Annotated in this window: 98 protein-coding genes and 1 pseudogene (2 of these 99 running past the window's edge); 52 read left to right on the top strand and 47 right to left on the bottom strand. The window is 59.2% G+C overall.

Annotated features, from left to right (window positions below; all coding sequences use genetic code 11):
* From ACQY1P_RS03825 to ACQY1P_RS03815, 3 genes are all read left to right on the top strand, one after another.
* Positions 1-498 carry the final stretch of an RHE_PE00001 family protein gene (locus ACQY1P_RS03825; RefSeq protein ID WP_430252968.1) on the top strand. It extends 591 nt beyond the left edge of the window, so the window shows 498 of its 1089 coding nt (coding positions 592-1089); the start codon falls outside the window, past its left edge; its stop codon occupies positions 496-498.
* A 127-nt stretch (positions 499-625) separates the two neighbouring features.
* The gene (locus ACQY1P_RS03820) at positions 626-1828 is read left to right on the top strand and encodes a mandelate racemase/muconate lactonizing enzyme family protein (protein WP_430252966.1); all 1203 of its coding nucleotides are present in this window, start codon (positions 626-628) and stop codon (positions 1826-1828) included.
* 11 nt (positions 1829-1839) lie between these two features.
* On the top strand, positions 1840-2754 hold the full coding sequence (locus ACQY1P_RS03815; protein WP_430252964.1) for a DMT family transporter: 915 nt from the start codon (positions 1840-1842) through the stop codon (positions 2752-2754).
* 56 nt (positions 2755-2810) lie between these two features.
* Here ACQY1P_RS03815 and ACQY1P_RS03810 read toward each other — a convergent pair whose 3' ends face one another.
* Genes ACQY1P_RS03810 through ACQY1P_RS03795 form a run of 4 tightly spaced genes read right to left on the bottom strand, consistent with a single transcriptional unit; the run spans position 2811 to position 6867 of the window.
* Complete coding sequence (locus ACQY1P_RS03810) at positions 2811-3815, bottom strand: TRAP transporter substrate-binding protein (protein WP_430252962.1); 1005 nt, start codon at positions 3813-3815, stop codon at positions 2811-2813.
* A gap of 50 nt (positions 3816-3865) precedes the next feature.
* The gene (locus ACQY1P_RS03805) at positions 3866-5143 is read right to left on the bottom strand and encodes a TRAP transporter large permease subunit (RefSeq protein WP_062458589.1); all 1278 of its coding nucleotides are present in this window, start codon (positions 5141-5143) and stop codon (positions 3866-3868) included.
* The gene (locus ACQY1P_RS03800) at positions 5144-5677 is read right to left on the bottom strand and encodes a TRAP transporter small permease (protein WP_062458592.1); all 534 of its coding nucleotides are present in this window, start codon (positions 5675-5677) and stop codon (positions 5144-5146) included.
* Between the two features lie 29 nt (positions 5678-5706).
* Positions 5707-6867: a fumarylacetoacetate hydrolase family protein gene (locus ACQY1P_RS03795; RefSeq protein WP_430252961.1), complete on the bottom strand. Its 1161-nt coding sequence runs from the start codon at positions 6865-6867 to the stop codon at positions 5707-5709.
* Between the two features lie 396 nt (positions 6868-7263).
* Here ACQY1P_RS03795 and mdoH point away from each other — a divergent pair, with 396 nt between their 5' ends.
* From mdoH to ACQY1P_RS03770, 5 genes are read left to right on the top strand one after another with little or no spacing between them, the layout of a single operon-like run.
* On the top strand, positions 7264-9168 hold the full coding sequence (gene mdoH, locus ACQY1P_RS03790) for a glucans biosynthesis glucosyltransferase MdoH (RefSeq protein ID WP_430252959.1): 1905 nt from the start codon (positions 7264-7266) through the stop codon (positions 9166-9168).
* A complete protein-coding gene (locus ACQY1P_RS03785; RefSeq protein WP_430252957.1) occupies positions 9165-10142 on the top strand; it encodes a zinc-dependent alcohol dehydrogenase in 978 nt (325 codons plus the stop codon). Before mdoH ends, ACQY1P_RS03785 begins: the two co-directional genes overlap by 4 nt.
* Positions 10143-10162: 20 nt before the next feature.
* Positions 10163-10561, top strand: a complete 399-nt coding sequence (locus tag ACQY1P_RS03780) for a 6-pyruvoyl trahydropterin synthase family protein (RefSeq protein ID WP_062458601.1) — start codon at positions 10163-10165, stop codon at positions 10559-10561.
* A complete protein-coding gene (locus tag ACQY1P_RS03775) occupies positions 10558-11622 on the top strand; it encodes a glycosyltransferase family 4 protein (RefSeq protein WP_062458603.1) in 1065 nt (354 codons plus the stop codon). The genes ACQY1P_RS03780 and ACQY1P_RS03775 overlap by 4 nt, the downstream gene beginning before the upstream one ends.
* The gene (locus tag ACQY1P_RS03770; RefSeq protein ID WP_325264358.1) at positions 11619-12404 is read left to right on the top strand and encodes a class I SAM-dependent methyltransferase; all 786 of its coding nucleotides are present in this window, start codon (positions 11619-11621) and stop codon (positions 12402-12404) included. Before ACQY1P_RS03775 ends, ACQY1P_RS03770 begins: the two co-directional genes overlap by 4 nt.
* 16 nt (positions 12405-12420) lie before the next feature.
* Here the strand turns inward: ACQY1P_RS03770 and ACQY1P_RS03765 are convergent, their stop codons facing one another.
* Complete coding sequence (locus ACQY1P_RS03765; protein WP_430252955.1) at positions 12421-13806, bottom strand: hypothetical protein; 1386 nt, start codon at positions 13804-13806, stop codon at positions 12421-12423.
* 314 nt (positions 13807-14120) lie between these two features.
* On the opposite strand from ACQY1P_RS03765, the gene ACQY1P_RS03760 reads away from it, so the two are divergent.
* From ACQY1P_RS03760 to ACQY1P_RS03740, 5 genes are all read left to right on the top strand, one after another.
* Positions 14121-15428, top strand: a complete 1308-nt coding sequence (locus tag ACQY1P_RS03760; protein ID WP_113110131.1) for an ABC transporter substrate-binding protein — start codon at positions 14121-14123, stop codon at positions 15426-15428.
* A 122-nt stretch (positions 15429-15550) separates the two neighbouring features.
* The gene (locus ACQY1P_RS03755; protein WP_430252953.1) at positions 15551-16432 is read left to right on the top strand and encodes a branched-chain amino acid ABC transporter permease; all 882 of its coding nucleotides are present in this window, start codon (positions 15551-15553) and stop codon (positions 16430-16432) included.
* Positions 16429-17391 carry a branched-chain amino acid ABC transporter permease gene (locus ACQY1P_RS03750; RefSeq protein WP_192087898.1) on the top strand — a complete coding sequence of 321 codons (963 nt, stop codon included), beginning with the start codon at positions 16429-16431 and terminating at the stop codon, positions 17389-17391. The genes ACQY1P_RS03755 and ACQY1P_RS03750 overlap by 4 nt, the downstream gene beginning before the upstream one ends.
* Entirely contained in the window at positions 17379-18113 is a 735-nt protein-coding gene (locus tag ACQY1P_RS03745; RefSeq protein WP_430252951.1) for an ABC transporter ATP-binding protein, read from the top strand. Before ACQY1P_RS03750 ends, ACQY1P_RS03745 begins: the two co-directional genes overlap by 13 nt.
* 1 nt (position 18114) lies before the next feature.
* Positions 18115-18813 (top strand): ABC transporter ATP-binding protein, encoded by a 699-nt coding sequence (locus ACQY1P_RS03740; protein WP_430244733.1) that lies wholly within the window; start codon positions 18115-18117, stop codon positions 18811-18813.
* A gap of 38 nt (positions 18814-18851) precedes the next feature.
* Here ACQY1P_RS03740 and ACQY1P_RS03735 read toward each other — a convergent pair whose 3' ends face one another.
* The 3 genes from ACQY1P_RS03735 to ACQY1P_RS03725 all read right to left on the bottom strand — a co-directional run bounded on the left by ACQY1P_RS03735 (position 18852) and on the right by ACQY1P_RS03725 (position 23618).
* On the bottom strand, positions 18852-20570 hold the full coding sequence (locus ACQY1P_RS03735) for an ABC transporter ATP-binding protein (RefSeq protein ID WP_430252949.1): 1719 nt from the start codon (positions 20568-20570) through the stop codon (positions 18852-18854).
* A 157-nt stretch (positions 20571-20727) separates the two neighbouring features.
* On the bottom strand, positions 20728-22155 hold the full coding sequence (locus ACQY1P_RS03730) for a mannose-1-phosphate guanylyltransferase/mannose-6-phosphate isomerase (protein WP_062576621.1): 1428 nt from the start codon (positions 22153-22155) through the stop codon (positions 20728-20730).
* A 38-nt stretch (positions 22156-22193) separates the two neighbouring features.
* Entirely contained in the window at positions 22194-23618 is a 1425-nt protein-coding gene (locus tag ACQY1P_RS03725; protein ID WP_062576619.1) for a phosphomannomutase, read from the bottom strand.
* A 244-nt stretch (positions 23619-23862) separates the two neighbouring features.
* Between ACQY1P_RS03725 and ACQY1P_RS03720 the strand changes: the two genes are divergently transcribed.
* From ACQY1P_RS03720 to ACQY1P_RS03700, 5 genes are all read left to right on the top strand, one after another.
* Positions 23863-25398 carry an O-antigen ligase family protein gene (locus tag ACQY1P_RS03720; protein ID WP_430252947.1) on the top strand — a complete coding sequence of 512 codons (1536 nt, stop codon included), beginning with the start codon at positions 23863-23865 and terminating at the stop codon, positions 25396-25398.
* 225 nt (positions 25399-25623) lie between these two features.
* Complete coding sequence (locus ACQY1P_RS03715) at positions 25624-26826, top strand: polysaccharide biosynthesis/export family protein (RefSeq protein ID WP_174197882.1); 1203 nt, start codon at positions 25624-25626, stop codon at positions 26824-26826.
* Positions 26827-26932: 106 nt separating this feature from the next.
* Entirely contained in the window at positions 26933-27619 is a 687-nt protein-coding gene (locus tag ACQY1P_RS03710; protein ID WP_430252945.1) for a hypothetical protein, read from the top strand.
* Positions 27620-27691: 72 nt separating this feature from the next.
* Positions 27692-29950 (top strand): polysaccharide biosynthesis tyrosine autokinase, encoded by a 2259-nt coding sequence (locus ACQY1P_RS03705; RefSeq protein WP_430253909.1) that lies wholly within the window; start codon positions 27692-27694, stop codon positions 29948-29950.
* Positions 29951-29952: 2 nt separating this feature from the next.
* The gene (locus ACQY1P_RS03700; protein WP_113165051.1) at positions 29953-30648 is read left to right on the top strand and encodes a hypothetical protein; all 696 of its coding nucleotides are present in this window, start codon (positions 29953-29955) and stop codon (positions 30646-30648) included.
* 237 nt (positions 30649-30885) lie between these two features.
* On the opposite strand, the gene ACQY1P_RS03695 is transcribed toward ACQY1P_RS03700, so the two are convergent.
* The 8 genes from ACQY1P_RS03695 to ACQY1P_RS03660 all read right to left on the bottom strand — a co-directional run bounded on the left by ACQY1P_RS03695 (position 30886) and on the right by ACQY1P_RS03660 (position 41413).
* Complete coding sequence (locus ACQY1P_RS03695) at positions 30886-32433, bottom strand: cryptochrome/photolyase family protein (RefSeq protein ID WP_325264384.1); 1548 nt, start codon at positions 32431-32433, stop codon at positions 30886-30888.
* Between the two features lie 319 nt (positions 32434-32752).
* A complete protein-coding gene (locus tag ACQY1P_RS03690) occupies positions 32753-35188 on the bottom strand; it encodes a PAS domain-containing protein (protein WP_113165151.1) in 2436 nt (811 codons plus the stop codon).
* Between the two features lie 588 nt (positions 35189-35776).
* Complete coding sequence (locus ACQY1P_RS03685; RefSeq protein WP_162237932.1) at positions 35777-36139, bottom strand: response regulator; 363 nt, start codon at positions 36137-36139, stop codon at positions 35777-35779.
* 122 nt (positions 36140-36261) lie between these two features.
* The gene (locus tag ACQY1P_RS03680) at positions 36262-38133 is read right to left on the bottom strand and encodes an ABC transporter ATP-binding protein/permease (RefSeq protein ID WP_062458656.1); all 1872 of its coding nucleotides are present in this window, start codon (positions 38131-38133) and stop codon (positions 36262-36264) included.
* Positions 38134-38607: 474 nt separating this feature from the next.
* Complete coding sequence (locus ACQY1P_RS03675) at positions 38608-39063, bottom strand: RpiB/LacA/LacB family sugar-phosphate isomerase (RefSeq protein ID WP_062460374.1); 456 nt, start codon at positions 39061-39063, stop codon at positions 38608-38610.
* 12 nt (positions 39064-39075) lie between these two features.
* Positions 39076-39846, bottom strand: coding sequence for a triose-phosphate isomerase (locus ACQY1P_RS03670; protein ID WP_062458658.1), 771 nt, complete (start codon positions 39844-39846; stop codon positions 39076-39078).
* Positions 39843-40622, bottom strand: a complete 780-nt coding sequence (locus ACQY1P_RS03665) for a DeoR/GlpR family DNA-binding transcription regulator (protein WP_062458661.1) — start codon at positions 40620-40622, stop codon at positions 39843-39845. Before ACQY1P_RS03665 ends, ACQY1P_RS03670 begins: the two co-directional genes overlap by 4 nt.
* A 110-nt stretch (positions 40623-40732) precedes the next feature.
* Positions 40733-41413 carry a GntR family transcriptional regulator gene (locus ACQY1P_RS03660; protein WP_092664351.1) on the bottom strand — a complete coding sequence of 227 codons (681 nt, stop codon included), beginning with the start codon at positions 41411-41413 and terminating at the stop codon, positions 40733-40735.
* A 169-nt stretch (positions 41414-41582) separates the two neighbouring features.
* On the opposite strand from ACQY1P_RS03660, the gene ACQY1P_RS03655 reads away from it, so the two are divergent.
* From ACQY1P_RS03655 to ACQY1P_RS03645, 3 genes are all read left to right on the top strand, one after another.
* Positions 41583-42620 (top strand): 4-hydroxythreonine-4-phosphate dehydrogenase PdxA, encoded by a 1038-nt coding sequence (locus tag ACQY1P_RS03655; protein WP_430252943.1) that lies wholly within the window; start codon positions 41583-41585, stop codon positions 42618-42620.
* 164 nt (positions 42621-42784) lie between these two features.
* On the top strand, positions 42785-43723 hold the full coding sequence (locus ACQY1P_RS03650; protein ID WP_430252941.1) for a sugar phosphate isomerase/epimerase family protein: 939 nt from the start codon (positions 42785-42787) through the stop codon (positions 43721-43723).
* Positions 43724-43734: 11 nt separating this feature from the next.
* Positions 43735-45447, top strand: coding sequence for a dihydroxyacetone kinase family protein (locus ACQY1P_RS03645; RefSeq protein WP_430252939.1), 1713 nt, complete (start codon positions 43735-43737; stop codon positions 45445-45447).
* 22 nt (positions 45448-45469) lie between these two features.
* On the opposite strand, the gene ACQY1P_RS03640 is transcribed toward ACQY1P_RS03645, so the two are convergent.
* The 7 genes from ACQY1P_RS03640 to ACQY1P_RS03610 all read right to left on the bottom strand — a co-directional run bounded on the left by ACQY1P_RS03640 (position 45470) and on the right by ACQY1P_RS03610 (position 53719).
* The gene (locus tag ACQY1P_RS03640; protein ID WP_430252937.1) at positions 45470-46198 is read right to left on the bottom strand and encodes a sulfite exporter TauE/SafE family protein; all 729 of its coding nucleotides are present in this window, start codon (positions 46196-46198) and stop codon (positions 45470-45472) included.
* Positions 46199-46284: 86 nt separating this feature from the next.
* Entirely contained in the window at positions 46285-47667 is a 1383-nt protein-coding gene (locus ACQY1P_RS03635; RefSeq protein WP_430252935.1) for an NAD(P)H-dependent oxidoreductase, read from the bottom strand.
* 44 nt (positions 47668-47711) lie between these two features.
* Positions 47712-49226, bottom strand: coding sequence for a tripartite tricarboxylate transporter permease (locus tag ACQY1P_RS03630; protein WP_092664340.1), 1515 nt, complete (start codon positions 49224-49226; stop codon positions 47712-47714).
* A 17-nt stretch (positions 49227-49243) separates the two neighbouring features.
* The gene (locus ACQY1P_RS03625; RefSeq protein WP_062458685.1) at positions 49244-49738 is read right to left on the bottom strand and encodes a tripartite tricarboxylate transporter TctB family protein; all 495 of its coding nucleotides are present in this window, start codon (positions 49736-49738) and stop codon (positions 49244-49246) included.
* Positions 49739-49808: 70 nt separating this feature from the next.
* Positions 49809-50798 carry a Bug family tripartite tricarboxylate transporter substrate binding protein gene (locus ACQY1P_RS03620; RefSeq protein WP_062576592.1) on the bottom strand — a complete coding sequence of 330 codons (990 nt, stop codon included), beginning with the start codon at positions 50796-50798 and terminating at the stop codon, positions 49809-49811.
* Between the two features lie 623 nt (positions 50799-51421).
* The gene (locus ACQY1P_RS03615; RefSeq protein ID WP_430252933.1) at positions 51422-52399 is read right to left on the bottom strand and encodes an amidohydrolase family protein; all 978 of its coding nucleotides are present in this window, start codon (positions 52397-52399) and stop codon (positions 51422-51424) included.
* Positions 52400-53719 carry an MFS transporter gene (locus ACQY1P_RS03610; RefSeq protein ID WP_062458697.1) on the bottom strand — a complete coding sequence of 440 codons (1320 nt, stop codon included), beginning with the start codon at positions 53717-53719 and terminating at the stop codon, positions 52400-52402.
* 135 nt (positions 53720-53854) lie between these two features.
* Here ACQY1P_RS03610 and ACQY1P_RS03605 point away from each other — a divergent pair, with 135 nt between their 5' ends.
* On the top strand, positions 53855-54901 hold the full coding sequence (locus ACQY1P_RS03605) for a LysR family transcriptional regulator (RefSeq protein ID WP_430252931.1): 1047 nt from the start codon (positions 53855-53857) through the stop codon (positions 54899-54901).
* 41 nt (positions 54902-54942) lie between these two features.
* Here ACQY1P_RS03605 and otnI read toward each other — a convergent pair whose 3' ends face one another.
* Positions 54943-55710 (bottom strand): 2-oxo-tetronate isomerase, encoded by a 768-nt coding sequence (gene otnI / locus ACQY1P_RS03600; RefSeq protein ID WP_430252929.1) that lies wholly within the window; start codon positions 55708-55710, stop codon positions 54943-54945.
* 4 nt (positions 55711-55714) lie between these two features.
* Positions 55715-56629 (bottom strand): L-threonate dehydrogenase, encoded by a 915-nt coding sequence (gene ltnD, locus ACQY1P_RS03595; protein WP_113110285.1) that lies wholly within the window; start codon positions 56627-56629, stop codon positions 55715-55717.
* A 123-nt stretch (positions 56630-56752) separates the two neighbouring features.
* Here ltnD and ACQY1P_RS03590 point away from each other — a divergent pair, with 123 nt between their 5' ends.
* Genes ACQY1P_RS03590 through otnC form a run of 3 tightly spaced genes read left to right on the top strand, consistent with a single transcriptional unit; the run spans position 56753 to position 59736 of the window.
* Positions 56753-57796 carry a LacI family DNA-binding transcriptional regulator gene (locus tag ACQY1P_RS03590; protein WP_062458707.1) on the top strand — a complete coding sequence of 348 codons (1044 nt, stop codon included), beginning with the start codon at positions 56753-56755 and terminating at the stop codon, positions 57794-57796.
* Between the two features lie 33 nt (positions 57797-57829).
* A complete protein-coding gene (gene otnK / locus ACQY1P_RS03585) occupies positions 57830-59092 on the top strand; it encodes a 3-oxo-tetronate kinase (protein ID WP_430252927.1) in 1263 nt (420 codons plus the stop codon).
* Complete coding sequence (gene otnC / locus ACQY1P_RS03580; RefSeq protein WP_430252925.1) at positions 59089-59736, top strand: 3-oxo-tetronate 4-phosphate decarboxylase; 648 nt, start codon at positions 59089-59091, stop codon at positions 59734-59736. The genes otnK and otnC overlap by 4 nt, the downstream gene beginning before the upstream one ends.
* 32 nt (positions 59737-59768) lie before the next feature.
* Here otnC and ACQY1P_RS03575 read toward each other — a convergent pair whose 3' ends face one another.
* The 3 genes from ACQY1P_RS03575 to ACQY1P_RS03565 all read right to left on the bottom strand — a co-directional run bounded on the left by ACQY1P_RS03575 (position 59769) and on the right by ACQY1P_RS03565 (position 61252).
* Positions 59769-59978 carry a hypothetical protein gene (locus tag ACQY1P_RS03575; protein ID WP_062576577.1) on the bottom strand — a complete coding sequence of 70 codons (210 nt, stop codon included), beginning with the start codon at positions 59976-59978 and terminating at the stop codon, positions 59769-59771.
* Between the two features lie 145 nt (positions 59979-60123).
* Positions 60124-61005, bottom strand: a complete 882-nt coding sequence (locus ACQY1P_RS03570; protein ID WP_430252923.1) for an MBL fold metallo-hydrolase — start codon at positions 61003-61005, stop codon at positions 60124-60126.
* A gap of 46 nt (positions 61006-61051) precedes the next feature.
* The gene (locus tag ACQY1P_RS03565) at positions 61052-61252 is read right to left on the bottom strand and encodes a hypothetical protein (protein ID WP_062576573.1); all 201 of its coding nucleotides are present in this window, start codon (positions 61250-61252) and stop codon (positions 61052-61054) included.
* Between the two features lie 275 nt (positions 61253-61527).
* Between ACQY1P_RS03565 and ACQY1P_RS03560 the strand changes: the two genes are divergently transcribed.
* Together ACQY1P_RS03560 and ACQY1P_RS03555 are read left to right on the top strand one after the other, a co-directional pair.
* A complete protein-coding gene (locus ACQY1P_RS03560; protein ID WP_062458725.1) occupies positions 61528-61863 on the top strand; it encodes a hypothetical protein in 336 nt (111 codons plus the stop codon).
* Positions 61864-62061: 198 nt separating this feature from the next.
* A complete protein-coding gene (locus tag ACQY1P_RS03555) occupies positions 62062-62466 on the top strand; it encodes a host attachment family protein (RefSeq protein WP_062576571.1) in 405 nt (134 codons plus the stop codon).
* A 134-nt stretch (positions 62467-62600) separates the two neighbouring features.
* Here ACQY1P_RS03555 and ACQY1P_RS03550 read toward each other — a convergent pair whose 3' ends face one another.
* The 6 genes from ACQY1P_RS03550 to ACQY1P_RS03525 all read right to left on the bottom strand — a co-directional run bounded on the left by ACQY1P_RS03550 (position 62601) and on the right by ACQY1P_RS03525 (position 67230).
* On the bottom strand, positions 62601-63008 hold the full coding sequence (locus tag ACQY1P_RS03550) for a response regulator (RefSeq protein ID WP_062458730.1): 408 nt from the start codon (positions 63006-63008) through the stop codon (positions 62601-62603).
* 11 nt (positions 63009-63019) lie between these two features.
* A complete protein-coding gene (locus ACQY1P_RS03545) occupies positions 63020-64126 on the bottom strand; it encodes a PAS domain-containing protein (RefSeq protein ID WP_062458733.1) in 1107 nt (368 codons plus the stop codon).
* Between the two features lie 182 nt (positions 64127-64308).
* On the bottom strand, positions 64309-64845 hold the full coding sequence (locus ACQY1P_RS03540) for a hypothetical protein (RefSeq protein WP_184655272.1): 537 nt from the start codon (positions 64843-64845) through the stop codon (positions 64309-64311).
* Between the two features lie 78 nt (positions 64846-64923).
* On the bottom strand, positions 64924-65685 hold the full coding sequence (locus tag ACQY1P_RS03535; RefSeq protein WP_430252921.1) for an amino acid ABC transporter ATP-binding protein: 762 nt from the start codon (positions 65683-65685) through the stop codon (positions 64924-64926).
* Positions 65682-66362: an amino acid ABC transporter permease gene (locus ACQY1P_RS03530; protein WP_062458746.1), complete on the bottom strand. Its 681-nt coding sequence runs from the start codon at positions 66360-66362 to the stop codon at positions 65682-65684. Before ACQY1P_RS03530 ends, ACQY1P_RS03535 begins: the two co-directional genes overlap by 4 nt.
* A gap of 94 nt (positions 66363-66456) precedes the next feature.
* Positions 66457-67230, bottom strand: a complete 774-nt coding sequence (locus ACQY1P_RS03525; RefSeq protein ID WP_062460378.1) for an amino acid ABC transporter substrate-binding protein — start codon at positions 67228-67230, stop codon at positions 66457-66459.
* 272 nt (positions 67231-67502) lie between these two features.
* Between ACQY1P_RS03525 and ACQY1P_RS03520 the strand changes: the two genes are divergently transcribed.
* Together ACQY1P_RS03520 and ACQY1P_RS03515 are read left to right on the top strand one after the other, a co-directional pair.
* On the top strand, positions 67503-67709 hold the full coding sequence (locus ACQY1P_RS03520; protein WP_113165071.1) for a hypothetical protein: 207 nt from the start codon (positions 67503-67505) through the stop codon (positions 67707-67709).
* A 423-nt stretch (positions 67710-68132) separates the two neighbouring features.
* Positions 68133-68798, top strand: coding sequence for a DUF6030 family protein (locus tag ACQY1P_RS03515; RefSeq protein WP_430253907.1), 666 nt, complete (start codon positions 68133-68135; stop codon positions 68796-68798).
* Between the two features lie 14 nt (positions 68799-68812).
* On the opposite strand, the gene ACQY1P_RS03510 is transcribed toward ACQY1P_RS03515, so the two are convergent.
* Positions 68813-68953 carry a hypothetical protein gene (locus ACQY1P_RS03510; protein WP_156461709.1) on the bottom strand — a complete coding sequence of 47 codons (141 nt, stop codon included), beginning with the start codon at positions 68951-68953 and terminating at the stop codon, positions 68813-68815.
* 1095 nt (positions 68954-70048) lie between these two features.
* Between ACQY1P_RS03510 and ACQY1P_RS03505 the strand changes: the two genes are divergently transcribed.
* On the top strand, positions 70049-70729 hold the full coding sequence (locus tag ACQY1P_RS03505) for a sugar transferase (protein WP_430253905.1): 681 nt from the start codon (positions 70049-70051) through the stop codon (positions 70727-70729).
* Positions 70730-70814: 85 nt separating this feature from the next.
* Here the strand turns inward: ACQY1P_RS03505 and ACQY1P_RS03500 are convergent, their stop codons facing one another.
* The 4 genes and pseudogenes from ACQY1P_RS03500 to ACQY1P_RS03485 form a co-directional block, all read right to left on the bottom strand.
* The gene (locus ACQY1P_RS03500; RefSeq protein ID WP_430252919.1) at positions 70815-73052 is read right to left on the bottom strand and encodes a glycosyltransferase; all 2238 of its coding nucleotides are present in this window, start codon (positions 73050-73052) and stop codon (positions 70815-70817) included.
* A complete protein-coding gene (locus tag ACQY1P_RS03495) occupies positions 73049-76237 on the bottom strand; it encodes a glycosyltransferase (protein WP_430252917.1) in 3189 nt (1062 codons plus the stop codon). Before ACQY1P_RS03495 ends, ACQY1P_RS03500 begins: the two co-directional genes overlap by 4 nt.
* 88 nt (positions 76238-76325) lie before the next feature.
* Positions 76326-77501: pseudogene (locus tag ACQY1P_RS03490) on the bottom strand (glycosyltransferase family 1 protein); the annotation flags it as partial.
* Positions 77502-77572: 71 nt separating this feature from the next.
* On the bottom strand, positions 77573-78715 hold the full coding sequence (locus tag ACQY1P_RS03485; RefSeq protein WP_430252915.1) for a glycosyltransferase family 4 protein: 1143 nt from the start codon (positions 78713-78715) through the stop codon (positions 77573-77575).
* Between the two features lie 216 nt (positions 78716-78931).
* Here ACQY1P_RS03485 and ACQY1P_RS03480 point away from each other — a divergent pair, with 216 nt between their 5' ends.
* The gene (locus tag ACQY1P_RS03480) at positions 78932-80605 is read left to right on the top strand and encodes an FAD/NAD(P)-binding protein (RefSeq protein WP_430252913.1); all 1674 of its coding nucleotides are present in this window, start codon (positions 78932-78934) and stop codon (positions 80603-80605) included.
* Between the two features lie 4 nt (positions 80606-80609).
* Here the strand turns inward: ACQY1P_RS03480 and ACQY1P_RS03475 are convergent, their stop codons facing one another.
* Positions 80610-81341, bottom strand: a complete 732-nt coding sequence (locus ACQY1P_RS03475; RefSeq protein ID WP_430252911.1) for an MOSC domain-containing protein — start codon at positions 81339-81341, stop codon at positions 80610-80612.
* A gap of 99 nt (positions 81342-81440) precedes the next feature.
* On the opposite strand from ACQY1P_RS03475, the gene ACQY1P_RS03470 reads away from it, so the two are divergent.
* From ACQY1P_RS03470 to ACQY1P_RS03435, 8 genes are all read left to right on the top strand, one after another.
* Positions 81441-81842: an NUDIX hydrolase gene (locus ACQY1P_RS03470; protein ID WP_430252909.1), complete on the top strand. Its 402-nt coding sequence runs from the start codon at positions 81441-81443 to the stop codon at positions 81840-81842.
* Positions 81843-82016: 174 nt separating this feature from the next.
* Positions 82017-83840, top strand: coding sequence for a 4-alpha-glucanotransferase (gene malQ, locus ACQY1P_RS03465; protein WP_430252907.1), 1824 nt, complete (start codon positions 82017-82019; stop codon positions 83838-83840).
* 161 nt (positions 83841-84001) lie between these two features.
* A complete protein-coding gene (locus ACQY1P_RS03460; RefSeq protein ID WP_430252905.1) occupies positions 84002-84916 on the top strand; it encodes a hypothetical protein in 915 nt (304 codons plus the stop codon).
* A gap of 240 nt (positions 84917-85156) precedes the next feature.
* Complete coding sequence (locus ACQY1P_RS03455; protein ID WP_062460387.1) at positions 85157-86167, top strand: HWE histidine kinase domain-containing protein; 1011 nt, start codon at positions 85157-85159, stop codon at positions 86165-86167.
* 70 nt (positions 86168-86237) lie between these two features.
* Positions 86238-86819 (top strand): recombination regulator RecX, encoded by a 582-nt coding sequence (gene recX / locus ACQY1P_RS03450; protein WP_430252903.1) that lies wholly within the window; start codon positions 86238-86240, stop codon positions 86817-86819.
* Positions 86820-87254: 435 nt separating this feature from the next.
* Positions 87255-88202 carry a class I mannose-6-phosphate isomerase gene (locus tag ACQY1P_RS03445; RefSeq protein ID WP_430252901.1) on the top strand — a complete coding sequence of 316 codons (948 nt, stop codon included), beginning with the start codon at positions 87255-87257 and terminating at the stop codon, positions 88200-88202.
* Positions 88199-90487 carry a glycosyltransferase family 4 protein gene (locus ACQY1P_RS03440; RefSeq protein WP_430252899.1) on the top strand — a complete coding sequence of 763 codons (2289 nt, stop codon included), beginning with the start codon at positions 88199-88201 and terminating at the stop codon, positions 90485-90487. Before ACQY1P_RS03445 ends, ACQY1P_RS03440 begins: the two co-directional genes overlap by 4 nt.
* 33 nt (positions 90488-90520) lie before the next feature.
* A complete protein-coding gene (locus tag ACQY1P_RS03435) occupies positions 90521-91825 on the top strand; it encodes a glycoside hydrolase family 130 protein (RefSeq protein WP_430252897.1) in 1305 nt (434 codons plus the stop codon).
* Between the two features lie 49 nt (positions 91826-91874).
* Here the strand turns inward: ACQY1P_RS03435 and ACQY1P_RS03430 are convergent, their stop codons facing one another.
* Positions 91875-92801, bottom strand: coding sequence for a manganese catalase family protein (locus ACQY1P_RS03430; protein WP_430252895.1), 927 nt, complete (start codon positions 92799-92801; stop codon positions 91875-91877).
* Positions 92802-93017: 216 nt separating this feature from the next.
* Here ACQY1P_RS03430 and ACQY1P_RS03425 point away from each other — a divergent pair, with 216 nt between their 5' ends.
* A complete protein-coding gene (locus ACQY1P_RS03425; RefSeq protein ID WP_062576535.1) occupies positions 93018-93929 on the top strand; it encodes a hypothetical protein in 912 nt (303 codons plus the stop codon).
* Between the two features lie 144 nt (positions 93930-94073).
* Here ACQY1P_RS03425 and ACQY1P_RS03420 read toward each other — a convergent pair whose 3' ends face one another.
* The 3 genes from ACQY1P_RS03420 to ACQY1P_RS03410 form a co-directional block, all read right to left on the bottom strand.
* Complete coding sequence (locus tag ACQY1P_RS03420) at positions 94074-94865, bottom strand: metallophosphoesterase family protein (RefSeq protein WP_430252893.1); 792 nt, start codon at positions 94863-94865, stop codon at positions 94074-94076.
* 101 nt (positions 94866-94966) lie between these two features.
* On the bottom strand, positions 94967-96271 hold the full coding sequence (locus tag ACQY1P_RS03415; protein ID WP_062458806.1) for a UDP-glucose dehydrogenase family protein: 1305 nt from the start codon (positions 96269-96271) through the stop codon (positions 94967-94969).
* A 231-nt stretch (positions 96272-96502) separates the two neighbouring features.
* Entirely contained in the window at positions 96503-97522 is a 1020-nt protein-coding gene (locus tag ACQY1P_RS03410; protein WP_430252891.1) for an Ldh family oxidoreductase, read from the bottom strand.
* 214 nt (positions 97523-97736) lie between these two features.
* On the opposite strand from ACQY1P_RS03410, the gene ACQY1P_RS03405 reads away from it, so the two are divergent.
* The 5 genes from ACQY1P_RS03405 (at position 97737) to eutC (ending at position 103429) form a co-directional block, all read left to right on the top strand.
* Complete coding sequence (locus tag ACQY1P_RS03405; RefSeq protein ID WP_430252890.1) at positions 97737-100031, top strand: FdhF/YdeP family oxidoreductase; 2295 nt, start codon at positions 97737-97739, stop codon at positions 100029-100031.
* Positions 100028-100318, top strand: a complete 291-nt coding sequence (locus ACQY1P_RS03400) for a hypothetical protein (RefSeq protein ID WP_342366121.1) — start codon at positions 100028-100030, stop codon at positions 100316-100318. Before ACQY1P_RS03405 ends, ACQY1P_RS03400 begins: the two co-directional genes overlap by 4 nt.
* Before the next feature lie 641 nt (positions 100319-100959).
* Positions 100960-101181 (top strand): hypothetical protein, encoded by a 222-nt coding sequence (locus tag ACQY1P_RS03395; protein WP_062460391.1) that lies wholly within the window; start codon positions 100960-100962, stop codon positions 101179-101181.
* A 74-nt stretch (positions 101182-101255) separates the two neighbouring features.
* Positions 101256-102653 (top strand): ethanolamine ammonia-lyase subunit EutB, encoded by a 1398-nt coding sequence (locus ACQY1P_RS03390; RefSeq protein ID WP_062458817.1) that lies wholly within the window; start codon positions 101256-101258, stop codon positions 102651-102653.
* On the top strand, positions 102650-103429 hold the full coding sequence (gene eutC, locus ACQY1P_RS03385; protein WP_430252887.1) for an ethanolamine ammonia-lyase subunit EutC: 780 nt from the start codon (positions 102650-102652) through the stop codon (positions 103427-103429). Before ACQY1P_RS03390 ends, eutC begins: the two co-directional genes overlap by 4 nt.
* Before the next feature lie 63 nt (positions 103430-103492).
* Here the strand turns inward: eutC and ACQY1P_RS03380 are convergent, their stop codons facing one another.
* Positions 103493-104821, bottom strand: a complete 1329-nt coding sequence (locus tag ACQY1P_RS03380) for a dicarboxylate/amino acid:cation symporter (RefSeq protein WP_062458822.1) — start codon at positions 104819-104821, stop codon at positions 103493-103495.
* A 214-nt stretch (positions 104822-105035) separates the two neighbouring features.
* Between ACQY1P_RS03380 and ACQY1P_RS03375 the strand changes: the two genes are divergently transcribed.
* Together ACQY1P_RS03375 and ACQY1P_RS03370 are read left to right on the top strand one after the other, a co-directional pair.
* Positions 105036-106925, top strand: a complete 1890-nt coding sequence (locus ACQY1P_RS03375; protein ID WP_430252885.1) for a sensor histidine kinase — start codon at positions 105036-105038, stop codon at positions 106923-106925.
* Entirely contained in the window at positions 106912-108279 is a 1368-nt protein-coding gene (locus ACQY1P_RS03370; protein WP_430249387.1) for a sigma-54-dependent transcriptional regulator, read from the top strand. The genes ACQY1P_RS03375 and ACQY1P_RS03370 overlap by 14 nt, the downstream gene beginning before the upstream one ends.
* A 36-nt stretch (positions 108280-108315) precedes the next feature.
* Here the strand turns inward: ACQY1P_RS03370 and ACQY1P_RS03365 are convergent, their stop codons facing one another.
* Together ACQY1P_RS03365 and alr are read right to left on the bottom strand one after the other, a co-directional pair.
* Complete coding sequence (locus ACQY1P_RS03365) at positions 108316-109572, bottom strand: D-amino acid dehydrogenase (protein WP_092664275.1); 1257 nt, start codon at positions 109570-109572, stop codon at positions 108316-108318.
* 9 nt (positions 109573-109581) lie between these two features.
* Positions 109582-110736: an alanine racemase gene (alr, locus tag ACQY1P_RS03360; protein ID WP_430252883.1), complete on the bottom strand. Its 1155-nt coding sequence runs from the start codon at positions 110734-110736 to the stop codon at positions 109582-109584.
* Between the two features lie 124 nt (positions 110737-110860).
* Here alr and ACQY1P_RS03355 point away from each other — a divergent pair, with 124 nt between their 5' ends.
* From ACQY1P_RS03355 to ACQY1P_RS03335, 5 genes are all read left to right on the top strand, one after another.
* Complete coding sequence (locus tag ACQY1P_RS03355) at positions 110861-111325, top strand: Lrp/AsnC family transcriptional regulator (protein WP_062576513.1); 465 nt, start codon at positions 110861-110863, stop codon at positions 111323-111325.
* Positions 111326-111504: 179 nt separating this feature from the next.
* Entirely contained in the window at positions 111505-112941 is a 1437-nt protein-coding gene (locus ACQY1P_RS03350; protein ID WP_430253903.1) for an NADH:flavin oxidoreductase, read from the top strand.
* Positions 112938-114461: a c-type cytochrome gene (locus ACQY1P_RS03345; protein ID WP_062576510.1), complete on the top strand. Its 1524-nt coding sequence runs from the start codon at positions 112938-112940 to the stop codon at positions 114459-114461. The genes ACQY1P_RS03350 and ACQY1P_RS03345 overlap by 4 nt, the downstream gene beginning before the upstream one ends.
* Positions 114458-114889 carry a hypothetical protein gene (locus tag ACQY1P_RS03340; RefSeq protein WP_062576508.1) on the top strand — a complete coding sequence of 144 codons (432 nt, stop codon included), beginning with the start codon at positions 114458-114460 and terminating at the stop codon, positions 114887-114889. The genes ACQY1P_RS03345 and ACQY1P_RS03340 overlap by 4 nt, the downstream gene beginning before the upstream one ends.
* Positions 114886-115343: the 5' end (the start) of a cytochrome c gene (locus ACQY1P_RS03335; RefSeq protein WP_430252880.1), read on the top strand. 1024 nt of this gene lie beyond the right edge of the window; only the first 458 of its 1482 coding nucleotides appear in the window; the start codon lies at positions 114886-114888; its stop codon lies off the right edge, out of view. The genes ACQY1P_RS03340 and ACQY1P_RS03335 overlap by 4 nt, the downstream gene beginning before the upstream one ends.

The raw sequence follows: 115343 nt of genomic DNA, 5'->3' as shown, positions 1-115343 counted from the left end.
CAGTCCATGCCGCCCCTCCTCAGGGCCGCCGTTGCGTGGGACGCTTGGTCTAACCTGCAGGTGTCGAAGCATGCGCCATGGCTTGGACGTTTGCTGGCGAGCGCGGTGTTGCGCGAAGCCGGGTTAACCGAAACGCAGTTGTCCGCGGTCAACTTCGGTCTCCGGCAGGTGTCGCGGGAGCGCAGAATGACCAGGAACCGCATGGTGAGGCTTCTCGCGTTCACGGAAGCAATTGCGCTCGCGTCCGAGCATGGCATGAAGGAGCACCAGCGGTTGTTCCTCGCCAAGCAGCAACTCGAGCGCCGTCTGGTGGGCCGGCGACAGTCGTCGCGGCTTCCCCAGCTGATCGAACTTGTCTTGTCGCGCCCGCTTGTTTCGAGCGGGATGATTGCCGACGCACTGGAGATAACCCCGCAGGGCGCGCTGAAGATTGCTGCCGAACTCAATCTTCGTGAATTTACCGGGCGAGGGCGCTTTCGCGCCTGGGGAATACTTTGATCTGAAGGGTTAACGCGTTGCAAATAAAGACAAAAGCGAACTGAAACGAGTGTTCCCGGCCTTTCTATCGTCCAAACGATCCCTTAATGATGAGGGTCTGTCGTGGAGGACATTAAGGGAGGTATCAATGAAGATCACGAAACTCGAAACCGTGCGAGTTGCAGAGCGCGCAAACCTGATCTGGGTTCTGGTTCATACGGATGAAGGTCTGACCGGTCTCGGCGAGACGTTCTTCGGGGCAGAGACGGTCGAAAGCTACATTCACGAATATGTTGCACCGCGGGTGCTCGGCCGCGATCCGCTTGCCATCGATCTTCTCGCACAGGACCTCGTGGGCTATGTCGGGTTCCGATCCTCGGGTGCCGAGGTGCGTGGCAACTCGGCTTTCGACATCGCGTTGTGGGATCTGTTCGGCAAGGTCACGGGCCAGCCGATCGCGCAGTTGTTGGGCGGCTTCAGCCGCAAGGAAATCCGCACCTACAATACCTGCGCCGGCACCGAGTATATCAAGAAATCCACTGGCCAGACCACGGGCAACTATGGCCTGTCGACCGGCTCGGACTACGACGATCTCAACGGGTTTCTCAACCGGGCGGACGAATTGGCACATTCGCTGCTGGAGGAGGGGATCACGGCGATGAAGATCTGGCCCTTCGATGCCGCCGCCGAAAAGACGAGGGGACAGTATATTTCACCTTCCGATCTAAACGCAGCGCTTCAGCCATTCGAAAAGATCCGCAACGCTGTCGGCGACAAGATCGACATCATGGTGGAGTTTCACTCCATGTGGCAGCTCCTGCCCGCGATGCAGATTGCCAGGGCGCTGACGCCCTACAGCACGTTCTGGCATGAAGACCCGATCAAGATGGATAGCCTGTCGAGCCTGCGTCGTTATGCCGACGTATCGCCCGCACCAATCTCAGCATCTGAGACCTTGGCAACGCGCTGGGGTTTCCGGGATTATCTCGAAACGGGCGCCGCCGGCATCGTCATGCTGGACATCTCCTGGTGCGGCGGACTGTCGGAAGCACGCAAGATTGCATCGATGGCGGAGGCTTGGCATTTGCCGATCGCTCCGCACGATTGCACCGGCCCGGTTGTCCTCGGCGCATCGACGCACCTGTCGCTTAACGCACCCAATGCGCTGGTGCAGGAAAGTGTGCGCGCCTTCTACAAGACGTGGTACCGCGATCTCGTCACCGCACTGCCTGAGGTGAAGAACGGCATGATCACGGTTCCGCCTGGTCCTGGCCTCGGAATGGACCTCAATCCAGACCTGGACAAGCTCTTCACCGTAACACGGCGTTTCTCAAACCTCGCAGACATGTAGGGCATCGCGGCATGATCGCATCCATCTCCAAGCAAATCGTCTCGGCGCGCATGGCCGGGCCCCTCATCATGCTGCTCGGCATGGTCATGTTTGCGCTTAACGACGCCATGGGGAAGTGGCTCGTTTCGAGCTACGGCCTTGGACAGGTCGTGCTTGTGCGCAGCCTCGCCGCGCTTGTCATCTTGCTGCCTTTCCTGTTCTTTCAGGGATTCGGCTCGCTGCTGAAGGTCGAACGACCCGGCATGCAGGCCCTTCGGGTGTTCTGCTCCACCGCCGAGGTTTTCTGCTTCTACTATGCCGTGATGTATCTTCCGCTCGCAGACGTCATGACCTACTGGCTCGCAGCACCGATCTATGTCGCCGCGGCCTCGCCACTGCTACTGGGTGAAAAAGTCGGCTGGCGTCGGTGGACTGCAATCGGCATCGGCTTTATCGGTGTCGTCATCACGCTCGAACCGTCGAGCGCGATGATCAGTCCGCCAGCGATCGTATCCATCTTCGGCAGTGCCGCCTTCGCGTTCATGATGATTTCAGGTCGTTTCCTGAGGGCCACCCCAGACCGGACGCTTGTCTTTTTCCAGATTGTCGGTGCGGCACTTGCAGGCCTTGCTTTCGCGCCTTTCGACTGGTCGCCGATCGCTTCTACCCGCGATTTTGGTCTGCTTGCATTGCTCGGTATAGTGGCAATGACAGCTCATGTTCTCGTTAACAGAGCATTGAAGATCTCCGATGCGGCAACGGTCGCTCCCCTACAGTACACGCTTTTGCTCTGGGCGGTTCTGTTCGGCTGGCTGTTCTTTGGCGATATGCCGAGATACGGAATGCTGATCGGAGCGGCACTGATCGTCGGTTCCGGCGTCTTCATCTTCCTGCGCGAGCAGACGCTGAAGAAGCGCCAAAGGGTGCAGCCGATCGCGATCGAATAGCCATGAAAAAAGCCCGCGACGGTAACGTCGCGGGCTCGTCTGCCTAAGCCTGATGCTTACTTACGAACTTCCTTAAGTTCCGCCAGGATGCCATCAACCACATCGGCACCAATCTGGTCCTTGTGCTTTTCATAGACAGCAAGCGACTTTTCACGAATGCGAGCCTGCTCCTCAGGCGACAGCGTGTTCACCTCCAGGCCGGCGGCCTTGATCTTTTCCAGCGACTTCTTGTTGAGATCGCCGATCACCTGGCGCTCCACATCGCGACCGACCACTGCGCATCCACGCAGTGCAGTCTGTTCTTCCGGCGAATAGGTGTTGAAGATCGCCTTGGAGAAGAGGAAGAGGAACGGAGTATATGCGTGGTTGGTCTCGGTGACGTATTTCTGCACTTCGAAGAACTTCGACGTGTCGATCGTCACATAGGGGTTTTCCTGCGCGTCGATCGCGTTGGTTTCCAGAGCCGAATAGACTTCGCCGAAGGCCATCGGGGTCGCGTTTGCACCAAGGTTCTGGAAGGTGTCGAGGAAGATGTTGTTCTGCATGACGCGAACCTTCATCCCCGAGAAATCTTCCCACTTGGTGACGGCGCGCTTGGAGTTCGACAGGTTGCGGAAGCCGTTTTCCCAATAGGCAAGATTGACCAGACCGGCGCCGTCGAGCTTCTTGTTCATCTCGTCGCCAAATTTGCCGTCGAGCACCTTGTAGGCCTCAGGGGCATCGCGGAACAGGAACGGCAGGTCGAAGACGCCGAGTGCCGGAATGATGCCGACGAGCGGAGACGAGGATGTGACGACGGCTTCCTGAACGCCCGAGCGCAGCGCCTGGGTTGCCTGAAGGTCGCCGCCAAGAGCGCCGCCCCAGAAAGCGGTCAGCTTCAGCTTGCCGCCGGACTTCTGGTCCAGGCATTCCTGCATGGCCTTGATTCCGTTACCGACCGGATGGTCGGCATTGATGCCGTTAGAAACGCGAATGTTGCGGCTCTTGAATTCGGCGAAGGCCGGTGCCGCTGTGGAGCAGGCAAGCGCGATCGCTGTAGTGGCAAGAAGCAGTCTCTTCATAGTAGTCCTCCCAGTTGGACGTTGATGTGAATAGGTTGAATGGCAGGCCGTCAATGCAACCAACGTGCGGGCACGATCACAAGATCGGGAAACAGCACGAGCAGGAAAAGCACGAGCGACTGCGCAAGAAGGAACGGCCACACGCCGGCCGTCACCTTGCCAAGCGGTATTCTCCCGACACCGCTGACGACGTTGAGCACAACACCGACCGGCGGCGTGATGAGGCCGATCGAGTTGTTGATGATAAAGAGCACGCCGAAATAGACCGGATCGATCCCCGCCTGCTTGATGATCGGCATGAGAACCGGCGTCAGGATCAGGATGGTCGGCGTCAGATCGAGTGCCGTACCGACAACCAGAACCAGGATCATGATGACGAACATCAACAGCGTCGGGCGATCGATCAACGGTTCGATATAGCCGGCGATTTCTGCCGGAATATTCGCAGCCGTGATGAGCCATGCCGATACGAGTGCCGCGCAGACGAGGAACATGATGACCGAAGTCGTCTTGGCGGCTTGCAGAATGACGTGCGGAAGGTCTCTTGGCTTCAGTTCCTTGTAGATTACCATGCCGACGAACATCGCATAGACGGCGGCAACGACGGCAGCTTCGGTCGGCGTCACGATGCCAATCTTGATGCCGCCGAGGATGATCACAGGCATGCCGAGCGCCCAGGCAGCGCGTCCGGTTGCGTGCAGGCGTTCCTTGTAGGTAGTCTTCGGAAGCGCCTGGACGTTATCCTTGCGCACCACGATCAGCCAGGTGATGATCAGTGAGACGGCCATCAGGATGCCGGGGAAGATGCCCGCCATGAAGAGCTGGGTGATCGACACGTTCGCGGCAACGCCGAATACGATAAACGCCATCGACGGCGGAATGACCGGGGCGATGATACCGCCGGCAGCGATCAGACCACCGGAGCGGGGAATATTATAGCCGGCCTTGGCCATCATCGGGATGAGGATGGCGGCAAGGGCGGCCGTATCGGCAGCGGCCGAACCCGAAATGCTGGCCATGATGAGCGCTGCGAAAATTGCGACGATCCCGAGGCCACCCCTGATGTGACCGACGCAGGCGATCGCGAAATCGATGATACGCTTCGACAAACCGCCGGAATTCATCAATTCGCCGGCGAGAATGAAGAAGGGGATGGCAAGCAGGGTGAATGTATCTGCGCCGGCAATCATGTTCTGCGCGATGATCTGGCTGTTGAACATGTCCATGTACCACATGAGCACGACGCCGCAGAAAATCAGCGAGAACGCGACGGGGACGCCAACGGCCATCGCCCCAAGCAGCGATCCAACAAAGACGAAAAGAGTCATTTAGGTCCGCTCCGCCAGTTGTTCGATCGTCATGTTTTCACCCGTGAAGGCTGCGATTTCCGCGTCGGTGACGCGACCGGTGATCAGGCGGAACAGCCGTTCAAGCGCGATCAGCACGCATCCTCCACCGGTGAAGAAGCCGATGCCGTAGACCCATGCCATGGAAAGCCCGGTCACAGGCGCGACCATGCTGGCGTTGATCGGCAACTGGACCCATGTGCCCCAGAAGAAAATTGCCGAACACAGGATGATCAGCAGGTTCGAAATGATCATGCAGGCGATACGGCCCGAGCGACCGAGCATGGCGACCAGCGACTCCACACCAAGGTGGGAATGTTCGCGAAACGCCACGACTGCACCGATAAAGGTCAGCCAGACGAAGAAGTAGCGCGATAGCTCTTCCGATATGTTGAGGCCGGAGTTGAAACCGTAGCGCAGCACCACGTTGAGGAACACCATGATTGCCATGCCTGCCAAAAGCAGGATCAGCAGCAGTTCCAGAAAGCGGTAAAAGAGATCGTTTATTCGTTGCATCGGGTTCCTCCTCCCATCAACCGCGGCGGCTACAAGAGCTTGCGCTTCGCGAGGTTCTTCATCAAAGCCGTCAGCCCGAAGTCCCAAGGCGGGCAGGCTTCACTATTTTCCACCCAATTCACCAGGCGCCCGAGCCTTGGCGACGATATCTCGACGCGGTCGCCGATCTCGTGGGTAAAGCCCAGACCCTTGCCGCGCCGATCCTTGACCGGCGCAAACATGGTGCCGAGAAACAATACGGCGCCATCAGGGTATTGATGGTTGCGGTTGAGAAGCTGCGACACGAGATCTTCCGGCGTACGGCTGATGGCCTGCATCGGGCTAACGCCCGTCATCTCGAAACCTTCAGGGCCCTCGACCACAAGCGAGATCTCCGATTTCTTGACGTCTTCGAGCGAAAATTCGCCGTCGAACAGTCGGATGAAGGGACCGAGAGAACAGGATGCGTTGTTGTCTTTTGCCTTGCTGAGAAGGAGGGCGGACCGTCCTTCGAAATCGCGAAGATTGACGTCATTGCCAAGCGTCGCACCGACAATCGCACCCGTGGATGTGACAGCAAGCACCACTTCCGGTTCGGGATTGTTCCAATCCGACTTCGGGTGAATGCCGACCAGCGACCCGCAGCCGACGGCCGACATGGGCTGAGCCTTGGTGAAGATTTCCGCATCCGGACCGATCCCGACTTCGAGATACTGCGACCAGAGCCCCATATCCTGCAACAGCGCTTTCACGCTTGCCGCCTTTTCTGAGCCGGCTACAAGTCCCTTCAGGCTGTCGCCCAGAACCGGCGCCAGGCGGCCGCGGATCTCCTCGGCCCGAAGCGGATCGCCCTTGGCCTGTTCCTCGATGACCCGTTCCAGCATGCTGTCTGCGAAAGTTACGCCCGCGGCTTTGATCGCCTGCAGGTCAACAGGCGCCAGCAGCGTTCCGGCAGTGCCGTCTAGGAAGTCATTGAGAGAGCCGAGATCCGTCCAATCGGTAGCGGCCGTCAGGCGCTCCACCAGGCCGTCGATCTCAAGCAGTGCTGACAGCGTCGCAGCGAGCGACGAAAGATCCAGAAGCCTGCCATTCCGGTAAAGGACAGGGCAGGGGCCGTCCGCAGCCTTCGACCAGACACGACCAACCAGAGTGGCGGTCTCGGAATCCTGCGGCAAAATCAGTTCGGGCGTCAGCCCGCCATGTATAGTCATTATGATCCTCCAAGCGGCCGATCGATCAGGCCTCCACCCGTCAATCTGTTGTCCGATGTCTGACAACGTCGCTTGAGCTTTCTACTGAGTGTTTTTCTTTGTGTCCAGTACTGCAACCCTGTCAATTCTGGGGATCATCTATACAATATACGCGGGCAAAGAACGCCGACGCACGGTGTAGTTCCGCTCTCCCCGATGAAGTCGATGCAAGCTGACCAGACGATGGATGAAGGATCATCCTACCTCGAGCGGTGACGGACGATCCGTACGGATCCCAGTAAAACCTGCGGCTGTTTGCGCACTGGCGCGGATCTGGAGCGGGGCAACGGCGTCGGTAAACTTCATTTGAAATCGCTCGGCGCTTGCTAGGACGGAGGTTCAGCCTAAGTGTTGCGCATGGGCAATTTAAAAGAAGGCGTTCTCAACGCGATGGCTGCCGACCAAAGTGCAACGGGCTGGCAGTCGGATCCCGATCGAAGTCCCGACTTCCAGTATTCCGGACTTCCAGTCCGGTGGCGCCGTCGTATTGTTCTGGCGCTCAACCTCGCAACGATCGCGGGGCTTGGGTATGTCGTCTACCGACTTCTTTCCCCAGATGGCATTGATGGTGCGGAAGCCGTCATGCTGATCGGGTTCATGCTGGCAACGCCGTGGACGGTGCTTGGGTTCTGGAACGCCGTGATCGGGATCGTCCTCCAGCATGGCCCCGGCGACCCCTCCAAAAGCATCTACCCCTTCTATCCGCAGGGTCAGGGAAGCCAGCCGATCGCTTTGTCGTCGCGGACAGCGCTGACGATATTCCTGCGCAACGAAGATCCGCGGCCCGTCTTTGCCCGGATAGAGGCGATGCAGAAGAGCCTTCAGGCGACCGGCCTTCAACGCCACTTTCGGTTCTTCGTCCTCAGCGACACTTCCGAGCCCGACATCATCCAGTTGGAAGAAGCGGGCTTCGATCTCGTTGCCGCTCATGTCGTGGCGGATGGCGGTAACCGGCCGGTCTATCGTCGTCGTGCTGACAATGCCGGTTACAAGGCGGGCAATATTCAGGACTTCCTGAAGGAACACGGAAGCCGCTACGACTTTTTCCTGCCGCTGGATTCCGACAGCGTCATGTCCGGCGACGTGATGATACGGCTGGTGGCTGCCATGGAGGCACGACCTGAGCTCGGGATTCTGCAGACCCTGGTCGTCGGAGTGCCCGCCGAAAGCGGCTTTGCCCGGATGTTCCAGTTCGGTATGCGTCACGGAATGCGGTCTTTCACGCTCGGCTCCGCATGGTGGAGCGCTGATTGCGGGCCTTACTGGGGGCACAACGCACTGATCCGCGCCGCGGCATTTGAGGCCCACTGTAATCTGCCCGTTCTCCCGGGATCGCCGCCATTGGGCGGCCATGTGCTGAGCCACGATCAGCTGGAAGCGACCTATATGCGTCGGGGCGGCTACGAAGTTCGTGTGCTGCCGATCGAGACACAGAGCTTCGAAGCCAACCCACCGACATTGCTGGAGTTTGCCAAGCGAGATCTGCGATGGTGCCAGGGCAACATGCAGTATTGGCGTTTCCTTTTTGAGCCGGGCCTCAAGCCGCTGAGCAGGTTCCAGCTTTTTCAGGCGGTCCTGATGTATGTCGCACCGCCGGCCTGGATCGTCGCGACGTTTGCCGCCGCATGGAAGGGTGTGACCGGCGGCTTTGATGCGACCTATATCGAACTCGGCTTCTGGTCGTTCATCACCATCTTTCTTCTGTCGGTCACCCCCAAGATCGCCGGCGTCGTCGATGTGCTGCTTACCCCCGGCGCGATCCGCTCCTATGGCGGACCATTGCGCTTCGGTCTGTCGGCGGTGATCGAACTCCTGGCCTCGATGATCATGGCGCCCATCGTTGCCGTCTATGTCTCGGTGTTCCTGATCGGTCTTCTGTTCGGACGTTCGGTCACCTGGAGCGGTCAGAACCGCGACCGGCTCGGCGTTACGCTTGGCACAGCCATCAAGGCGATGGGCCTTCAGACATTGATCGGCGTTGTCCTCGCTACGATCATCACGGGCCTGATCGGTGGGTACGCGATCTTCTGGGCTCTGCCTGTGGTCGCCGGTCTCTGTCTGGCGATCCCGTTCACGGTCTTCACGGCCTCGCAGCGGTTCGGTTACTGGACGACCCGTCTCGGACTGTTCGCAATTCCCGAGGAGGGCTGTCTTCCGCGGGTCCTCACCCGCCTCGTTCCGCATGAAGCCCGTCTCTGGCGTCGTCCGTCCGCCAGAGTTGAAGGCAAGTTTCCCAAGCCGGCACGCGATGGCCAGGCATGACGATAGCGCAAGCATTGTGGCTGGTGCGAGAGAACCAGCCTGAATTGCGGGAGACGCCGCTTGGTCCGCTCGGGCACGGCGATGTCCTGGTGGAAAGCCTGTTCGGCGCCATCAGCCGCGGTACCGAGTCCCTGGTGGCAGCCGGCTCGGTCCCCGAAAGCGAATACGACAGCATGCGGGCGCCGTTGCAGGATGGAGAATTCCCGTTTCCGATCAAGTACGGCTACGGGGTGGTCGGAACCGCAAAGGACGGCCCGGAAGCGCTTGTCGGCCGGACAGTATTCTGCCTCTATCCACATCAGGATGCCTTCCACGCCCCCGCTGAGATGGTCGTGCCGGTTCCAGCAGGCGTGCCCGCCTCGCGCGCCGTCCTTGCAGCCAATATGGAGACGGCCCTCAACGGCGTTTGGGATGCCGGCATTCTTCCTGGAGACAAGGTCGCGGTCGTCGGTGCAGGGCTCGTCGGGCTTCTGATTGCCTATCTCGCCGCAAGGATCCCGGGCACCGAAGTCACCGTCGTGGACGTCAATGGCGATCGCCGTGGTCTTGCCGAAGATTTCGGATGCCGGTTTGCATCACCCGAACAGGCGAACGACGGTGACGGGGGATGCGATGTGGTGATCCACACGTCGGCCACGGCCGCAGGTCTTGCCACATCCATTGCGCTCGCCGGCTTCGAGGCACGGATCGTCGAGATGTCCTGGTATGGCGAAGGCAGCGTGAATATTCCGCTAGGTGGTCGTTTCCACAGTCAACGCCTGTCGATCGTCGCTTCGCAGGTCGGCAACGTACCGGTTCAAAGGCGCGCAAGGTGGCCGTTTTCGCGACGTCTGGCCGCGGCACTTGCATTGCTTGCGGATGACCGCCTCGACAAACTCTTCTCCGGCGAGACGGACTTTCCCGACCTTGCCCAAGACTATTGCCAAATTCTCGCCGATCCCGGCACCCTTTGCCACCGTATCCGATACCGTTAGTCTGAAAGGACATTCCCCGCATGTTTGCAGTTGAAGTTCGCGACCACATGATGATTGCCCATAGCTTGCCACGGGAGGTATTTGGCCCGGCCCAGGCGATGCATGGCGCGACCTTTATTGTCGATGCCGCCTTCATGACCGAAGATCTCGACGAAAACGGGCTCGGCGTCGATATCGGCCTTGCAACGACGGTGCTGAAAGCAATCGTTGCGCCGCTCAACTACCAGAACCTCGACGAACTGGAGATTTTCCGCGGCAAGGTCACCACGACCGAGGTTCTTGCAAAGCACGTCTTCGATCAGCTGAAGGCCGGTATCGCTGCCGGCGATCTTGGTCCGGGTGGCGTGCGCATCCGCCGCCTCAAGGTGACCCTGCATGAAAGCCATGTGGCCCGAGCCTGGTACGAGGCTGCGATTTGAACGCCGCATCAAGGGAGCGACGGCTGGTATTCGCCATCCCCGGCGATATCGACACCCGCAGCGGCGGGTATGGCTATGACCGGCGGATGATCGAGGAGCTTAGGGCAATCGGCTGGACAGTCGAGCACCTGCAGCTTCCCGGCGGCTTTCCGGAACCGAGCGAAAGCGAGCTTGCCGAAACAGCTGAAAAACTCGCAGCCCTCGCCGACGATAGTCTCGTTCTGATCGATGGCCTTGCATTTGGGGCAATGCCGGCAATTGCCATGGAGGAGGCGACCCGCCTCCGCATGATTGCGCTCGTCCATCATCCGTTGGCACTCGAAAGCGGCATTCCGGCCGGGGTTGCCGAGCGGTTGCGAAAAAGCGAGATGACAGCGCTAGGTGCAGCTAAAGGTGTCGTCGTCACAAGCCCCAGCACGGCGCGAACTCTGGTATCGCAATTCCGCGTGGCGCCGGATCTCGTGCGTGTCGCCGTGCCTGGAACGGAGCAGGCAAAGCCTGCATCGGGCAGCACGGCCGGGGACGGGGTGATAATCCTGTCGGTCGGATCGCTGACGCAGCGCAAGGATCATGCGGCGTTGATTTCAGCGCTCGAGCGCATCTCCGATCGCCCATGGCAGTGCCGGATAGCAGGCAGCGATGACATGGATCGTCAATGCGCTGCCGATCTGCGACGACAGATCGAGGCGTGCGGGCTCTCCGACCGGGTGACTTTGACGGGCGCGCTTGATGATGTGGCGGTCGAATATGCCCAAGCGGATATTTTTGCACTCGCCAGCCAATATGAAGGCTACGGCATGGCCTTTGCGGAAGCCATGGTGCGCGGCCTGCCGATCGTTGGCTGTCGCGGCGGGGCGATACCGGATTTGGTGACTGACGATGCCGGGATCCTCGTGGAACCGGGCGACATTGCCGGGCTCGCCGAAGCTCTGGCGCTGCTGATCGACCAGCCGGAAACGCGACAAGCTTATTCTGCGGGCGCACTTGCCGTGGGCCAGCAGCTGCCCGATTGGCCCGCAACGGCAAAGGTGCTTTCCGACTTCCTGGAGGAAATGCGATGAGTGGCTTCGACACAGTCTGGCTCGATCTGCGCGAGCCCGCGGACAATGCTGCGCGTGAACCCGAGCTCCGGCGGTCTGCCATCGAAAGTGTGACCGCAGACGGGAACGGCGCGACGGTCGTCGATCTCGGCTGCGGAACCGGCTCCACTGTCCGCGCACTTGCGCCCCAGAGTTTGTCCTGGCACTGGCGGCTTGTCGACAACGATCTGCAACTGCTCGAAGAAGCCGCAAACAGGCTCGACATGCCCGACCAGGTGAAATGCCTGCAGGCCGACCTTAGCCAGTTGGCGCCTGAGCTCTTCACGGATGCGAGGCTGGTGACAGCGTCGGCGCTATTCGACCTGGTCTCCGCCGAATTTCTGGAGCGTCTTCTGCATCTCCTCGCGAAGCGTGACATCGGCCTGTATACGGCGCTCAACTACGATGGCGTCTGCAGCTGGGAAATCGCGCACGAAGCGGATGCCTTGGTTGTCGAAGCGTTCAACGCCCACCAACGCCGCGACAAGGGCTTTGGACCGGCGCTTGGTCCAACGGCGGAACCGGTCTTGTCCCGGTTGGCGGAGCAGGCGGGCTTCAAGGTTCTCACCGGTCAGAGCCCTTGGCGCCTCGGCGGAGATCAAGCGGAATTGCAGCGGCATTTCATTGCCGGCATGGCAAACGCTGCGTCTGAAACAGACCGGCTTGACGAAAGCGTTCTGGACGACTGGCGACGGATGCGTCTCGAGATGGCATCGCGTTCGGCCTGCGAAGTCGGGCACTGGGATATGCTTCTCCTCCGCTGATTGGTTGCCACCCCGATCATCCCGCTGTCGGGGTGGAAAGAAGCCAGAGGCCGAAGACGGTATAGCCTATCATCGCAAGGGCCAGAAAAGCCTGACTGATGGTGGCGCTTGCCGGTTTCACGAAGTGCTTGAGCGCAATCATGTGGGCGATCAGAATGCCGATGCAGTGCCCGGCGACGATGATCGCGGTCTGTGCGATCCAGAGCTTTTCGACACTGCTGATGTCGATCAGCATCGATGCCGTGACGTGGCGATCGGCGGTGCCGAACAGATCCCAGCCAAGCGCAAAGGGATCCGAGATCGCAGAGTAGAGATATTGCCCGTTGATCAGAAGCAGGCTGAGATAGTGGGCTGCATGGAAGGCAACCGCTATCGGAATGATCGAATAGACCAGATGCGTGATCAGCCCTCGATCAGCGACTAATCGTGCCTCTCCGGCAAGCCGGGCTCCTGATATGACAGCCGCGAAATAGATCACTGCGAGCACCGCCGGAGCGGCGATCAAGCCGAGCGTATTCGGCAGGGTCACAGCGCTGCGGCCGGGAAATTCCAGCGGGTTCACCCCGATCATCGAGAGCCAGGTGAAGGTCTCTGCAAAGCCATCGAAGGACGCCGTTCCGAGCGTCAGCAGCAGAAACAGGGCGGCGCTGATCGGCGGCGGCTCCGCCGCGACGCAGTCTTGTCCCGGCCAGCGGAAACGGACACTCGCCCATATTCCTGATTTCGGCGGCTTGATCTCAAACGGTGCGATCATGCCGATCATGCGGAAATACACCGAGAATGGTTCGCCCCGCTCTGTCCAATCTCGCTCTCCGAAAACCAGCATGGCGATGAAATTGAGAACCCAGTAGACCGAGACAGCGATGGCGAGACGGGGAGGGTCCTCCGGGGCGAGCGAAACCAGTTCGTACCAGGCAAACATCAGAAACAGGAGGATCGCGGGGATGTAACCGACGGCCTCCGGCAGCTTCAACAGGGGAGCTTCGTCAAGCCTGCCGCCTGTCGCTCGCCGCAGGATACGAAGAGGACCCGTCCAGGGATTGAGCCATGGCCACAGGTTCCCGACCAGCGCCTGCAGCAAGGTCAGGCCGACCCAGAATAGCGTCCAGACGACAAGCGGCAAAGGATTTTCAAGCGGATCGGCTGTCGAATAGCGGCCGGCGGCGATCAGGACCAGCAGAAGCAGAAAGCTCAGCGTGCTGACCATCGCGATCGGCGGCACCGGCCGGCGATCGAGTGTGATGGAGGCACTGCCGGCCTGTGTGAACCAGCGCGACGGAACCAGCAGCAATGCGACGAAGGTAACTGCGACGACGATCGCGCCGCCTGTCAGGTAATATTCGGTCGGCAGCAGCATCACCAGCCCGCGTTCCGTCCCGTGGGCGTTGGCAGCGCCAGGCATGAGCGTCCACAAGAGAGCTGCCGTCGCCGATGGACAGGCCGGCAACCGGTGTTTTCGGGGAAATGACGGCAACGGGTTCATCCTGCGTCTGGTGGCGTGATCGGCTGAGACATCATGCCGGGATGGAGAAGCGTATTCCATACCACGATATCTTCGCTCAGACTGGGCCTCGTGCCGCTCCTGTCAGGTCTCCTGATCAGCGGAATTCTTTGCTATAGGACATGGTAGGGCTCTTATTGTCGGTGGCACCTGGTAGACCATCGACTATCGCATCAGCATGATGGGCGTCAGTACCGTTGAGAGGAAAATTTCGAATGACCGACAAGACTTCAGCACCGAAATCCTCGGTGACCCGCCGGACGACCCTTCTTGGAATGGGCGCGGCAACGGGTGCGGGCATTCTTTCTTCCGTCTCGCCGGGCTTCGTCCGCTATTCGCATGCGCAGACATCCGCCCCCATCAAACTCGGCTTTGAATGCCACCGCACCGGTATCGGCGCATCCTACGGTCGCTGGTACGAGCGTGTCGCACGGGCTGCCGTCAAGATCATCAACGAGGAAGGCGGCATCAACGGCCGTCCCGTGGAACTGATCGTCGAAGATGATGGCACGGATCCCAAGCGGGGCGCCGAAGTCGTCGAGAAATTCGCGACCCAGCATAAGGTCGATGCTGTGTTCGGGACGCTGTTTTCACATGTCGTCGTCGCGGCCGCGCCGCGGGCGGGCGAACTGAAGATGCCTTATCTCGTGGTGTCGGAAGGCACGCACGTATCCTCGGGCAGCCTCAACCGCTATTGCTTCCAGCCCGGCATTACCGATGTTCGCAGCCAAGTCACTTCAGTGGCACCCTGGATCACAAAAAACCTCGGCAAGAAGGTCACGATGATCTTCCCGGACTACGCCTTCGGCTATGACCACCGCGATAATCTTCCGCCCGCCATCAAGGCGCAGGGTGGTGAGGTCGTCGAGATGATCGCCGTTCCCCCGACGGAAACATCGTTTACGCGCTACCTGCCGCGAATTCCCGCAGACACCGACGTGCTCTACCACATCATGGTCGGTCCGGCGGTTCTCACCTTCGTCACCGAGCTCGGTCAGTTCTACGGCTCGCAGCGACCCCAGATCTTCGGCTTCATCGATAGCGTCGAGGCCGTCGATCTCTCGACGCCGCAACTGGGCTTCCTCGATGGGACCTACTTCTGGGAGGGCATGCCCCGTTATGCCCAGAAGGACCAGAGCGAATGGGACAAGTTTTATCGCACGGCCGTGGGCGTCAACCAGAATGGCGCAAGCACCGCCGATCCGAAGGACATCGCCACCTACGCCCATATGTACGGGGTCTGGGAAACCCTGTTCACCATCAAGCAGGCGATGCAGACGGCCGGATACAACGGCCCGCAGGACAAGGCCAAGTTCATCGAAGCCTTGGAAGCGATCGAGACATTCGAGGAAGGCCGAGACCATCCGCAGGGCAACAAGATCTTCAACGGCAAGAACCATCAGGTCTATGGCCACCAGAACATCTCCAAGGTCGAAGGCGGCCGCATGGATGTCGTGCACCGGACCTCGATCGAAGACGGGATGTACGAGGTGACGGCGGACTACACGAAGATGTCCCTCTGACCCCTGCTTTCGGAAGGGATCGGTTGATCGGTCCCTTCGCTCTTCACCCCGCGTCGTTTTTCCTGTCTAACCGCAGCAAATCAGGCGAGGGGACAGTCGTGTCCGTGCATAGGAGCTAGGGTTTGGCGTTCGGTCCGTTTCTGCTGTTGGCGACACTGGAAGGACTGCTCCAGGCCGCGGTCCTCACATTGACGGCACTCGGCCTGTCTCTGGTGTTCGGCGTCATGCGCGTCGTCAATGTCGCCCATGGCGAATTCTACATGCTCGGTGCGGTCGTTGCGTGGTGGGTGGCATCGATGTTTTCGCTGCATCCAGCCGTCGGCTTCTTCGCGGCAATCGTCATCAGCCCGCTGATTGTCGGCGCGATCGCAGTCGCCAGCGAGCGGCTGATCCTGAAGCGCCTGAATTACGATCCGGAATCGACCATCGTCGCCACGATCGGCATGCTCTACATCATCCAGCAGACGGTCCTTTTGACCTACGGTCCGGATGCGCGTCCGGTGTCCGCGCCGTTCTATTACCGCATCCAGCTGCCGTGGTTCGGCTATTCCGGTTACAACCTGTTCGTCATCGCAGCGGCGATCGTCTTGCTGCTGGCGGTCTGGTTCGTGCTGAGCCGCACCCGGCTCGGCCTCATCATGCGCGCAACGCAGTTCGATCGCGAAATGGCGCAGGCTTTCGGCATACCGATCGAACGCGTCTATGCCTTCGTCTTTGCCGCCGGCGCCATGCTGGCGGCGGTCGCTGCGGTGCTGATCGTGCCGATCCGTCAAGCCCATTATCTGATGGGGCTCGATCCGTTGCTTCTCTCCTTCATCGTCGTCATCCTTGGCGGCCTTGGCAGTCTGCGCGGCACCGTCATCGCAGCCCTCCTGATCGGACTGAGCGACGGCATCATTTCGGTGTTCTTCTCTCCGACGCTTGCAAAGATCATCTCGACCCTGCTTGTCGCCCTTGTTCTGGTGTTCAAGCCGGAAGGTCTGTTCGGGGCAAAGGCGCGATGAGAAGCGAGAACACCATCCGCGTCATCGCGCTTCACGTCGGCGTGCTGGCAGCCCTCTTTCTTGTCCAGTTCGTGCTGCCCGATTATCACCACCTCGCCCTGACCCGCGTCATGCTGTTGGCGATCTATGCCATGGGCTACAACATGCTGTTCGGCTATACGGGCCTGCTGAGCCTCGGACATGCGATGTTCTTTGCCGCCGGTCTCTACGGCGCCGGCATGACGGCCTATTACACCGATCTCGGCGTGCCGCTCGCGTTTGTCATCGGAATTATCTGTGGCGCAGCCCTGTCGCTCGTCATCGGCGTGATCGCGCTGCGCACGACCGGCGTGGCCTTCATGATTGTCACGATGATGTTCGGCCAGGTTGCCTATCTCACGATCACCTACTTCACCGACTATACCCGCGGCGAAGAAGGCCTGACGATGCCGGCAGCCGCCCGCAGTTTCGATCTCCTCGGTTTCCACGTCGACCTGACCAACGCCGTCCAGCGCTACAATCTGGCGCTTGGCCTTCTGGCTTTGACACTGCTCGTCATCTTCCTCGTCGTGCGGGGACCAATCGGCAGGGTGTTGATCGCAATCCGCGAAAACGAGACACGCACGCTGATGCTGGGCTTCGACACATTCCGGCTGAAACTCGGTGCGCTCGTCCTGTCAGGCACGATATCTGCGATGGCCGGTGCCGCCTACGGGCTAATGTTCGCCTATGTCGGCGCGACCTTTGCCACCGTCCAGTATTCGATCGAGGCGCTGCTCTTCACCTTGCTTGGCGGTGCCGGAACGATTCTCGGTCCGCTGCTCGGCTCAATCCTGATGTTCTACATGATCGACATCACCAGCGAATACACGCAGGCCTATCTGCTCGTGACCGGCGTGGCACTTGTGGTTCTGGTCCTCTTCTTTCCGAAAGGCATTCTCGGGACGATCCGCGAAAGGTGGCTGTCATGGCTTCCGTGAGCCTGCTTTCGACAAAAGGTCTCAGCCGCCATTTTGGAGGGCTGAAAGCCGTCGACAATGTCGATTTTACCATGAGAGAAGGCGAGATCCGCGCGCTGATCGGTCCGAACGGTGCCGGAAAGACGACTTTTGTCTCGCTGCTCGCCGGCCGTATCGCGCCGAGTGTCGGGTCGATCGAGTTCCTGGGCAAGGACATCACCGACCGACCGGCGCATAAGCGCGTGCGCGACGGCATTGCCTATACATTCCAGATCACCAGCATCTATCCGACGCTGACCGTGTTCGACAACGTGGCGCTGTCTGCACAAAGCGCGCTGAGGCGTCACCCCGGCTCGAAACAGTCTGACATTGCCGAGAAGGCAAGTGAAGCCCTGGACCGCGTCGGACTTGCCGATCGAATGGGAGAAAAGGCCGGGACCATGGCCTATGGCCACCAGCGGCTTCTTGAGGTCGCAATGGGACTGGCGTTGGAGCCGAAACTCCTGATCCTCGATGAGCCGACGCAAGGCTTGTCGGATAGTGAGATTGAAAGTTTCTGCCGGCTGGTGAAGGAAATCGCTAGGTCTGCAACGGTGCTGCTGATCGAGCACAACATGCCCGTCGTCATGCAGCTCGCCGACACGATCACGGTGCTCAACCACGGTCAAATCCTCGCCGAGGGGTCGCCCAGTGACATCCGTGCCAACGCAGCCGTGCAGGCAGCCTATCTGGGAACCGGTTGATATGCTCGAAGTCTCCAATCTCGATGTCTACCACGACAGCAGCAAGACGCTGCAGGGTATGTCACTGACGCTGCAAAAGGGTGAGGTTCTCTGCCTGCTCGGCCGCAATGGTGCGGGCAAGACGACGACCCTGCGTGCGATCATGGGTCTCGCAACGGCCGGTGCCGGAAGTATCCGGCTCGATGGCACCGAAATTTCGGCGCTGCCGGCGCACGAACGGCCACGCCTCGGCATCGGCTACGTGCCTCAAGGCCGCCGGTTGTTCTCAGAGCTGACCGTGCGCGAGAACCTCGAAATCGGCATGATGACGCGGCGCAGTCCGCAGCGCGTGCTCGACGAAACGCTTTCGCTGTTTCCCCGGCTGCAGGAGCGGCTCGGCCAGGTGTCCGGAACGCTGTCCGGCGGCGAGCAGCAGATGCTGGCGACCGCGCGCGCCTTGTGTATCGATCCCAAGGTCATCCTGCTGGACGAACCGACCGAAGGGCTGATGCCCTCGATGATCGCCACGATCCGTGATGTCGTGGTGACGCTGCGCAACCAGGGGAAAGCAATCCTGCTGGTCGAGCAGCGGGTCGAAGCTGTGTTGTCGATCGCCGACCGCGTCTGTTTCGTCGAGAACGGCAAGGCGCAGGCGGTTATGCCGGTTGAGGCGCTGAGAGCCGATCCTTCTCTTTTATCCCGCTACGTCGGTGTCGGCTAAGGTCGGGCGATCTTGAGCGGCTCGATCGTGATCGCCGATCAGACCATGCCGACCTGGCCGGAATGCAGCCGGTTATAAGCGCCCCGACGTCCGATGAGGTCCTGATGGGTGCCCTGTTCGGCAATTCCAGAATCATCAATGACGACGATTCGATCGGCGCCCTGGATCGTGGCGAGGCGATGGGCGATGATCAGCGTCGTCCGCCCCTGCGACAGTTCGGCAAGCGATCGCTGGATCGCGCGCTCGGTTTCAGTGTCGAGCGCCGAAGTCGCTTCATCGAGGATCAGGATAGGAGGATTTTTGAGGAACATGCGGGCAATCGCCACCCGCTGCTTCTGGCCGCCGGACAATTTCACACCGCGCTCACCGATGACCGTATCGAGACCCTCCGGCAGGTTTGCCAGCATGTCCTCAAGACGTGCGCGGTGCGCGGCTTCGACAATATCAGCCTCGGAAGCGCCCAGTCTTCCATAGGCGATATTTTCCCGCAGCGTACCACCGAACAGGAAGACATCCTGCTGCACGATGCCGATCTGCTGGCGAAGGGATTCCTTCGTCATCTTGCGGATGTCGATCCCGTCGATCGTGATGCTCCCCGACACGACTTCGTAGAACCGCGGAAGAAGCGAGCATATGGTTGTCTTGCCGGCGCCCGAGGGCCCCACGAACGCGATCGTCTCGCCAGCGAGGATATCGAGGTTGATCTCTTCGAAGACAGTCTTCGTCGCGGTGTAACCGAACGTCACGGACCGGTACGCGATCTCGCCTTTCAGGTGATCAACGGCGACCGCATCCGGTGCATCGGCAATATCTGGCTCCGTATCGATCAGTTCGGTAAACCGTCTGAAGCCGGCGATCCCCTTCGGATAGGTCTCGATCACCGAATTGATCTTTTCCACCGGACGAAAGAAGATGCCGACGAGAAGCAGAAAACCGATGAAGCCGCCCGCCGTCAGCTCGCCGGCGAGCACGAAATAGGCGCCGGTCACCATCACCACCATCTGGGTCAGCCGCATGCTGAGGTAACTCATGGAGCTGGTGGCGGCCATCAGCTTGTAGGCTTCCAGCTTCACGCGGCGATAGCTTTGGTTGTCCTTTTCGAACAGCGCGCGCTCGTGACCCTCGTTGGCGAAAGCCTGCACGACACGCATACCACCGACGTTTTCCTCAATGCGTGCGTTGAACTCGCCGATCCGGCTGAAAAGCCGATGGAAATTTTCAGTCATGCGGCCGCCAAAATGGCTTGTTGCCCAGGCGGTCACAGGAACGATGGTCGCAGTGATGACCGCCATCTGCCAATTGACTGAAAACATCAGTAGCAGGGCGCCGATAAAAGTCATCAGCGCAATGAACAGGTCTTCAGGCCCGTGATGCGCGACTTCGCCGATTTCCTCCAGGTCCTTGGTCAGGCGCCCGACGATATGACCAGTTTTTTGATTGTCAAAATAGCCGAACGACAGCTTCTGCAGGTGGTTGAACGCCGCCCGCCGCATGTCTGTCTCGATATTGATGCCGAGCATATGGCCCCAATAAGTGACCACGGCCATCAACCCTGTGTTGAGGACATAGATGACGAGAAGGCCAGCGGACGCGAGGATGATCAGCAGCCATTCCTGGCTCAGCAGAAGCCTGTCCACAAACAGCTTCACCGCCATGGGAAATCCAAGCTCGAGGAGGCCGGACACGATGGCGCAGCCGAAGTCGAGGAGGAATAGGCCTTTATAGGGCTGATAATAGGAGAAGAAGCGGCGAAGCATGCTGACCTGCAGACGATGTCACATCTGGCGTGCAGCGATGCAGGCCAGATGTGAGAACATGAGTAGCCTTCTCATATTCGAAAAGCCGCCGGAAAGGATAGTGCCGTTATGCCACGGCACGCCATTCACTTCGCTCAGGCGGTCTGCATAGTTGTGATCAGCCGCGCCCGAACTCGTCGACGATACGGATGATGTCGTCTTCGCCGAGATAAGATCCCGTCTGAATTTCGATCATTTCAAGCATAATCTTGCCGGGGTTGGCCAGGCGATGGACTTCACCTTGTGGAATGTAGACGCTCTCGTTCTCGCGAACCGTCTGTACGGTGTCGCCAATCGTCACCTCGGCCGTGCCCTTGACGCAGATCCAGTGTTCGGAGCGGTGGTGATGCTTCTGAAGGGAAAGCTTCTTGCCGGGCGTTACGAACAGCCGTTTTACCTGGAAACGATCGCCGTTGAGTATTGAAGTATAACCACCCCACGGGCGATAAGAGGTTGGATGTGTCTCCGTGAGAGCGGAAGTCGCCTTGGCGGCGGCGAGTTGCTTGACGATGTTGCCGACGTTCTGACTGTCGTCGAGGCGGCCGACATAGACGGCATCCTCGCTGGCGATAACGGCAATTCCATCCAGACCCTGTACCGCCATGTGACCATGGCGCGAGAGGACGAGCGAGTTCTTCGTGTTGATCAGCGTCGCGTTGCCGAGCGCGACATTGCCATCGGTATCCTGCTCGCCCAGCTTCCAGATTGCATCCCAGCTGCCCATGTCGGACCATGTGAAGGACGCCGGCACGACGGCCGCATTTGCCGTCTTTTCCATGATCGCATAGTCGACCGAAATATTCGGGCTGGCCGAAAACGCGGCCTCGTCGAGGCGCAGGAAATCCAGGTCACCGGATGCCTTTGCAACGGCAGCGCTTGCCGCTTCCGCAACGGCTGGCGCAAAGCGGTTGAGTTCTGACAGAACCGTGCCGGCCTTGAACATGAAGATGCCGGAGTTCCAGACAAAGCCGCCAGACGCCAACATCTTTTCGGCTTCGGGCAGAGCAGGCTTTTCGACGAAGCGCTTTACTGTGTTCGCACCGCTTGAGAGCTGGTCACCGATCTCGATATAGCCATAGCCGGTCGAAGGCTCGGTCGGTGTAATGCCGAAGGTGACGAGCTTGCCGCTTGCTGCCGTCTTGCGTGCGGTCTGAATGGCATCGAAATAGGCCTTGCCCGCTTCGATTTCGTGATCGGAGGCCAGCACCTGCAAGATCGCATCATCGCCGAACTTCTCGGCGACGAAGGCAGCGGCTGCGGCAACGGCCGGTGCCGTGTTGCGTGCGGACGGCTCCAGCATGATCGCCGTAAGTGGCAGGCCAAGCTCGCGTGCCTGTTCGGCGGCAAGGAAGCGGAAATCTTCGTTGGTGATGACGATTGCAGGCTCATAGAGCGTCTCGTCGGCAACACGCGCAAGCGTGGACTGGAACAGCGTCTGGTCGCCGACGAACTGTATAAACTGCTTGGGTGCAGAAGACCGTGACAACGGCCACAGCCGCGTGCCCTTGCCGCCTGCCATGATTACGGGAATGATCTTGCCAACCATAGTCTCGTCTCCACTGACGCTTTTGCTTTTTCGATTTTTCATGAGTTGCGTTCTGCCGCCCAGCGCCGAATGAGATCGAGACCTTGAGCCAACAATTTCGAGGCTTCCTGTTCGTCTTGGGCTTCGACGTAGCAGCGCATTTCCGGAGCATTTCCGGAAGGGCGAAGATGGATGATACGCCCGTCTTCGAGTGTCGCGCGAAGCCCGTCGATGTCGCTTTTCGAAACGACCGAGCCGATCGGTGCAAGGAAAGCCGCGAGGTTTTCGTCGGATGCCCGCAGATGGGCCATCAATGCCGCACTCGTTTCCACCGGGAAGTTTTCCAAGCGGTCTGCCGCTGCAAACGCAAGCGGATGATCGGCAACGACACGCGATAGCGGTTGCTTGGCTTTCGCGAGAAGCGAAAGCGTCGCGATTGCCGGAAGAAAGCTGTCTCGGGTCGGCAACGCCTTCAATGTGCCGCCAGCGACTGTGAAATCGGAGCCGGTCAGTGTTCCGCCATTTGCCTCAAACCCAACGATCTCCGTATCACCGGCGTCGGCGGCCGACTGCATTGCCGCGATCACGAAGGGAGAGCCGACTTTCGTTCTCAAAACTCTGTAGTCGCCGGCGGCTTCTATCTGAGAGTTGGACGTGACCGGCGTGGCGACGACCTTGGCATGAAGAAAGTTCGCCGTGATCAGGCCCAACAGGTCGCCTCTGAGTGGTTGCCCTTTTTCGTCAGAGACAAGCGGACGGTCGCCGTCCCCGTCCGCTGACACGATCGCGTCAAGACGGTGCTGCGGGGCCCAGCTGCGAAGGAAATCAATCGTTTCGGCGGAAACGGCTTCCGTATCGACCGGAATAAAACGCTCAGAGCGTCCAAGCGGTACGACACGCGCCCCCAGCTTTTCTAGGATCTGGACGAAGAGATCGCGTGCGACCGTCGAATGCTGATAAACGCCGATAGTCAATCCGGCCAATGCGTTCGGAGCAAGCAGCATGGCATTGCGTTCCACGAAAAGCGCTTCGGCCTCCGCCCGCTGATCTGCAGCTTCGCCCGCCGTGTCGTCGATCTCTTCGCCAACCATAGAGCCGGCGATCGCCGTGATTCGGATCTCGTCCTGTTTGTCGATCTCGCCATCGGCACGGTAGAATTTGATGCCGTTGCGATCATCAGGGATATGCGATCCTGTGATCATCAGGCAGGCAGCCGAGAGCTTCATACCGTATAGTGCAAGCGCGGGTGTGGGAACGGCACCGCAGTCGATCGCGCAGAGTCCGGCTCGCTGCAGGGCGCCGATACATGTTGCCGATATACCGGGGCTCGAAGCGCGAAAGTCACGACCAACCAAGACCGGATCACCCGGTTTCGCAAGGCCGGCCTCAAGAAGATGGCGCGCGAACGCCGTCGCATAGAGCGCCGAGGCTCTCCCCTCAAGGTCAACGACAAGACCGCGAAGGCCGCTTGTTCCAAATTTCATGATGCGTCTGTTTCGATTGGATGGGTCAATGGTTGCGGGAGCCAATACCATAAAAATATGGGAGGTAGCTATAGACGCCTGCTTGTTAAAAGCCAGAGTATATATTCACATATAGTTAACCGCAATGAGGCGCCGATCTCCGCTGTCCATGCAATTTTGCTCAATTTCTAAAGTATAGTTCGAGGGATGTATCGTATGCGTATCAGTGCTATCGAGTATCGCGAGGTTAGAGCTGGGAGCACTCATGCAAGATCGTCAGAAAATTTCGCCGCAGAGGGATTTAAGCTATCAATCGATCGTCGTCTTGCACTGGTCAGCACTCGCCTTAGCGCTTTTGAATTTTGGCGCCGTGCAGATTTCCACTGTCGCTATCTACGGATTGGCAAGTGCTCTCCTACTTTGTATCGCCGTCTTCGTCCGAGGGATCCCCAAGGCAGGGGAGCCGGCAGTGAAAGCCGCTATCGTATTGGCTCTGGTCGCCTTCGCATGGGTAATCTTCCAGACTACTCCGCTGCCTGAAGCAATCTTCAGTCAACCGTCGTGGAGAGACCTCGTCGAGTTTCAGCTCGATGCTTCCCCGGTAATATCCTTGACGCCTGCGGATGACTGGGCATCTTTGCTTCGTTTCCTCGTGCCGGTTGAGGTCTTTCTGATCGGGATTATTCTGTGCGACAGCGACGAAGGAGCGATCGCCACCCTCAGAGGGCTGGCGATAGCAGGAGCCGTTGTCGCTCTTCTGTCCATCGCCCAATTCCTGATCGCGCCCAAGACACTCCTCTTCATCGCAAAGACGGCTTACCTCGACAGCCTAACCGGCTTCTTTGTCAATCGGAACACCGCCGCAACCTATTTCGGGGTTGTCGCCATCCTGAACTATGGAATCCTTTCGTCTCACGTGCGGTGCGTTGAGGTCCGGCGAATTCTCACGTCGCTGGATCAAGGCAGGGGTCTTCCATTCGATCAACGAAAGGCAGTTCGAGGAGCACTAAGCTTTGCGATACTGTTTACGGTATCGGTCACGGCTCTTGTGCTGACGAAGTCCCGGGCCGGGGTTGCGGCAAGTTTTGCCGCGCTTCTGTTGATGACCCTGTTGTTCGTGTTCAGATCTTCGCAGAGCAAGCATCCTGTCCCTGCGCTTCGAGGTACCGGCCTTAGATCCATCCGCGTTGGCGCATTTCTGATAGCGATTGCTTTAACCGGCCTATTCGCAGCAGGCCTCCTGTCGTTTTCTGGCAGAGCTTTGCTCCGAGCAGAAGTGCAGGGCGCAAGCGACGGCCGCTTCTGCATCATGCCGGGATTGGTCTCGGGGGTATCCGATCATTTTCCGTTCGGGACCGGACTGGCAAGTTTCGAAACCGCCTTTACAGCGTATCGCGATCCGGACTGCGGCGTCTATACGGTTTGGAATCGTGCCCACGATGTTTATCTTGAAGCAGTCTTCACGTTGGGCGTCGCTGGCATACTCATTATCGCGTTTGCGCTGGCCTTTATCCTATCGTGCCTCGTCAGAGGAATGGCAGCGAGGCGTCGCCTTCGTTATGTCCCAGAATCCGGCTTCGCGGTCGTGTTGCTGCTTGTCGTTCACTCCGCCTTCGACTTCTCAATCCAGATCTCCGGCCTCGCCATTTTCGTGGCTGCGACCTTGGCGCCGATCGTCGTTGTCTGCGTTGCCGATCCAAAAGTCGGGTCGAAAAACAGGCGAAATCGAACGATCCAAACAAGCGTGGCGGAGCAATTGCCGTCGGCGCCCAACCTGCGAGATAAACAGTTGCCTGCTTAAGACGTGCAGTTTATCCAAAGCATCTATATTAGTAAGATAAATTATATTGTACTAGTTTATAGCTTAGGCGCAAATAATATATATAATTATTATTTAAATCTGTGATTTATCAGCAACAAAACTTTGTTTTGTTCCAGATTCATTTGTTACCTACCAATCTAAACTAGAAATAAATAATCTCGTGTGCAAGTTTCGCTTGGGGCTTCTAAGGGGACACACGTGAAAATCAAAACCGCATCGACTTTTGTTCTTGTGGCGACGTCATTCCTGTCGGGATGCACGGCGCTGCCAAACTCTGGACCGGATTCTCGGCAGGTGGAGGCGCAGGCAACTGCAAAGGTTACATCAGCCAAAAAGGCACAGGCCGTCGGGATCGACTATGCTCTGGTCGACATTAGTAAATCTGTGCTTGCTTATGTAGAGGATACTAAGGCGACATCCCTTAAAGGGGGGTTCGGCGGCGGTCGTGGCGGAGCCCCGAGCTTGCCGCTCGGCGTTGGTGACGTCGTTCAGGTCTCCGTCTTTGAATCTCAGTCCGGCGGCCTGTTTATTCCCAACGACGCCGGGAGTCGTCCTGGTAACTACGTGTCGCTACCGAACCAGACAATCGATCGGGAGGGTACGATCAGCGTCCCTTACGCCGGTCGTATCCCGGCCGCCGGGCGTCCGGTGGAGGACGTCCAGCGACAAGTTGAGGATGCACTCGCCAATCGCGCGATTGAGCCGCAGGTGTTGATCACGAAGGTCAGCAGCCGATCTGCTCAGGTCGCGGTTCTGGGCGACGTACGCTCGCCTGCGAAGATAGAGTTGACGGAAGCTGGTGAGCGCGTGCTTGACGTCGTTTCCGAAGCCGGCGGCCTGAGCTCGCCCGGCATCGAAACCTACATTACGCTGCAAAGACGCGGAAAATCGGCGACTGTCCTTTACGATTATCTGGTCGCCACGCCGTCTGAAAACATCTATGTCGCACCTGGCGACACCATTCTGGTCGATCGTGAACGTCGAACCTACCTTGCATTTGGCGCCTCGGGTCTCAATGGCAGGTTTGACTTCGAGGAATCGAAGCTGACCCTTGGTGAAGCACTGGGGAAGGCGGGCGGATTGCTGGACTCGCGTGCAAATCCGGCGCAGGTCATGCTCTACCGCACAGTCAAGAAAGACTTCCTGGCTAAGCTGGGCGTGGATACCAGTCGGTTCAGCGGCGAAATGGTTCCCGTCATCTTCAGAGCCAATATGAGAGATCCTTCGGCTCTCTTCGCTGTCCAGAAGTTCCCGATGCAGGATAAGGACACGATCTATGTGTCCAACTCCGACTCTGTCGAAACGCTGAAGTTCCTCAACATCCTGAATTCTGTGACGTCGACTGTCGCTGGTGTTCCGTCGGATGCCATCGCCACCCGCGATGCTGTTCGAGAACTCGCCCCGTGAGTTGTCGCTTCAAATTCACAAGTTAACAGTAATTTAATCTCTCTATTGATGATTTTTTACTTCTGTGCGATGGATTGATTAGTTTAGTAACCTTCGGGAGACAGTCATGCCTAAGTTTTTCATAAGTAATATTGCAGGTATCGCGCTTGCCACTGCTCTAGTTTCAGGTATTGCTGACCTTTCTTCGGCTCATGCACAGTCGGCTTTGCCAACGGCGGGATGCTTCGTCGCGCCGGCGCGGATGTCTGATGCCGAGATCAGCGCGTTTCTCGCAGCTCCAGAAAGTCTGTTGTCGCAGTTCTCGTCTGGCGGACTTCCACTGTCCAATCAGGCTCGTTCGCTCGCCGGATCCAGCGCCGACGCACTGTCCCCGCTGATTGCCATTGCTGCAAAGGCTAATGCCGGTCAGGCTGCCGCGATCGGCGCGGGGCTTGCTCGTGCCGCAAGGGCCTGCGCTACCGTCAATCCCGAATATGCCTCCCGTATCCAGGACGCTATCGCGGACAGCGGCAATCGCGCCCTCGAGACAGCGTTTCTCGCGGCCAACAGCGAAACGCAGACTGCGTCTCTTGGCGGCGGCCTCAGCGGTGGCGGCTCGGCAACCGGTGGCGCTGGCGCGATTGGCGGCGGCGGCACGCCGGGTGGCGGCAGCAATGGTGGCGCTGGAACGACTGCGTCGACCGGCTCGGGCTCGTCCAGCTTCTCTTCCGGCGGCGGTAGCGGATATTACGCGAGCGAAGACGGCGGCTCGACGACGATCGTCGAAGGCAGTTCGACCACGGCGTCGTTCTGAGGCGGCTACTGTCTGGCATTTCATTGAGCGAGGTTTTTCTTGCAGATTCATAACAAGAGTTTCTCTGGTGGCCTGCAAGGCGACGATGTCGATTTAGAGCGCTCCGTTCAAGGAATTGATTTCGACGCTGTTTTAGCGATCGCCAGACGACAATGGATGATCGTAGCGGCCGCAGTGGCGGCCGCTATTGTCCTAGGATTGGCGTATATATTCACGGCAGTTCCTCTTTATACGTCCAACGTCAGCGTCTTGATCGACCAAGGCAATAGAGAAGTCGTTCAGCAGCTTTCGACAATTGGTGGCGTGGTCGACGACGAGGGTTCCGTTCTCAGTCAAGTTGAACTCCTGAAATCGGACACGATTGCCATGTCCGTCGTGGATAAGCTCGACCTTACGAATGATGCGGCGTTTGCGAGTGCCGGAGGGTCTGTCATTGGAACAATGGCCGGAACGCTCCGGTCGCTGGCAAATGTCTCTTCGTGGTTCGTTGTTGAACCCGAAACCAGCGATCAGGTGGAGGCGAAACGCCGCGCCGCTGCGAACACGCTCCTTTGGAACATGGAGATCAGCCGCGTTGGTCGCACTTATGTTTTGAGCATCAGCTACACCTCTCCATCGTCTTCTCTCTCTGCGAAGATCGCCAACGCGATCGGAGAGGCCTATCTGGTTGACAAGCTCAATTCGAAATATGAGGCAACCAGGCGCGCAAGCGGCTGGCTGCAGGATCGCATAGCCGAACTGCGCCAGAAGGCTTTGGACTCGGATCTTGCCGTCCAGAAGTTCCGCAGTTCCAACGGCCTCGTTGCTGCCGGCTCGGTTCTGGTTGCTGACCAGCAGTTGTCCGAACTCAACAGCGCATTGATCGTCGCGCAGTCCGATACCGCAAAAGCTGAGGCGCGCCTGCAGCGGATCGCGCAGATCATCGCTTCGGGCCAAGGAGACGCGATCGTTACGGATGTTCTCGACAGTTCCATTTCCAACGAACTGCGCCAGAAATATCTCGATGCCTCCAAGCGGGAAGCGCAGATATCCGATCGTCTCGGAGTCAATCATATTCAAGCGATCAGGCTGCGCAGCGAAATGACGGAATACAACCGTCTGATGTTCGAAGAGGTCAATCGTATCGCCGAAAGCTACAAGAGCGATCTCAACGTTGCCAAGGCCCGGGAAAAGAGCCTGACGGATTCGGTCGCGCAGGCCACAGGCATCAGCGCCACCGCGAGCGAGACCCAGGTACAGCTGAGAGAACTCGAGCGGGAAGCTGACACCTACAAGAACATGTACCAGACCTTCCTGCAGCGGTATCAGGAGGCCATACAGCAACAGTCCTTCCCGGTCACAGAAGCACGTATCATCACGCGAGCGGCTGCACCCGACAGTCCGAGCCATCCCCGCAAGCCATTGGTACTGGCGCTGTTCGTGATCATCGGTGCCGCGGTCGGGAGTGGCCTTGGCGCGTTTCGCGAGTTCCGGGACCGTTTCTTCAGAACCGGCGAACAGGTTCGCGACGTTCTCAATCTGGAGTTTCTGGGCATCGCGCCAATAGTGGCTCCGGCAAAGGCCGTCGATGCTCCGGATAGCTCTGACGGTCGTGGCTTTGGCCAGGTTCGAAAGACCCATGCCGTTTCGAATTACGTCATCGATCACCCACTCTCCGCCTTCGCGGAAACGCTTCGAAGCGCCAAGATTGCTGCAGACCTCGCGCTTACCGGCAAGAGTTGCAAGATCATCGGCGTCGTTTCGTCATTGCCTGGAGAAGGCAAGTCAACGATTGCGGTGAATTTTGCCGAGTTGCTGGCGGGGCAAGGAAACAGAACCGTCCTGATCGACGGCGATTTGCGCAACCCGGGCGCGACGCGGGCGATCGGGAGACATGCGGAATCCGGCCTTCTCGAAGTGCTCATCGACAACAAGGATCCGCAGTCGCTTTTCCTCCGAAACGATCGGACTAAACTTGCGTTCTTGCCTGCAGTTGTCCGTCACCGCATTCCGCATTCGTCCGAACTGCTATCGTCCGCGCGCATGCGCCAGGTGCTCGCAGACATCAGCAATACCGCAGACTATATCATTATCGATCTGCCGCCTCTTGGCCCGGTCGTCGATGCCCGCGCCATTGCAGGCCGAATTGACGGGTTCATCTTCGTCACCGAATGGGGCAAGACAGCACGCCGGGTCGTTCGTCAGGTTCTCGCTTCCGATCCCTATGTCCGCGACAAGTGTCTTGGTGTCGTGCTGAACAAGGTCGACCAGGAACGGATGAAGCTCTACCGAGCCTATGGCTCCAGCGAATATTATTACTCGCGATACTCCCAGTACTACCAGGAAGGCTGAGAATGACGCGGCGTGGTCGCAGACCGCTTCTCATCGGAGCGGTCGTCCTGCTCTGCATGGGAAGCCTGGCGATCTCGGTGACACAGATCTCACGCTACGCCCGGTTCGGGACCATGCGACACATCGCGGCCCAGATTGAACGCGACAAACCGGTCTCGCGGGAGTTGCTCGAAGGAACTCTACCGCAGATGAGACTGCTTCTCAGAGACGATGTTTGCCAAAGCGAGTTCGTCAAAGCAGCTGTAACGGTTACGCTCTTCCGGCTGGATACACAAAGCCCGGATGTCGATTACGACAACTGGTCGAGCGCGCTTGGGGAGGCAGAGACCGTGGTTCGCTTTGCGCTTCACTGCCTCCCGAGTGATGGAAACTTCTGGGTCCGGTATGCGATGGTCAGGCAAGCGGTCGGGGAACAGCCAGAGGAAATCGCAAAGCTCGTCACGCTGTCACAGCTTTACGCCCCCGCAGAAGAAAACACGATTGCGGCGCGGTTCCGCTTGTACAACCGCCTGACGAAGCCGAGCCTTACCCTCGCGGCAGCACCGCTGAAAGCGGATCTTGCGGTGGTATGCTCCTTGAAAGGCGCTGCCCTGCGGCGGCGTTTGCCTTTGGCGAACCCAGTCCTTGCCCGTGAGGTCCAATCTTACGCGCAAGATTGTCAACTCGGTCGATCGTTGCGCGACAAAACGGGGAGATAGGTTCGGCCACCCAGCCGGGCGTCAGATCGTTCGAGAACGGTCGGTCGCGACCAGTTCTCGAAGGAACAAGTGAACCCGGTTCGCCTCCGCCCTGTTTTTCCTTCCGAGAGCGGAGGACCATTCCGCATGATCCCGGCTCACTCTTGCGGGTAGAGACACGGAACCCGTCAGCGATCGGGTCCATTCATTCTGCGGGGCGCTCCTTAGATGCTCCGTCGCCGGCCTATTTCCACACGGTCAAACACGGCTTCCGTCATCCAGTTTCCCGAGAAATGCAGAAGCACTGCTGCGATAGGCCTGCTGCGTTCCTGCCGACATCCGTCGCCATGACGCATACATCTGCGCCAAACGGTGGTTGCCCGACAGTGACTCGGCATTACGGGCGAGGAAATCCCAGTACAAGGCATTGAAGGGACAGGCTTTCTCGCCAGTTTTCTGCGACACGTCATACCGGCAGCTTTCGCAGTAATTGGACATACGAGAAATATACGCGCCGCCTGCGGCGTATGGCTTGGAGGCCATAAACCCACCGTCGGCAAACTGACTCATTCCGATCACATTGGGCAGTTCAACCCATTCGTAGGCGTCGGCATAGACTTCCAGATACCAGCGATGGACCGCGTAGGGATCAAGACCTGCCAGCATCGAGAAATTTCCGACCACCATCAGACGCTGGATATGATGCGCGTAGGCATGGGTAATCGTGTGTTTGATCACTGTGGACATGCAGGCCATGTCCGTTTCACCGCTCCAGAAAAAGTCCGGCAGGGGACGGGATGCGGCGAAGAAATTGCTTGTCTCGTATCCCGGCATTTTCAGCCAATAGATGCCGCGGATATATTCGCGCCAGCCGATGATTTGGCGGATGAAAGCCTCGACCGCATTCAGCGGCGCGTGTCCTTCGAAATACGCGCGCTCCGCAGCCCGGCATAGTGCGAGCGGATCGAGCAGTCCAACATTGATGTAGAAGGAGAGAAGCGCGTGGTTCAGGAACGGCTCTTCGGCCAGCATCGCGTCCTGCGTTTCGCCGAAATTCGGTAGGAAATCGCGGATGAATCCATCGGCTGCCTTCTCCGCATCGGTGCGGGTCACTGCAAACGAGAAATTCTCCGTCGAACCCATATTGTTCGGGAACGTGCGCTCGACGAGCGCAAGAACCTCCTGCGTTGCTGCGTCGGGCGGAAAGACATGATGCTTCGGGCGAAACAGGTCGGGTTTGGCAGGTTTGCGATTTTCACTGTCGAAATTCCACCGGCCACCTTCGGGGTGGTCACCGTTCATCAACAGGCCGGTCTTGCGCCGCATGTCCCGATAGAAATACTCCATCGTCAGAGCCTTGCGGTCCTTGGCCCAGGCTTTGAACTCCGTCGTCGAACAGATAAACCGCGTGTCCTGCCGCACCTCTACCGGCAGATTTACCAAACCTTGCCAGTCTTCCATGGCCGAAAGAACGCGCCACTCGGCAGCTTCGGTGACGATGATCGATCGGGGTGACGTCTCTGCAATCGCGCGCAAAAGCTCGGTCGTGAAGGAGCCTGAATTGTCGCGATCATCAAGCCGCACGTACCGGACGCAGAAGCCTTTCGCACGCAGCTCATCGGCAAAATGGCGCATTGCGGAAAAGATGAAGGCGAGTTTCAGTTTGTGATGCTCGACATAGGTCGCCTCCTCCACCACCTCGCACATCAGGACCATATCCTGCGTGGGATCGGCACCCTCAAGGCTCGATACCGACAAGGATAGCTGATCGCCAAGAATGAAAATGAGGTTGCGGGTTGGATTCACGGCTCCTTTGATCCTCTCCTATAGTGACGGATACCGTGCCTTTCCGCCAAACCCCTGCAAGAGCAGAGGTCGGGATCGAAGAGGGAGCATGTCGATCTTGTCTATCCGGTGAATGCCGACGGGGTCGAAGCGTTGCATTGCTATACGCGAAAATCACAGGCCAATGATGACGGCGCGAGTGTACGCGCCGCCGCCTCCCATTTCGCTCGTCGATTGTCCATTCTCTGATCGGACCGCGAGCTGTGCGCAGACAGGCTTGCCCGTCGGTCCAGCCCCGAGTTCGAACGCTTCTCACGCCGCCCCGCTTTATTCGCGAAGGCTACTGGTCCAGCACCTTCCGTATTTTATCGGCAAGCTGATCGAGGCTGAAGGGTTTTTGCAAGAGGTGCGTTCCCCCCTCCAGCACGCCGTTATGGACAACGGCGTTGCGGGTGTAGCCAGTCGTATAGAGAATATTCAATTCCGGCATCAGAACCTTGGCGGCGTCGGCCAATTCTCGGCCTGTCATCCCCGGCATCACGACATCTGTAAACAACAAGGTCGGCTTGAGACCTGCCCTGATCAAGGTGAGCGCCTGCTCGCCCGATGCGGCTTCGACGACGGTGTATCCCAGTTCCCGAAGCGCCTCGGTGGAGAAAACGCGCACGCGCTGGTCGTCCTCTACGACAAGGATCGTCTCGGAAACGCTGCCCCGGCCCGGCTGCTTGACGACGCCCTGGATGTTTACGGGGGCTTCAACCTCACCGTGATGCCGCGGCAGGTAGATCTTGATAGATGACCCGACGCCCTCTTCCGAATAAATTTTGACGTGCCCGCTCGACTGCCTGACGAAGCCGAAGATCTGGCTTAGTCCCAGACCCGATCCCTTGCCGACCTCCTTGGTGGTGAAAAACGGATCGAAAGCCTTCGCCATAACCTCGGGCGTCATCCCCGTTCCGGTATCCGATACGGCAATCATGACATATTGCCCGGCTGCCACTGCATTGTCCTGCGCGTATTCGTCGGAAAGATACGAGTTTGCGGTTTCGACCGTCAGGTTGCCGCCGCGGGGCATGGCATCGCGGCCATTCACGGCGAGGTTGAGAATGGCGTTTTCCAGCTGACTGCTGTCGGCATAGACTTTCCACAGTCCGGCCGCCAAGACGGTTTCCACGGAAACATGCTCTCCGAGCGTGCGGGTCAGCAATTCCGACATTCCGGCAATCATGCGATTGGGGTCGATCACCTCCGGCTGAAGCGGTTGCCGTCGCGAGAAAGCGAGCAGGCGGTGCGTCAGCGACGCAGCTCTCGTTGCGCCATCCTTTGCGGCCTCGATGTAGCGGCCGACATCGACCTCACCGCGCGCCAACCGCTTTTCGAGCAGGCTGATCGAACCCAGTATGACGGCCAGCATATTGTTGAAGTCATGCGCGATGCCGCCCGTGAGCTGACCAACGGCTTCCATTTTCTGCGCCTGGCGCAACTGGTCCTGCGCGTCGACCAGCTTCGCGGTTCTTTCTTCTACTTCACGCGCCAGTTGCTCGCGGGACTTCGACAGAATATCGCGTGCATCGACGATGTCCTGGATATCGGTGCATGTCCCGAACCAGCGGCTGATTTCGCCATCCTCCTTCCGCACAGGCTGCGCGCGGCCGAGAACCCATCGATAGTTACCGCTACGATGTCGGAGGCGGTACTCGATGTGGTAGGGCTCTCCTGTGACGAGGCTGCGACGCCAGGTGGACCAGGCGCGATCCTGATCGTCAGGGTGGAATACGCCGTTCCATTCCTCGCCGTCTGTCGAGCCTTGCGGGACGCCCGTGAAGTCGTACCAACGCTGGTTGTAATAATCGTGGTGGCCGTCGGGTTGCGTGGCCCAGATCATCTGGTCGATCGAATTGGTGATCGCACGGAAGCGTTCCTCGCTCTCCCGCAGCGCGATTTCGACAACGCGGCGATCGGTGATGTCAAATGACACACCCGGAAACCGCAATGGTGTACCGTCCGGCGCAAGCGTGACGCGGCCTTGGGCAGTCACCCACCGGACGGAACCATCGGCGTCGACGAGCCGGTATTCCTGCGAAAATATAGTGCCCGTCTTCAGCGCTTCGTCGATCGCGGATTGAAGGGCCGGCAGATCATCGGGATGAACCAGACGGAAAAAAGCACCAATCGGAGCGCCGCTGGCGGCAACGCTCCGCTCAACGCCGTAGATCTTGGCAAATCGCGCGTCGGCCACCACGCTGTCGTTCGGGATGTCCCAGTCCCACGTCCCGACAGTTTCTGAGGCGCCGAGTGCGTATTCCAGTCGCTCTTCGCTCGCCCGCAACGCCCGTTGCGCAGAGAGGCGGGCGGTCGTCTCGGTACCTTGGTTGAAAACCCCGACGACACGACCTTCCGCCGAAAAGATCGGTGCGAAGCTGTAGTCCCAATGCGTATGCTGAACGCGTCCGCCGCGAAGCATCGGCAGCATTTGATCGGCCACACGAAAACCCTTGCCCGTCTCGACGACGGCCATGAGTTGCGGTTTTATGATATCCCAGATGTCCGCCCAGACGGTCGACGCGGGGCGGCCCAATGCCCACGGGTGTTTCTCTCCAGCGATCGGCGACCACGCATCGTTATAAAGGAGACGCATTTCGTCTCCCCAGTAGATGGCAGTTGGCAGATCGGTATTGAGGCACAAGGCCAGCGTGGTCTGCAGCTCTATCGGCCAGTCCTCGATAGGTCCTAAGCTGGTTGTGCTCCAATCGACCGCGCGAATCCGCGAAGCCATTTCGCCTTCTATCTCTGAAAGGATCTGCATCACGTCAGAGGCTCACTGGCTGTTCGGCACATGAAGGCTACGCTCATTTCAGTTTAATGGCTTCAGTCTGGAGATCGGGTCTAACAGAAAACGTGAGGGGTGGGGAGACGGTGTTTGACCCGTGGAGGATAGTGGCCACAGTCTGTGTTCAACCTCTAAGGCGAAGCGTTGTATCCGCAGAATATTCCCGAGAAGCCGGTCTTCTTGCGCAACTGCTGTGTCCAGAAAAACCAAAGGCGGCGTCTTGCCGGACCGGTATGAGTCAGCGAGCCCTCGGTACGGCGCAAGAGGTCACCGAATTAACCACACCGCCAAAAGACCAACAGCGACGACTGTTGTTGCGGCACCGTAGCCGTAAAACGATTCAAGCAATTTGCGGTGCATGGGTTTCGTATCTCCATCCCGTGCGTCGGACGGGGCCCCGGTCATTGTCATTTATGCAAAGGTCTCAGTCGAATTCGTCGCCTCAAGCGATCTCGCGTCGTAACGCAGACGCGGAGTCATCCCTTGGTCGCTCTGCAAAACGTCGTTTGTGCGAAATGGTTCCATGAGAGCATGTCAAAGCATACACTCTCTGATCGTCTGGAGAAGTACGCCCGGCCCATGGGGTTTCGGGATAAAACGTTCTGCGAACGTAAGCTCGGATTGTTGAAGCGTCCAGTTTCCCGACGTGAGGATGATCCGGATCGGTGGCCATCTATCGCGCACCATCCGAGCGAGTTCCACACCTTCACCCTCGGCAAAAAGGTCGATATCCGTCAGCAGAAGTTGGATATCGAAGTTGCTCTCCAGGATGTCGATGGCTTGGGCTGCATCGACCGCGGCAAACACCTCGTACCCGGCATCCTGCAACTCCTCCACCAATATGAATCGGAGGACGGGCTCATCTTCAACGACGAGAATAACTCCGGCTTGGCTCATTTTGGACCTCGGCATCACATTCTCTGTACGTTACCGTACAATTGAACATTTTGGCGAGGCATCAGTTCCGACTTTTACACAGGGCGTTGCCTGAATCTGAGCCGAACTCTCATTCACATCCTCTACGGCTTGATGATGGGGCGAACGAGAAGTCGCGACAAGACGTTTCGGCCGCGTGTGTAAGGCGCGAGATCGACGTCGCTAACCAGCCTTGCCCCGCCCTCCCGGCGCTCGAGCGTGATCTTCCGGCTGTGAAACTGTTCGAGCTCTACGCGGTGTGCCACGCTCAGGATTGTGGCATTGGGCAGCTCGTCGATCATCATCTCCATGATTTTGTCCTGCGTCTTTTCGTCGAGAGCGGAGGTGGCTTCATCAAGGACAATGATGTCAGGGTCGTTGAGGAGAAGCCGGGCAAACGCCAACCTCTGCTTCTCTCCTCCTGACAGCGTGTGGTCCCATGGCGCTTCGTCCTCGATCCTGTCGCGCAGGTGCCCGAGCCCGACTTTGTCGAGGGCAACATGGATTTCTTCTGCCGACCACGTGTCTGCCGGTTTCGGGTAGGCGACGGCGCGACGCAGGGTGCCCGAGGGGATGTATGGTTTCTGGGGTAGCATGAACAGTTCCTGGCCCTTGCGGAAGTTGACACTTCCTTCTCCCCATGGCCACAGCCCCGCAATGGCTCGCACCAGCGTACTCTTGCCCGAACCGGATTCACCCGCCACGAGGACGCGTTCGCCGGGCCCGATCTCCACCTGCGTTTCCTTGACAACGGCAGTGCCGTCGCCAAGCGAGACGGAGACCTCGTTCAGGCTGAGCATGGTGTCGCCCTCAGTTTCGCCATGCTTGATCCGTCCGACAGTTTCATTCTGTTCGGCCTGTTCCAGACCATCAAGTGAAACCATCAGCGAGGCTACGCGACGGGCGCAGGCATTCCAGTCGGCGAGACGGGGATAGTTGTCGACCAGCCATCCAAACGCACCTTGAACGATTGTGAATGCCGATGCCGCCTGCATGACCTGACCCAGTGACATGCTGCCATCGAGGAACTTTGGGGCACAGAGCAGGACCGGAACGACCGGTGCAATGAGCATCGATCCGTGCGAGACCAAGGACGTGCGCATATATTGCCACGCAAGCAGACGCCACTGCTGACGGACATTAGCGAAGGTCCGATCGAGATCGTTGCGCTCTTCCTCTTCGCCGCCCAGCAGCGCGATGCTCTCGCCGTTTTCGCGCACGCGGGTCAGAGTATAGCGGAATTCGGCCTCCACTTGGTTCTTATTCTCGGACACTTTCACAAAGTTCCGGCCGATGACCGCGATCGAACTCGATGTGATGATGGCATAGACGACCGCCGCAATCACGAGGAAGCCGGGTATGGTGACGTAATTTCCGGCGATCGGAATGGTCAGCGCGCCACCGATCGTCCACAGGACGACGATGAAGGTCGACGCCGACACGAAAGCCGAAATCACCCCTGACGTGAAATCCACGGGCGATTCCGTCGCGATCCGCATATCCTCGGAGATGCGGGCCTCCGGGTTCTGGTGATCGCCTCCGATCAGGTTCAGCTGGTAGTAGCGTCCATTCGTAAGCCACCGCGAGATCAATGATTTCGTGAGCCACGAGCGCCAGCGGCGCTGCATCAGCATGCGCAGATAGACCTGCGAACTGACGAGCGCGACGCTTCCAAGCACGAGGGGCGGAAACAGAAGGCCTAGCGAATAGACCTGATCGGCATTCCGCTGCTCGATCGCATCGAATAGTCCGCGGTTCCAGACGTTGATACCATACTGGAAAGCGACGTTGACACCGATGAGCGCGAGAAGCGTTATCGAGCATACCCAGGCGATCTTGTCGCCATCGCGACCCCAGTAGCCGCGAGCGCTGACCCAGAAACGTTTGAGAAGATAGGCGCGTCGTGCCTGTTCTGCCTGTTCCGGGGTAAGGGTGGCGGCTGTTGCGCCTGGCTTGGTCGAGGTGGTTTCTGACATTGACACTCCGGTCGAGATCGTCCGCTGGGCAGCGCACTTAGAAACTGTAGAAAGATTGACGGAAACGGAAAGCAGGTGGGGTAGGTGTGGCCTATGCCTGCGGATCGAATGGCGCGGCTAAAGCGACAAGCTGCGCTGCGGCCATCGCTCTCGTGTCAAACATGATTTGCTTTGCTGGAGTGCCAAAGTGGCGTTGTGCGAAAACGCTATGTTCAATCATCGTTTCTCCTCCCCTGATACCCGCAGGTGGCGCAGAAACGTAGTTTGGAACATTAAGGTTCCTACCGCCGGAAAGACGATAGACACTAGGATTTTTGAGGGGTGTGGGGACTAGGTTTCCAGTCGCCCGTAGGCCTGACCGTTGAGCGAGCTTCGACGGGGTATGGCCGCGGAAAAGGACACGTGAATCTTGTGTCGACATCTGTCAGTCGGGGAGGAGGGCGTGACCGGACATTGTCCGGTCACGGAAAAGGTTCAGCGGGCGTTGTACTTCCCGTCTACCTCGTTGATCGCCTGGACATTTCCGGCCGAGCGACCGTTCTCGTCAAAAGTCTGCGCCAGAAAGGCGTCCGCAATCGCCTTGGCCAGTTCGGTGCCGATCACGCGGGCGCCCATGGTAATGATCTGGGCGTTGTTGGAGAGGGCGGCGCGTTCAGCCGAATAGGTATCATGTGTCAGTGCGGCGCGGATGCCGGGGACCTTGTTGGCCGAGATGCAGACACCGATGCCGGTTCCGCAAACCAGGATGGCCTTGTCATAGGTGCCGTCGATGACACCGGAGGCGACCCGGTCGGAAAGCGTCGCGTAGAACGCATCGGGACCGGCATCGGTACGCGATACTTCGTGCACGTCGAAACGGTCCTTCAGATGATCAGCGAGAACCTTTGCCAGGCCTTCGCCGGCGCTGTCTCCTGCAATTGCAAGCTTCATGGTCATGTCTCCTCAGAGTTTGGCGGCACATTTTGCCAGGATGTCGAGATAGCCCTCGGCATTCCAGGCGGAACGGCCAATGAAGAGCCCGTCGATATGAGGGCTCGAAATCAGTTCTTCGCAATTGCCGGGATTGACCGACCCGCCATAGAGGCAGGGGATGCGGCGTCCAAGGATGGACTGCGCCACATCAATGATCTCGGCATGGCGGGCGGATGCGTAATCTGCGGTGGCGGGAATGCCATTCTCGCCGATCGCCCAGACCGGTTCGTAGGCGAGCAGGATCTCGGCATTCTTCTGGTCGCCCGACAGTTTGGAAAGGGCACCGCGAACCTCATCCGCAAGGACCTGCTGTGCGTTGCCGCTATCGCGATCAGCGAGCGTCTCTCCGATGCAGATCAGCGGGATGAGCCCGTGGCGAACCGCTGCTTCGGTTTTCAGCCCGACTGTTTCATTCGTCTCGCCGAAATGCTCGCGCCGCTCGGAATGGCCGAGCTCGACGATGTCGAGCTTGCAGTCCTTCAGCATCAGCGGCGAGATCTCGCCGGTCCAGGCACCCTGATCAGCCCAGTGCATGTTCTGCGCGCCGACCTTGACGGAGGTTCCGGCAAGGGCAGCCTTGACCTCGCGCGTGGCGGTAAATGGCGGAATGACAAATCGCTGGATGCGCGAATCCCTGTCTTCATCAGCTGCCTTCACGGCAGCCGCGAATTCCAGAGCTTCGGCAAGCGTCTTGTTCATCTTCCAGCTGGTGCCGATCCAGAAGCTTGGCGATGTGGTCATGGATGTGATCCTCCCGACGATGCGATGGTCAGTGTGACGCCCGTGTCTTCGATGTCTCGAAGCAGTTGGGCCTCAGGCTGATGGTTGGTGATGACGGCGTCGAATTGATCGAGACCGGCGAGGACATGTAGCGCCGTTTGGCCAATCCGCTCGTGGTTGACGAGCAGGTAAGCGCGCGCCGACGATGCCATCATCGCCCGTTTAACCCGGATCACGGCGTCGTCCATGTGATAGGCCTGCCCCGATGCGACGGCCGGGGTTGAGATGAACGCAACGTCAGCTCGCAGCCGCGATAAAGCCTCTTCCGTGACCACGCCGAAGAATGCGTTGAACTTGGGCGAATAGACGCCGCCGAGGGCGATCAGCGTGATGCCGGTCTCGGTTTTCAGCCGCTCCATGACGGCCGCGTTGTTGGTGATAACCGTCAGCGGACGTTTGTCGGCCAGTGCCTCGCCGAGCACGGCCGCCATCGATCCGTCATTGACCATGACGGTCATGCCGGGTTCGACCAGATCGACAGCTGCCTTGCTGATGGCGTGCTTGGCGGCATGATCCTGACGTTCGCGGATCCGAAAATCGCTCTCGAACTGGGTACCTGCGTCGATCGTTGCGCCGCCGCGCACTTTGCGAAGCACCCCTGCCTGCTCAAGCTCGTCCAGATCACGGTGAACGGTCATCTTGGAGATGGCAAAAAGCTCCGCCAGATCATCGAGATCGACGGTTCGCTTTTCGATCAGCAGATTGATGATCCGTTGGTGTCGTTCTTCGCGCTTCATCCGAGACCGTCCGCGTGGGATGAAACGGATATAACACCTATATTGTTATAATCAACATTATGGATGTGATTTTGTGGCAGCCATGTTGGCTCTGGAGATTTCGACTTGCGCTATATCGCGTCTTTGACGCGCTGCCACGCATTGAGCAAATGAAGCCCCAATACCTTGGACAAGGTTTCTCCGTCCCGCGCTTCGAGCGCGACGATCATCTCCTCATGCTCGGCCATGGCCGCCGACCACTTGTCCGGACCCTCGTGGCCGATGAACCGGATTCTCTTCAAGCGCGACTGCAGTTGCGCTTGAACGCTGCTAAGTGCCTGGTTGTCCGCGATCCGACAGATTTCGGTATGGATGGCCTGGTTGAGCTTGTAGTAGCGCAGGCGATCCTTCACGTCGTAGCAGGCCCGCATCTCGTCATGCAGTTGCCTGACCCGGGCGATATCGTCATCCGTCGCGGTCTCGCAGGCAAGGCTTCCGGCAAGCTCCTCCAGGTTCTTCAGAACGATGAGCATGTCGTGCACATCCTTGCCGCTGAACCTTTTGACGATCGCGCCGCGGCTTGGAATGAGTTCGACGAGCCCTTCGCTGGCAAGGTACTTGATCGCTTCCCGCAGCGGCGTGCGCGAAACGCCCAGCTGTTCGCCGAGCTGGCTTTCGTGCATCCGCGAACCGGGGGCAAGCTCTCCCTCGATGATCATGTCGCGCAACCGAGTGACGAGCGTGTCGTGCAAGGCCGTCCGCCGGATGGGGCCGGATGGCGAGACAGGCGATTCGGGCAGTGTATCACTCATTTTGAAAGCTCGATTTCTGGACCGCCGTGATGATCAAAGCGTCTCGCCAGGATTATACCAGAACCCGAACGGCACCAAACGTAAAAATGCTGCATACAAAATGCAAACGACTTGTCCTGCGATTCCGGATGGCTTAGAAACGTCCTCACCGAGGTAGGAGAATTGACCCATGGATATCACCCAGCATCACGATAGCCGTCCAACCATTGCGCTTGCGATGGGAGACCCGGCCGGTATCAGCCCCGAACTGACCGCACAGCTTCTGGCTTTGGATGACATCAGAGAGCAGGCCTATATCGTTGTGATCGGCGATCGGCGCATTCTCGATAAGGGCGCGCAGGAAGCAGGCGTTCAGCCAGATCTGATCTCGGCTTCGCTCGATGATCTTTCGGGTCTCGATCGCTCGAAGCACGCATTTATCGATTTGGGCCATCTCGCTCCGGAAGAGGTGGAGCGCGGCGAAGCGACGCTGGCCGGCGGCACGTTCGCCACGCGCAACTTCCGCACCGCCCTTGAGCTCGCCCATGCCGGAAAGGCCGATGCGGTCTGCTTCACGCCGTTCAACAAGAAGGCGATGCGCTTTGCCTATCCGGGCTACGATGACGAAATCCGTTTCGTCTCGGACGTTCTGTCGTTCACCGGCAAGATCCGCGAGTTCAACGTTCTCGAAAAGATCTGGAACGCACGTGTCAGCTCGCACATCCCGCTCAAGGAAGTGGCTGCCAACCTGTCCGTGGACCGGCTTCTGTCGGAACTCGAACTGACTGTTTCTTGCCTGAGGGCCGCCGGTATCGATGAGCCGCGCGTCGCGGTCGCCGGTCTCAACCCGCATGCGGGCGATGGCGGCAGCTTCGGAATGGAAGAAATCGAGATTATTGAACCCGCCGTTGCCGAAGCAAAGGCGCGCGGTTACGGCGTCGAGGGTCCGTTCCCGGCCGATACCGTGTTTCTTCGCGCCATGAAGGAAGGCTATCACGCCGTCCTCACCATGTATCATGACCAAGGTCAGATCGCCATGAAGCTGATTGGCTTCGACAAGGGCGTGACGATGATGGGTGGCCTGCCATTCCCGCTTTGCACGCCGGCTCATGGCACGGCCTATGACATCGCAGGCAAGGGAATAGCCGATATCGGCGCGACCCGTGAAGCGATCCTGCTTGCGACTCGTATGGCAAAGCGCCAGCGCCTGGCAGCACAGGCCGCGTGATCACTTGATCATAAATGACCGGCCGTGAATGGCCGGTCATCTCAGCCCGAGAGGACGCGGGCTTGGCGCATGTCGGTCGGCTTGAACGCCGGCTGCCAAATGTCAGAGTGTGCGGCTTCCCTGCGCCATCAAGAGCGCGGTGGCGTCGCGGTTGGAGGACGACAATGACAAGTTCAGCTCCCAAGTGGACGCGTGAGACCTGGCCGATCGCGGCCGCAATGATTCAATACCCCAATATGTTGCCGGACGGTCGTTCGGTTCAGGATCAGACCGTCGAGGAATGGGCCAAGACTGTCGCCGAAGTCGCAGATGCAGGCTTTACCGAACTCGATCCCACGGACAGCTGGCTCCGCGTCGCCGATCTTTCGGCTGATCGCCGTCGTGCGTTCTGCGAGGTCGTGAAAGATGCAGGGATGACCATCCCGGCAATCTCGACATCGCGGCGCAGCGTCATCGACGAGAAACACGGCGACGAGTATCTCGCCTACAGTCACCGCGTCATCGAGACTGCCGCCGAGATCGGTGCGCAGAGCGTTTCCTTCGGCTTTTTCGAACCGCTGACGGACAAGCAGAAAAGTGCATTGTGGTTCTGGACCGAACAGGGCGCCAAGAACCCGGATGACCCCGCAACGTGGAACAAGGCGGTGGCCCGCATAGCCGAACTCGGCAGGCACGCCGCAGAGGTCGGCATCGAGGTCTCCCTGGAAATGTACGAGGACACCTATCTTGGAACAGCGGACAGTTCTGTCCGCTTCGTTGAGGAAGTCGGTCTCGACAATGTCGGCATCAACGCCGATCTCGGCAATCTCATCCGTCTCCATCGGCCTGTCGAGCACTGGCTGCAAATGATGACGAAAGTCGCGCCTTTCGCCAAATACTGGCACGTCAAGAACTACATGCGAATCGAAGACGAGCAGGCGGGCCTCATCGCCAGCCACCCGGTTCCGCTCGAATCCGGCTTGATCAACTATCGCACAGCAATCAAGCTTGCGTTGGAACACGGCTTCAACAGCCCGTTCCTGTGCGAGCATTATGGTGGCGACGGCCTTTCCGTCAGCGCGACCAACCGCGACTATCTCCGGCGCATTCTGCCGCGTACTTGAGGACCGCTTAAATGACGACGATCTTTGATGCCCCAGACGAATTCGCCTCGACTGCGCTTGCCGGCTTTTGTCAGATCTATCCCAACCACGTACGCCTCATCACCAACGGTGTCGTGCGAGCCACGACTGTGCCTGATGGCAAGGTTTCGGTGGTTGTCGGCGGTGGCTCGGGTCATTATCCGGCTTTCGCGGGCTATGTCGGCCAGGGTATGGCCGATGCAGCGGTTGCAGGTGACGTGTTTGCGTCTCCATCGACGGCAGCGGTTGCACGTGTCTGCCGCCATGCCGACAATGGCGGCGGCATCATTCTCGGCTTCGGCAATTATGCAGGCGACGTGCTGAACTTCGGGGTCGCCGCAGAGCGCCTTCGTGCCGAAGGCATCGATGTGCGCATCATTGCCGTGACCGACGACGTTGCGAGTGCGTCGGCGGACGAACACGCCAAGCGCCGCGGCATCGCCGGCGACCTCATGGTCTTCAAGATCGCGGGAGCGGCGGCGGAAGCGGGGCTTTCGCTGGATGAGGTGGAGCGTATCGCCCGGCTTGCCAATGAGCGGACAGTGTCGTTCGGTGTCGCCTTTGCAGGCTGCACCCTTCCAGGTGCAAAGCAGCCGTTGTTCACGGTCCCCAAAGGCCGGATGGCACTCGGTCTCGGGATCCATGGCGAACCTGGCATCAGCGAGCAGGATATCGCGAGCGCGACGGATCTTGCAGATGTGCTCACGGACAAACTGCTGGCCGAAAGGCCGCAGGGCTGCACGCGCGTCGCGGCCATTCTCAACGGTCTCGGTTCGACGAAATACGAAGAACTCTTCGTGCTGTGGACCGCCGTCCAGAAGAAACTCACCGGGTCCGACCTTCAGATCGTCCTGCCGGAAGCCGGGGAATTCGTCACCAGCCTCGACATGCAGGGTTGCTCGCTGACGCTGACTTGGCTCGATGAAGAGCTTGAGCGCTATTGGGCGGCACCCTGCGATGCGCCGGCATTTCGTCGCGGACGGCCTGAAGTCGCTGAATTGCGCACCGATGTCATCACCGATGAGGAAGCTGCTCCGGTCATCCCGGCGGCATCCGAAGCGTCGCGAAAGTCGGCCGCCTGCATCTCGGATCTGTTTGCCAGGATTGCCGCCATGCTCACGGACAAGGAATCCGAGCTTGGACGCATCGATGCGATTGCCGGCGACGGCGACCATGGGCAGGGAATGCAGCGTGGTTCCGATGCCGCTGCTAAGGCGATGGCCGCTGCCGTATCGGCTGGCGCCGGCGCGCAGACGACGCTTGCGCTGGGCGGCGATGCCTGGGCTGACCGTGCCGGCGGCACATCAGGCGCGATCTGGGGATTGTTGCTGCGGTCGTGGAGCAGCGCACTGAGCGACAACGACGTGCCTGATGAAGCGGCGATTGCCGAAGGCGCGCGCAGGGCGCTCGATGCCGTCACCAGTCTCGGCCGCGCCCGTATCGGCGACAAGACGCTCGTGGATTCGCTTATTCCGTTCGTCGAGACGTTGACGGAGAAGACCGCGGCCGGCAAGTCCCTGCCGGAAGCCTTCAAGGCTGCAGCCGACGCTTCGAGCGCGGCTGCCGAAGCAACAGCTGCACTGACGCCGCGGCTCGGGCGTGCTCGTCCGCTTGCGGAAAAGAGCATCGGCCATCCGGATGCTGGCGCTGTATCGCTGTCCATGGTGGCGCAGCTTGCTGCCGGCTTTATCGCCGACCGCGGCTGACCCTGAGAAGGTCTGTTCGGTTTCAGCCGAACAGACCGACACATGTGAGCCACAGGCCGGATGCCAGGGTAATGGCATCCATCATCAGGCCAAACTTGCGCTCGGACATGCTGACGACATAGCGTTTTGCAAAGAACGTTCCGGCCATCAGTGACGAACCTATCACGAGACCGCTGATCACGAGATCATGGGTCAGCGCACCTGCCTGATAGAACGTCAGAAGCTTTGCCGCTTGTACGAAAATCGAGGCCGCTGCTTCCGTCGACAGGAAGGCGCCCTTGGTCAGCCCGAAGGCCATAAAGGCTGGAATGCTGAGTGGACCGGTGGATAGGAACACCCCGGTCAGAAACCCGATAACGGCACCGGCGATTGCCATTCCACTCAGCCCGATGGTCATGTTGCGGTGGCGAATGTATCGCCGGAACGGGACAAGCAGCATGATGAAGAGGCCGAGCAAAGTGCCGCTGACGGCTGCCGGCAGATGGACCAGGCTGACAGCGCCCAAGGACGCTGACGGCATGCCGGGGAGCGCATAAGCGAGAACGGCCCGCCAATTGACATGCCTGTGCCAAGCCATCACACGCGCGGCATTCGCCATCAGCCCGGCGATCGCCATGACGGGAATGGCGCGAGCGGGATCAAACATCGGAACAAGAACGGGCAGGAGAATGAGGCTGGCGCCGGTGCCGATCACCCCGCTCAGGCAACCGGCGACGAAACCTATGGCGCAGACGAGGATATAGGAGAGCAAGGCTTATCCTCGACGCAAGTTCGGCCACAGGGCCTTTGAGAGCGCGCGGCCAGCGTTCGCGCCGGCCGCGCATTGCCTTGGGAGGCTTAGAAGAATGCCTTGTCCTGCTCGCGCCGCAGTTCGAGCAATGCCGAGGTCTCATCGAGTTCGACATCGCCGCAAAGGATCGGTTGGCCCGCCCTGACCGCTCTCTTTAGGGTGCGATTGGCTGCCAGGTAGAAGGGAACGGCCCTGTCATCCGAGAGCGGGCCGGCCGGGATCATCCGCGCAGAAACGTTGACGATCGAGTGATGGTGGCCGCTTGCCGTCAGAATTGTTCCAGCTTCGATATCTGCATCCGCATGCGCGACGAGGTCGATCACCGGCCGCGGCTCGGCAGCACCACTGGAGACGCCGCGCAGGCCGACTTCCAGAATGCTCGTTGCAGCCTCGACGCCCAGAAGATGGCGTGGAATGTAGAGCATGGCGACATCGGCCTTGCGGCTCACGACATGGCCTTTTTCCGCCAGCATCTGCCAGGTCTCCGCGTCGTCGCAACGGACCGTCACGAAGACGCCGCCGGCAAAGCTCAATTCGCCGGGAAGCCGCAGGCAGTGGAAGACGTCGAGCACCTTTGGCGCGCCGAGAAATCCGCCGCTCGAACGCTCGGAAAAGAAATCTGCGACTTCGGTGATCCGCGCGATCGGAACGTGCAGGTCGGCCCGGTCGACCAGGAAGCCCGTGGCATTGGCAACCAGCGTCATTTCGCAAAGATCGGGAACAGCGCGCTGCGGAAACTCCGCTGCGATTTCCGATCGTCTTGCCGCGATGGTCGACAGGTCAAGCGTCGCCGGTTCGATCCAGTCGCCAAAATCAGGTGCAGACGCGGTCTTGCCGTTGGAGCTCAGCGTCTTCTGCTTGGGGTCGTAGACGAAATCGTATTCGCTGGCCTTGCCGGCGGCGATGACATCCAGTCCGAGCACTTCCGCCCAGGTGACCAGACCCATCAACAGGCTCGGCTGATCGCCATCGACCGGGGTCACGATGACATTGTTGTTGCGGGCGCGCAGCGCAAGGCCGGGACCGACGACGCTATCGACTTCCTTGGAGACGAGCGCGACATGCTTGCCCGCATCGATCGCAAGCCGGCAGTGTTTCGCCCCGGCTTCCGGATGACCGGTGGCTTCGACAACCACGGAGATCGGAAGGTCGAGGACGACGGAAAGGTCACCCGCCGCAATATAATGGCCGCTCTCCCAGGCCGTCTTCGCCTCGCTCGCGGTTGCGCATTGGGCAATCCTGGACGGATCGATCCCAAGGCCCCGCAGAACGTCTGTCGCGGTTTGCGCCTTCAGATCGACGGCAACGCGGGTGCTGATCAGCGGCGTCTTCAGGCTTTGCGCGATGAAACTGCGGCCGAAGCCGCCGGTGCCGACGATGCAGCATTCCACCGGCACGGACTCTGTGCCGAAATAGGTGTGATAGTTCATGGTGTTCCCCTCCTAAACCGAAACGAAAAAGGCGTGGGCGCGGCTTATGCCGCCGCGTCCACGTTCTTGTGGCTTCTGAGGTACTTGATGAACTTCAGGCTCTGCGGAATGATGAGAAGCGCGAGTGCCACTGTCATGATCGAGCCGACCAGATAGTTCGAGAAGAAGATCCCGAGCGATCCGTCGGAGGCGATCATCGACTGGTGGAACGAGCTTTCCGCCTTACTGCCGAGAACCATGGCGAGAACCAATGGTGCCAGCGGAAATTCCAGCTTGTTAAAGACGAAACCGACGACGCCGAAGATCAGTACGAGCCAGAGGTCGGAGGTCGAATTCGCCACCGTATAGGCGCCAACGAAGCAGATCGCCACGATCATCGGACCAATGATTGCAAACGGGATGCGAAGCAGCGCTGCAAAGAATGGAACGGTCAACAGGACCAGAATGACACCGACGAAGTTGGAGATATACATGCTGGCGATCAGGCCCCAGACGAAGTCTGGCTGCGTGGTGAAAAGCATCGGTCCCGGCGTCAGGCCCCAGATCATCAGGCCGCCCATCATAACGGCTGCGGTTGCAGAGCTTGGAACGCCAAGGGCAAGCATCGGCAGCATGGCGCAGGTACCGGCCGAGTGGTCGGCGGTTTCCGGTGCAACGATACCTTCGGGACGGCCGGTGCCAAACTTTTCGCCTGGCTTCGACCACTGACGTGCAAGACCATAGCTCATGAACGATGCTGCGGTCGGGCCACCGGGCGTGATGCCCATCCAGATCCCGACGGCAGACGAGCGCACGATCGTGGTGAAGTATTTCGGCAGCTCCAGCATGGTCTTGAAGACGTCGCGCGGGTCGATACGGGAGGCGACTCCGCGGAATTTCAGCCCGTCCTGAACGGTTGCCAGAAGTTCGCCGATCCCGAACAGACCGATGACGACGACCAGGAAGCTCACGCCGCTCAAGAGTGCTTCGATGCCGAATGTCAGGCGAAGCGATCCGGTAACGGTATCCATACCGACAGTGGACAGAAGAAGGCCGAGGCTGAGCGAGACGGCCGTCTTGATCGGCGAAGCGCTGCCCATCCCCACAAAGGCGCAGAAAGCGAGGAAATAGACGGCAAAATATTCAGCCGCGCCGAAACGAAGCGCGAAACGCGCTGCCCAAGTGGACAGAAGCGTGATGACGACGATACCGACGAAGGCGCCGATGCCGGCCGACATGAAGGCAAGCGTAAGCGCGCGGGTCGATTGCCCGGATCGCGCCATCGGATAACCATCGAAAGTGGTCGCCACCGAACTCGGCTCGCCGGGAATGTTGAAGAGGATCGAGGTCGTCGAGCCGCCGAACAGCGCGCCCCAATACATCGACGCCAGAAGGATGATCGCCGAGACCGGGTCCATTGTGAAGGTCAGCGGAATGAGCAGCGATACGCCGTTCGGAGCCCCGAGGCCGGGGAGGACGCCGACGATCAGCCCGAGAAGGACGCCGACGATCATCAGGGTGATGTGCATCGGCGTAAGTGCCGTCGCAAAGCCACCCATAAGCAGTTCAAAATTTTCCATGATCAAGCTCCGGGTGCTTAGTAAATGCCGAGCATTTCTTCGATCGGGCCCTTATGCAGCGGCACCTGGAACGCTTTTTCGAAGACGAAATAAAGCGCGATGGAGAAGACAACACCGATCAGGATCGCGATCCACGGCTTGTAGCCGCCGTTGCGCCAGGCAACGTAGAAGAGATACAGCGCCGTCCCGATATAGGTGCCGAGAAAGACCGTCACGATGACGAAGACGATCATCGGCAGAAGGAAGGAAAGAACCCTTCGCGTCTGTTCCGGCTCAAGGAACGTCTCGCGCATCTCCTCGCTGCCCATTTTCAACCTGAAAATGGCCTGGGCCGCGCTGGCAAAAGCCGCAACGATCAGGATGATGCCGACGTAAAACGGAAAGTAGCCCGGCATGGGGCCGGATTCACTCCAGCTGACGCCGAGTTCCAGGGCACCTGTTGCACCCAGCGCGCCGACGGCGGCAAGCGTGATGGCGGTGACGATCTCGACATGGAGTCGCTTGATACGCATGATTGATTTCCCTCGATCGAAAGATCCGGCACGAACATGCCGGACCTAAAATCGTATTGGCGTCAGGATTTTACTTAACCAGCCAACCTTCGGCTTCGAAGACGCCGACGGCGTTCTTCTCGCTGGTAACAATGAAGTCCTGCAGCTTCTGGCCAGACATGAAATCGCCGGTCTGCGAGGTCTTGCGGATATAGTCGGCCCATTCCGGGGTCTCGCTGACCTTTTTCAGAACGTCGCTGTAGTAGGCGACCGCATCATCAGGCGTTCCTGCCGCGGTCCAGACCGTGCGGGGCATCTTGTAGGACGGAATGTTGACGCCGCTCGAGGCGCAGGTCGGGATGTCGCCCCAGCCCTTGCCGTCATGGACCGGATCGCTCTTGGCCATCGGCTTGTCGGAGAAGACGCAAAGCGGCTTGATCGCGCCCGCCTGCCACTGGCCGACATTCTCGTTCGGATTGTTGACGTTGGCAGCGACATGGCCGCCGGCCAGCTGAACGCCGACTTCGCCACCGCCATTAAAGGGCAGATACTTGAAATTGGTGCCTGTCGTCTGCTCGATCAGAGCGACCAGGGTTTCATCCGTGTCCTTCGACTGGCTGCCGGCGAAGGAAAGCTTGTTCGGCGCAGCTTTCGCGGCTTCGATAAGATCCGTCGGCGTCGCGTATTCGGAATCGCCCTTCACCCAGATCAGGAATTCGTCGAATGCGAGCGCTGCGACGGGACGCAGGTCCTCCATCGAATAGGCGAGCTTTGCGACATGCGGCAGGAGATAAGCGTTGTTGGTTCCGAAGTAGAGCTTGTTCGGATCGCCTTCATTCTTGCGAGCGTATAGGAACGCTTCCGCGCCGCTGCCGCCGCCCTTGTTGAGGACCACCATCGATTTTTCCATAAGCTTGTGCTTGGCGATGATCGACTGGATGGTACGGGCAAAGTTGTCGGTGCCGCCGCCCGGGCCGGATGCGACGACGAACTCGACGGGGCGTGTCGGTTCGAAGGCAAGCGCCTGTCCCGCCAGCACGACCGCGGCCGCAAATGTCAATCCTACGGATAGCTTCTTCATCTTATTCCTCCTTTAGATGAAATGGCTGCAGGTTTGCCTACAGCCGATCGGTCCTCGTGTTCACGAAGCGGCAGCGAACTGCGTCCTCGGCGCACCTCGTGAGATCGACCCGGCAATGAGCGGCCAGGCAGACGCCGGCTGCGATCTCGTGATGTCGGGCAGTTCTTTGAATTCGAATGAGAAAGAAGCGAGCGCGCTGAAGCCACTCTGATCGTGGCGGTTGGGCCTCGCCGAGACGCCTCTTGCGGGCGCAAGTCCGACTGATTTTGGGCTTCGTCCTGACGCCATAATCTCCTCCATCCGAGGAAAATCATAGGCCATCTATTAGCACACATCAAGTCTTCAGAATTTTGTATACAAAATTTTGCGGACAGGGGAGCGCAGGCGGCGATACGATCGATCAGCGCGATCTAATCGATTTGCTCTTGCTTTACGCGATAGCCCGACTGTTCAAACTCGCGTTTGCGAACGCGAGTTTGAACGGATCGCGAGATTTTTTTTAGAGAACTTAGGCTGATCGGCAACGGGAACCGTCATGCGGATAGCACAACAGCAACCTTAGATTCAGGTCCCGATCGGCGATTCGCGATCGCAGCCAGGTCTATTCAGCCTTCGACTGCGTGCTACCCAAAGAGAGCCGTCCGGGCGACCTCAGGCGCGGTGCCGGTCATGCCGGGTTCGTTCGCCATCGGCAGCCGGTAGTATTTGCGTGCAGTCCCCGCAAAGAGTTTTGCCTGATCTCTCAGGGAATAGCGTGCCGCCACGTCCTTGAAGCCCGAATAGATCGTGTCAAATGAACCGCATAGACTATCGACCGGGAAATTGCTGGCAAACATCGTCCGCTCGGCTGAGAACATAGCAATGGTTTCGGTAATGATGGCGCTGTTGTCCTCGATTGACCAAGGCCGCCCTTTCTGGCCGATCCCAGAAATCTTGACGCAGACATTGGGCATATCCGCAAACTTGCCCATCGCCGCGTGCCATCCCTTCATCCCTTCGCTGGATCGATCCGATGGCAGACCCGTGTGGTTGAGGATGATGGTCGTGGAAGGAAAATCCCGTGCCAGCAGCATGGCCTCGTCGAGATGCCACCAGTTCGTCTGGAGATCGAAGCTCAGTCCATGCGTCTCGAGAAGGGCGTAGCCTTTGCGCCAGGTCTCGTCGGTCATGAGAGTTCGGTGATCGGCAGCAACAGCGGCGCTTTCGGCGCCGCCCGGCTTGTGACGCACGCTGCGCACCAGCTCGAACGCTGCCTGATCGGCAAGGACATCAGCCACATCGGGCCTATCGAGCCATGCCTGGGCGACGATGGCATTGGGAAGCCCGAATTCATCCGCGACCTTGGTTGCGTATCGGCTTTCCCCAATGGGATCGGCCGGATCCCACTCGGTCTCGACATAGACCGTCTGCACGACGTTGTGACCTTCCGCGTCCTTCAGGTAGTCGGGCGGAAGATAGCGCCGCTTGATCGAGCTGTAGTCGCCATACCGAAAGGGGATTTTTGCCTCCGGCTTTAGCCAGGGATGGTCGTTGGCGACGGGGTCCCAGAAATGCTGATGCGCATCGACGATAGGGCCGTCCCAAAGAGGAAAGTCGTCCAATTAGCTGCCCTTCCGTTCACGAGTACCTTCGTTGAAGTCGATGGTGAGAGTGGCGATGACATAGACGACGGCGCAGCCCGCAAAGAAGCCGAGCACGGTGCCATAGGAGCCACCGGTCCATTGAAGGATGAAGCCTGTCAGGATCGGGACGATGATGCCGCTGACACTGCCGGCAAAGTTCATTGTGCCGCCGATGACGCCGACCCGGCTCTTCGGCGCGAGGATCGAGGGGAGGCTCCAGTAAAGGCTGCCGAAGTAGAGCAGGAATAGTGTGGCGGAGAGAAGCGCGACCGCGGCAACCGGGCTGCTCACATGCGGCAGAGCGATGAATGTGGCGGCGACGCCGAGGCCAGTGATGCCCAGAAGAAGCTTGTAGACGACGGATCGTTTAAACCCTGCGGCCACCATCTTGTCGGCGACAAAGCCGCTCGCGAGCGAACCCAGCATGCCGGCGAGGAAGATGACGAAAGTCGCTCCGCCCATTTCCTTCAGGTTGAAGTTGCGCGCCTGCGCAAGATAGCTCGGGCCCCAGGTCAGCAGACCGAAATTGATCATCGCCCATCCGGCGCGACCTGCCACGAGGCTGACGATCGACCGGCGAAGGATTTCGGTCGGTTCGCTTTCCGTAGCCTCGGACTTCGGTTGCCCCACTTCGTTGATGATATCCATTTCCGTAGCGTTGATGCCCGGATGCGTGGACGGATTGTCACGGAGGTAACGCCATGCGAGCCAGCCCAAAAGAATGGTCACGAGCCCGGCGACGATGAAGGCAAGCCGCCAGCTTCCGAGCGTAAGGATGAGCCAGCTGATCAGGACGCCGCCGATGGCAGCCCCGAGCGGGGCACCGCTATCCATGAAAACGGCACCGCGTGCCCGTTCCCGTTTCGAAAGCCAGATCGAATTGAGTTTTGCTCCGGCCGGGAAGAGAGGCGCTTCCGCCGCGCCGAGACCGATGCGCGTCAACAGAAGCGAGATGCCGCCGGTCGTGAAGCCCGCAATGGTCTGGAAGATACCCCAACCGAGTGTGGACACCGTGATGACCGAGCGTGCGCCAAAGCGGTCGATCAGCATGCCTCCGGGGATCTGCATCAATGCATAGCTCCAGAAGAAGGAGCTCAGGATAAGACCCTGCATGGCAGGGCCGAGCGAGAATTCGGCGGCAATGCTGGGCATGGCGATCGACAGAGCCGTACGGTCGACCATGTTGATGACAACGAGCAGGAAAACGACGACGAAGATGTACCATCGTACATTCGTTGCCGCTTTACCCTTTAGCTCCACGCGGCCAGCGGCAACGGGTTGCTGTTCAATTTCGGACATAGATACAAATCCTCCCTGACTTGTCGGCGCAGGCCTCATCAGGCTTGCATCCACCCGGTTGTCACCGACCTCCTTGATCGGCGTTCCTCTCCACCGTGCATCCCGGGAATATAGTTGACTGGCTATGCCGAAATAATGAAATATACAGATCATGTGATCGGCTTTTCCGATCATGGCATCTGCCGGCTGAAATGGATTGCGCCAATGACATCAGAGCGTTTCGACCGCGGGCTGTCGCTCCTGCGCCATCTGAAAAGCACGCAACTCCTGCTTCTCGTCGAGCTTGGAAAGGTCGCGAGCCTGCGAAAAGCCGCGTCGGCTCTCAACATGACGCAGCCGACGGCGACGAAACTGATTCAGGATCTGGAAGCGGCCGTCGGCCATCCGCTGTTCGAGCGCAGTTCCAGGGGCATGCGCGCAACGCCCTATGGCGAGGTGATGATCAGACATGCGCGGCTCATGCAGATGGAAATCGTCCGGACGAGGGAGGATCTCGATTCGCTGTCGTCGGGCGCATCCGGCACGTTGCGGATCGGGGCTGTCATCAGCGCCGTTCCGTTTCTGCTGGCAAAGGCTGTCGCTGCGCTCAAGCGCGAGCATCCCGGCCTGCAGGTCTCGATCGATGCTGGGACAAGCGATGCGCTCGTTGGCTCCCTGTTGAACGGTCACCTCGATGTGCTGCTGGCACGACCGATCGTGCTCGGCGATCGCAACGACTTCGATTACGTCGATCTCATCGACGAACCGCTGAAAGTCGTCGGCCGGCGGGACCATCCGCTCGCGAGCAGGTCGTCCGTCACGGTGCGCGAGCTCGGCGAATGGCCCTGGACGCTTCTGCCGGCCGGAAGCCCGATGCGAAAGGTTCTGGCGCCCGTCTTTGCCGAAATGCGACTGTCCGGTCCCCAAAACATCGTCGAAACTTCGTCAATGATGACGATGGTGGCGCTGATGCACGAGAGCGACATGCTGGCCGTGATGCCCGGCGACGTATCGGACTTCTACATCCGCCATAACCTGCTGGTCGAGATCCCGGTCACGCTGCCTGCGGTGATGGGATCATACGGGATCGTCACGCGTCGAGATCGCCCGATGACGCCCGGCGTCGAGGCGTTCTTGACGCAACTCCAGACGGCGCTGCAAGAACAGCGACGGATCAGGGCGGAACTGACGAGCGACGGATGATGCAAGCCGGATGCATACTTCGGTAAAGGGGTGAGCCGGGTTCAGATCGAACTCATCCAGCCCAGTCCGTCCTCGGTTACTCCCGCAGGCCGGTATTCGCAGCCGACATAACCCTGATAGCCGAGGGCGTCGATCTCTTCGAAGATGATGCGGTCGTTGAGTTCGCCTGTCATGGGTTCATGCCGGGTAGGAACCGCCGCAATCTGGATATGCCCGATGCGCGGCGCCATCTGCCTCAAGGCTGTGATGACATCTCCGTGCATGATCTGGCGGTGATAGATGTCGAACTGAAGACTGACATTGGGGCGATCGAGATCGACCACGAGATCGAATGCGCGATTGAAGTCGTTAAGAAAATAACCCGGCATATCGCGTTTGTTGATCGGCTCGATGACGAGACCGATACCGGCTTCGGCCGTTGCATCGGCCGCCTTTTTCAGATTGTCCACATAGCAGGAAGCAGCGGTGGGATCATCCGCTGGCGCGATCCCGGCCATCATGTGAAGAAGCGGCGTTCCGAGCGCCTTGCCATAGGCAATTGCCTTGACCAGCGACGACTCGAACTCCTCGCGCCGGTCGGAGAGGCTCGCAAGACCCCGATCGCCGCCTGTCCAATTCCCGGGTGGCATGTTGAACAGGGCCTGGTTTAGCCCGGCATCACGAAGCTTCTCGGCGACGACGTCGGCTGGATAGTCGTAAGGGAAGAGATACTCGACGGCGCTAAAGCCAGCCGTGGCCGCAGCCGCGAACCGCTCCAGGAACGGTCGCTCGTTGAACATCATCGACAGGTTTGCGGCAAACTTCGGCATGGGCCTATTCTTTCTCTGGCATGCCGGGCAGGTGAAGCCCGGTGATCTGGGCGAGCAGCCGCGCAACCGAACTGTCGTCATCGCGACCCATCCCGGCGGCCTCGGTCATGATGAAGAGTTGCAATGCGGCCGCGGTGATCGGAAGCGGAAACTTCTGCTGGCGGCCTATGTCGGAGACAATGCCGAGATCCTTGGTGAAGATCGAAACGGCACTTTGGGGGCTGTAATCGCCATCGAGCACATGCGGTATGCGGTTTTCGAACATCCAGCTATTGCCAGCCGATTTGGTGATGACGTCAAAGACCCTGGCAATGTCGAGATCGAGGCTTTTCGCGAATGTGATCGCTTCGCAGGCGGCCGCTATATGGACACCTGCCAGCAACTGATTGACGATCTTGAAGGAGGAGCCGACACCTGGCTGGTCGCCAAGCTCGTAGACGGTGGCGGCCATCGCATCGAGCGCCGGCCGCGCCGCCTTGAATGCTTCAGGTGAGCCCGATGCCATGAAGGTCAGTTCTCCCGAATGCGCCTTCTTCGAGCCGCCGCTGATGGGGCCGTCGAGATAAAGCAGCCCGGCTGCCTCGGTTCGCGCAGCGAAGGATTTGGCGTCGCTGGGCGACACGGTGGCACAGCAGACGATGACGCCGCCGGAATGCATCGCGCTGACGATCCCGGCCTCGCCGAAAAGGACTGTTTCCGTCTGTGCCGCATTGACGACCACGACGACCGCGATGTCAGCGCCTTCAACAGCATCGCCCGGCGAGGAGGCAGCAACGCCACCTTCATTTTCGAGGGTCGAGAGCGCGTCCCGGTTGACGTCGAAGCCGCGAACCTTGTGACCGGCGCTCAGCACAGAGCGTGCCATGCCTAGTCCCATTGAGCCGAGGCCAATGATGGCGATAGTGGTTGGGCTGGACATGAGCGGCACCTCCATGAAGCGCTGTGTAGTCAGAATCTCAGCGCTAACATGTTTTCAACCACATCCTCTTGCCCTGTTCAAGTGACATATGTTAGCGCTGAGATAAATGGAGGAGAGAACGACTTGGACGGGGAGGGGAGGTCGATTGCAGACGATAGCGTGCCCTCGGCCGCTGAGACGCCGACGCTTGCGCATGTCGCTCGGCTGGCAAAAGTTAGCGAGAACACCGTCTCGCGCGTGATCCGCAACAAGGGGCCGATCGCACCGGAGACAAGACTCCGCGTCAATGCGGCAATCGACGCACTCGGCTATGTCCCTAACAGGGCTGCCGGTTCGCTTGCGTCCTCGTCTTCGCCGATCATCGGCGTCATCTTGCCGTCGTTGTCGAACATCGTTTTTCCCGAAGTGCTCAGGGGTATAAATGCTGGGCTGATCGGCACGTCCTATCGCCCGATGATCGGTGTGACCGATTACAGTCTCGAGACCGAGCAGGATATTATTTCGTCGCTTCTGGCCTGGCATCCGGCGGCGATCATCACCACAGGTTTCGAGCATACCACGGCCGCAAGACGCATGCTTGAAGGCAGCCGGGTGCGGATCGCCGAACTGATGGATATCGATGACCGGCCCATCGACCTTGCGGTCGGCCTGTCGCATCGCGAGGCCGGCCGCGCGATGGCACGCCATCTCGTTCAGCGCGGCTATTCGAGGATCGGCTATGTCGGCCATGACTGGACTGCGGATCGGCGCGCGCGTTTACGGTATGAGGGGCTTTGCGAAGGTTTGTCTGAGACGGGCCTGTCGCTGGTCGCAGAGTATCGGACAGAGGCGCCAAGTTCGACGCTCGAAGGACGTCGAGCTCTGGCCAGTCTTCTTGCCGACGGTGCCGCCATCGATGCGGCGGCGTTTTCCAACGACGACATGGCGGTGGGCGGTTTCATGCACTGCATGGCGGCCGGAATGCCGGTGCCGGACGGTCTCGCGCTGATGGGCTTCAACGGGCTCGAGATCGGACAGGTTCTGCCAAAGCCGCTGACGACGGTGCTTTCCAATCGCTTTGCCATCGGCAAGACGGCAATCGAAGCCTTGCTGGAGACGCCTCAGCGTCCACAGGAGGCACGGATCATTGACACGGGATTTTCAATTATAGAGGGGGCAACCGCCTGAAGGCGGAGCCCATCCTCAAGACGGGAGAATGATATGCTGCTTGGCGCAATCGCCGATGATTTGACCGGCGCAACGGACCTTGCCCTGATGCTGTCGAGGGAGGGCATGCGCACGATCCAGACGGTGGGCGTTCCGCCCGCCGATTTCGATTTGAGCGATGTCGACGCGGTCGTCGTCGCCCTGAAATCCCGTACCAATCCCGCTGACGTGGCGGTCGCGATGTCGCTCGAGGCACTGCGTTGGCTGAAGACGGCCGGTGCCCGCCAGATCATCTTCAAATACTGCTCGACCTTCGATTCGACGCCGAAGGGCAATATCGGGCCGGTTACCGATGCGCTCGCACGCGAGCTTGGGACGGATCTGACGATCGTTTGCCCTGCTTTCCCTGCCAACCGCCGGACGATCTACAAGGGTCATCTCTTCGTGGCAGATCAACTGCTGTCGGATAGCCCCATGCGCCATCACCCCCTGACGCCGATGACGGATTCGTCGCTGGTGCGTCTGATGGCGGCACAATCCAAACTTCAGGTCGGCCTTGTCTCACATGAGAACGTCGCAAAGGGTGCCGAGAGCGTTCGTGCGGCCTTCGACGAGGCGCGTCGGCGTGGTGACGGCGTCGTGGTCGTCGACGCGATTACCGACCAGGATCTGCGCGTGATCGGTGAGGCAGTCGCAGAGTTCCCGCTGATCACCGGCGGTTCCGGCATCGCAATCGGTCTGCCCGAGAACTTTCGGCGCGCGGGGCTTTTGCAACGAGACATCACGGCAGGACAGTTTGAACCGCCGGACGGGAGGGCCGCCATTCTTGCCGGTTCCTGTTCAGAGGCGACACGGGGCCAGATCAAGGCCGCTATCGAGGCCGGCATGTCAACGCTCAAGCTCGATCCGGTCGATATCGCACAAGGGCGTATGGACGTTGACGAAGCGATCAGATGGGCTCTGGCGCAGGAAGGCGTTCCACTGATCTACTCGAGCGCCGATCCCAAGGATGTTCTGGCGGCCCAAGACAGCCTTGGACAGGAAAAGGCTGGCGAGATCGTCGAGCAGTTCCTCGCAAAAACCGCCATCGGACTGCGCGAAAACGGGGTTCGGAGGCTGATCGTTGCCGGCGGAGAAACGTCAGGCGCCGTCGTTGGAGCACTGTCGCCGTCCGCCTTGTTTATCGGCCGCGAGATCGACCCGGGTGTGCCCTGGACACTGACGATGGGTGATGGCGCACCTATGGCGCTTGCACTCAAATCCGGCAATTTCGGCACCGCCGACTTCTTCCTCAAGGCGTGGGAGCTTTTGAAATGACGGCAGTTCTTTCCGAGGAAACAAAGCTTCGCGACGAGATCGTCACGGTTGGCAAGTCGCTTTTCGACCGGTGCTTCACGTTCGGATCGACCGGCAACATCAGTGCGCGGCTATCGAATGGCGATATGCTGATGACGCCGACAAACGCATCGCTTGGCGCGCTCGATCCGGCGCGCCTTTCGAAATTCTCGGCTGAGGGCGTGCACGTCTCCGGCGACAAACCGACCAAGGAAGCGTTTCTGCACCAGTGCATGTATTGCGAACGCAGCACGGCTTCAGCGGTCGTTCACCTTCACTCGACGAATGCCGTCGCGATCAGCCTCATCGAAGGACTGAACCCGGAGGATCTTCTTCCGCCACTGACGGCTTATTACGTCATGCGGGTGGGAAAACTGCCGATGGCTCCGTATTTCCCGCCAGGCGATGCCGCTTTGGCGGAGGCGGTGCGGGAGCGTGCTCGCCACAGTCACGCCGTCCTGCTCGCCAATCACGGGCCGGTGGTTGCCGGGAAATCGCTGCGCGAGGCGCAATACGCGACAGAGGAGCTCGAAGAAACGGCGAAACTATTCCTGATGCTGCGTGGCGAAAAAATCAGGCCACTGACGCAGGAGCAGCGTGACGATCTTATGGAGCGCCACGGCTGATCCTGCTGGGGTAGGTGACCGCGTGCTGTGCTTCAGCCGCGGAAACTGCCTTCGTTCATGTCCTTGGGGTCATAGTTGAGATCGAAATCTTTGTCGGATTTCTTTCCCGGCGCATCGCGGTGAACGGTCGCGTCTTCAGAGCCCGTCACGACTGTCGGCTTTGCGCTGTGAACCCCTGTCGCCTTGCGATCGGCCTGGGACGGGGCGTACTGACCCTTTGCATCGTCTTCCGGTTTACTCATTTCAGTGCTCCTTTTCTGTCCTATCCAACAGGTAGCAAGAGCAGGAGTTCCGTGAGGCTCAGCCTGATACTCGCAAAAGGGGAACGAAGATTGTGCTCTCGCTCCGTCCGGTTCGAGCAAACACGCGTGCCGGAGGACGAACGGTTCAGATATAAGCGACACCGGCCTTCCGGGCTTCCGCTGTCGCATAAAGGTTGGACCGATGGCAGCGTTCGTAAAATGCTGCCGTCTCGCCCGGCATATCCTCTGGCAGGCTCACGAAGTCCCGCAGGCGCAAGCCGTCTTTCTGGTCGAGATCAGCGTTGGCCAACGCGGAGCCGTCAAGAGCGGCGACGCGGTCGTGTAGTCGTGAAAAGTAAGCAAGGTTCGCTTCGACGATCGACGGTGCGGAGGTCTGGCCGTGAGCTAGAACGACGTGGCGGGCATCAAGATCACGGATTGTTTTCAACGAGCAGCAAAGCGCCTTGAGATCGTGAGGATCCGTGCTCCAGACCTCGGGGATCGGCCACTCGACGGCATCGACCGCAAGACAGGTTTGGATGGAAGGGATCCAGACCGCGACATGATCGGGCGTATGTCCGGGCGTGTGAAGCAATTCGAGGACCAGATCGCCGCCATCCAGGATCATGCTCTCGCCAGCGAAGCATAGATTGGGGGCAACAATCTCGACATCCCGAAATCGTGCGTCGCGCTGTTTTTCGACCAGCTTATCTCGTGCAGCGGGATCGTTCAGCCGCTCCAGCGCCTTGGCGTGCGCGATGATCGGTATGCGATCGCCAAGCCCGGAATTGCCCCAAAAGTGGTCCCAGTCCATATGGGAGTTGATAACCAACAGAGGCCGATCGCCCATCTGGTCGTCGAGCAGTGCCAGCGCCTCCCGACACAGGGATGGGGTGCCAAGCGTATCGACAAGGACATTGAACCGATCGGTCCGCACGAAGACGGCATCGACCTCGTCGCCAGCCCTCACGATGACAATCCGATCATCGAGGCCAGGGTAAGTCGTGAGCCGAACCGAAATATCCATCGCCAATCCCTTGCGATGCATCACTTGAAAAGGCGATGGCCCGCCGTCAGCGGAACGAGGGCAACCCATGACTAGGTTTCGGCATATCCAGCTTCGGCAAAGAATTCGCGAGAGCCGCAGCCTCGCCGGAATAAGGGAAGTCATCGCCCAACTGGCGATCGCCTTCGTACACCTTGAAGGATGGCCCATCGACCTCGACGATCTTGTAACCGTTCACGTATTCGACCTTTGGCGTTTTCCAACCCATATCGATCTCTCTTTCTTGAAAGCTGACACGACGGTCAGCGCGATGTCATGACGGTCGATCCGTTGGCAAAGGTTTAACAGGTACACGCTCAAACGCCTAATCATGACCGAGCGGCAGCCGAGTGCTTGATCGGCGCAGGAAATCGATAAGCCGCCACGCCATGCGTATCCTGTTGTGCCACAATCCGCGGGGCTTAGCCTCAAAGTGGAAGGGAACAAATCGAGGTCAAATGCATTCGAGGTCGCAGTCAATGCCGACTTTTCTTGGGGGCCTTTATGAAACGACTTTCCGTGACCGCCTTTGCCGCTCTTTGCCTCACCGCCGGAGCAACCTACGCCCAGACGAACAACGACGAGGCAGCCCAGGCATGCCAATCGACCGGCTTGCTGGCGCTGCAGGAAAAATCGTCCGCCATCACCGATCTGGTGCTCGACATGGAAACCCTGGCCGTGAGCTCCGCGGATACCAAAGTCGAGAATGTCGCGGTGAAGACCGTCGTCATGGGCGATGCCTATATCGCACGCGGCGGCGAAACCGGTAAGCCTGATCGTTTCGTCTGCCTTCTGGGCGAAAAAGGAAAAGTGCTTCTGACGTTTTTTACCGCGCAGTAGCCGACGGAGCCGCGTCGCAGCCGGTGCCCGATTTGCGCCAGTTCGGCCAGGTACGGCGGGTGTCAAGGATCAGATAACTCAGCGCTATCCACGTCATTGCTCGGAACCGATCCGCCGCTGCGGGATTACTGTAGGCCTCGAAACATGCACCGGCTGGTTCCTCGAAGGAAGCAGGCGGTGCTGACTATGGAGACCCTTATGCAGCTACCACAGAACACGATCGTTGCCGTTGCCGATGGCGAAAAGCTCAGCCTTTTCAAGAATGAAGGTGACGCAGCAAACGTCAAGCTGAGAGCGATGCCGGCCACGGACATCGACAGCTCGAAAATCGCTTCCGGTGCGCGCCATTCCAGCAGCTCCGCAAACCCGGATGACAGCCAGCAGGACGAAGACGGTTTCAGCAACGGCATTGCCGACATGCTGAACAAGCATGTGCTGGATGGAAAGATCAAAAATCTTGTTGTCGTGGCGGCTCCCCGCACGCTCGGCGAAATGCGCAAGAGCTACCACAAGTCGCTGTCTGACGTTCTGATTGGCGAACTCGACAAGGACCTTACGGGCCATTCGATCCAGGATATCGAAAAGGCGCTGGCTGCAGCCTGATCGCTAGACCAGCACCAGAAGTGGAGGCCCTGCAGCAGCGGGGCCCTACTTTCGAGAAGTGAAGGCCATCAGTATCCGATGTCTGCGGATTGATGGACACTGTTAGACAGGGCGGCGCCCATGCTTCTAAACAGTCAGGCGACCTCGGAGGCCAGGATTAGGCCAGGAGGGGGGCTCGGTACTTCCCCACCTTCGACCCGTAGCGCTAGATAATCCAACGCGTTCTGCAGTCCGTTCATTGTGTACGGCTTCTCGATTGCGCCGAGCGCGCCTGCAAAATCGTCCGGGATCCGCTTCAAATTTCCTGAAACAAATATGTAAGGGACGTTTTTCGAAGCAAGGAATTTTCCGACGTCGATCCCTGTCGGGCCATCAAGAAGTTGGATGTCGACGAAAGCGAAGTCAGGCGCAGTCTTTTCAGCAAGTTCGTATGCGGTCGAGCTTGAAGCCGCCTGGCCGACAACATCGTGACCCGCAGCCTCGACCTCAGTTTCAAGTTCGAGCGCCAGCAGCGCCTCGTCTTCCACGATCATCACGCGCAAAATTCTGTTCCTTACTCATTGACCATCAGGGTAACGCTCACTTCTGTGCGCTTGCCATCCGTTTTCCGTTCGATTTCAGCGCCCAGCTGCCTGGCACAGGTCTCCAGCATCAGTCTCCCGAAGTCGTGTTCGCGCTGGTCAAAGACAACGGGGGTGACCGTGTCGACGACCCTTACCAAGAAGTGTCCGTTCAGGCGTCTCACTTCCAGGTGAATTTCGCCGCCGCCATCGCTCAGGCCGCGTCGAACGACATCACCGATCAGCTCGTTCAAGATAAGAGCGAGAGGTGATGCCTTGTCAGCCGGGACGATGACTTCGTGCAGGTCGGTTGTCATCACAATGTCAGATCGCCTAAGCGCGCCGACCACATCAACGATGAGGTCGCCTGCGAACTCTGCAACATCGAAATGGCCGACATCATCGTCATTCAGAAGCTTACGGTGAACAGTGCTCAGCGCTTCGACGCGGCTGAGGACGGAAAACAGGGTCCGCTTTGCTACCTCGTCCTCCGCCATCCGCGCCTGGAGCTTGACGATCGAGGCGATGGTGAGGAGATTGTTTTTGACGCGGTGGTCGACTTCGTGAACGAGCGCGGTCTTTGTTGTCAGCGCGTCCGTCAGGTCCGCTGTCCGCCTTGCGACTTCCTCTTCCGCGATATGCCGAGCCGCCGCTAGTTCTGCCTCTTTGCTCTTGATGTTGGTAAAGTCCAACTGAGACGCGAAGAAGTAGATGACTTGCCCATCTTCGTTCCGAACCGGGCTGACGAAGAGAGCATTCCAGAAGGTCGTGCCGTCGCGCCGGTAGTTGAGAATGTCGATCGCAAGATCCCGCTCTTGCGACACCGCTTCCCGAATTTTGGCAACAGCCGCAGGATCAGTTTGCGGCCCCTGTAAGAGCCGGCAGTTGCGCCCAACAAGTTCCTGCGCCGAGTACCCGGTTAACTTCGAGAATGCCCGATTGGAAAAGATGATCGGGTTATCGACCTGGCGTGGATCGGTGATGATCATCGGCATGCGTGTTGCTTTGAAAGCTGCTGCGAACGGATCTCCGGATGCGTGGGCGGCGATTAGCCGGTCGCCTGCGTCTCTTGCGCCGCGAACATCTTTTTCCACAGCCATAAAGTCCGTCGCCCCTCATAAGCGTTGCGAAAAATAATGCTTTAACCGCGGACAGGTTCCGACATCCTGTTAAAATTGACGGTCGTCAGCAATCCGCTCCATTCTCTAGGGAAAACCTGAAAATTCCGTGTTTCCAGATGTTGCGGAGATTAGGCACTGTGCAGTCGCGGGATCACCAAAGGTTATTGGCGCTCACGTCTCGTCTCAAGACCGGCATAACGTATGGCGATAAAGGCCATCAGGCATGCGACCGAGAACATGTTGAGCCTGAGCAGGATGGCAAGGTCAGGATCGCTCCAGACCCGCAATGGAGGACCGAGAAGATACTGTGCGAATAGAAACACAGCGAAGACAAAGGCCGCCATGCCGCGCTGCCACCACTTCTCCTGGGCAAAAAAGGACAGTGCGGAAAGCATGAAGCAGGCACCAAAAAAAAGAGCCGTCCCCGAACCATGCCCGAACAGTTTTGTCTCGAACAACGTGTCGAGCGTGCCGACGATTGGCAACGCCAACCGCGCCATGAAGGGTGATTGGCGAGCAATGAAAGGGATCGCGAGAAACAGGGGGGCGGCAAGCAAGGTAGCGCATGAGGCAGCCACGCCATTGCCGACGAGATACCAGACATAGACGGGATAGAATGGCTTGTTGAATACGATCACCCAGGCGATCGTGACCGTCGCCTGGGTGAGGGGATCGAGTGGCGGTCGTGTCTGTGTCATCGCTCGGCAACCCCTGTCTTTGAATATGCAAACAACGGCCGCACGCGGTTTCAGCAGTGGCGTGCAGCACCGGAATGGCTACGCCGAGAAGGTCTGCGCGGCGTTGATCGACGACACGAACTGACGTGTGCGTTCGTGGACAGGGTTGCGAAAGACCTGTTCGGCGCTGCCGATCTCGATGACCTGCCCCGCCTCGAGAAAGACAACGAGATTGGCAACCTGCGAGGCAAGTCGCAGATCGTGCGTCGCCATCACCATGGTCGTGCCCTCTTTGGCAAGGGTGCCGAGCACGTCGACGACCTCGGCGGAAAGCTCCGGGTCAAGCGCCGAAGTCGGTTCGTCGCACAAAAGAACCTTCGGCGAGGGCGCGAGCGCCCGTGCAATTGCCACACGCTGCTGCTGGCCGCCTGAGAGATTGGCGGGCCAGGCATCGGCCTTGTGTTCCATGCCGACTTTCGTCAGCAATTCCATGGCGCGCGCCCTGGCTTTTTCGCGGGACCATTTCTGGACGACAAGCAGCCCTTCCATGACGTTTTCGATGGCCGTGCGATGTGGGAAAAGCTGGAAGTTCTGAAACACCATTCCCGTCTGGCTGCGCACTTTCTGAATGGATTGCCACGGCGCCTTGCGGCCGGGTGCAAAGTCGACGCTCTCAGCGCCTATGCGCACGCTTCCGGCGGTCGGTTGCTCTAGGAGGTTGATGCAGCGGAGCAAGGTACTCTTGCCGCCGCCCGACGGTCCGACCAGAGCCGAAACGCTGCCCTCCGGAAAGCTGAGAGAGATATCCTTCAGAATGACGGCGTCGCCGAAACGCTTTTCGATATGCGACAGTTCGATCATCGGTTGGCCTCCAGCATGCCGCCGTATCGGGCAAAGCGAAATTCGAGCCGGGACTGCAGGTGAGACAGGATGGAGCTCAAAGCGAGATAGATGATGGCGGCCTCGATATAGAGGATGAGCGGCTCATACGTCGTGGCAACGATACGCTGCGCGGACTGGAAAAGTTCGGGCACGGTGATTGCCGCGGCAAGCGAGGTATCCTTGACCAGCGATATGAACGTGTTTGACAGAGGCGGCACGGATACCCGGCTTGCCTGCGGCAGGATCGTGCGCCGCATCGCCTGGCGCCAGTTCATGCCGGTGGAATAGGCGGCTTCCCACTGACCCTTGGGGACGGAGGAGATGGCTGCACGGATGATTTCCGACGTGTAGGCACCGACATTAAGCGTGAAGCCGATCAGGGCCGCCGTAAAGGCATCAAGCAGAATTCCCACACTCGGCAGGCCGTAGAAGATCACGAAGAGCTGCACAAGGAGTGGTGTACCGCGAATGATCCATACATAGAAGCGAGCGATTGCTGAAACCGGCCACGGCCCGAACAACCGTGCGACCGCGGTGACAAGCCCCAGCGATAGGCCCAGCACAAAGGAAAGGAGTGTCAGCGGGATCGTAAATTTCACGCCGGCCCACAGAAGTGTCGGCAACGAATCGATCATCAATTGAAGCCAGTGCGGCACGGCGAACCTCAAAACATATGACGCCCGGCGATGGTCGCCGAGCGCTCTGATCTCAATACATATGGCGCAGTTTCAAGAACGGAACAGTCCGTTCTTACTTCGAGACGTCCTGACCGAAATACTTGTCAGAAATCGTCTTGTAGGTTCCGTCCGCCTTGATGTCGGCGAGCGCCTTGTTGATGGCTGAAACCAGCTCGTCGTCGCCCTTGCGAACGATGATGCCAGAGAAATCCGCATCCGCCTTTTCGGCAACGATCTTCACGGGAGCCTGAGGCTGCTTCTTCTTGAAATCGAGGAAGGAGAGACTGTCGTTGATCGTGGCATCGGCGCGGCGGGTCAGAACCAGCTGGATCGACTGGTCAAAGCCGTCGGTGCCGACGAGCTCTGCTCCAGACGCCTCGGCCAGCTTGCCGAAGTTACTGGTCAGCGACTGTGCCGACTTCTTGCCCTTGAGGCTCTCGAACCCTTTGATCTCCTCATCATTGCTGCGAACGATCAGCACGGCCTTGGACGCGATATAGGGGTCGGAGAAGGCATATTTCTGCTTGCGGGCTTCGGTGATGCCGACCTGATTGATGACGGCATCATAGCGTTTGGCATCGATGCCAGCGATGAGGCCATCCCACTTGCCTTCGATGAATTCTGCCTTCACGCCAAGCTTGTTGGCGACAGCCTCGCCGATCTCGACGTCGAAGCCGGTCAGCTTGTTGGCGCTGTCGTGGAAAGTGAAGGGCGCATAGGTGCCTTCCGTCCCGATCTTGATCACGCCGGCGGCCTTGATCTGGTCGAGGTTTTCGCCAGCGACAGATGGGGTGATGGCAACGGCCTGCAGCAGGGCGGCAGCAGCGATGGATTTCAGCCAGTTCATGGTCATTCCTTTCGGGCATCAGGCCTGATGGCCTTTCGATGCGGTGTTATCTAGGAAAACCTGTGCTGTTGGAGGAGAGGAACGAGCAAATAAAACAGGCAAATAAGATTATTTTGCTCATTTTTGTTCGCGCATGACCCGACGCAACCACGACACAGCCTTTGCGCAGGATTTCCGGCAGGACGCCATCGTGCCGCAATCTGTTGTCCCGGAAGACCCGGGCGGAACCCTTGCGTTCTCTAGCTGTTGTTTCGCCGAACAGGAGCAACATCATGACCGAAGAAAAACGCGACGAAACCGGCAATGAGGAGGCACAGGCGGAAGGGAGCACGCAGGGTGAGCATAGCCAGGAGCGAGAGCAAACCGCGGGCGATTCAAAGCCTCATAACAGCTCGCCGCAGACGTGGTCGGCCGATCACGGCGGAGGTGTTTCGCCCCCAACCAGCAAGCCGGTGAGTTCAGACGATAAGGCGGATTAGGCGTCTGAACATCTGGAGCCTTCGAACTGTACCAACGCCCTCGCAACCGATTTTGGCCGGAGGCTGTGATGACCCACGTCTAGGCTCGGATCATTCTTCTTTTAGTAGCAACTGAATAATAAAACGCCTCTAGCGTGCACTGCGGTAGCGAGATATTATGCTTTCCGTTAGCGCATGCGCTCGGGTTCAGTGCCAACGTAATATTGGAATAATAAAACGATCGATATTGCCATTTCTGTAAATAAGAAAGTCGGGTTCGCGCCTTTCTAATGCACGCCAGATTGTTCTCAGTTTTTATTTCCTAAGTACCTTTCCTGTTTTTTGCAGTGCTCACGAGGTTTTCTTGGCTTGAGCAGATATTACAACGATAGGCGGTTTGCGGAAGGGGCAAGGCATCGGGGGCCGGGAGGTCTCGTCGTGTTCATGCTCCTGTTCGCCGCCTTCTCAAGCGCAATCGGCGCAAGCCTTCTCCTGTCCAATGATCACATGCGTCTCAAGCTTTTGTTGCTGCGGCTGGGTTTCCAGCAAAGCAGCGTTGCGAACCTGAGCGTGCCCTTTGTCAATGCACAGTCCGCCGCACAGGCAAGCATGGGGGTGTCGGTGGTCTTTGCAAAGAAAGCCCGCCTCTTGAAGGGCCGCGCCCCGATACGTGCTGACGAGCAGTGCGCTACTCTTGCAGCCCTTGCCGAGGTAGAGCCTGTGTTTACCCGCGAAGACGGTGGCGCCAAATGGGAATGCAGCTATCTCGTGACGGGAGCGGATTTGGGACGTCAGTCATCGATATTCGTCCAGATCCGGGGTAGGGAGGCCGCAGGGAACGCGACATTCCGGCTGAAAATAAGCTTCGGAACTTTGTCCGAACGGGAAGCGCTCGCCTATCAGGCGTCCGCAATTGCAGCACGCTTGCTCGATCTCGATGCGTATCTGTCCATTTCGCTCGGAGACGCCTTGGCGCGAGGGCAGGATTTTCGCAGAGAGATTGCGGCGGCAACCATTTCATATAAGCGGGAAATGCTGGATGAAAGTCGATACAATCTCGTTGGAACGTATCCGCTTCCGAAAGCCGCTGCTCAGCAAGTCACAAACTGAGTTGCGTTTCGGATCTACTTGATACTTGCCGTGACAGTCGTGTCGTGAGGCGTGCCGATGTGCTCGGCAATCTGGCTGATGCCCTGGATGATGACAGCCCAGAGAGCAATGGAGACACCGAACGCAAATGACAGATTTCTGAAACGACGCGACATTTTTCCCTCACAAGATGAGGAATATGTACCGCACAATAGTTCGAATACAGTTAGTGTGATCGGTCAAATTGAAGCGAACTGTAGCGCCGCCGATCGACCATGAAAACGCTCGCCGAGAAACTTCGCGCTCAGAAAATCGGCGGGTAACAGACCCTGACGATTTCGATCTGGCGCGGTTCTCGGTAGGTGATCTCAACCAGTTCGCATTCCTCTGTGACGTAGCTCGAGCGGACAAGATGTGTGTTCGTTTGCGTCTCGTTATACCTCGACCGCTGAATGATGTCCGCCGCGTATGCCGACGCCCCGAGCGAAGCTGCGAGGAGTAATGTCGCAATAGTTAACTTCGAAATTACGTGTAAAGCGGCCATTTCAACCTCTCTAATCATCCGTACTTTGCGTCTATATCTAGTATATTTTTCAGATTAAAACGCAAGACGCAAATAACATCACGCCGAATGGATCGTAGCTGTTGGCGAGTGATGTGACCCTAGTCCTGGAGTGCTGCGGCAAGAGCCTGATTGTAGGTCGGAGCGATCACCTTTTCTGGTGATCATTTCAGAGCGCTTGCCGTCAGTTTCGACGCTTACGCAACCTTTCTGTCCGTTCGGAAATCGCAGGCAGATCTTGCCGTTGTCGATCTTGTACCCGATCGTCTTACCCGTTTGGTAAGTATACCCGTCCCCTTTTTTTGCAGCGTTCCCCGAACCTTCGCTCATGCGCCCGGGGATTTCTGCTTGGAAGCAACGCACATCTCGGTATGTGCATACTGTGCGGGAAGCGACGAAATTATTGCGGCAATGATAGCTAAAACTGTGCAGCGGATAACTTGATCAATCTCTCAAGTCGTCGCCGCAAAATATCACGGTTCTCTCGAACGAACCGGAGGGCTTCGCCGCACGTTGCTGCGAATCTACGTATCGAATCTAATTTCATATGTAATAATAAAGCAATATTGCTTGTTTTATATTTAACCATTTATTAAGTTCTGGGCTGACTCGTGTTTAGAATCGAGATATGGAGTATTGATAAGACGGTCATATATTAACTCTCGTATATTGGATGGTTGCCTTGAGTGCTGTGGAGCTTGTGGTACAACTGGATGCTAGTGAGTACCTCGCCGGTAGTTCGGCGAATGATAATTATAAGCTTACATATAGTGATCAGCCTGCGGCTTGGGAATTTGCGGCCAAGCGCGCAGTCGACATGCTGATATCCCTGATTGCCTTGGTTACGCTTCTTCCCCTGTTCGTCCTGATATGCGCGATCATCCGTGCGGAGAGCAGAGGGTCACCGATGTTTTCCCAGATCCGATGGGGGAAGGACGGTCGCAAGATTAAAATCTATAAGTTCAGATCGATGTTTACCGACCGGGGAGATGTGTCTGGCGTCGCACAGACAACTCGGAACGATCCCCGGATTACACGGGTCGGCCAATTCATTCGCAAATCCAATATCGACGAACTGCCGCAACTCATCAACGTGCTCAAAGGGGACATGTCTCTTGTCGGTCCGAGATGCCACGCCGTCGGCATGCTTGCGGCCGGCGTTACCTATGAGGAACTCGTTCCGGATTATCACCAGCGACACAGCATGCGGCCTGGTCTTACCGGGCTGGCGCAAATGCGCGGCCTGCGAGGGCCAACGGATCGTGCTTCGAAAGCCCGGGCTCGCATCGCCCGCGATCTCTATTATGTTGCCAATTTCTCGATCTGGCTTGACGTCTACATCATCCTCCAGACCATCAGGATGGAACTGACGAATGGCAAGGGCTTCTAAGCCAACCGTTCTTCGAACCGATCCAATAGCAAACGGCGGCACACTGGTGCCGCCGTCGCTTGTTTGATATTTCGGCGGTTGGGTCTCAACCAACGCTGCCTTGGATAGCCGACGACAGTCCGGGATCTACCGCTCGCCCACCGAGAGACACGCTGCTTGCTAGCAATCCGTTCTGACAAGCCCGTCCGTCGTCCCATCCCGGATGATTGGCGATCGGGTAAAGGCAAATCCCCTCGAACGGGACACCGGACTGCATGGCACGTTTTGCCTGATCCGAGACATAACGGTACCAAGGCCCACGCCGCTCATCCTCGATGCCGGTTTCTGCAATCAAAATCGGCTTGCCATAACGCGCGTAGGTTTCGGCAAGGATCCTGCTCAGCGGCTTGTAGCTGGGATGACCGATGTCGATCGGCGGCCCGCCATGGATCCATTGGTTGTTAAAATAGTAGTTGACGCCAATGATATCGAGAAACCGCTCCTGACCGCCGATCTGCGGCCACATTCGGCCCGCGATGAGGTCCCATCCCTGGAACTGCGACTGCCTGTGACCTTCGGCAACGCCGGACTCGAAAGGTCTCGATTGGTCCGCCACGACATTGATAACCGGATCGCAGTGAACGAAGCGCGCGCGGGGGTCGACCGAGAGGATTTCCTCCATGGCAGCGATTGCGGCCCGGGCGAGCTGAACCTTGAGCTCGAATCCTCGACCACGCGCGAACGGGTTGAGATAGGCAGCATCTCCGCCGCCCCAAGAGAAGAATGAGATTTCGTTGACGGGGCAATAGAACGGCACTTCGCTTGTGTTGTCGCGAACCAACCGTGCACAGGCGCCGGCGAAGGCTGCAAACCGATCGACAAATTGCGGCGACCAGATATCGAGATCGTCAGGCCATCCGTAGTGTAAGAGGTCCCAGATGACCTGCGTGCCGGTTTTCTGCGCGGCTTCGATCATCGGCAATACGCTCGACCAGTCATAGGTCCTGGACTTTTCGATCAGATGCCAGCGAAAACCATCGCGGACCGTACGGATTCCAAGTCCTGCAAGCTGACGATAATCCTGCTCCGCAAAGCGATCGTGCTCGATTGCCGCAATCATATCCAGGCGTCGACCGGTTGTTTCGCCGTCAGCGGGACGTAGCCGATGCGTCGAGCATTCGAAACCGCCCATCAGAAACGATTTGAAGATGCCGGTCGGCCCCTGCGGCGATTTCTCCGCAAGGACGTCGCTGAAAAGCTGTGTCCACTGCGGCAACACGGCCTCGATGGAGTAGCTCGCCTCGACCTGGCGCCGCAACGCTTGTCCGAGAGAACGGCGGAAACCTTCGTCGCCCGCAAGTAAGCGGATCTTGTCAGCGACGGCGGCCGGATCGTTATAGGGCACGAAGAGGCCGGAGACCTGGTCGTCGATCTGCTGCTGGGCGCCGTTGTCAGGTGTTGCGATGACGGGCAGGGCGGCGGCACCTGCCTCGGCAATGACATGCGGCATGCCTTCGCCACGCGACAGCCAGACAAATATATCGAACGCCGACAGAAGCTCGGCCACATCCTTGCGATCGCCTAAAAACCTGACCCTGTCCGCCAAGCCCAGCCGGCGGGTAAGATCCTTCAAGTGATCGGCATAGTCCGGCATGAAAGCATCGGGGCCGCCGACAATGACGAACTGCGCATGCGCATTGTCTCTGACGACCAGTGCGGCGGCATGAATGAAGTCTTCGACATTCTTCTTCGGATCCAGCCGACCGACCCAACCGATGACGACCTGCTCGTCCCGGAACCCAAGCTTTGACCGCATGACCGAGCGGTTCGCCGAATTGAACTCGGAGAGATCGACCATCGAGGGTATCTCGAGCGCGTGCTGCTCGCGGCCGGGCATTCTTGACGCAGCCGCGTCGCGGATGGAGCGGCAGACGCCGACATACCGGCTCGTGAGGTGTTTCGGGCCAGCTTCCGCCTCCGAGACAAGACCGCCATGCTCGATCAGCGGGGGGCGGAGATGGAGCTGTTCGAGTGCCGGATAGATGTCGGCAACGTTCTGGCTGGAAACGACGATGTCGTATCCAGGAACCTTGCCGGCCAGATAGCCAACCGTGTCCTCGAAGGACAGATCGTAAGGCGTCGTATCGACATCGACCCCGAGCGCCCGCAGTTGCTCGTGGGTCTGCTCCGGCATTCCGGGCTTGCGGAAGCAGGCAACGACGTCGATCCGGTAGAGATCAGGATCGAGGTTTCCCGCGAGGAGCCGCACTTCGGTCTCCTCGCCGCCCACCACTAACCACGCGAAGACGAACAGAATCCGTACAGGCTGAGGTTCAGGTGTCATTCGCTCACCTTGAAGACAACCTGCAGGAATTCCGGACGGTTTTCGATCAGGTCCGTCAGGAAGGCCGGCGCGTCGTCCATCGGAATGACGTGGGTGATCATCTGCTCGCGGATGATGTCGCCATGCGTCCGGAGAAGATCGACCGTTGCGCGGGCGAGCCGGCCGCGGTTCCAGAGCGCACCAAGACCACGCGGAACGCGGTTGATCTGCGCGCAACGGATGTTGAGGCCGTTATGGTGGAACTCTTCACCCAGCCGCAGTTGATCAGCGCCGCCCTGGTAGAAGGCAAGGTCGATCACCGTGCCCTGAGGTCGCAGGGCTTTCAGCGCCGTGTTGAGGCTGCCTGAATACGCACGTGTCTGGAACACCAGATCTGCACCGCGTCCCATCGCGCCATCATGCCAGCGGGCCTTGGCATGCTGCCACGCATGCTCCTCGGTCATGGCCTGAAGGCCCATCGCTTCCGCTTTTTGACGGCGGAACTCCGATGGGTCGGTCACGATAACTTCGGACGCACCCAGGGATTTCGCAAACAGGGCAGTCATCAGCCCCACTGTTCCGGCGCCGATCACAATAACCGGGCGATCCTTCACGCCTGCACCGAGGAAAGGAACGTGAGCTCCATAGGCTTCGGCATCGGCGTGCAGAATGCCGTTTGCGGCGATCGGTCCCATCTGGGCGACGAGGACGCCGAGCACGGGATCGATGTCGGCTGGTAGCGGCACCAGAAGATCGTGGAACGGGTTGGCCGTGTGGCCCGATTTATGGCCGTAGGCGGATGCGACCACCTCGCCTTGCGCAAAACCGCCTGTGCGCGACTCTGAGACCCTGGCAACTTCCATGTAGCCGAGGAACGGGACCGGATAGTGCAGGTCCGGTTCGTTCTCGATAAACACCCCGCGCTCGCCGTCAAAGCGCGAGCGGAAATAGGGATTGGTGTTTTTGAGGAACGTCAGTTCGGTCCCCGCGGAAAGACCGGTGTAGAGCGTGTCGAGCCGAACCTGGCCATCGCCGGGAGGGCCTTCCTCGTATTCGAAGAAATAGGACCGCCCGGGGGCCTCGACGCCGAGCGAGCGGATGATCCGGTGGCCCGGTGCCAAGCCCGGCGCGGGTGCTTCCGGCCGAGGCTGGGATTGCAAAGGCAGAGGCTCGGGCTGCCGCATCTCTGGCGGCGCGATCGAAACCGGCTTGCCTTCCTGCACAGAGGCAACGACAGCCAGCGCCAGCCGGTGCGTTGCAAGGGCTTCGGAATAGGGGCAGCGGATCCGGTTTTCCCCGCCGCGAACGGCATCGATGAAGTCGCGGTCTTCGCGCCACACGGGGTCGCCGTCTGCGCCACGGACCGGCCGGCCTCGGCCGACATCCACCATGATGTCGCGGTCGGTAAGCTCGATTGCGAGACGGTCTGCGAAGATGTGAAGCCCGACGCGATGGCTCCAGCCGAGAAGGCAGGTGGAGGCAACGTTTGCGACGACGCCGGTTTCGAATGTCAGAGTGGCCGTCGTCACGGTGGGCACGTCGAGGCCGGGAAATTCGGGCCTGTCCGTGTGACCGGCACGTCCGTAAACCTCGGTCACCTCACCAACAAGAAAACGCGCAAGGTCGAGAAGATGGGTCGCCTGCTCCACCATCTGTCCGCCGGACTTGTCCTGCTTCCACCACCACTGCGGCGGAGGCGTGCTATCCAGCCAGTAGCCGGACAGAAGCTGGGCGGGATTGTCCTTGAGGAGATTGCGGGCCTCATCGACGATGTCGAGGTAGCGCCAGTGGTAGCCGACGCCGGTCACGAGACCCTTCGCCGTCACGGCAGCCGAGATCTCTTCGGCCGTCTCGATGTCAAGCGAAACCGGCTTTTCGACGAAGAAAGGAATGCCGCGCTCGATCAAATCTCGCTCCGGTTCCCCGTGCGCAAACGGCGGCACGCAGACATAGACGGCATCGGGGCGGACGGCGTCCAGCATGTCGCGGTGGTGGGCGAAGGATTTCGCTCCGAAGCGCGCTGCGGCCTGATCGGCGCGGCCGATATCCGGATCCGCGAACCCGACGAGTTCCACATCGTCGAAGCCGGAGATGACATCGAGATGGCGGTGCGCGATACCTCCAACGCCGATAAAGGCGAGGCGTGTCTTCTGCATGGATAGGTCCTTTTGCATGAGATTGGCAGGCTGAGAAAGGAAGCGGTCGTAGACCGCTCTCGTTTCCCTCGCCATGCGATGTGCGGAAAAGTGATTGTCGAAGCGGACGCGCGCAGCCTCGGCGACATGCGCAAGTCTCTGCCGATCCGAAAGCGCCGCGATGACGACAGAGGCCATCGAAGCGGAACTGCCGGGTGTGGCGAAAAGCGGGTGGTCCTCCCCGAGCGCCTCGACGGTGCCGCCGATCCGGGTGGCAACGACCGGGCAGCCGAGCGACATCGCCTCGAGCACCGCAAGCGGCAGGCCTTCGAACAGCGATGGCAGAACGAAGAGGTCGCCGAGAGCGATGATGTTGGCGACATCCGGGCGATGTCCGGTAAATCGAATGCGGTCGGAGATGCCGAGCTCATCCGCCAAAGCCCCGAGCCTCACGCGTTCCTCGCCGGATCCGACCAGAAGAAGGCACAAGGAGGGGTGCGCCTCCAGAATCTGCGGCATGGCTTCGAGGAGGGTCTTGTGATCCTTCTGCGCGGTCAACCGTGCAATGGTCACGAGCACGATCTCGTCACGCACATCGAGGTCCCGACGAATTGCGTCGCCTGTTGCCGTCTGCTGCGGCACGAAGATACCGTTGTGGATAACCGTCAGTCGGTCGGGCGCAATGTGCCCGCGAAAACTGTCCCGGGAGGCTTCCGAAACCACGACGTGATGGGCGACATCCCGCGTGCGTCGCTGATACTCGTCCTGCTGGTCGCGGTCGGTGAGGAGATAAGGAAGATGCTCCGTGCGAATGACCGGGATACCGGCTCGGTTCGCGGCCTCGACCAGCGCGTGCCCCTCCCATCCGATTCCCGCATGGACATGCAGGAGGTCGACATTGCTGCCGGACAGCCAGTGGGCAAAGTCATCGACCTCATCCGCAAGTTTGATGCCGAGGCCGAGACGGGCAGCGCGCGGGAGCAATCCTGCCCGGTCTTCCGACAATAGCGCAATGAACACATCAGCCTGCCCGCACAGCCCGCGCGCCAAGGCAAGCATATGCTCGCCCATCCCGGATGGGTCCAGGCTATCCGTCGCAAGGACTATCCGCGGCATCCTAGTCACGCTCGGAATGCACCAGAATGTCGTTTTTGCCGAGCAGCGCAGGTGCCAATGGAGGATCTACAGCCGTCTGGTCGACAATCATCGCCATGCTCTTGAACGTGGCATCCCAGGACGAGCGCGCGAGCATCTTGTCAACCGCTTCGAGCCAGGACGTATCGGCGCGGGCAGTGGCAAGCGCGGCATCGCATCCGCTGACAAAGCTGTCGGCATCGTCGGCAAAAAACACGCCCGGCGTATCACCGTAGGTACGAACGACGTCTGCAATCTTTGTGCTGACGACCGGTCGCCCTGCCGCCAGATATTCAGGCGTCTTGGTGGGGCTGATGAAACGGGTTGCCTCGTTGAGCGCAAACGGCATGAGCGCCGCATCCCAACCCGCCAGATAGGACGGCAGGTCGGCATAGGACTTGTGCCCGAGGTAGTGAATATTGGCCGCGCGAGGCAGATCGGACGGCGATATCTTGGCGATCGGACCGAGAAAAACGAAGGAGTAGTCCGGTCGCGCTGCAGCCGCTGCGCGGATCAGGTCGAGATCGAGGCGTTCGTCGATGACGCCGTAGAAGCCTAACCGTGGGTGAGGGATCTCTGCCTGATCGCTTGGATCGGCAACCGAGTTTCGCGCTGCCCGGAAATGGTGCGAATCGACACTGGATGGGAAGGCATGGATGTTGTCATGCAGATCGCGCTTTGCCTCGTACAGGCTCACCCCGCCGGTAAAGACCGCGTCCGCGCGCGCCATCAGCGCGTTTTCCATATCCTTCAGCTGAGGCGGCGCAAACTTGAAGTTGGCCAGCTCGTCCATGCAGTCGTAGACAACCGCCGCCGCGTCCACATGCTGCGCGAAAGAATACATCATCGGCGTGTAGAACCAGAGTATGGGCCGCCGCCCACCGTGAAGCAGGATGAGATCGTCGAGCAGTCGGCTAAGCGCCCGATCCCGCTCGGCTTCGCTCCACCAATGCGGAACTCTTGGCCGGATCGCCTTGACGGACGTATCGGCGAATGGGTGAATTTCCAGGTAGGCAAGATGATGATCGGTTGGAATGAATTCCTCGAAAAAAAAGACCTGACGATCCTGAGAGAAGCGCTGCATTAGGTGCTGCGGCCGCTGCAGGACAAAGTCCCAGCGCAGATGCGAGAAGCAGATGAGCGGCGTATCGATAGGCAGGGAGGCATCAGGCGTTTGCGGGAAGGAATTCAGAACGTTCATCAAGCACCTCGAAACAGATGCCGCCAAACAAAGCCTGGACAGCAAAGTTCCGGACGCTCATCATAATTCTGTTACCTGTCGTTCATCAAATCTCGCAGGCGGCTGATGCTATGCTGCCACGTCCAGTTTTCCAGCACTGTCTCGCGTGGTTTCATCCCGTTGGCGAGCCGGAGCAGATCCCGGATACCGTCGTGAAAGTCCTGCTCCGAAGCCATTCGGCCCGTCTCCGGCATGATGTATTGTAATCCGCACCGAAGCGCGCTGTTGGCGAGGACGGGAATGCCGGCCAGCATATATTCGGTGAGAATGGCAGGTGCTCCGTCGTCGACGCCGCAGACGACGCCGATCCGTGACTGGTTCATCAACCGGTTGACGTCGTCGAAGGGTATTCCCGGCGGCTCAATGAAATCGACATTGATGCCCAGCGCGTCCGCATGGCGCCTCAACTCCGGTACGAGTTCTCCGTAACCAAAGACGCAAAGGGTCCGGAGCGACCGCGGTAGCTTACCCAGCGCTTCGAAAAGGATGTCGTGGCGCTTGTAGGGCTGGGCGGCGGCCACATAGATCACGTCATAGACCTTCGGCAAGTTCATCGGCCGGAAGGTCATATCGGATGCGAATTCCGGTCCGATCGGCATCACGACTGTGCGCATGTCAGGATGCCGGGCGCGAACAACCTCCGACTGCCACTCCGCTCCCGTGATCACGAGATCGAAATGACGGCTGACCTCGAACGGCACGCGAAGTGCCGGGGCGTCGATGGAGTTGTAGATCTTAAAGCTGTCGCGGCAGGCAAGCATGATCTCCTCGCTCACCCCAAGTCCCCAGACACACAGTATGTCGGGAGCGCCGAACGCCTCGATATGCGCGAGCATGTCGTTCGAGGCAAAGGGAGCCTCCGGACCGTTCATCCGGAATGAACGGCGCACCAGCGACGGATTGCCGGAACGCCACTCTGGCGGAGGATCACCGCCGCGCCAATGCGTCCAGATTTCCGAGCAATCGACCAGCCCGTCCTTGAGGGCTGCGAGTGGAAGCCGCTCGATATAGCCGCCGTCGACAACCACGTCGTTCGTATCCGGAATGGACAGGGGAGGAGATCCGCGTGAACCTGATGACCATAGCGTTTCAAAGCTTCGATGGGACGGGAGATCCTCGTCGCTCCAGCTTCCATCCTGAAAGTCACTGATGACGACAATACGCCGTGGTCTCATACACGTCTCTAATCATTGACACTGAAGAACGGGATGGCGATGTTCGACGTCACCAACTTCCGGAAATGGGAACGGTTCCACTGTCAGGCAGACATACAGCCGCACCTTAATTCTGACGAGGAGCGGCGATCATTGCGTCGTGACGGAACCTCGAGGCATCAGACTTGTTGGCGCAGTCTCCAGACTTTCTGGTTCCTGCAAGGATAGATCGGGCATATGGCTTTGAGAGTTGCAATCATCGGATCCGGTCCGACCGGCATCTACACGCTGAAGGGCCTCATCGGGAAGTCTGAACCGCTTGAGATCACCATCTTCGAAAGCGACGCGGAACCCGGCAAGGGAACCCCCTATCGCCCCGATCTCAACGATGCGGCGATGCTCTCCAACATTGCCAGCATCGAGCTGCCGCCAATCTGCGAAACGTTGACCGAGTGGCTTCGCCGTCAGACGGACATGGAGTTGCAGCATCTCGGCGTCGAACGCGATGCAATCAGCGAGCGGGAGTTTTATCCGCGCGTGGTTCTAGGAGAGTTCCTGCACGCGCAGTTTCAGCAGCTTCTGAATGCCGCCACCGCCAACGGCCACGCCATCCACCTCAAGGCGCGGCATCGTGTCGTCGATATCGAGCTGCGCGCAGACGATATCCGGTTGAGCGTAAAAGCCGCGGACGACGAACCGGCGGAATTCGGTTTCGATCACGTGGTGATGGCAACGGGCCACGACTGGCCGGAGACCACCGAGGTGCGGCCCGGATACTTCATCTCGCCCTGGCCGGCACCGCTTCTCAAAACCATCCCTCCATGCAATCTCGGCATTCTGGGCACGTCGCTGAGCGGCATCGATGCGCTGATCACCGTCTCGACTGCGCATGGTGCCTTCATGCTCGATGGGCAGGGTGATCTTCAATACGAGCCCCTGCCGGGAACGGAAGCCTTCCGCGCAACGATGATGTCGCGCAAAGGGGTGCTGCCAGAAGCCGACTTCTACTGCGAGATCCCGTACCGCCCGCTGACATTCTGTACCGAAGCGGCGATCGAAAACGCGATCGCCACGCGGAAGCTCGATCTTCTGGATGCGATCTTCGAACTGTTCAAGCAGGAGCTGGTGGCCTGCGATCCGGACTATGCAGCAAGCATCGGCCTGTCGCTTCTGACCGTTGAGACGATCGCGCCCGCCTATTTCCGCGCTCGGGAAACCAACGACCCGTTTGCCTGGGCTGCTCGCAACCTCGCCGAAGCGGATCTGAACAAGAAGCTGAAGCAGACGGTGGAATGGCGCTATGCCATCCTGCGGATGCATGAGGTGATTGCGAAGGCGATACCGCATCTGGACGCTGATGACCTCACGCGGTTCCACAAGCACTTCAAGACCGTCTTCATCGATGACTACGCGACGGTTCCGCATGAATCGATCCGCCGATTGCTCGCTCTCCATCGCACCGGCAAGCTTGAGATCGTGGCACTCGGAAATAACAGCGAGATCGACAACAAGAGCGTGGAGCGGGGCGCTGTAGTTCGCACGGAAGGACGGGAGCTTCGGTTTGAGGCTTTCATCGACGCCACAGGACAGCACGAGCTGTCGGCCCGCGACATTCCGTTCCCGACGCTCGTTGGCCAGGGTGTCGTTCGAAAAGCGGCAACAAAGGCTGCGTTTTCTCTTGATGGCGCCGAGCAGGAGATCGTCCGGACAGGAGGGATCGATCTAGACGACGATTTCCGTCTGGTGTTCGAAGACAATCTCTCGAACAACCTCTACTGCGGTTCGATCGCTTTTCTGCTGCACAAGCTTCCGTTCGTGCAGGGAATCACCAGCGCACGCGATATCGGCGAGGTGATTTCGAAAGCGATCCTGAAATCGAACGCGCCGCCTCTGATCATCGCGCAAGCTTAAGGCGTCAGCCCGTCACGATCTCGACCGGGTCACCCAATGTCAGCTTCCCGGGTATCACGACATCGCCGTAGATGCCGAAGTTTCGCTTGTTTTGTCGCAACAGCGAGCGAAGCACGTCGGGGTTTTCGGGAAGCCCGGGTTGCGCGATCAGCGTCATTCCGCACCGCTTGGCTTCTTCGCAGATGTGGATGGTCGCTCCTCCCATCTGCATCCGGCTTCCAAGCCATGACTTCTCCTCAAAGCCCTCGGCCGCAGGCGTTCGCAGCACGACGTTGGGGCGAAACCGGCGGCTGTCGATATCGTCGGTTCCGACGATCGTGGACAAGTGTCGAAGGGAGTTGGTCGTCACGAGATGGACCGGGCTCACTTCATAACGGTTGACGGCCGTCTGTGCATCGCCGGTCGCGACATAGGGACGCGTTTCGACCTCGAAGCCGAAATAGAGGGTCAGCTTCGCATCGGTATCTCTCTCTCCGACACGCAGCCACTCCCCATCCGGAAATCCGATTTCAGGCCGGTCTCGACCTGATCTCGAGTGGAGGAAAAGTGCCGGTTTCCAGCGAGATTCTTTCTCGGGCGCCGCCGGATGGCCGGACTGCGCATCAGCAACGCACCATGAACGATCGCCCTCAATTCCGTCCGTTCCCAGCTCGACGGAGGTCAAACGCTCGCCACCAAGCGAGCTTACCGGGTAGCGCCAGATCTCTTCGATAGTTCCAAATTGCGGCGGTGCCATTCATTCCCTCGTCAATGCGTCTCAAGGGCAGGGAACTGAATTTGCCACAGGTGGTTCCCTCAATGCCTGCGAACGCTTCGACAGGACAGAGGAGAAACAATGGCAAAGATCGTATGCGCAGGTTTTGTCGAAAATGGAAAGATCCTGCTTGTCCGGCGCGCATCGCACCGAAAGTGGTCGGCAAATTTGTGGGATCTGGTCGGCGGTCATGTCGAAAAAGGCGAGGGCCTGGACGAGGCTCTGGTGCGGGAATGCGAGGAAGAGGTGGGGCTCACGCCACTTGCCTTCAACAAGGTCGCGACATTGTACGAGAGCCGTGACGAAAAGCAGAAATCGCCCTTCCACACCTATGCGGTACCGCTCTGGAAAGGTGGACAGGCTTCCCTGCTCGGCACCGAGCATTCCGAATTGGGCTGGTTTGGCCGGGAAGACCTCGAGGCAATGGAACTGGCCATGCCGGAGTACCGCTCTGTCATCCTGCAAATGCTGCAGGACTCGTAGCGCAATTTCGTCCGCTGCAGCGTGATGTACCTCGCAGAGCAGAAACTCTTTCCTAGTCCGGGCATTGCGCCGGGGAACTTCCTCAACCCGCAGACGGTTTGGGCTCAGAAATCGACGTTGGAGGAAAGCTGCATGCTTTGCCTGCCGACCGTATAATATTGACGAGGTGGGCTAATGAAGCAGAATATTGACGACGCCATGCTCGATCGGGGCCAGAGCTCCGAGGCCTACGATATCGAAAACAAAAGACCCTCACCCCAGGGCAATGACGTGCCCGTTTCGACAGCCGGCCGGGCGAAAATCCTCGCGTCGCTGGAGCGGTACCCGCAAAACAACGACCAGGACCAGACCGCCTCGGTCGAAGCCTCCGGTCAACCCCAGTGCTTTCTTCCTGATCTCCAAGGCGAGCGGGTCTGGGGCGTGGCGCTGCAGCTTTACGAACTGAGATCGCGCCGAAACTGGGGGATCGGCGATTTTGACGACCTGTCCACTTTCATTGATCTCGCCGCAGGCTGGGGTGCCGACTTCGTCGGTCTCAATCCGCTCCATGCGCCGTTCATGGCCGCTGCCGAACGGTGCAGTCCTTACGAACCCTCCAACCGGCGTTTTCTCAATCCCCTCTACATTGCTGTCGATCGGATCGACGGCTTCGCAAGCTCGCCTGAGCTGGAGGAAGATATTGCCCGGTTGCAACGAACGGAACTGGTCGACTACGGGAATGTCGCGCGGATCAAGCGCGAGGTGCTCTACAGAATCTGGACGACAGAAAAACGCCGAGAGGACCCCGCGTTTCAGGATTTCTGCAGGGAAGGCGACGCTGAACTGAGGCTGCACGCCCTGTTCGAGGCGATCTCGGAGACCCTTGTCGCATCTGGGGGCAGCGTCGGTTGGAAGGCGTGGCCGCAAGAATATCAGGATCCGCAGTCGGAGACGGTAAAGCTGTTTGCGGAAACGCACGGCGATCGCGTCGATTTCCACCTGTGGCTCCAGTATCTGGCACATGGGCAGCTCACCGAGGCTTCAGCTCGTGCAAAGGCTGCAGGCATGCGCGTCGGCCTCTATCTCGACGTCGCCGTCGGCGAGGCACTGGACGGATCGGCCACCTGGAGCAGCCGTCATGCCTATGTCGAAGGTGCCAGCATCGGCAGTCCGCCAGATCCCATGGCGGTTTATGGTCAGGACTGGCAGCTTGCAGCGTTTCACCCTTCGGCGATCGCTTCGGGAAATCCGTCCCCATTTGAGACCACGATGGAAGGTGTCATGCGCTACGCGGGCGCGGTTCGCATCGATCATGCAGCAGCTCTGCGGCGCCTTTTCCTTGTGCCATCGGGAGAAAGCCCCGAAGAGGGTGCCTATGTCGGCTACCCCCAACAAGCGTTGATCAAGACGCTTGCGGACCTCTCGAACACATATGGCTGCCTCGTCATCGGAGAAGATCTCGGCAATCTGCCGCAAGGGCTGCAGGGAGAATTGGAGGCAGCCAACATTCTCTCCTACAGAATTCTCTCCTACGAGCAGGGAAAGCAGGGCTTTCATCCGCCCGACCAGTATCCGGCGCTGGCCTTGGCATGTGTATCAACCCATGACCACCAGACGTTTTCTGGCTGGTGGCGTGCAGCTGACGTCATGATGCGGGAAAAGAACGATCTCGTGCCGGAAGACGCTGCCCGTCAGCAGAAGAGCGAGAGAAAGAGCGAAAGGCGCGACGTGCTTTCCGCATTCCGGGCGGCCAATCTTATGGGTTCGGAGGCGGTCGATCACTCCAGTCGTAGAAATCTGGCGGCGACTGCCCATGCCTTCGTTGCCAGAACCCCATCCCTCCTGATGGCTGTACGGCTCGCCGATCTCACGGACGAAAAGCAGCCAACCAACGTCCCTGGCACGAGCGACAGTTATCCGAACTGGAAACCGAAACTGTCCGTCATGCTGGAAGAGCTCGACGCACTTCCGGAACTGCATGACATCCTGGGTGAGGTCGCGGCCGCGCGGCGAAAATAAAAGCTAGGTCTTGGGAGCAATAGAAGCGCGCCGTCACTCGGTGACGGCGCGCTTCCGATGCGATGATCCTGCGTACGCTCGTCTGCCGGCTCTAATGTTGGGGCAAAAGGAACAACCGAAACCTCTGCATGTTCTCCCCGTGCAACGAATCGGAGTTTCATTTGTCCATTTCATCGAACGACACGAATTTTGCGGCGCGCGATGCCGCCATAGCGATCAACACCTACACGACCGTCCTTCGTCGTCCAAAAGTGCCGCACGAAACGTTCGCCAATTATTGGCGCGATGTGCATGGCCCGCTCTGTTCCCGAATCCCCGGGCTTGGATGGTATGTACAAAACCACTTCAACCGCGAACAGGACGCGCATCTCTGGCCTGAAATCGACGGGATTTCGCCATTTAAAAACTATGTCCTGGACGGCGGTGTCGAGATCGGCTTCGAGACGGCGGCCGACCAGGAGGAATTCAATGATGCCTGCTCGATCCTGTTTGCGGACGAGCAGAACATGTTTGCAGCAACCGTTGCCTACGCCCTTCCCAAGGGCTCAACCACACTCATCGATCGCAGCGCCGAGCCAGTTCCCAACGGAGACGACGGACTTGATCGCATCCATGTCCATCTCGGCTCCAGGACAGGCGATGCGTTCGCCTTTGTAACGTTCATGACGAACCTTGCCGAGAAGATTTCCTCAGACCCTGCCGCTATGAAAGTGCGTCTGCACCTGCCCGATGTCTACGACAACGCAAAACCCGCACCGCCTGCTCCCGGCGTCGATCATACTGTTCCAGACGAGCGCCGGCACATTGCGGTGTTGGAGCTCGCATTCGCCAGCCCGCTTGCTCGTCGGCAGTTCTACGGCGGCGATCTGTTCCAGAGCACGCTCTCCGACCAGAAAGCCCAGATCAGCCATGCGACTGCCTTCGCAGTAAGCGGCATCTATACCTATGTCCGCGACAAGCAGCTGACGACCGCGGGATTGAGAGGAAGCCGACAGGCGCAGCTGATCGAGACGCTGGGAGCCGCCAACCAGGTCTCCGACGATGTTCGCACCCTTCTTCATAAGGGCGAATTGTAAGACTGGCTGTCGGTGCTTTCCTCCGCTGTATGGCTCGGGCGGGAGACGCCGACGATGTGAACTGTCGTCTCGCCGCCAGCTTCGAGATCGGGTCGCCTATGGCGGCTCGACGGGAGGCCGATCTTGTGCCACACGATTTCCACGATCCTCTTTGAATAGGGATTGCAGATAGTGCTAAAATTCCCCAGTTGAGCTGGTTCGTGCCACCACGTTGGGACCGATATGGCGAAAGACCAGTTGATGAAGATCGAGATACCCACAGACAAGATTTCCTCAAGAGAGCGGTATCTCGAAGCCATCGTCCAGAGCGCGATCGACTACGCGATCATTTCGATGGATCTCGATGGTCTCGTGACCAGTTGGAACGAGGGTGCTCGGCGTGTTCTCGGCTGGGATGCAGACGAGATGGTGGGCAGGCCGGCCACAGCTTTCTTCACGCTCGAGGATCGCGAGCAGGGCATCCCGCAACGGGAGATGACTGCCGCCCTGAGCCAGGGGCGTGGTAGCGACGAGCGATGGCATCTGCGCGAGGACGGTTCAACCTTCTGGGCGTCCGGCGAGATGATGGCGTTGCGATCCGATGACGATACCGTCATAGGCTTCATCAAAATCCTTCGCGACAGAACGCAGGAAAGAGAACAGGCCGACCAGCAACGCCTGCTCATGCTCGAGCTCGGTCACCGGATGAAGAACACCATCTCGGTGGTGCAGTCGATTGCAACGCAGTCGATCCGCAATGCGGCCTCGCTCGAAGATGCCGGCGAGAAGCTCCAGTCGCGCATGTCGGCCTATGCCTCGGCACACGATATTTTGCTCCAGAAGAACTGGGTGAGCGCGACGCTTGGCCAGATCGTGAACGCCGCAACGATCAACATCGGTCTTGAGGGTTCCGACCGCGTCCGGATTGAGGGACCGGAGATCGAGCTTGATCCCCAGGCCGCCCTGTCGTTCTCGCTGGTGCTGCACGAGCTTTTCACGAATGCCTCCAAATACGGCGCACTCTCCGAGAGCAATGGTCACATCGATATTGCATGGAGAATCGAAGCCCGGGAGGGAGAGGATTTTCTAATCTCGTCTTGGCGGGAAGTCGGCGGGCCACCCGTCGCTATCCCGACCAGAAAGGGATTTGGCTCTCGGCTCATCGCGTCCAGTCTGAACTCTTACGGAACCGCCACGACCGATTACGAGCCGGATGGTGTCGTCGTGACAACTGCGATGCCCTTGTCCAGGATCCAGTTCGAAAAAACCTGACCGCGGTTGATACAACAAGGTTCTCTGATTGTCAGTTATCGCGTGATACAACTGGAACAAGGACTTGATTTTGGAGCCTTTACCAGACGATAGCAGCAACGAGCTTGCTGAAAAACCCGTATCGGATATCCCGACGACGCGTATGCTGTCATGGGCGCGCAACTCCGCTATCTATCGTCTGTCCAAACGGATGCACACGGAAAAGCAGCTCCGGCAAGCGATCACGCGCAAGGCGCGGGAAAAGTTCGAAGACATCGGCGATCGGCAAGTCGAGGCGCTTGCGGCGTTTGCCGTGAAGTTCGGCTATGACAACAGCGCTCTCGATGATCAGGCTTACGCAGAAGTCGCGACCCGTTCTGCGCAACGAAGCGGCCGGTCGAAACGCGCGATTTCGCAGCGGCTCGTGATCAAGGGAATAGACCGGGAAACCGCCTCCGAGGCAGTCGCTGACGTGAACGATCTGCGTGCCGCGGTCGTGCTCGCGCGAAAGCGGGCATTTGGCCCGTTCAGGAGAGTGGAGCTCGATCAGAAACGCAAGGCCAAGGAGCTCGCATCGTTTGCACGCGCAGGCTTCAGCTCGGAAATCGGGAGGCAGGTTTTCGAGATGCATCGCGACGATGCCGAGGTAGTCCTGAGCGAAGACGTGGTGTGAAGGAGCGCCGAACAGCTCTCCGATCATTGGGGCGATGCTGGCTAGATGTTGCAGCGTATTCCTAAGTCGTGAAATGCTCGTTTATAGTACACTTTTGCATTTTTCGCGCTTTTAAAGCGTATCTCATCAGTACCAGCTGAATAAATACCAATATACTTATAATTTAAAAAGTTATGATGCGTGAAGAATCTTATTTTGTTGCGGTTGGTGGCTGATTTTATTTAAAAATTGAAATTCGCAGGACATAACCCTATATCAGGTATGCCTGCGCAAAGCCTGACAGGCCGCCGGCGCGAATGGCCCGGCGGGTTCCGATATCCCAGGGCGCGTTTCAAAACCTGACATCGTTGCGATAGCGACCGTTCCACCCTGATTTGCTGGCGCAGCTACCGACCTCAGATCGAACTGATCTTAGCGGCATACCCACGAGGTCTCATGACGGTAGAACATCTAGGCGTGCAGCCCGCAGCAAAGCCGTGGGGCCGTCGTGAACTGAAGCCGTGGAGCCAGTCGGACGGCACGACTGTCATTGGCGAGCTGCGCTACGCGCGCAACGGTCCAGACCGTGACGCTTCTGCACTGCTGCTCAAGTTGCTGTTCACGTCTCAGGCGCTGTCGATCCAGGTTCATCCGGATGACGCGGCCGCGCAGGGAGTCGGCATGAGGAACGGCAAGACGGAAGCCTGGTACGTCCTTTCTGCTGACGACGGCGCCGAAGTGGGGATCGGGTTGAAAACGCCCGTGTCCACGGAGGAGTTGCGCGACGCCATTTCCGACGGTTCGATCGGTAGCCTGCTCAACTGGCAAAAAGCCTATGCGGGCGATGCGTTCTTCGTCCCTGCCGGAACCATCCACGCGATCGGTGCGGGGCTCGTCATTGCCGAAATCCAGCAGGCGAGTGACACGACATACCGTCTCTTCGACCATGGAAGCGCGCGTGAACTCCATATCGAACAGGCAGTTTCAGTGGCGCAGCTGGGACAGGCACCGCGCCAGGAACCGATGCGTCATCTGACGAAAGAAAGAACGCTACTCGTCTCCTGCGACTTCTTCGTGCTTGAGCGGGTGACACTTCCTGCAAACACGCTGTGGCAACTCAAGGCCGAAAGCGAATGCTGGCTCCTTCTCCTTGCGGGCGAAGCGTCGATAGGATCGATGGCGCTGAAGCTTGGTGATGCCGCTTTCCTGGAAGCGGATGACGCATCGATACAAGCCGGTGCTGCTCCGATCACAGCTTTGCTCGCCTATGCCGGCAAAGACGCCCGGGAAAACCTGCTGCGGGACGTCGGTCCGCTCCGGGACATGCCGGATCCCAGGAAGACGACCTTTGTTCAACCCTTAGCGGACGTTCCAGCGTTCCCTTCAACGGAGACGCTGTCATGACCCAGACCAGGAAAATTGCTTTCGTCGGCAACTCACTGCCGCGCCGCTGCGGTATCGCGACCTTCACGACGGATCTTGAGCAAGCGGTATCGAAAACGTCAGCAAACGTCGAAACGGCGATTGTTGCCATGACGGATCATGGCCAGGTGTATGACTATCCGCACAGCGTCCATCTGCAGATCGCGGACGACGACCTCGCGGAATATGTCGCAGCCGCGAAATACCTGAACGCTGAGAAATTCGATATCGTCTGCCTCCAGCACGAGTTCGGCATCTTCGGAGGCAATGACGGAAGTCATATCCTGGCGCTGTTGTCACGGCTGACGATGCCTGTCGTAACGACGTTGCATACGGTCCTTGCCGAACCGACACCATCTCAGCGCCGGGTCTTCAATAATATCGTCGATATCTCGTCGAAGGTGGTGGTGATGGCCGCGCGCGGGCGCGAGCTGCTGCAGGAAGTCTATGATGTGCCGGCGGAGAAAATCGAGTTCGTCCCGCACGGAATCCCGGAAATCGCCTTCAGCGAGCCGGACGAGGCGAAGACCAAACTCGGTTTTGAGGGGCGATCCGTTATCCTGACGTTCGGCCTGTTGTCACCCAACAAGGGCATCGAGGTCATGATCGACGCGATGCCGGTGATCCTGCAGAGCAGGCCGGACGCAGTCTACGTCGTGCTTGGCGCGACCCACCCGAATCTTGTGCGGACCGAGGGCGAGACGTATCGACAGTCGCTCGTAGCGCGTGCGGAGGATCTCGGCATCGAAGACCATGTGGTCTTCCTCGACCGTTTCGTCGACCTGCCGACCCTTCTCGACTTCATTTCGATGTGCGACGTCTACGCGACGCCTTATCTCAACGAAGCCCAGATGACCTCAGGTACGCTTGCTTACAGTTTCGGGCTCGGCAAAGCCGTTGTATCGACCCCGTACTGGCACGCGAGCGAGCTCCTTGCGGACGGCTCCGGCGTACTCGTACCGTTCGGCGATTCCGAGGCGATTGGTCGGGAAATTGCAGCATTGCTGACCGACGATGACAGTCGCAACGCAATACGCCGTCGGGCCTATGCCGCCAGTCGCTCTATGACCTGGCAGCGCACGGGCCAGCGATACCTCTCGCTGTTTGAGGCGGTCATCCAGCCAAAAATCCGGCCCGGTGCTGTCCCGCCAGTTGGCCGCAAGCCGTCGGCCCTCGGCTCGCCCGGTGTGCCCGAGCTCCAGTTCGCATACCTCTTGTCGATGTGTGACGACACCGGACTATTCCAGCATGCCGTCCATTCTGTCCCGGACCGGTCGCATGGTTACTGCGTCGACGACAATGCCAGGGCGCTGCTGCTTTCAGTCACTCTCATGGCCTCCGGCGAAACGCAGTTGCCCGATATCCTGACCACGCGGTTTGCGTCCTTTGTCCAGCATGCGTGGAACCCGGATCAAAAGCACTTTCGCAATTTCATGGGTTTTGACCGGCGATGGCTGGAAGACAAGGGCTCGGAAGACAGCCATGGCCGCACGCTGTGGGCGCTTGGACAGTGCGCGCTCAACGACACCAGTTCGGCGAGACGCAGCTGGGCTGCCGATCTGTTTGCCGAAGCCCTGCCGACAGCAGTCGATTTCACCTCTCCTCGCGCCTGGGCATTCACGCTGCTGGGATTGGACGGATATTGTGCGGCCCGGCGCCACGACATCAATGCCCGACGGGTTCGGTCCACTCTTGCAGATCGGCTGATGGCCCTTTTCTCGCGTGTGGCCACACCGGATCGGCCGTGGTTTGAAGAGGGGTTGTCCTATGACAACGCCCGTCTTCCGCAAGCTCTGATCCTTGCGGGTCTGGCCGCTGAGAAGCCAACCCATATCTCCGCTGGCCTGCAGAGCCTGCGCTGGCTGATGACGATGCAGACTGCACGGACAGGGCATTTCCGCCCGGTCGGTTCGGATGGTTTCGGTGATGTCGGCTTGCCGCCGCAGCATTTCGACCAGCAGCCGGTCGAGGCGGCCGCAACCATCTCTGCCTGCCTGACGGCCTGGCATGCCGAGAAACGCCCCGAATGGCAAAGCAATGCGCGGATGGCGTTGGACTGGTTTACGGGTGCCAATGATCTTTCCCTCCCGCTCGTGGATATCGACACCGGAAGTTGTCGCGATGGGCTGCATCGCGCACGCCCCAACGAGAACAGGGGGGCCGAGTCCGTGCTCGCTTACCTCTTAGGCCTCGTCGAATACCGCAGGATCGTGCGGAGCGGCAGTCAATCGGCAACCTCCTCCCAATTGCACGCTCTGAGTGCCTGATCCCGAATTCCGTTCAAATGAAATGAGATCGCTTTGTCAAAAGCCGTTGTTGTCAACCGCCAATCGCTCTTCCTGCGACCCGATTCCTCGCGCGTGGTCGTGCGTCCGTTCAAGCCCGCCACCGAACCCCGGGATCTGAATCCGACGGATAAAACCCGGGCGAACCTTATTGTCGATCGGGTGCTGGCGCTGGAGCCGCAGGCCGCCGATCTTCTTCTTGCGGACGTGCTCGAGAATTTTGAGGGCCGCCACCGTAACCTCCTGGCGACGTTCGAAGCACGTGCGAAGGAGATGGAACAAGCCTTTGCGCCGCACACGGTTTTCAGCCCGACGCAGCGACAGCTGATCGGGGCCTACTTCCTCAACGAATATTCGTTTGAAGCCTCGGCACTGTTCAACCCCAGTATCGTCGCTCATCCGGATCAATCGGGCGTGCCGGAGGGTAGCAGCCGGTTTGTCTTGAGCCTGCGCGCCGTCGGCGAGGGGCATGTCTCCTCGTTGACGTTCCGCACGGGACTGATCGCGCCCGATGGCGGCGTGGAGATAGAACCGACTGCACGGCTTGCATCCACCCCAACGATCCAAACGCCACTGTCAGGCTCACCGGATGAGAGCGTCGAACTCAGTTTCAGCGCCGACCAGCATATCAGCGAACGCGTCATCTTTCCGGTGACACCAGCTCAGTCGAACGGCATCGAAGATGCACGCTTTGTCGAATTCGAGACGGAGGAGAATGAGGAAAAGACGTTCTATGCGACCTATACCGCTTACAGCGGCAAGGCCATCCGGTCGGAGTTACTGCAGACCAGCGACTTCATCTCGTTCAAGATGACGCCGTTGACCGGCACGGCGGCGATGAACAAAGGGATGGCGCTGTTTCCGCGGAAGATTGATGGTCGCTACGCGATGATCGGTCGGCAGGACAACGAAAATCTCTACCTGATCTATTCCGACGACCTGCACGAATGGAACGGCGGCCAAGCGATCCTGCGCCCCAAATTTCCCTGGGAGTTCGTGCAGATGGGAAATTGCGGATCCCCAATCGAGCTCGACGAAGGATGGTTGCTGCTCACACACGGTGTGGGCCCGGTCCGTCGGTATGCGATCGGGGCCGCACTTCTCGACAAGAAGGATCCCTCGAAGGTTCTCGCCCGGTCACGCGATCCGCTCGTTCGTCCGGAAAAGTCGGAACGTGAGGGGTACGTCCCGAACGTCGTCTACACATGCGGTGGAATGCGGCACGGTGAGTTGATCATCTTGCCATACGCAGTCTGCGATACGGTTTCCAACTTCTCGACGATCAGGATTTCGGAGCTGCTGCAGACTCTGGACGGGTGACACGTTGAATGAAAAACGGCGGGGACCAAAGTCCCCGCCGCCGACTGAATTAACGCGACTTCTTGTAAAGCTTTTCTGCGATCTCGAACATTTCTTCCGGCGCGTAATCCGGTGTGAATGCCGAGGGAACGCCGGTCAACTGATGGATCTTGCCACCGTCGGGCATGCCATCGATCACTTCGAGTTCGCCCGGAGGATCGTTCGGAAGAGCGACTTCGCCATTCCCCCAGATGCCAGCCATTTCCTTGTAGTCGTTCGGGCTGAACGTGTAGAGCCGGCGATGCGAACCCTCATCCAGGTATTTCTGGCATTCCGGGATCTTGGAAAGCGGAATGTTCGGCGTCGGCAGGAACTTTTCGATTTCAACGCCGGTGATTTTCTTCAGCGCCAATGCGTAGGCATGGGCGTGAACCGAACCGCGCACGAGAAGATAGCCGCAGACTTCGCGACCCGTCGGGTCCGTCAGCGTTTCGTAGACGCGCAGCTTGTGCAGTCGGGCACCGCATTCCAGATGGAAATTGTGCAAGAGATCGACGACGACATTGCCCGTGCTGGTGATGAAATCGTTATTCCACGATACGCCGTTGCTGTTGATCGGAGCCGCTCCACCGCCACCGGATAGAAAAGCCGCGGCCAACCGCATATCCTTCATATCCTCGAAGGGTGCGCCCGAAATATCGCCGCCGTCGCCTTCGTCGCCCCCTGGAACGTCCGGGCCGTTGTTGAGCATTCCAACGCCATTGCTTACAAGCTCGACATGGCCAAGTTCTTCTGCAGTGATACTGGCAACAAGGCTGTAGAACGGCTTCAGTTTCTCCTTTGACCGAAAGTTGAAGCTCTGAAACATGTAGTTTCCGAGCGTCGACATTTCTCCATATTTCCCGCCAAGCAATTCCTGGAGTGCTGCGGCAGCATTGGGGTCAGCACGTTTCGGTGCCGGCAGATTTGCCTGCAGCTGATCAACTCGCATGAACATTGAGGTATTCCTTTGGTTGTAGGTCTCGTCCCAACCACCGGGCGAGATGCTTGTTCCCCGGAAATATTACTCATGCTCAGAATTAACCGTCGAAGGTGATTATGTTGCTTTTGTTCCAATATTTCGTGATGTCCGACGATTTTGACGGAACTTGAATGAGGCGAAACTGTTAACGGCGCACTCACGCGTCTGTGAGGCGCTTTAAGGATCACCATCATGGTAACACCAGTCACAACCCATCTACCGCACGAAACCACTCATGGCGTCTCAGTCAATGCGACGTCGGCATTGAACAAAGTATCCTGGGGAGCAATCTTTGCAGGCGTCGTCATCGCGCTTGCAGTGCAGTTCCTGCTCAATCTTCTCGGCGTCGGTCTTGGTGCCGCGGTGCTTGATCCGGTCACGTCCGACAACCCGACTGCCAGCACCTTCTCAATCGCCGGCGGCATCTGGTTTGTCATCGCCGGGATCATTGCGGCCTTCGTCGGCGGCTACGTCTCGAGCCGCCTGTCCGGCCGCCCGAGCAACTCGACGGGCGGTTACCATGGTCTGACGACCTGGGCTGTTACAACGCTCGTGGTCCTCTACATGCTGACAACCTCGATCGGCGCTCTCGTCGGCGGCGCATTCAGCGGCCTGTCGAGCGTCATCGGTGGCGTTGGCCAGACGGCAGCAACGGCTGCGTCGACCGCAGCGCCTGCAATTGCCAATTCCGCCAACCCGATGGCCGGTATCGAGCAGCAGATCCGCAGCACAACCGGTAACGATCCGCAGGCTCTCCAGAACGCTGCAGTTGCAGCCGTTCAGGCAGCCGTAACCGGCGACCAGGCAAAGGCAGAAGATGCCCGCAACCGTGCCGCTGAAGCAATCGCTCGCTCGCAGAACATCCCGGTCGAACAGGCTCGCCAGCAGGTTCAGCAGTATGAGGCAACATACCGCGAGAACGTCGAAGCTGCAAAGCAGCAGGCACTTGAAGCCGCAGAAGCCACGGCAACTGCCGTATCTGCTGGTGCAATCCTTGGCTTCATCGCCCTGGCACTCGGTGCAATCGCCGGCTGGGTCGGTGGCAGCTTCGGGACGAAGAAGAACGTGGTCGTAACGGAGACCGTCGGTCGCCGCACGGTCTGATCTGACAAGCAAAACAACGAGCCCGCGCCAACGGTAGATGCCGATGGCGCGGGTTTTTTCATGCGAACAATGTCTGCTTGAAGTCGTGGCGCAGATCGGCCTCGCCAGCGCATCTGATGGTAACGAGTGCAGAAGGCTTGGTCCTCACTGCAGAATCGAGATCTCCTCACCATCGATACGCAGAACTGTCAGTTTTCCGGAATAGACTGCTCCGGTATCGATCCCGATGCGACCGATCCCATAATCAGGATCTTCCTGCGGCGTATGCCCGTGGACGACGATGAGATGTGGAAGTTCGGGCCCTTGCTTGAGGAACTCCCCGCGAATCCACATCATATCCTCATCGCGCTGCTCTTCGATCGGTATGGCCGGTGCCACGCCCGCATGAACGAACAGGACTTGGCCGGCCTTGAGGCTGACAGGCAGATCCATAAGAAATGATCGGTGCGTTTCAGGTACCGCCTCCTGCAAGACGTGCATGAGAGACGCGCCGCTACCTTTGCGGCGGAGGCTCAGATGCTGCAGATCCACGCCGTAGGATGCGAGCGTCTTGTCGCCGCCCATTTCCAGCCAGTGCATGTACGCTTCGGGACGCTCCAGAAAGCGAAGGAACAGATCGTCGTGGTTGCCGCAAAGCGTCACGCGTTTCAAACCGAGAGCGCTGGGGCTCGAGAGATGTTCGAGCACCTGCGCCGATGCGGGTCCACGATCGACGTAATCGCCGAGAAGAACTACGAGCCCGGGGCGTCCCAATCGCCTCATGTCATCCGCGATGACGGATTCAGCCCTTTTCAACAGGTCCAGACAGCCGTGAACATCGCCGATCGCGTAGAGCGGGTAGGGTAACGGTTCGCTTCCAAGGTCGAGCTTTCGCCTGCGCTGCTCGCCAAGTTGCGGTGAGGCGCGCAAGGTCAACCAGCGGATCATCTTTCGCATGCGCCGTAATCCCCGTTCGAAATCCACCAGGGATTACGGTCGCTTTGAAGGTTCTTGCTTGTCCCGCTCAAGGCAACACCGCCATGTGCCGGATCCCGGGTTCAGATGCTCTTGCCCACACCCGTATAGGCAAAGCCGTGTGCTTCAACTTCCTGAGCGCGATAGACATTGCGCAAGTCGACGAGAACCGGCGTTTTCATGATGGACTTCAGGCGGTCGAGGTCGAGGGCTCGGAACGCATTCCACTCGGTCACGAGCACGGCGACATCGGCACCTTCAGCTGCTTCATAGGGTCCCGCTGCGAACTCGATGTCCATCATCTGCTTGGCATTTGCCATGCCTTCGGGGTCATAGCCGGACACGATCGCGCCGGCATCCTGCAAAGCCTGAACGACGGCGATTGCCGGGCTGTCGCGCATGTCGTCGGTATTCGGTTTGAAGGTAAGGCCGAACAGAGCGACTTTCTTGCCGCGCACATCGCCACCGGCAGCGGCGATCACCTTGCGGCCCATGGCACGCTTGCGGCTGTCGTTGACAGCAATCGTGGTCTCGATCAGACGCACGGGTGCGTCAAAGTCCTGTGCCGTCTTGGCAAGCGCCAGCGTGTCCTTCGGGAAGCAGGATCCGCCATAGCCCGGACCTGCGTGCAGGAATTTCGATCCGATGCGACCGTCGAGGCCGATCCCGCGCGAAACGTCCTGAACGTCGGCTCCGACCTTCTCGCAAAGGTCCGCCATCTCGTTGATGAAGGTGATCTTCATGGCGAGAAAACCATTGGCGGCATATTTGATCAGTTCGGATGTGCGGCGTGATGTAAACAGCAGCGGCGACTGGTTGATGAACAGCGGCCGGTAGACCTCGGTCATAACAGCCTTGGCACGGTCATCCGAGAGGCCGACAACGATGCGGTCTGGACGTTTGAAGTCATCGATCGCTGCCCCTTCGCGCAGGAATTCCGGGTTGGAGACAACGGCGACATCCGCATCCGGATTGGCTTCCCGGATGATCCGCTCGACTTCGTCGCCGGTGCCGACAGGCACGGTGGACTTCGTCACGACGACGGTAAAGCCCTTGATCGAAGCTGCGATCTCTTTTGCGGCAGCATAGACGTAACCGAGGTCGGCATGACCATCGCCACGACGCGAGGGGGTGCCAACAGCGATGAAGATGACGTCGGCTTCGCTGACAGCCGGCGCAAGCTCGGTCGTGAAGGAAAGACGGCCGGACCTGGCATTGCTTTCGACCAAGGCATCAAGGCCGGGCTCGAAGATCGGGATGACGCCATTCTTCAGGGCATCGATCTTTTCCGCGGCCTTGTCGACGCAGATCACGTCATGGCCGAAATCTGCAAAACACGCTCCGGACACAAGCCCGACATAGCCCGATCCAACCATTACGATACGCATGAAATCTCCTGAGAATTGGGTCGCTTATATTTGCGCAAGTTAAAATGTAGTAGGTCAGGCTAAAGATTGTCGATGTAAATTGATTCCAAGCATTCCTTACATGCCTCCTTATGTTTTCTTGCAAGCAAAAGGCAAAGGGTTTGCTGCGTTATAGTTACCCCCGATGACAAGTTTTTTTCTTCCGCGCAGTGAAGTTCATATTCGCGAAATTGCATCTGCAACTACGAGACATCAGGCTGTAGCGAGAGCCATCAGCATGTCATGGTTTTGGGGCGAGAGCGGTATGCCATGTGCGAGGGCAGCCTTTCGAGTGTTATGTCTCCGCTCCCCGGGAAGACGATCTTGACCGGCATCGAGGACAAGGTCGCAGATCTGCGCAACACGGTCGGCAAAGGCGTGATTGCCGCCCCGCTCGGGATCGATAACCACAAAAAACTGGCCAGTGAATGGCGTCTGCGCACCCTTGTGGCCACTCCAGTCGAACTCACCTGAAAAATAGCCGCCGGTCAGGGCCGCACTGAGGATTTCGATCATCAACGCGATCGAATTGCCTTTATGCCCGCCGAATGGCAGCAGCGCACCGCCGTCAAGAATTGCCTTCGGGTCGGTTGTCGGTTCTCCGTTGCGGTCTACACCCATGCCGGGCTTCAGGTCATGCCCGGCGCGTGCCGCGATCTGCACGTCGCCGTGAGCGATCGCTGAAGACGCCTGATCGAAGACGAATGGAGCAGAGCCCGCGCGCGGCGAGGCGAAGGCAATCGGGTTGGTGCCAAACACCGCCTTGTGGCCACCGTGCGGTACAACACACGCCATGCTGTTGACGACGCTCAGGGCGACAAGCCCCTCATCCGCAAACGGTTCGACATCCGGCCAAAGCGCGCTGAAGTGATGCGAGCGACGGATAGCAAGGACCGCAACGCCGTTGGCTTTGACTTTTTCGATCAGGTGGGACCGCGCGGCGAAGAACGCCGGCTGGGTAAATCCGCCCTTGGCATCGACGCGGAGAAAGGCCGGGGCGACGTCCTCTACCTCCGGCACGGCTTTGCCATCGACCCAGCCGCTCTTCAGAGAGGATACATATCCCGGCATGCGGAAAATCCCGTGACTCAACGAGCCATCCTGCTCACAGCCGGCACAGTTTTCGGCAAGGATCTGGGCATTTGGCTCAGATACGCCGTTGCGGACGAAAATCGTCTCTAGCAAAGCGACCAGATCGTCAAAGCCGATATGGATGGCAGCACTTTCTGTCATGTTCTCTCCTGCGTAGCCGTTCCGCTCGGTATCTAGATGTCGCTTCAGTCGGCGCGAGAATAGCCGCAGACGCCGCGCTTTCAATCCCGGTGATGAGAAGTTCCGCGACGGACCACCATAAATCGGAGCCCCTTAGAAGGACGATAGATATTTCCTATCAAGCCATGCTGTTCTGCCGCTTGATCAAATCGTCCCCGCGACAAATAGATGCAGCATGGATACAGGATTTATCGGTAAGAAATCGTCGGCCGCAGGCGGCTGGGGCGCATTGAAAAGCTGCGGCAAGCAGCTTCTGAACAGCGGCTCGCCGCTGTCCGGTGCAAGGGCAATGCTGAAGGCCAATCAGCCTGACGGTTTCGACTGTCCCGGCTGCGCCTGGGGCGATCCGGAGCATGGCTCCTCGTTCGAATTTTGCGAGAACGGCGTAAAGGCCGTCTCGTGGGAGGCGACCGAAAAGCGCGCCACACCGGCATTTTTTGCGGCACACACCGTTTCCGAGCTGCGCCGTCAGTCCGACTATGAGCTTGAGCTCAACGGTCGTCTCACTCATCCGATGCGTTACGACGCGGCAAGCGATCGCTATCTCCCGGTCACATGGCAGGACGCGTTCGCCGAGATCGGCGACATCCTCAAGGGATTCGACAGCCCGGACCGCGCTGAATTCTACACGTCCGGCCGCGCCAGCAACGAAGCGGCATTCCTCTACCAGCTGTTCGTGCGCGCCTACGGCACCAATAATTTCCCCGACTGTTCCAACATGTGCCATGAGGCGAGCGGCGTGGCGCTTCGCCAGTCGATCGGCGTCGGCAAGGGAACGGTCCTGCTCGAGGATTTCGAGAAGGCCGACGCGATCTTCGTGATTGGCCAGAACCCGGGTACCAACCATCCGCGCATGCTGGGCGACCTGCGGCGCGCCGCGGTCCGCGGTGCCCAGATCGTCGTCTTCAACCCGGTCAAGGAGCGCGGTCTGGAGCGGTTCTCGGATCCGCAGGACAAGCTGCAGATGCTGCGTGGCGGCGCGACCGATATCGCCAGCGACTATCTTCAGCCGCAACTGGGCGGCGACATGGCCGCCGTGCGCGGGATGTCGAAAGCGGTTCTGGCCGCGGAAGCAGCAGCTGTTGCAGCCGGCCGTCCGTCCGTGCTCGATCACGCGTTTATCGCCGAACACTGCGAAGGCTTCGACGCCTATCTGGCCGCGGTCGAGGCAACCAGCTGGGATGAGATCATCTCGCAGTCTGGCCTGACCCGCGAAGCGATCGAACGCGCTGCAGACGTCTACATGCAGGCAGAGCGCGTCATCTGCACCTGGGCCATGGGTATCACCCAGCATCTGCACTCGGTCGCGACCATTCGCGAAATCTCGAACTTCATGTTCCTGCGCGGCAATGTCGGCAAGCCGGGAGCCGGACTGTGCCCTGTGCGCGGTCATTCCAATGTTCAGGGCGACCGGACGGTCGGTATCAACGAAAAGCCTCCAGCTGCCTTCCTCGACGCGCTCGAGAAAGAATTTGGGTTCGCGGTGCCGCGCGCCAATGGTCATAACGTGATCGCCGCAATCGGCGCGATGCTGGATGGTTCCGCACAGGCGTTCATCGGGCTCGGCGGCAATTTTGCCCGCGCCACGCCCGATAGCGCATTGGTCGAGCAGGCGCTTCGCAAGCTCAAACTCACCGTGCATGTCGCAACCAAGCCCAACCATTCTCATCTGATGCCGGGTGATGTCTCGTTCATCCTGCCCTGCCTTGGCCGCACCGAGATCGATCTTAACTCTGCCGGCAATTCGCAGCTCGTCAGCGTCGAGGATTCGATGAGCATGGTGCATGGCTCGGCCGGCATCAACAGGCCTGCCTCGGCGCATCTTCTCTCGGAAGTCGCGATCGTTGCCGGCATGGCCGCGTCCACCGTCGGCTCGGACATGATCAACTGGGCGGCTCTGGCCGACGATTACGACCTGATCCGCAAGCATATCGAGGCGACCATTCCGGGCTTTGAGGATTTCAACGCGCGTCTGCGCAAGCCGCGCGGCTTCCACCTGCGCAACACGGCTGCACATCGCGAGTGGGTCACGCCGACGGGCAAGGCATCCTTCTCCGATATCGCCCTGCCGTCCGAGACCGTCAATCAGGCCGCCCTCAAGCGCCACGATCACTTTGCGCTGCAGACGTTCCGCTCGCATGACCAGTACAACACGACGGTCTACGGTCTCGACGATCGCTATCGTGGCGTTTACGGCGAAAGACAGGTCATCTTCATGCACCCTGATGACGTAAAGGCGCTGTCCGCAAAGGCTGGGGAACGCGTCGACGTCGTCTGCGAGTACACTGACGGCATCGCCCGCGTTGCATCTGATTTCCGCCTTGTCCCCTACGACATTCCGCGGGGCAGCATCGCCGGCTATTACCCCGAACTGAATGTTCTCGTGCCGATCGGAAGCGCGGGCGAAGAGAGCGATACGCCCACATCCAAATCGGTGATGGTCTCCGTTCGCCGTCGTGAGGCGGCGTGACGGGCAACCCGCCGGATCCAGACCGGTTTATGGCGCTCACTGCCAGGCTGCAACAGCAGGATCCCCGCCTCAGCGGCATTCAGGCGGGGATGATCATTGCCCTCGATCTCGATGTTGCCAGGGACAGCCGCAGCTTTTCGCGGCTGTTCGGCATCGAGCATTCGATCGTGCTGCGTGAACTGACGGACATTCCGGGTGCCTGGCTTCAGGTCACCAGCAAGGATGAACGCACGCTCAGGACATTTTACCGCCGGCCTGACGACGGGGCGACTGTTCCCGTCGAATAAAAAGCTTTGGTGGAGGCGGTTGCAACCTCCTTCCCACGCTGACCTTCGGTGCGGGCATGAGGACGTCATGTCTCACCATGGTCCCATTGCTAAGAAGGTGCTGCAATCGAAGTCCGGGTGATCGAGCCCGGGCTTCTGTGCGTCGGTGACTGGTTTCCACACGGCAACGTCCGTCGCCTCCATCTCTCGCATCGCTCAATGGCGGGACATTGCCCTGCCGTGCACTTTGAGTTCGTTCGTCTTGTATCCCCCGACGTTCGCCAACCTCGTTGCTGATGCTCTCCCTAAGTGCTGTGCTAGCTGGCGAGTTGTCTCGACCTTGCGACGCTTGTTGTCGCCGCAATGGCACTTTCTGCGTCTAGCTTCGTTTCTGTTGCGATCTTGACTGAGGTTGTGTTCCTGAAAGTCGTGACAGTCAGATCTGTGCATTGCAGCAACGAGTGAAAGGGCTGTCGGCGCTGTCGATGGTGCTTTGCTCGTGACCGCGAGGATTGTGCGTTGCAACTAACTTCTTGCGGTTGCAGAGGTTTTTCCGCACGGGCCTGAAACTTATCTCATTTGTAAGAAAGTGATGACCCGCCTCTTGAAGCTTGCATCGCATCGACCAAATGATGGCCGTCACTGAGAAGTTTGAGTTTGTCATGCCCGCATTTATGGAAAAGACCTTCGGCCCCACGGAACTTGAAGTCCTCGATATCGTACTCGAGAATTGGCGAGCGAAGTATCATCTCGAGAGGAGCGATCCGGACGTCAGTATCGCGGCTGCGGTCATGATCAACCTGTTCCGGGAAGGCAATCACACGATTCCGGAACTGGAAACAGCGCTTGCCGGCCACAAAGCGCTCGCCGATCTCATTTCATGACGCTTGCCGCTTGCATCGGTCGGAGCCTGGCGTGATGATGGACGTAATGTTCCTCTGAGCCGGTAAATCGCCTGATGCCCTACCAGACCACGATCGAGCAGACGGTCTTTCGTTTCCGTGATCTGAAGGATCTCTTGGCCAAGGCGACGCCCGAGCGGTCTGGTGACCAGCTTGCGGGGGTGGCGGCAGAGGGTCCGGTGGAGCGGCTTGCGGCGCAGATCACACTCGCAGACCTGCCGCTCAAGGCATTCCTCGCCGAGGAGCTGATCGCGGCCGAGACCGACGAGGTCTCGCAACTGATTGCCGACCAGCACGACCTTTCGGCATTCGCACCGATCTCGTCGCTGACGGTCGGCGAGTTCCGCGAATGGCTGTTGAAGCCCGAGACGGGGCAGCGTCAACTGGAGGCAATCACTTTCGGTCTGACGCCTGAAATGGTGGCAGCGGTCTCCAAGATCATGCGTGTTCAGGACCTGATCTCGGTTGCGGCCAAACGCGAGGTCGTGACACGCTTTCGCTCGACGATCGGTCTTTCGGGCCGGCTTTCGACCCGCAACCAGCCCAATCATCCAACGGATGACTCGCGCGGCATCGCAGCGTCCGCCGTCGACGGTTTACTGATGGGGTCGGGCGATGCGGTGATCGGCGTCAATCCTGCAACCGATAGCATTGAGGATTACGTCCGGATCGTCTCCCTGCTCGATGAGTTGCGCTCCCGTCTGTCGATCCCTACCCAGACCTGCTGCCTCGGCCATGTCACGACGGCCATCCGGGCAATCGAGCAACAGGCTCCTGTCGATCTGGTATTCCAGTCGATCGCCGGCTCGCAAAAGGCAAACGAAGGTTTCGGTGTCAATCTGGCGATCCTAAAGGAAGCCCATGACGCGGCGCGGGCTCTCAAACGCGGCCCTGTCGATGCGAACCTGATGTATTTCGAAACCGGACAGGGTGCGGCGCTTTCCGCCGATGCGCATTTCGGTGTGGATCAGCAGACGATGGAAGTGCGCGCCTATGCGGTTGCTCGGGCGTTCGATCCGCTTCTTGTCAACACGGTCGTCGGCTTTATCGGCCCCGAATATCTCTTCAACGGCAAGCAGATCATCCGCGCCGGGTTGGAGGACCACTTCTGCGGCAAGCTCATGGGTCTGCCGATGGGGGTCGACGTCTGCTACACAAACCATGCGGATGCCGATCAGGAGGACATGGATACGCTCCTGACGCTTCTCTGTGCCGCCAACGTCAACTTCGTCATCACTGTGCCAGGCGCTGACGATATCATGCTCAATTACCAGTCTCTATCGCACCACGACGCCGTTTACTGCCGCGAGACTCTGAAACGCCCGCCTGCACCGGAATTCGAAGCATGGTTGAACGAGATGGGGCTCACCGATCCGGCAGGCTATTTGAAGGACGATCCGGTGCGGCTGACCCGGCACCTGTCCGAGCTTGCTCTTCTTGGAGCCTCGGCATGACGGATCGCGATCAGCCTGTCCCGGTGGAAGACACCGAAAAGCGCAGCCTCGATCTCAGGTCGATGACCGCGGCCCGGGTATCGCTCGGACGCTTCGGCGCCGGTCAGCCGACAAAGGTGCAACTCGCGTTCCTGATGGATCACGCACGGGCGCGCGAGGCGGTGTGGAGCGGGATGGATCGCCATGGCCTTTCGCAGCGTCTGAAGTCGATGGGCCTTGGCGCAATCGAGGTCGCAAGCCTTGCGGAAGATCGCGGAACATACGTCCGTCGCCCGGATCTTGGCCGGCAACTTTCCGGACCGTCTGTCGATTTGCTTCGTTCGGTGAGACCCGAACGCGGCGACAATTTCGATGTGGTCATCGTTGTCGCCGATGGATTGTCGTCCAATGCGGTGGAAATCAACGCAACGCCGCTGATCGAGGCGCTTCAAACACGCTTGAAGGAATTGAATCTTTCCCTGGCGCCGATCGTTCTGGCTGAAAATGCGCGGGTTGCGCTGGCCGACCCGGTCGGCGAGGCACTGGGCGCCAAGCTATCGATCATTCTGATCGGGGAGCGACCGGGGCTTTCGGCAGCCGACAGTCTCGGCGCCTATGTCACCTACGAACCGAGGTCAGGCACGCCCGATTCCCGACGCAACTGCATATCGAACATCCGCGACGGCGGGATGTCGATTGCCAGCGCGGCCGATGCGATCACGGCTCTGGTCAAGGCGATGATGCAGACCGGTATCAGCGGCGTTGCCCTGCGCGACGCAGCAGCGCTCCTGGGTTAGGCCACATATCAAAAGGGCGGCACCTTAGAAAGGTACCGCCCTTTTGACGCTTGGGAGCGTATCTTATTCCGCCGGCTGCAGGACCGGGGCTACCGGATCGCCGGTCAGCTCACCGGCCATCGCCTTGTCCAGCATGTCCTTGTCCAGCTCGTTTTCCCAGCGTGCGACGACAATGGTCGCAACCGCGTTGCCGACGAGGTTGGTCAGGGCGCGGCATTCCGACATAAAGCGGTCGATGCCGAGGATGAGCGCCATGCCGGCGACCGGGACGGAGGGAACAACCGATAGCGTTGCAGCCAGCGTGATGAAGCCTGCACCGGTGATGCCGGCTGCACCCTTGGAACTCAGCATGGCCACGAGCAGAAGCAGGATCTGATCACCAAGTGACAGGTCGATTCCCGTCGCCTGAGCGATGAAGAGCGCTGCCAGCGTCATGTAGATGTTGGTGCCGTCGAGGTTGAACGAGTAACCGGTCGGGATGACCAGGCCGACAACCGAGCGCTTGCAGCCCGCACGTTCCATCTTCTGCATCAGGCCGGGAAGCGCTGCTTCCGACGACGAGGTGCCGAGAACGAGCAGCAGTTCCTCTTTGATGTAGCGGATCAGCGAGAAGATCGAGAAACCGTTATACTTCGCCACGGCGCCCAACACCACGATCACGAACAGAAGTGCGGTGATGTAGAATGTCAGGATCAGGTAGGCGAGGTTGGCGACCGAGCCGATGCCGTATTTGCCGATGGTAAATGCCATCGCGCCGAAGGCACCGATCGGAGCGGCCTTCATCAGGATCGCGACCAGACGGAAGATCGGAGCGGTGAGCGAGATCAGGAAGTCGGTGACCGGCTTGCCCTTTTCGCCGACCATGCCGAGCGAGATACCGAACAGGACCGAGAAGAACAGGACCTGAAGAATGTCACCTTGGGCAAACGCGCCAACGATGGTTTCCGGGATGATGTTCATCAGGAAGCCGGTGATCGTCGTCTCATGCGCCTTGGTTGCGTAGGTCGCCACAGCCTTGCCGTCCAGCGTGGACGGATCGATGTTCATTCCGGCACCCGGATGCAGCAGGTTGCCGACAATCAGGCCGACGATCAGTGCGAGCGTCGAGAAGGTCAGGAAGTAGAGCATCGCCTTGCCGGCGACCCGGCCAACCTTCTTCAGGTCGGACATTCCGGCGATGCCGGTTGCCACGGTGAGGAAGATCACGGGAGCGATGATCATCTTGACCAGCCGGATGAAGGCGTCGCCAAGCGGCTTCAGGCTGGCGCCGAATTCAGGCCAGAAGTGGCCGATCAGCATGCCCGCGATGATCGCGACGATAACCTGGAAATACAGGTGGCGATAGAATGGCAGTGCCGCCGGCTTGCCGGCAGCGGGTGTCGAGATATCCATAAAGTCCTCCAGTCGCCCCGCTCAAGGTTCCCACCCGGGGCATGTTCTTAGAATCGAACTTGAGGCGAGCAAGGGACGTGCCAGATCCGCACGGATCGAGTAAGTTATTGAATTAACTTGACGGCGTTATCTTAACCAGGTGTCGGGTAAAGCGATTTGTGCGGAGTACCGCACTCGTCCTTGATGTTTGTGCGAAATTATGCTCATAGGGGCGATGTCCTACACAAACGATCCCCACCCTGCTGAGCACCTGGTTCGGAAGTTTCGGCTGGCCTGGATCGTGTTTGGCGTCGCTGCGATCAGCATCGTGGTCGCCGCAGGGTTTGCGGTCGAGCGCTACGGCCGCGCATCAGCTTTAACGCGACTTAAAGCGCAGGCTCGAACGGATGCGGACTTGAAGGTTGCTCTCCTGCAGGCCGTCCTCGAGCGACCGCGGGCGCTACCGTTGCTTCTGGCCGGTGACCGCGAGGTCCGCGACGCTTTGGTCGACCTGAGCGCCGATGCGGCTATCGCGAAGAGAGAGGCACTGGATGCCAAACTCGAAGACCTGGTCGTTAAGACCAATGCCAGCGTGATCTATGTCGTTGGCCCGGACGGGATTGCGATCTCGTCGAGCAATTGGCGGGAGCCAACAAGCTTCGTCGGCAACGACTATACGTTCCGTGCCTATTTCACGCGGGCGATGCAGGAGGGAGCGGCTGAACATTTCGCACTGGGCAGCGTCAGCAAACGGCCCGGTCTCTACATCTCGCAACGCGTCGGTCCGGCCGAAGCGCCGCTCGGCGTGGTCGTTGCAAAGATGGAGTTCGATCAGCTGGAAGCGGACTGGCGCAACTCGCAGCGCCCTTCGTTTGTTGTTGATTCCAGCAACGTCGTACTGATCACCAGCCTCCCATCCTGGCGGTTCATGACGACCGAGCCGCTGGATCCGGACGATCTCGGCGCCATTCGCCAAAGTCTGCAATTCGGCGATGCGCCGCTTCTCCCCCTGCCATTCATCCGCCAGCAGCCGGTCGGAGACAACGCGCGGACGCTGCAGGCTATTCTTCCGGGAGGCGCGGGAGCAGAAGACTTCCTGGAGATCACGACCCCGATCCCGTCCACCCCCTGGCGCTTCGAATATCTTCTGCCAATTTCCAAGGCGCTGTCCGATGCGCTTCGCGAAACGCGGCTGATGGCGATCCTGGCCGTAACGACACTATTGGCGCTGGCAGCCTTCCTGCTGCGTCGGCGGCAGGTGACTGAGATGGCGATTGCCCAGCAGAGGCTTGCGCGGGAAGATCTCGAAAATCGGGTTGCAGCGCGCACGATCGACCTCAGTCTGGCGCGCGACAGGCTCGAAGCGGAGATCATGGATCACAAGCAGACCGAGAGCCGGCTCCAATCCGTCCAGCAGGATCTGGTACATGCCAACAGGCTTGCCATCCTCGGCCAGGTTGCAGCCGGTGTCGCCCACGAGATCAACCAGCCTGTCGCGACGATCCGCGCCTATGCGGACAATTCCAAGGTACTGCTCGAACGGGGCAGGGCCGAGACTGCGGTCGAAAATCTGGATCACATCGCGTCTCTCACGGAACGGATCGGTGCGATTACGGATGATCTGAAGGCACTTGCGCGCAAAGGTCGACCGGCTCCGGAACCGGTCCTGCTGCAGGAAGTCTTCGACGGTGCGACCATGCTGGTTCGCAGCCGCTTCACCGGACGAATGGATACGCTGAAGATCACGCCGCCGCCAAGCGGGCTGGTCGTGATGGGGAGCCGGTTGCGGCTGGAACAGGTGTTTATCAATCTGTTCCAGAATGCGCTGGAGGCTGTTGAGGGCCGACCGGATGCGCTGATCCAGGTGACGACGGATGTGTCTGCCGATCGGGTGCTGGTGCATGTCTGCGACAACGGTCCCGGCATCGCGCCGCAGATTCTCAAGGCTCTGTTCGAGCCCTTCAACTCGTCGAAGGAAAAAGGGCTGGGGCTCGGCCTCGTCATCTCCAAAGACATCGTCACCGATTACGGCGGGCGCATCGAGGTCGAGAGCCGCGATGGACGGACCTGCTTTACAATATCGCTCGTGAGAGCTGATGAGGAAAACGATCATGACAGAGCCTGACATGGGCGCGGTGCCGGTCATTCTGATAGACGACGACGCCGATCTCCTGCGCGCCACAGGCCAGACGCTGGAGCTTGCCGGTTTCGAGCCGATCGCGTTCACCTCGGCCACGGACGCCCTGTCTAAAATTTCCGCGGACTTCCCGGGCATCGTCGTCTCCGACATTCGAATGCCGGGGCTCGATGGTCTCGAACTTTACGACCGCCTCCGCAGTCTGGACGAAGAGCTGCCGGTCATTCTGATGACCGGCCACGGCGATATTCCAATGGCTGTGAAGGCCATCCAAAGCGGCGTCTACGACTTCCTAGCCAAGCCGTTTGCGACGGACAGGCTTGTGCAATGCGTCCGGCGCGCTGCTGAAAAGCGACGTCTGACACTGGAAAACCGCCGGCTGCGCGCAGCAGCTCAAAGTTCCAGCCAGGAATCCCCGTTGATCGGCCAGACACCGGTCATGCAGCGGCTACGCAACATGCTTCGCCAGATCGCCGATACCGATATCGATGTCCTCGTCACCGGCGAGACCGGAAGCGGCAAGGAAATCGTTGCTGGTCTTCTGCATGGATGGAGCCGCCGTGCGGCCGGGAACTTCGTGGCGCTGAATTGCGGAGCCTTGCCGCAACAGGTGATCGAAAGCGAGCTGTTCGGTCACGAACCGGGCGCCTTCACCGGCGCGCAAAAAAAGCGCATCGGTCGCATCGAGCACTCGAGCGGCGGCACGCTTTTTCTCGATGAGATCGAGAGCATGCCGATGTCTGCGCAGGTGCAGATGCTGCGCGTGCTGGAGATGCGCGAGGTGATGCCGCTCGGGACAAACGAAGTGCGTCCCGTGGATCTGCGGATCATCGCCGCGTCCAAGGTGGATCTGGGCGATCAGGCTCAGCGCGAGACGTTTCGGGAGGACCTCTATTTCCGGTTGAACGTCGTCACGATCGCCATTCCGCCCCTGCGGGAGCGGCGGGACGATATTCCCCTGTTGTTCAGCTATTTCGCAGATCGTGCCGCAACCCGCTTCAATCGGGAAGCGCCCTCGATCACGCCAACAATCGGCCAATACCTGCGCGACCATCACTGGCCCGGCAACGTCCGCGAGTTGTCCCATTTTGCCGAGCGTGTGGTTCTGGGGCTTGATCCGACAAGCTCTCCCGCTCGGCAATCAGCCGATCCGGAAACGGGTTCGCTGCCCCAGCGGCTGGAGCGATACGAAGCCGAGATCATTCGTGAAACGCTGACGGCGTGTGATGGCGATGTGCAGCAGACGATTGCAGCGCTCGGCATTCCCCGCAAGACCTTCTACGACAAGCTGCAGCGGCACGGCATCGTCAGAAGCGAATTCGCGGACAAGCGCCTTTCCTGAACTTGCTCGCGGCTCTGCGTTTGCGGGCGACGCCGATCAGCGACGCGCGTATCGCGCATAGGCAAGGTCGGTTGCATCGATGTCGGGCGTTTTGCCGCTGACGAGATCGCTGATCACCCGCGCCGAGCCGCAGCTCATCGTCCAGCCCAGCGTTCCGTGCCCGGTATTGAGGTAGAGACCACTGATCTTGGTTGCTCCGATCACCGGCGTTCCATCGGGTGTCATCGGACGAAGGCCCGACCAGAACGACGCCTTGGTGATATCGCCGCCGGGGAAAAGGTCGGTCACGGAATGTTCGAGCGTGCGCCTGCGCGGCGCACCGAGATCGTTCGTATAGCCGGAAATTTCGGCCATGCCGCCCACCCGGATGCGGTCGCCCAGCCGCGTGATGGCGATCTTGTAGGTCTCGTCCATGATCGTTGATTCCGGCGCGCGGCTGGCATCCTTGATCGGGATGGTCAGCGAATATCCCTTGACCGGATAGACCGGCAGATCGATGCCGTGGTCTTTCACGACCAGTGGCGAGTAGCTGCCGAGAGCAACCACGACCGCATCACCACGTAGCGTTTCGCGGTCCGTCACGACACCCCTCACCTTGCCGCCTTCGACATCGAGCCGTTTGATGGTCGTACCATAGGCAAACCGGACGCCGAGCGCTTCGGCCTTGGCGGCGAGAAGATTGGTGAACTTGAAGCAGTCGCCGGTCTCGTCCTTGGGTGTCAGAAGTCCGCCGACGATCTTTTCGCGCACATGGGCGAGCGCCGGTTCTACGCGGATGCAGCCTTCGGGATCGAGCACTTCATAGGGAATGCCATCGGCCGCGAGCGCCTTGACGTCCTTTGCAGAGGCGTCGAGCTGCTGCTGCGTGCGAAACAGCTGCAGCGTTCCCTGCATGCGCGCGTCGTAATCGATCCCGGTTTCATCCCGGACATCTGCAAGGCAGATCCGGCTGTAATCGGAAAGTCGCAGCATCCGGCTTTTGTTGATCGCGTAGCGCTCCGAGGTGCAGTTCGACAGCATCTTGAACATCCACGACAGCATGGCGCGATCAAGCTTCGGGCGCAGGATCAGCGGCGCGTGCTCCATGAAGATCCATTTGAGCGCCTTCCGGGGTATGCCCGGCGCTGCCCATGGAGAGCAGTAACCGAACGAGACTTCGCCGGCATTGGCGAAACTTGTTTCGAGCGCAGGGCCTGTCTGGCGATCAACAACGACGACCTCGTGGCCGGCCTTGGCCAGTTGATAGGCGGTGGTCGTGCCGATGACGCCGGCGCCGAGTACGATGACTTTCATGGCATTCCCCTAGACGTCTTGCAGCTGAACTTGGCGGTATAGTCTTTGGTAACGGTGCCCTAGGCCCGTGAGTATCTCATAGGATATCGTTCCGGCGGCCTCGGCAATCTCTTCCAGCGTCTGGTGTTCCCCGACCACCTCGACGAGACTGCCGAGTGTCAAAGTATCCTTTGGCAGCGCGCTGACATCGATGATGATGCTGTCCATGGAAACCCGCCCGACGATCGGCAGTCGTACGCCAGCGTGATACACCGCACCCGTGCCGCTGAGGGCACGGGGCAGGCCGTCCGCATATCCGGCTGCGATCGTTGCCAGATGCATCTCTCGGTCAGCAATATGCGATCCGCCATAGCCGATCCGGGTTCCGGTCGGCACGGTACGTGTCTGAACCACGGCGACATCGAGTCTGACGACCGGCTCCATCGGGTTTGGAGAGCCGGGGGTCGGGTTGCCGCCGTAAAGCGCAATGCCGGGCCGCGCCAGCGTGTGGTGGAAATCGCCACCCAGAAAGATGCCGCCGGAATTGGCGAGGCAAATCCGAATTCCCGGAAACAGACGAGAAAGTCTTTCAAATTCCGCCAGCTGCTTGCCGTTCATAAGGTTTGCGCCTTCGTCGGCGCATGCGAGATGGCTCATGACGAACTGGAATTCCAAGCCGGCATGCTCGTCCATTTCCCGGGACAGGATGCTGCATTCTTCCGGCGACAAACCGAGACGGGACATGCCGCTGTCGACCTGCAGAGCTGCGGGCAGCGACCGGCCAGACTGCCGCGCGAGCTCAGACCAGCGGCGCAACTGAGGCAAAGAGTTCAGGACCGGGATGATGCCATCAGCCGCACAACGCTCCTCATTGCCCGGCTGCAACCCGTTCAAGACATAGAGACGTGCATCGGCAGGGAGAGTATCCTTGAGCCGGATGGCCTCGACGAACTGGGCCACGAAAAAGTCCCGGCATCCGGCATCGCCGAGCGTTCTCGATACGACCGTTGCACCAAGTCCATAGGCATCAGCCTTCACGACCGCTGCGCACTGTGCCGGTCGAAGCATGTCGGCGAGCGTCTCGTAGTTGCGCCGGAGGGCACCCAGATCGATTGTCAGGTATCCCGATGCACCCTCGGCAACGAACTGTACTTCGGCGTCACCAAACGAGGACGAAATATCCATGCTGCTGCCCTCCCTGTGAGAGCAGATTATTTGAATATTCGGTGAGTTTGGTGCTATTTGATGACAGGATGTGCGACGAATATCGATATTCTGGTGAATTCTGTCGTGTTTTGAAAGAATATGCATGGAAGCGATAGATGCGATCGACCGCAACCTTCTCCGGCTCCTTCGTCTGAACGGGCGGATCAGCAATGCGGCACTGGCCGCGGAAGTCGGGTTGTCTGCCTCCGCGTGTCTCAGGCGCGTCAAGCTCCTGGAAGAAGCCGGCGTCATCCGCGGGTATACGGCGCTGATCGACAATGGCCAGATCGAGAGCGCCATCGCCGTGATTATCAACATCACGCTGGAGCGGCAGACCGAGGATTACCTCAACCGGTTCGAAGCTGCTGTGAGGAAACATCCGGAAATTCAGGAATGCTTCCTGATGACCGGCGGCTCGGATTATATCTTGAGGGTGGAAGTTGCGAACGCCGGCGCGTTCGAGCGCATCCACAAGGAAATCCTGTCGGCGCTTCCCGGGGTTTTGCGGATCCATTCCAGCTTTTCCATCCGAAACGTGCTTGCCTCACGTTCGAAAAACCGTCGTTAGAAGATCGCTCCCGACAGTTCACCTTCGCGAATTGAGGCCGGTTTCGAGGTTGCATATTCCCGTTGCAAGCTCGATAAAATTGCAATAACGTGATTGTCAGTCACAAGCATTTTACGCATAGCATCCAAAAATTCTGACCTTTGAATTTGGCGTCCTCTTAACTCAGCGGGCGAACGATGATGCATGACGATCAGCAGTACACTCACGAAGACAATTCCAGACAGATCTTCCAGGAGCTGAAATTCCGCTCTTTGACGGTGAAAAACCGTCTTTTCCGATCGAATGTCTCGGGGCAGTTCGACGATTACAACGGTCACGGCGGATCTGCGCGTCTGAATTGGGAGGAGAAATTCGCCCGCGGCGGGGTCGGCTGTATCATCTCGTCCTTCACGCCGGTTTCCGTGCGTGGGAGAATCCTCGTGCGCTACGCGATGATCGATGATGATGACAAGATCCCGTTCTGGAGGGCGATCGGCGACCGGGTGCACGGTCACAACTGTCGGTTCTTGATGCAGCTCAGTCATTCGGGCCGCCAGCAGGACATGGGCGGTGCTGAAAACCTTTACAAAAGGGGACTGAGCTCAACGAACAAAAGCGATTACTTTCACGGCCTGCTCGCCGAAGCGATGAGCAGGGATGATATTCGCACTGTCGTCGAGCAGTTTGCCCAGGGCGCGCGCCGGGCCAAAGAGGCCGGTCTCGACGGTGTCGAGCTGCATGGCGCCAACGGCTATCTCATCACGCAGTTTCTCAGCAGCGGCATCAATGACCGCACCGACGAATATGGCGGCGACTGGGAAGGGCGGGCGCGGTTCGTGCTGGAAATCGTTCGCGCCATTCGCCGCGAGGTCGGTCAGGACTTTCACCTGCAGATGAAGATCAACGGGGTCGATCACAACGACTGGCTCTATCCCTGGATCAGGAAGGGCAATACGCTCGACGAGACGGTCAAGATCTGTACCCTCCTCCTGGATGGCGGCAAGGGTGTCGATGCCTTCCATATTTCCAGCGGGTCGACCTTCCCGCACCCCCGCAACCCGCCGGGTGATCTGCCCCTGAACGACCTGCGGCGCTGGTATGACGGCATGCTTTCGCAAGGCACAAGGGCGCGTTTCAACTATTCGATCTTTTCGAATCCGGTCCTGGGACCTGCATTTGTGGCCTGGTGGCGTTTCCGGCGGGGGAAAGTCATCGAAGGCATCAACCTCGATTATGCCCGCGCTGTCACGGAAGCGGTCCGGGGCATCGATCAAAGCGTCAAGGTTCTCTGTACGGGCGGTTTTCAGCATGCCGATGTGATCGGCGAGGCGATCCGCAGCGGCGCCTGCGATGCCGTCAGCATGGCAAGACCGTTGATTGCCAACAATGATTTGCCGAAGATCCTCAAGACCCAGAATGGCCCGGACAAAGGCCGCGAGTGCACCTATTGCAACAAGTGTCTTCTCAATGATCTGGAGAACCCTCTCGGCTGCTACGAGGTAAAACGGTATCCCGGGGCAACGTTTGAGGCCCGTCATCAGCACATGATCGACGAGGTCATGTCGGTGTTTACGCCGCCGGCCTTTGCGGGAAGCGTTGTGGCGACACCACCTCAGGCGGTGGAGGCGGAGCCATGAGTGATCTCAACGATCCGCTGACCCCGGTCGAGATCGTCCTCGGGCGCAAGCGGAAAATCGTCGTGGTGATCGCAGTGCTTGTGCTCGCAGCGATCGTCTACTGGCTCGTTTTCGTCAACCAGTATGTCGTCGCGTTCCGAAACCAGGAAGATCATTTCCTCTACGGCTCGATTGGCAGCGAGGCATCGACCGGGCCACCCTACTGGGTCTTCAAGGCGCTGCCGGTGATGTATGCCGACAAGCTTGGGCCGGCCGGATGGGGTCATTTCGGCATGCTTTACGAGAAGCCGGGCGACGACCTGCCGATCGGCGTCTCCAGGCGCATCGTGTCCGGAGTCGATCGCGTCTGGCTGAACTGCTCGGTTTGTCATGTCGGAACCTACACGCTTCCGAACCAGACGGAGCGGCATCTGGTCTACGGTGCACCTTCAAACAATTTGCGGCTTCAGGAATTCATTCTCTTCTTCATCGACCTCGGGTCGGATCCCGGGTTTACCGCCGACCGGCTGATCGCCGCGATCAACAGTCCAGAAGTCGGCGGTCATCTCAATGCGTTCGAGCAGGTGGTGTATCGCTATGTGATCTTTCCGCGCCTCCAGGCGGCATTCGCAGATCTCGGCAAACGGCTGACATTCGTTGCGCGGCAGGAGAAATGGGGACCCGGGCGGGTGGATACATTCAACCCCTATAAAAGCCTGCAGTTCAACTTTCCGATGGACGCTGCATCGATCAGTGATGCAGCGCTGAACGGAAGCTCCGATTATCCGTCGATCTGGCAGCAACGCCCGCGGGAGGGAATGAACCTTCACTGGGACGGCAATAACAATTCGGTTGCCGAGCGCAACCTGAGCGCAGCACTCGGCGCAGGTGTGACACCGGTAACGGTGGATCGATCGTCGATCCGCCGCATCGAACAATGGATGTGGGATCTTCCCGCGCCACAGTTTCCGGCAAAGGTAGATGTCGACGCTGCCGAGCGCGGCAGGGAGGTGTTCTCGGATACCTGCGCCGGTTGCCATGGCATGAAGACAGGCGGAACCTATTCCTACAATACCGATCATTTCAAGCGGCTCGGCCAGACGGTCGCACTGGCCGATATCGCGACGGATCGCGGCCGCTGGGCCTCCTACACACCGGATTTTGCGGCCGCACAGAACCAGCTCTATGCGGGCTATCCGTGGCGTTTCAAGCGGTTCCACAAGACCAACGGCTATGCGAACCATCCCCTCGACGGGATCTGGGCCCGCTCGCCCTATCTGCACAATGGGTCCGTACCGACGCTGCGGGATCTGCTCGAACCCTCGTCGCAGCGGCCGGCCCGGTGGTATCGCGGCAGCGAGGTGCTCGACCTGGCACGGGTCGGATATCGATCCGACGATGCGGCACCGGGAGATCAGCTGTTTCTCTATGACACCTCAAAAACCGGCAATTCCAACCGCGGACACGAGGGCAAAGCTTATGGCACGGAGCTTTCCGGAGCCGATAAGGATGCCCTCGTCGAATACATGAAGACGCTATGATCAGGACCCGCTCGCTCAGCACCTGGAAGGCCCGTCACGCTATCGTCGTATGGATCGGCGTGATCCTGAACCTATGTTTCGTGCTGCCTCTGATCTTCTGCCCGGAATGGCTGCTTTCCCTGTTCGGCATCGTCGTCAACCAGGTGATCTGGGCGCAGTTCGCGGGCCTCCTGCTTGGTATTCTCTCCATCTTCTATATTCCCGCGTCGATCGATATCGACCGCTACCGGATCTTTGCCTGGCTGCAGGTCTTTCCATCGCGCACAGCCGGCGTCGTGTTCTTCCTCCTTGCCGTGACGGTGTTCGACCAGCCGATCGGCTATATCACCGGTGTCCTTCTCGATGGTTCGGTGGCGATCCCGACGCTGATCTGCCTCCTCAACATCAGTCGCCTGGAACAGGAACTCGCCGACGGGGGCCGCTCATGAGCGCGCGCAAAACCCGGCTGTTCTGGAAAGCGCTTCTGGCGCTGCTGGTCGTCGTCGTGGCGGGTGCGCTTTCCGTTTATCTTCTTCTTTTCCGCCCGGTTGCCGCCCCTCGTACGGAGGATCTCGCCCGGCTTTTCAATCACGGCTCGATCGGCAATGAAGAGGTTCAGGGCCTGCCCTACTGGATCTGGCGCGTGCTGCCGCAGATCTTTCCGGAGCATGTGCCGAACGGCAAGGATGGCTACGGTGCCTTCGGCATGTACTGGCATGCCGGAGACAAGGTGCCGATCGGCTTTTCGGTGACGACACTGGGTGTCATCGATCGCGTCTCGCCCAACTGTGCCTTCTGCCATCAGGGCAGCTACCGGCTGAAACCCGATGAGCCTCGCGTGCTGGTCTCGGCCGGTGCCGGAACGCGCGTTGATCCGCAGGCCTATATCCGCTTCCTGATCAA

Source organism: Neorhizobium sp. DAR64872/K0K18 (genome assembly GCF_050500175.1).
Taxonomy (GTDB): Bacteria; Pseudomonadota; Alphaproteobacteria; order Rhizobiales; family Rhizobiaceae; genus Neorhizobium; species Neorhizobium soli.
This window is presented reverse-complemented; position numbering and strand designations above follow the sequence as displayed.

What these genes read in the sequence shown, in the direction of transcription:
- ACQY1P_RS03820 (WP_430252966.1), top strand. Translation starts at nt 626, where the DNA reads ATGAAGATCACGAAACTCGAAACCGTGCGAGTTGCAGAGCGCGCAAAC.
- ACQY1P_RS03815 (WP_430252964.1), top strand. Translation starts at nt 1,840, where the DNA reads ATGATCGCATCCATCTCCAAGCAAATCGTCTCGGCGCGCATGGCCGGG.
- ACQY1P_RS03810 (WP_430252962.1), bottom strand. Translation starts at nt 3,815, where the DNA reads ATGAAGAGACTGCTTCTTGCCACTACAGCGATCGCGCTTGCCTGCTCC.
- ACQY1P_RS03805 (WP_062458589.1), bottom strand. Translation starts at nt 5,143, where the DNA reads ATGACTCTTTTCGTCTTTGTTGGATCGCTGCTTGGGGCGATGGCCGTT.
- ACQY1P_RS03800 (WP_062458592.1), bottom strand. Translation starts at nt 5,677, where the DNA reads ATGCAACGAATAAACGATCTCTTTTACCGCTTTCTGGAACTGCTGCTG.
- ACQY1P_RS03795 (WP_430252961.1), bottom strand. Translation starts at nt 6,867, where the DNA reads ATGACTATACATGGCGGGCTGACGCCCGAACTGATTTTGCCGCAGGAT.
- mdoH (WP_430252959.1), top strand. Translation starts at nt 7,264, where the DNA reads ATGGGCAATTTAAAAGAAGGCGTTCTCAACGCGATGGCTGCCGACCAA.
- ACQY1P_RS03785 (WP_430252957.1), top strand. Translation starts at nt 9,165, where the DNA reads ATGACGATAGCGCAAGCATTGTGGCTGGTGCGAGAGAACCAGCCTGAA.
- ACQY1P_RS03780 (WP_062458601.1), top strand. Translation starts at nt 10,163, where the DNA reads ATGTTTGCAGTTGAAGTTCGCGACCACATGATGATTGCCCATAGCTTG.
- ACQY1P_RS03770 (WP_325264358.1), top strand. Translation starts at nt 11,619, where the DNA reads ATGAGTGGCTTCGACACAGTCTGGCTCGATCTGCGCGAGCCCGCGGAC.
- ACQY1P_RS03765 (WP_430252955.1), bottom strand. Translation starts at nt 13,806, where the DNA reads ATGCCTGGCGCTGCCAACGCCCACGGGACGGAACGCGGGCTGGTGATG.
- ACQY1P_RS03760 (WP_113110131.1), top strand. Translation starts at nt 14,121, where the DNA reads ATGACCGACAAGACTTCAGCACCGAAATCCTCGGTGACCCGCCGGACG.
- ACQY1P_RS03750 (WP_192087898.1), top strand. Translation starts at nt 16,429, where the DNA reads ATGAGAAGCGAGAACACCATCCGCGTCATCGCGCTTCACGTCGGCGTG.
- ACQY1P_RS03745 (WP_430252951.1), top strand. Translation starts at nt 17,379, where the DNA reads ATGGCTTCCGTGAGCCTGCTTTCGACAAAAGGTCTCAGCCGCCATTTT.
- ACQY1P_RS03740 (WP_430244733.1), top strand. Translation starts at nt 18,115, where the DNA reads ATGCTCGAAGTCTCCAATCTCGATGTCTACCACGACAGCAGCAAGACG.
- ACQY1P_RS03735 (WP_430252949.1), bottom strand. Translation starts at nt 20,570, where the DNA reads ATGCTTCGCCGCTTCTTCTCCTATTATCAGCCCTATAAAGGCCTATTC.
- ACQY1P_RS03730 (WP_062576621.1), bottom strand. Translation starts at nt 22,155, where the DNA reads ATGGTTGGCAAGATCATTCCCGTAATCATGGCAGGCGGCAAGGGCACG.
- ACQY1P_RS03725 (WP_062576619.1), bottom strand. Translation starts at nt 23,618, where the DNA reads ATGAAATTTGGAACAAGCGGCCTTCGCGGTCTTGTCGTTGACCTTGAG.
- ACQY1P_RS03720 (WP_430252947.1), top strand. Translation starts at nt 23,863, where the DNA reads ATGCAAGATCGTCAGAAAATTTCGCCGCAGAGGGATTTAAGCTATCAA.
- ACQY1P_RS03710 (WP_430252945.1), top strand. Translation starts at nt 26,933, where the DNA reads ATGCCTAAGTTTTTCATAAGTAATATTGCAGGTATCGCGCTTGCCACT.
- ACQY1P_RS03700 (WP_113165051.1), top strand. Translation starts at nt 29,953, where the DNA reads ATGACGCGGCGTGGTCGCAGACCGCTTCTCATCGGAGCGGTCGTCCTG.
- ACQY1P_RS03690 (WP_113165151.1), bottom strand. Translation starts at nt 35,188, where the DNA reads ATGGCTTCGCGGATTCGCGCGGTCGATTGGAGCACAACCAGCTTAGGA.
- ACQY1P_RS03685 (WP_162237932.1), bottom strand. Translation starts at nt 36,139, where the DNA reads ATGAGCCAAGCCGGAGTTATTCTCGTCGTTGAAGATGAGCCCGTCCTC.
- ACQY1P_RS03680 (WP_062458656.1), bottom strand. Translation starts at nt 38,133, where the DNA reads ATGTCAGAAACCACCTCGACCAAGCCAGGCGCAACAGCCGCCACCCTT.
- ACQY1P_RS03675 (WP_062460374.1), bottom strand. Translation starts at nt 39,063, where the DNA reads ATGAAGCTTGCAATTGCAGGAGACAGCGCCGGCGAAGGCCTGGCAAAG.
- ACQY1P_RS03670 (WP_062458658.1), bottom strand. Translation starts at nt 39,846, where the DNA reads ATGACCACATCGCCAAGCTTCTGGATCGGCACCAGCTGGAAGATGAAC.
- ACQY1P_RS03665 (WP_062458661.1), bottom strand. Translation starts at nt 40,622, where the DNA reads ATGAAGCGCGAAGAACGACACCAACGGATCATCAATCTGCTGATCGAA.
- ACQY1P_RS03660 (WP_092664351.1), bottom strand. Translation starts at nt 41,413, where the DNA reads ATGAGTGATACACTGCCCGAATCGCCTGTCTCGCCATCCGGCCCCATC.
- ACQY1P_RS03655 (WP_430252943.1), top strand. Translation starts at nt 41,583, where the DNA reads ATGGATATCACCCAGCATCACGATAGCCGTCCAACCATTGCGCTTGCG.
- ACQY1P_RS03650 (WP_430252941.1), top strand. Translation starts at nt 42,785, where the DNA reads ATGACAAGTTCAGCTCCCAAGTGGACGCGTGAGACCTGGCCGATCGCG.
- ACQY1P_RS03645 (WP_430252939.1), top strand. Translation starts at nt 43,735, where the DNA reads ATGACGACGATCTTTGATGCCCCAGACGAATTCGCCTCGACTGCGCTT.
- ACQY1P_RS03635 (WP_430252935.1), bottom strand. Translation starts at nt 47,667, where the DNA reads ATGAACTATCACACCTATTTCGGCACAGAGTCCGTGCCGGTGGAATGC.
- ACQY1P_RS03630 (WP_092664340.1), bottom strand. Translation starts at nt 49,226, where the DNA reads ATGGAAAATTTTGAACTGCTTATGGGTGGCTTTGCGACGGCACTTACG.
- ACQY1P_RS03625 (WP_062458685.1), bottom strand. Translation starts at nt 49,738, where the DNA reads ATGCGTATCAAGCGACTCCATGTCGAGATCGTCACCGCCATCACGCTT.
- ACQY1P_RS03620 (WP_062576592.1), bottom strand. Translation starts at nt 50,798, where the DNA reads ATGAAGAAGCTATCCGTAGGATTGACATTTGCGGCCGCGGTCGTGCTG.
- ACQY1P_RS03610 (WP_062458697.1), bottom strand. Translation starts at nt 53,719, where the DNA reads ATGTCCGAAATTGAACAGCAACCCGTTGCCGCTGGCCGCGTGGAGCTA.
- ACQY1P_RS03605 (WP_430252931.1), top strand. Translation starts at nt 53,855, where the DNA reads ATGAAATATACAGATCATGTGATCGGCTTTTCCGATCATGGCATCTGC.
- otnI (WP_430252929.1), bottom strand. Translation starts at nt 55,710, where the DNA reads ATGCCGAAGTTTGCCGCAAACCTGTCGATGATGTTCAACGAGCGACCG.
- ltnD (WP_113110285.1), bottom strand. Translation starts at nt 56,629, where the DNA reads ATGTCCAGCCCAACCACTATCGCCATCATTGGCCTCGGCTCAATGGGA.
- otnK (WP_430252927.1), top strand. Translation starts at nt 57,830, where the DNA reads ATGCTGCTTGGCGCAATCGCCGATGATTTGACCGGCGCAACGGACCTT.
- otnC (WP_430252925.1), top strand. Translation starts at nt 59,089, where the DNA reads ATGACGGCAGTTCTTTCCGAGGAAACAAAGCTTCGCGACGAGATCGTC.
- ACQY1P_RS03575 (WP_062576577.1), bottom strand. Translation starts at nt 59,978, where the DNA reads ATGAGTAAACCGGAAGACGATGCAAAGGGTCAGTACGCCCCGTCCCAG.
- ACQY1P_RS03570 (WP_430252923.1), bottom strand. Translation starts at nt 61,005, where the DNA reads ATGGATATTTCGGTTCGGCTCACGACTTACCCTGGCCTCGATGATCGG.
- ACQY1P_RS03565 (WP_062576573.1), bottom strand. Translation starts at nt 61,252, where the DNA reads ATGGGTTGGAAAACGCCAAAGGTCGAATACGTGAACGGTTACAAGATC.
- ACQY1P_RS03560 (WP_062458725.1), top strand. Translation starts at nt 61,528, where the DNA reads ATGAAACGACTTTCCGTGACCGCCTTTGCCGCTCTTTGCCTCACCGCC.
- ACQY1P_RS03555 (WP_062576571.1), top strand. Translation starts at nt 62,062, where the DNA reads ATGCAGCTACCACAGAACACGATCGTTGCCGTTGCCGATGGCGAAAAG.
- ACQY1P_RS03545 (WP_062458733.1), bottom strand. Translation starts at nt 64,126, where the DNA reads ATGGCTGTGGAAAAAGATGTTCGCGGCGCAAGAGACGCAGGCGACCGG.
- ACQY1P_RS03540 (WP_184655272.1), bottom strand. Translation starts at nt 64,845, where the DNA reads ATGACACAGACACGACCGCCACTCGATCCCCTCACCCAGGCGACGGTC.
- ACQY1P_RS03535 (WP_430252921.1), bottom strand. Translation starts at nt 65,685, where the DNA reads ATGATCGAACTGTCGCATATCGAAAAGCGTTTCGGCGACGCCGTCATT.
- ACQY1P_RS03525 (WP_062460378.1), bottom strand. Translation starts at nt 67,230, where the DNA reads ATGAACTGGCTGAAATCCATCGCTGCTGCCGCCCTGCTGCAGGCCGTT.
- ACQY1P_RS03520 (WP_113165071.1), top strand. Translation starts at nt 67,503, where the DNA reads ATGACCGAAGAAAAACGCGACGAAACCGGCAATGAGGAGGCACAGGCG.
- ACQY1P_RS03515 (WP_430253907.1), top strand. Translation starts at nt 68,133, where the DNA reads ATGCTCCTGTTCGCCGCCTTCTCAAGCGCAATCGGCGCAAGCCTTCTC.
- ACQY1P_RS03510 (WP_156461709.1), bottom strand. Translation starts at nt 68,953, where the DNA reads ATGTCGCGTCGTTTCAGAAATCTGTCATTTGCGTTCGGTGTCTCCATT.
- ACQY1P_RS03500 (WP_430252919.1), bottom strand. Translation starts at nt 73,052, where the DNA reads ATGACACCTGAACCTCAGCCTGTACGGATTCTGTTCGTCTTCGCGTGG.
- ACQY1P_RS03495 (WP_430252917.1), bottom strand. Translation starts at nt 76,237, where the DNA reads ATGGGCGAGCATATGCTTGCCTTGGCGCGCGGGCTGTGCGGGCAGGCT.
- ACQY1P_RS03485 (WP_430252915.1), bottom strand. Translation starts at nt 78,715, where the DNA reads ATGAGACCACGGCGTATTGTCGTCATCAGTGACTTTCAGGATGGAAGC.
- ACQY1P_RS03480 (WP_430252913.1), top strand. Translation starts at nt 78,932, where the DNA reads ATGGCTTTGAGAGTTGCAATCATCGGATCCGGTCCGACCGGCATCTAC.
- ACQY1P_RS03475 (WP_430252911.1), bottom strand. Translation starts at nt 81,341, where the DNA reads ATGGCACCGCCGCAATTTGGAACTATCGAAGAGATCTGGCGCTACCCG.
- ACQY1P_RS03470 (WP_430252909.1), top strand. Translation starts at nt 81,441, where the DNA reads ATGGCAAAGATCGTATGCGCAGGTTTTGTCGAAAATGGAAAGATCCTG.
- malQ (WP_430252907.1), top strand. Translation starts at nt 82,017, where the DNA reads ATGAAGCAGAATATTGACGACGCCATGCTCGATCGGGGCCAGAGCTCC.
- ACQY1P_RS03455 (WP_062460387.1), top strand. Translation starts at nt 85,157, where the DNA reads ATGAAGATCGAGATACCCACAGACAAGATTTCCTCAAGAGAGCGGTAT.
- ACQY1P_RS03445 (WP_430252901.1), top strand. Translation starts at nt 87,255, where the DNA reads ATGACGGTAGAACATCTAGGCGTGCAGCCCGCAGCAAAGCCGTGGGGC.
- ACQY1P_RS03440 (WP_430252899.1), top strand. Translation starts at nt 88,199, where the DNA reads ATGACCCAGACCAGGAAAATTGCTTTCGTCGGCAACTCACTGCCGCGC.
- ACQY1P_RS03430 (WP_430252895.1), bottom strand. Translation starts at nt 92,801, where the DNA reads ATGTTCATGCGAGTTGATCAGCTGCAGGCAAATCTGCCGGCACCGAAA.
- ACQY1P_RS03425 (WP_062576535.1), top strand. Translation starts at nt 93,018, where the DNA reads ATGGTAACACCAGTCACAACCCATCTACCGCACGAAACCACTCATGGC.
- ACQY1P_RS03420 (WP_430252893.1), bottom strand. Translation starts at nt 94,865, where the DNA reads ATGCGAAAGATGATCCGCTGGTTGACCTTGCGCGCCTCACCGCAACTT.
- ACQY1P_RS03415 (WP_062458806.1), bottom strand. Translation starts at nt 96,271, where the DNA reads ATGCGTATCGTAATGGTTGGATCGGGCTATGTCGGGCTTGTGTCCGGA.
- ACQY1P_RS03410 (WP_430252891.1), bottom strand. Translation starts at nt 97,522, where the DNA reads ATGACAGAAAGTGCTGCCATCCATATCGGCTTTGACGATCTGGTCGCT.
- ACQY1P_RS03405 (WP_430252890.1), top strand. Translation starts at nt 97,737, where the DNA reads ATGGATACAGGATTTATCGGTAAGAAATCGTCGGCCGCAGGCGGCTGG.
- ACQY1P_RS03395 (WP_062460391.1), top strand. Translation starts at nt 100,960, where the DNA reads ATGCCCGCATTTATGGAAAAGACCTTCGGCCCCACGGAACTTGAAGTC.
- ACQY1P_RS03390 (WP_062458817.1), top strand. Translation starts at nt 101,256, where the DNA reads ATGCCCTACCAGACCACGATCGAGCAGACGGTCTTTCGTTTCCGTGAT.
- eutC (WP_430252887.1), top strand. Translation starts at nt 102,650, where the DNA reads ATGACGGATCGCGATCAGCCTGTCCCGGTGGAAGACACCGAAAAGCGC.
- ACQY1P_RS03380 (WP_062458822.1), bottom strand. Translation starts at nt 104,821, where the DNA reads ATGGATATCTCGACACCCGCTGCCGGCAAGCCGGCGGCACTGCCATTC.
- ACQY1P_RS03375 (WP_430252885.1), top strand. Translation starts at nt 105,036, where the DNA reads ATGTCCTACACAAACGATCCCCACCCTGCTGAGCACCTGGTTCGGAAG.
- ACQY1P_RS03370 (WP_430249387.1), top strand. Translation starts at nt 106,912, where the DNA reads ATGACAGAGCCTGACATGGGCGCGGTGCCGGTCATTCTGATAGACGAC.
- ACQY1P_RS03365 (WP_092664275.1), bottom strand. Translation starts at nt 109,572, where the DNA reads ATGAAAGTCATCGTACTCGGCGCCGGCGTCATCGGCACGACCACCGCC.
- alr (WP_430252883.1), bottom strand. Translation starts at nt 110,736, where the DNA reads ATGGATATTTCGTCCTCGTTTGGTGACGCCGAAGTACAGTTCGTTGCC.
- ACQY1P_RS03355 (WP_062576513.1), top strand. Translation starts at nt 110,861, where the DNA reads ATGGAAGCGATAGATGCGATCGACCGCAACCTTCTCCGGCTCCTTCGT.
- ACQY1P_RS03350 (WP_430253903.1), top strand. Translation starts at nt 111,505, where the DNA reads ATGCATGACGATCAGCAGTACACTCACGAAGACAATTCCAGACAGATC.
- ACQY1P_RS03345 (WP_062576510.1), top strand. Translation starts at nt 112,938, where the DNA reads ATGAGTGATCTCAACGATCCGCTGACCCCGGTCGAGATCGTCCTCGGG.
- ACQY1P_RS03340 (WP_062576508.1), top strand. Translation starts at nt 114,458, where the DNA reads ATGATCAGGACCCGCTCGCTCAGCACCTGGAAGGCCCGTCACGCTATC.